The organism is Cellulosimicrobium sp. XJ-DQ-B-000, assembly GCF_031119065.1.
Lineage (GTDB): Bacteria > Actinomycetota > Actinomycetes > Actinomycetales > Cellulomonadaceae > Cellulosimicrobium > Cellulosimicrobium funkei.
In genome coordinates, this window is sequence record NZ_JAVHYN010000004.1 from 56,519 (window position 1) to 169,172 (window position 112,654).

The 112,654-nt window shown below is 75.4% G+C and carries 110 protein-coding genes and 2 riboswitches (2 of these 112 cut by a window edge); of the genes, 57 read left to right on the plus strand and 53 right to left on the minus strand.

Annotation, left to right across the window (positions count from 1 at the left end):
* From RDI86_RS08050 to RDI86_RS08075, 6 genes are all read left to right on the plus strand, one after another.
* Positions 1-80, plus strand: partial view of a carbon starvation CstA family protein gene (locus tag RDI86_RS08050; RefSeq protein WP_308821109.1) — the 3' portion only. 2,218 nt of this gene lie to the left of the window's left edge; 80 of the gene's 2,298 nt are visible here — the last part of the coding sequence; the start codon falls outside the window, past its left edge; the stop codon is at positions 78-80.
* A complete protein-coding gene (locus RDI86_RS08055) occupies positions 77-343 on the plus strand; it encodes a YbdD/YjiX family protein (RefSeq protein WP_308821110.1) in 267 nt (88 codons plus the stop codon). Before RDI86_RS08050 ends, RDI86_RS08055 begins: the two co-directional genes overlap by 4 nt.
* A gap of 18 nt (positions 344-361) precedes the next feature.
* Positions 362-823: a hypothetical protein gene (locus RDI86_RS08060; protein ID WP_308821111.1), complete on the plus strand. Its 462-nt coding sequence runs from the start codon at positions 362-364 to the stop codon at positions 821-823.
* Positions 824-828: 5 nt separating this feature from the next.
* Positions 829-1,347 carry a hypothetical protein gene (locus tag RDI86_RS08065; RefSeq protein WP_308821112.1) on the plus strand — a complete coding sequence of 173 codons (519 nt, stop codon included), beginning with the start codon at positions 829-831 and terminating at the stop codon, positions 1,345-1,347.
* 100 nt (positions 1,348-1,447) lie between these two features.
* Complete coding sequence (locus tag RDI86_RS08070; RefSeq protein WP_198163206.1) at positions 1,448-1,705, plus strand: type II toxin-antitoxin system Phd/YefM family antitoxin; 258 nt, start codon at positions 1,448-1,450, stop codon at positions 1,703-1,705.
* Complete coding sequence (locus tag RDI86_RS08075; RefSeq protein WP_034653831.1) at positions 1,702-1,980, plus strand: type II toxin-antitoxin system RelE/ParE family toxin; 279 nt, start codon at positions 1,702-1,704, stop codon at positions 1,978-1,980. The genes RDI86_RS08070 and RDI86_RS08075 overlap by 4 nt, the downstream gene beginning before the upstream one ends.
* A gap of 22 nt (positions 1,981-2,002) precedes the next feature.
* Here RDI86_RS08075 and RDI86_RS08080 read toward each other — a convergent pair whose 3' ends face one another.
* Positions 2,003-2,473, minus strand: a complete 471-nt coding sequence (locus RDI86_RS08080; protein ID WP_308821114.1) for an META domain-containing protein — start codon at positions 2,471-2,473, stop codon at positions 2,003-2,005.
* A gap of 90 nt (positions 2,474-2,563) precedes the next feature.
* On the opposite strand from RDI86_RS08080, the gene RDI86_RS08085 reads away from it, so the two are divergent.
* A complete protein-coding gene (locus RDI86_RS08085) occupies positions 2,564-3,184 on the plus strand; it encodes a hypothetical protein (RefSeq protein WP_308821115.1) in 621 nt (206 codons plus the stop codon).
* On the opposite strand, the gene RDI86_RS08090 is transcribed toward RDI86_RS08085, so the two are convergent.
* Positions 3,162-4,088 carry a siderophore-interacting protein gene (locus RDI86_RS08090; protein WP_308821116.1) on the minus strand — a complete coding sequence of 309 codons (927 nt, stop codon included), beginning with the start codon at positions 4,086-4,088 and terminating at the stop codon, positions 3,162-3,164. The genes RDI86_RS08085 and RDI86_RS08090 overlap by 23 nt on opposite strands.
* Positions 4,075-5,040, minus strand: coding sequence for an iron-siderophore ABC transporter substrate-binding protein (locus RDI86_RS08095; protein WP_308821117.1), 966 nt, complete (start codon positions 5,038-5,040; stop codon positions 4,075-4,077). Before RDI86_RS08095 ends, RDI86_RS08090 begins: the two co-directional genes overlap by 14 nt.
* Positions 5,041-5,125: 85 nt before the next feature.
* Between RDI86_RS08095 and RDI86_RS08100 the strand changes: the two genes are divergently transcribed.
* The 6 genes from RDI86_RS08100 (at position 5,126) to metE (ending at position 13,036) form a co-directional block, all read left to right on the plus strand.
* On the plus strand, positions 5,126-6,298 hold the full coding sequence (locus RDI86_RS08100) for a sensor histidine kinase (protein WP_034653820.1): 1,173 nt from the start codon (positions 5,126-5,128) through the stop codon (positions 6,296-6,298).
* 59 nt (positions 6,299-6,357) lie between these two features.
* A complete protein-coding gene (locus RDI86_RS08105; protein WP_076404598.1) occupies positions 6,358-7,167 on the plus strand; it encodes a LytTR family DNA-binding domain-containing protein in 810 nt (269 codons plus the stop codon).
* The gene (locus tag RDI86_RS08110) at positions 7,164-7,619 is read left to right on the plus strand and encodes a heavy metal transporter (RefSeq protein ID WP_308821118.1); all 456 of its coding nucleotides are present in this window, start codon (positions 7,164-7,166) and stop codon (positions 7,617-7,619) included. The genes RDI86_RS08105 and RDI86_RS08110 overlap by 4 nt, the downstream gene beginning before the upstream one ends.
* Entirely contained in the window at positions 7,616-9,139 is a 1,524-nt protein-coding gene (locus RDI86_RS08115; protein WP_308821119.1) for a cation acetate symporter, read from the plus strand. Before RDI86_RS08110 ends, RDI86_RS08115 begins: the two co-directional genes overlap by 4 nt.
* 211 nt (positions 9,140-9,350) lie before the next feature.
* Positions 9,351-9,453: riboswitch (SAM riboswitch) on the plus strand.
* A gap of 5 nt (positions 9,454-9,458) precedes the next feature.
* Positions 9,459-10,520, plus strand: a complete 1,062-nt coding sequence (locus RDI86_RS08120) for a methylenetetrahydrofolate reductase (RefSeq protein WP_308821120.1) — start codon at positions 9,459-9,461, stop codon at positions 10,518-10,520.
* 32 nt (positions 10,521-10,552) lie between these two features.
* Entirely contained in the window at positions 10,553-13,036 is a 2,484-nt protein-coding gene (gene metE, locus RDI86_RS08125; protein ID WP_308821121.1) for a 5-methyltetrahydropteroyltriglutamate--homocysteine S-methyltransferase, read from the plus strand.
* 57 nt (positions 13,037-13,093) lie between these two features.
* On the opposite strand, the gene RDI86_RS08130 is transcribed toward metE, so the two are convergent.
* Both RDI86_RS08130 and RDI86_RS08135 read right to left on the minus strand, forming a co-directional pair.
* Positions 13,094-13,345, minus strand: a complete 252-nt coding sequence (locus RDI86_RS08130) for a hypothetical protein (RefSeq protein WP_244550390.1) — start codon at positions 13,343-13,345, stop codon at positions 13,094-13,096.
* A 50-nt stretch (positions 13,346-13,395) separates the two neighbouring features.
* A complete protein-coding gene (locus tag RDI86_RS08135) occupies positions 13,396-13,644 on the minus strand; it encodes a DUF2630 family protein (protein WP_144722965.1) in 249 nt (82 codons plus the stop codon).
* 90 nt (positions 13,645-13,734) lie between these two features.
* Between RDI86_RS08135 and RDI86_RS08140 the strand changes: the two genes are divergently transcribed.
* Positions 13,735-14,133, plus strand: coding sequence for a VOC family protein (locus RDI86_RS08140; protein ID WP_308821122.1), 399 nt, complete (start codon positions 13,735-13,737; stop codon positions 14,131-14,133).
* 4 nt (positions 14,134-14,137) lie between these two features.
* Here the strand turns inward: RDI86_RS08140 and atpC are convergent, their stop codons facing one another.
* Positions 14,138-14,455, minus strand: a complete 318-nt coding sequence (gene atpC / locus RDI86_RS08145; protein ID WP_206158323.1) for an ATP synthase F1 subunit epsilon — start codon at positions 14,453-14,455, stop codon at positions 14,138-14,140.
* A gap of 189 nt (positions 14,456-14,644) precedes the next feature.
* On the opposite strand from atpC, the gene RDI86_RS08150 reads away from it, so the two are divergent.
* Both RDI86_RS08150 and RDI86_RS08155 read left to right on the plus strand, forming a co-directional pair.
* Positions 14,645-15,025, plus strand: coding sequence for a VOC family protein (locus tag RDI86_RS08150; RefSeq protein ID WP_076404242.1), 381 nt, complete (start codon positions 14,645-14,647; stop codon positions 15,023-15,025).
* Between the two features lie 487 nt (positions 15,026-15,512).
* Positions 15,513-16,019 (plus strand): FBP domain-containing protein, encoded by a 507-nt coding sequence (locus RDI86_RS08155; RefSeq protein ID WP_308821123.1) that lies wholly within the window; start codon positions 15,513-15,515, stop codon positions 16,017-16,019.
* Here the strand turns inward: RDI86_RS08155 and RDI86_RS08160 are convergent.
* Both RDI86_RS08160 and RDI86_RS08165 read right to left on the minus strand, forming a co-directional pair.
* Complete coding sequence (locus RDI86_RS08160) at positions 16,003-18,240, minus strand: efflux RND transporter permease subunit (protein WP_308821124.1); 2,238 nt, start codon at positions 18,238-18,240, stop codon at positions 16,003-16,005. The genes RDI86_RS08155 and RDI86_RS08160 overlap by 17 nt on opposite strands.
* A gap of 271 nt (positions 18,241-18,511) precedes the next feature.
* Positions 18,512-21,835 carry a family 16 glycoside hydrolase gene (locus RDI86_RS08165; RefSeq protein WP_076404239.1) on the minus strand — a complete coding sequence of 1,108 codons (3,324 nt, stop codon included), beginning with the start codon at positions 21,833-21,835 and terminating at the stop codon, positions 18,512-18,514.
* A gap of 165 nt (positions 21,836-22,000) precedes the next feature.
* Between RDI86_RS08165 and RDI86_RS08170 the strand changes: the two genes are divergently transcribed.
* From RDI86_RS08170 to RDI86_RS08210, 9 genes are all read left to right on the plus strand, one after another.
* Complete coding sequence (locus RDI86_RS08170) at positions 22,001-22,912, plus strand: PhzF family phenazine biosynthesis protein (protein WP_308821125.1); 912 nt, start codon at positions 22,001-22,003, stop codon at positions 22,910-22,912.
* Between the two features lie 60 nt (positions 22,913-22,972).
* Positions 22,973-24,286 carry a sugar MFS transporter gene (locus RDI86_RS08175; RefSeq protein WP_163185239.1) on the plus strand — a complete coding sequence of 438 codons (1,314 nt, stop codon included), beginning with the start codon at positions 22,973-22,975 and terminating at the stop codon, positions 24,284-24,286.
* Between the two features lie 47 nt (positions 24,287-24,333).
* Positions 24,334-25,875 (plus strand): glycosyltransferase 87 family protein, encoded by a 1,542-nt coding sequence (locus RDI86_RS08180; protein WP_308821126.1) that lies wholly within the window; start codon positions 24,334-24,336, stop codon positions 25,873-25,875.
* Positions 25,876-26,150: 275 nt separating this feature from the next.
* Positions 26,151-27,185, plus strand: coding sequence for a ferric reductase-like transmembrane domain-containing protein (locus tag RDI86_RS08185; RefSeq protein ID WP_308821127.1), 1,035 nt, complete (start codon positions 26,151-26,153; stop codon positions 27,183-27,185).
* Positions 27,186-27,281: 96 nt separating this feature from the next.
* A complete protein-coding gene (locus RDI86_RS08190) occupies positions 27,282-27,914 on the plus strand; it encodes a hypothetical protein (protein WP_308821128.1) in 633 nt (210 codons plus the stop codon).
* Between the two features lie 156 nt (positions 27,915-28,070).
* Complete coding sequence (locus tag RDI86_RS08195) at positions 28,071-29,567, plus strand: PepSY domain-containing protein (RefSeq protein WP_308821129.1); 1,497 nt, start codon at positions 28,071-28,073, stop codon at positions 29,565-29,567.
* Positions 29,564-30,199: a copper chaperone PCu(A)C gene (locus RDI86_RS08200; protein ID WP_308821130.1), complete on the plus strand. Its 636-nt coding sequence runs from the start codon at positions 29,564-29,566 to the stop codon at positions 30,197-30,199. The genes RDI86_RS08195 and RDI86_RS08200 overlap by 4 nt, the downstream gene beginning before the upstream one ends.
* Positions 30,196-31,443 (plus strand): Dyp-type peroxidase, encoded by a 1,248-nt coding sequence (locus tag RDI86_RS08205; RefSeq protein WP_308821131.1) that lies wholly within the window; start codon positions 30,196-30,198, stop codon positions 31,441-31,443. Before RDI86_RS08200 ends, RDI86_RS08205 begins: the two co-directional genes overlap by 4 nt.
* The gene (locus RDI86_RS08210; RefSeq protein WP_308821132.1) at positions 31,436-33,475 is read left to right on the plus strand and encodes a bifunctional copper resistance protein CopD/cytochrome c oxidase assembly protein; all 2,040 of its coding nucleotides are present in this window, start codon (positions 31,436-31,438) and stop codon (positions 33,473-33,475) included. The genes RDI86_RS08205 and RDI86_RS08210 overlap by 8 nt, the downstream gene beginning before the upstream one ends.
* Here the strand turns inward: RDI86_RS08210 and RDI86_RS08215 are convergent.
* The 4 genes from RDI86_RS08215 to RDI86_RS08230 all read right to left on the minus strand — a co-directional run bounded on the left by RDI86_RS08215 (position 33,472) and on the right by RDI86_RS08230 (position 40,918).
* Complete coding sequence (locus RDI86_RS08215; protein WP_308821133.1) at positions 33,472-34,686, minus strand: WxL protein peptidoglycan domain-containing protein; 1,215 nt, start codon at positions 34,684-34,686, stop codon at positions 33,472-33,474. The two genes, RDI86_RS08210 and RDI86_RS08215, sit on opposite strands and share 4 nt — an antisense overlap.
* 132 nt (positions 34,687-34,818) lie before the next feature.
* Entirely contained in the window at positions 34,819-36,093 is a 1,275-nt protein-coding gene (locus RDI86_RS08220; protein WP_308821134.1) for a hypothetical protein, read from the minus strand.
* 33 nt (positions 36,094-36,126) lie between these two features.
* Positions 36,127-37,146, minus strand: coding sequence for a sugar phosphate isomerase/epimerase (locus RDI86_RS08225; protein ID WP_034651214.1), 1,020 nt, complete (start codon positions 37,144-37,146; stop codon positions 36,127-36,129).
* Positions 37,147-37,240: 94 nt separating this feature from the next.
* Positions 37,241-40,918: a PQQ-dependent sugar dehydrogenase gene (locus RDI86_RS08230; RefSeq protein WP_308821135.1), complete on the minus strand. Its 3,678-nt coding sequence runs from the start codon at positions 40,916-40,918 to the stop codon at positions 37,241-37,243.
* 617 nt (positions 40,919-41,535) lie between these two features.
* Between RDI86_RS08230 and RDI86_RS08235 the strand changes: the two genes are divergently transcribed.
* Both RDI86_RS08235 and RDI86_RS08240 read left to right on the plus strand, forming a co-directional pair.
* Positions 41,536-41,811, plus strand: coding sequence for a type II toxin-antitoxin system Phd/YefM family antitoxin (locus tag RDI86_RS08235; RefSeq protein WP_061269406.1), 276 nt, complete (start codon positions 41,536-41,538; stop codon positions 41,809-41,811).
* Positions 41,808-42,086, plus strand: coding sequence for a type II toxin-antitoxin system RelE/ParE family toxin (locus tag RDI86_RS08240; protein WP_061269405.1), 279 nt, complete (start codon positions 41,808-41,810; stop codon positions 42,084-42,086). Before RDI86_RS08235 ends, RDI86_RS08240 begins: the two co-directional genes overlap by 4 nt.
* A gap of 131 nt (positions 42,087-42,217) precedes the next feature.
* On the opposite strand, the gene RDI86_RS08245 is transcribed toward RDI86_RS08240, so the two are convergent.
* The 6 genes from RDI86_RS08245 to RDI86_RS08270 all read right to left on the minus strand — a co-directional run bounded on the left by RDI86_RS08245 (position 42,218) and on the right by RDI86_RS08270 (position 49,940).
* Positions 42,218-42,880: a M15 family metallopeptidase gene (locus RDI86_RS08245; protein WP_308821136.1), complete on the minus strand. Its 663-nt coding sequence runs from the start codon at positions 42,878-42,880 to the stop codon at positions 42,218-42,220.
* A 121-nt stretch (positions 42,881-43,001) separates the two neighbouring features.
* Positions 43,002-45,935, minus strand: coding sequence for an FAD-binding and (Fe-S)-binding domain-containing protein (locus tag RDI86_RS08250; RefSeq protein WP_308821137.1), 2,934 nt, complete (start codon positions 45,933-45,935; stop codon positions 43,002-43,004).
* On the minus strand, positions 45,932-46,819 hold the full coding sequence (locus RDI86_RS08255; RefSeq protein ID WP_021482220.1) for a MurR/RpiR family transcriptional regulator: 888 nt from the start codon (positions 46,817-46,819) through the stop codon (positions 45,932-45,934). The genes RDI86_RS08250 and RDI86_RS08255 overlap by 4 nt, the downstream gene beginning before the upstream one ends.
* Entirely contained in the window at positions 46,816-47,970 is a 1,155-nt protein-coding gene (locus tag RDI86_RS08260; RefSeq protein WP_308821138.1) for a BadF/BadG/BcrA/BcrD ATPase family protein, read from the minus strand. The genes RDI86_RS08255 and RDI86_RS08260 overlap by 4 nt, the downstream gene beginning before the upstream one ends.
* A 120-nt stretch (positions 47,971-48,090) precedes the next feature.
* Positions 48,091-48,765 carry a response regulator transcription factor gene (locus tag RDI86_RS08265; RefSeq protein WP_076404229.1) on the minus strand — a complete coding sequence of 225 codons (675 nt, stop codon included), beginning with the start codon at positions 48,763-48,765 and terminating at the stop codon, positions 48,091-48,093.
* Positions 48,762-49,940 (minus strand): histidine kinase, encoded by a 1,179-nt coding sequence (locus RDI86_RS08270; RefSeq protein WP_308821240.1) that lies wholly within the window; start codon positions 49,938-49,940, stop codon positions 48,762-48,764. The genes RDI86_RS08265 and RDI86_RS08270 overlap by 4 nt, the downstream gene beginning before the upstream one ends.
* Positions 49,941-50,048: 108 nt before the next feature.
* Between RDI86_RS08270 and RDI86_RS08275 the strand changes: the two genes are divergently transcribed.
* Together RDI86_RS08275 and RDI86_RS08280 are read left to right on the plus strand one after the other, a co-directional pair.
* Entirely contained in the window at positions 50,049-51,089 is a 1,041-nt protein-coding gene (locus tag RDI86_RS08275; protein WP_308821139.1) for a CPBP family intramembrane glutamic endopeptidase, read from the plus strand.
* Positions 51,090-51,112: 23 nt separating this feature from the next.
* Complete coding sequence (locus RDI86_RS08280; protein ID WP_308821140.1) at positions 51,113-52,786, plus strand: PQQ-binding-like beta-propeller repeat protein; 1,674 nt, start codon at positions 51,113-51,115, stop codon at positions 52,784-52,786.
* Positions 52,787-52,802: 16 nt separating this feature from the next.
* Here RDI86_RS08280 and RDI86_RS08285 read toward each other — a convergent pair whose 3' ends face one another.
* The 4 genes from RDI86_RS08285 to RDI86_RS08300 form a co-directional block, all read right to left on the minus strand.
* Positions 52,803-53,498, minus strand: a complete 696-nt coding sequence (locus tag RDI86_RS08285) for a DNA alkylation repair protein (protein ID WP_114553507.1) — start codon at positions 53,496-53,498, stop codon at positions 52,803-52,805.
* Between the two features lie 80 nt (positions 53,499-53,578).
* The gene (locus RDI86_RS08290) at positions 53,579-54,364 is read right to left on the minus strand and encodes an SDR family NAD(P)-dependent oxidoreductase (protein ID WP_308821141.1); all 786 of its coding nucleotides are present in this window, start codon (positions 54,362-54,364) and stop codon (positions 53,579-53,581) included.
* A 149-nt stretch (positions 54,365-54,513) separates the two neighbouring features.
* Entirely contained in the window at positions 54,514-55,125 is a 612-nt protein-coding gene (locus tag RDI86_RS08295; protein WP_308821142.1) for a DUF6993 domain-containing protein, read from the minus strand.
* A 52-nt stretch (positions 55,126-55,177) separates the two neighbouring features.
* Entirely contained in the window at positions 55,178-55,336 is a 159-nt protein-coding gene (locus RDI86_RS08300; RefSeq protein WP_021483806.1) for a hypothetical protein, read from the minus strand.
* 168 nt (positions 55,337-55,504) lie between these two features.
* On the opposite strand from RDI86_RS08300, the gene RDI86_RS08305 reads away from it, so the two are divergent.
* Entirely contained in the window at positions 55,505-55,987 is a 483-nt protein-coding gene (locus tag RDI86_RS08305; RefSeq protein WP_086150054.1) for a glutathione peroxidase, read from the plus strand.
* 35 nt (positions 55,988-56,022) lie between these two features.
* On the opposite strand, the gene RDI86_RS08310 is transcribed toward RDI86_RS08305, so the two are convergent.
* Both RDI86_RS08310 and RDI86_RS08315 read right to left on the minus strand, forming a co-directional pair.
* On the minus strand, positions 56,023-56,655 hold the full coding sequence (locus RDI86_RS08310) for a uridine kinase (protein ID WP_308821143.1): 633 nt from the start codon (positions 56,653-56,655) through the stop codon (positions 56,023-56,025).
* 60 nt (positions 56,656-56,715) lie between these two features.
* Positions 56,716-57,594 carry an AraC family transcriptional regulator gene (locus tag RDI86_RS08315; protein WP_308821144.1) on the minus strand — a complete coding sequence of 293 codons (879 nt, stop codon included), beginning with the start codon at positions 57,592-57,594 and terminating at the stop codon, positions 56,716-56,718.
* Positions 57,595-57,724: 130 nt separating this feature from the next.
* Between RDI86_RS08315 and RDI86_RS08320 the strand changes: the two genes are divergently transcribed.
* Positions 57,725-58,270: a carboxymuconolactone decarboxylase family protein gene (locus RDI86_RS08320; RefSeq protein WP_076404221.1), complete on the plus strand. Its 546-nt coding sequence runs from the start codon at positions 57,725-57,727 to the stop codon at positions 58,268-58,270.
* Between the two features lie 143 nt (positions 58,271-58,413).
* Positions 58,414-59,061 carry an MOSC domain-containing protein gene (locus RDI86_RS08325; protein WP_308821145.1) on the plus strand — a complete coding sequence of 216 codons (648 nt, stop codon included), beginning with the start codon at positions 58,414-58,416 and terminating at the stop codon, positions 59,059-59,061.
* Between the two features lie 10 nt (positions 59,062-59,071).
* On the opposite strand, the gene RDI86_RS08330 is transcribed toward RDI86_RS08325, so the two are convergent.
* A complete protein-coding gene (locus RDI86_RS08330; RefSeq protein WP_308821146.1) occupies positions 59,072-60,853 on the minus strand; it encodes a SpoIIE family protein phosphatase in 1,782 nt (593 codons plus the stop codon).
* A gap of 174 nt (positions 60,854-61,027) precedes the next feature.
* On the opposite strand from RDI86_RS08330, the gene RDI86_RS08335 reads away from it, so the two are divergent.
* Positions 61,028-61,699: a response regulator transcription factor gene (locus RDI86_RS08335; protein ID WP_043652826.1), complete on the plus strand. Its 672-nt coding sequence runs from the start codon at positions 61,028-61,030 to the stop codon at positions 61,697-61,699.
* Positions 61,684-62,925, plus strand: coding sequence for a HAMP domain-containing sensor histidine kinase (locus RDI86_RS08340; RefSeq protein ID WP_143311052.1), 1,242 nt, complete (start codon positions 61,684-61,686; stop codon positions 62,923-62,925). Before RDI86_RS08335 ends, RDI86_RS08340 begins: the two co-directional genes overlap by 16 nt.
* Here RDI86_RS08340 and RDI86_RS08345 read toward each other — a convergent pair.
* From RDI86_RS08345 to RDI86_RS08365, 5 genes are all read right to left on the minus strand, one after another.
* The gene (locus RDI86_RS08345; protein WP_076404591.1) at positions 62,891-63,610 is read right to left on the minus strand and encodes an FAD:protein FMN transferase; all 720 of its coding nucleotides are present in this window, start codon (positions 63,608-63,610) and stop codon (positions 62,891-62,893) included. The two genes, RDI86_RS08340 and RDI86_RS08345, sit on opposite strands and share 35 nt — an antisense overlap.
* Positions 63,611-63,633: 23 nt before the next feature.
* Entirely contained in the window at positions 63,634-64,161 is a 528-nt protein-coding gene (locus RDI86_RS08350; protein ID WP_308821147.1) for an FMN-binding protein, read from the minus strand.
* On the minus strand, positions 64,158-65,558 hold the full coding sequence (locus RDI86_RS08355; RefSeq protein WP_308821148.1) for a ferredoxin reductase family protein: 1,401 nt from the start codon (positions 65,556-65,558) through the stop codon (positions 64,158-64,160). The genes RDI86_RS08350 and RDI86_RS08355 overlap by 4 nt, the downstream gene beginning before the upstream one ends.
* A 103-nt stretch (positions 65,559-65,661) precedes the next feature.
* The gene (locus RDI86_RS08360; protein ID WP_308821149.1) at positions 65,662-67,581 is read right to left on the minus strand and encodes a heavy metal translocating P-type ATPase; all 1,920 of its coding nucleotides are present in this window, start codon (positions 67,579-67,581) and stop codon (positions 65,662-65,664) included.
* Positions 67,582-67,712: 131 nt separating this feature from the next.
* On the minus strand, positions 67,713-69,422 hold the full coding sequence (locus RDI86_RS08365; RefSeq protein ID WP_308821150.1) for an alpha/beta hydrolase: 1,710 nt from the start codon (positions 69,420-69,422) through the stop codon (positions 67,713-67,715).
* Between the two features lie 145 nt (positions 69,423-69,567).
* On the opposite strand from RDI86_RS08365, the gene RDI86_RS08370 reads away from it, so the two are divergent.
* On the plus strand, positions 69,568-70,113 hold the full coding sequence (locus tag RDI86_RS08370; RefSeq protein WP_168944981.1) for a GNAT family N-acetyltransferase: 546 nt from the start codon (positions 69,568-69,570) through the stop codon (positions 70,111-70,113).
* A gap of 70 nt (positions 70,114-70,183) precedes the next feature.
* Complete coding sequence (locus RDI86_RS08375; protein WP_308821151.1) at positions 70,184-70,510, plus strand: toxin-antitoxin system HicB family antitoxin; 327 nt, start codon at positions 70,184-70,186, stop codon at positions 70,508-70,510.
* Between the two features lie 81 nt (positions 70,511-70,591).
* On the opposite strand, the gene RDI86_RS08380 is transcribed toward RDI86_RS08375, so the two are convergent.
* From RDI86_RS08380 to RDI86_RS08390, 3 genes are read right to left on the minus strand one after another with little or no spacing between them, the layout of a single operon-like run.
* Positions 70,592-71,833, minus strand: coding sequence for an SLC13 family permease (locus RDI86_RS08380; RefSeq protein WP_308821152.1), 1,242 nt, complete (start codon positions 71,831-71,833; stop codon positions 70,592-70,594).
* A 5-nt stretch (positions 71,834-71,838) separates the two neighbouring features.
* Positions 71,839-72,588, minus strand: coding sequence for a cation transporter (locus RDI86_RS08385; RefSeq protein WP_308821153.1), 750 nt, complete (start codon positions 72,586-72,588; stop codon positions 71,839-71,841).
* Positions 72,585-72,920: a helix-turn-helix transcriptional regulator gene (locus RDI86_RS08390; RefSeq protein ID WP_043652840.1), complete on the minus strand. Its 336-nt coding sequence runs from the start codon at positions 72,918-72,920 to the stop codon at positions 72,585-72,587. The genes RDI86_RS08385 and RDI86_RS08390 overlap by 4 nt, the downstream gene beginning before the upstream one ends.
* Positions 72,921-73,017: 97 nt before the next feature.
* On the opposite strand from RDI86_RS08390, the gene RDI86_RS08395 reads away from it, so the two are divergent.
* The 6 genes from RDI86_RS08395 to RDI86_RS08420 all read left to right on the plus strand — a co-directional run bounded on the left by RDI86_RS08395 (position 73,018) and on the right by RDI86_RS08420 (position 78,681).
* The gene (locus RDI86_RS08395; protein ID WP_308821154.1) at positions 73,018-74,679 is read left to right on the plus strand and encodes an ATP-dependent DNA ligase; all 1,662 of its coding nucleotides are present in this window, start codon (positions 73,018-73,020) and stop codon (positions 74,677-74,679) included.
* A 140-nt stretch (positions 74,680-74,819) separates the two neighbouring features.
* On the plus strand, positions 74,820-75,473 hold the full coding sequence (locus RDI86_RS08400; RefSeq protein ID WP_308821155.1) for a fasciclin domain-containing protein: 654 nt from the start codon (positions 74,820-74,822) through the stop codon (positions 75,471-75,473).
* A 143-nt stretch (positions 75,474-75,616) separates the two neighbouring features.
* Positions 75,617-76,495, plus strand: coding sequence for a DUF4397 domain-containing protein (locus RDI86_RS08405; protein WP_168944988.1), 879 nt, complete (start codon positions 75,617-75,619; stop codon positions 76,493-76,495).
* Complete coding sequence (locus RDI86_RS08410; RefSeq protein ID WP_076404215.1) at positions 76,492-77,214, plus strand: class F sortase; 723 nt, start codon at positions 76,492-76,494, stop codon at positions 77,212-77,214. The genes RDI86_RS08405 and RDI86_RS08410 overlap by 4 nt, the downstream gene beginning before the upstream one ends.
* An 89-nt stretch (positions 77,215-77,303) precedes the next feature.
* Positions 77,304-77,885, plus strand: a complete 582-nt coding sequence (locus tag RDI86_RS08415) for an RNA polymerase sigma factor (protein WP_051027776.1) — start codon at positions 77,304-77,306, stop codon at positions 77,883-77,885.
* The gene (locus RDI86_RS08420) at positions 77,869-78,681 is read left to right on the plus strand and encodes an anti-sigma factor (protein ID WP_251177226.1); all 813 of its coding nucleotides are present in this window, start codon (positions 77,869-77,871) and stop codon (positions 78,679-78,681) included. The genes RDI86_RS08415 and RDI86_RS08420 overlap by 17 nt, the downstream gene beginning before the upstream one ends.
* A 29-nt stretch (positions 78,682-78,710) precedes the next feature.
* Here RDI86_RS08420 and RDI86_RS08425 read toward each other — a convergent pair whose 3' ends face one another.
* Positions 78,711-79,289, minus strand: coding sequence for a dihydrofolate reductase family protein (locus RDI86_RS08425; protein WP_175009482.1), 579 nt, complete (start codon positions 79,287-79,289; stop codon positions 78,711-78,713).
* 78 nt (positions 79,290-79,367) lie between these two features.
* Here RDI86_RS08425 and RDI86_RS08430 point away from each other — a divergent pair, with 78 nt between their 5' ends.
* Entirely contained in the window at positions 79,368-79,940 is a 573-nt protein-coding gene (locus RDI86_RS08430) for a TetR family transcriptional regulator (RefSeq protein ID WP_021483352.1), read from the plus strand.
* A gap of 31 nt (positions 79,941-79,971) precedes the next feature.
* Here RDI86_RS08430 and RDI86_RS08435 read toward each other — a convergent pair whose 3' ends face one another.
* Positions 79,972-81,924 carry a BTAD domain-containing putative transcriptional regulator gene (locus tag RDI86_RS08435; RefSeq protein WP_308821156.1) on the minus strand — a complete coding sequence of 651 codons (1,953 nt, stop codon included), beginning with the start codon at positions 81,922-81,924 and terminating at the stop codon, positions 79,972-79,974.
* Positions 81,925-82,058: 134 nt separating this feature from the next.
* Here RDI86_RS08435 and RDI86_RS08440 point away from each other — a divergent pair, with 134 nt between their 5' ends.
* Positions 82,059-82,931, plus strand: a complete 873-nt coding sequence (locus RDI86_RS08440) for an alpha/beta hydrolase (protein WP_308821157.1) — start codon at positions 82,059-82,061, stop codon at positions 82,929-82,931.
* Positions 82,932-82,947: 16 nt separating this feature from the next.
* Here RDI86_RS08440 and RDI86_RS08445 read toward each other — a convergent pair whose 3' ends face one another.
* Positions 82,948-83,577 (minus strand): PAS and ANTAR domain-containing protein, encoded by a 630-nt coding sequence (locus tag RDI86_RS08445; protein WP_308821158.1) that lies wholly within the window; start codon positions 83,575-83,577, stop codon positions 82,948-82,950.
* A gap of 198 nt (positions 83,578-83,775) precedes the next feature.
* On the opposite strand from RDI86_RS08445, the gene RDI86_RS08450 reads away from it, so the two are divergent.
* The 6 genes from RDI86_RS08450 (at position 83,776) to RDI86_RS08475 (ending at position 88,233) form a co-directional block, all read left to right on the plus strand.
* Positions 83,776-84,486, plus strand: a complete 711-nt coding sequence (locus RDI86_RS08450; RefSeq protein ID WP_076404212.1) for a GAF and ANTAR domain-containing protein — start codon at positions 83,776-83,778, stop codon at positions 84,484-84,486.
* Positions 84,487-84,581: 95 nt separating this feature from the next.
* On the plus strand, positions 84,582-85,598 hold the full coding sequence (locus tag RDI86_RS08455) for a zinc-binding dehydrogenase (RefSeq protein ID WP_076404211.1): 1,017 nt from the start codon (positions 84,582-84,584) through the stop codon (positions 85,596-85,598).
* A gap of 87 nt (positions 85,599-85,685) precedes the next feature.
* Positions 85,686-86,630, plus strand: a complete 945-nt coding sequence (locus RDI86_RS08460) for a hypothetical protein (protein ID WP_308821160.1) — start codon at positions 85,686-85,688, stop codon at positions 86,628-86,630.
* A gap of 82 nt (positions 86,631-86,712) precedes the next feature.
* The gene (locus RDI86_RS08465) at positions 86,713-87,027 is read left to right on the plus strand and encodes a multidrug efflux SMR transporter (protein ID WP_021482216.1); all 315 of its coding nucleotides are present in this window, start codon (positions 86,713-86,715) and stop codon (positions 87,025-87,027) included.
* Positions 87,028-87,029: 2 nt separating this feature from the next.
* Positions 87,030-87,443, plus strand: coding sequence for a multidrug efflux SMR transporter (locus RDI86_RS08470; protein ID WP_251177220.1), 414 nt, complete (start codon positions 87,030-87,032; stop codon positions 87,441-87,443).
* Positions 87,444-87,579: 136 nt separating this feature from the next.
* A complete protein-coding gene (locus RDI86_RS08475; RefSeq protein WP_061268144.1) occupies positions 87,580-88,233 on the plus strand; it encodes an ANTAR domain-containing protein in 654 nt (217 codons plus the stop codon).
* Positions 88,234-88,331: 98 nt separating this feature from the next.
* On the opposite strand, the gene RDI86_RS08480 is transcribed toward RDI86_RS08475, so the two are convergent.
* Positions 88,332-90,404 carry a hypothetical protein gene (locus RDI86_RS08480; RefSeq protein ID WP_308821161.1) on the minus strand — a complete coding sequence of 691 codons (2,073 nt, stop codon included), beginning with the start codon at positions 90,402-90,404 and terminating at the stop codon, positions 88,332-88,334.
* A gap of 169 nt (positions 90,405-90,573) precedes the next feature.
* Here RDI86_RS08480 and RDI86_RS08485 point away from each other — a divergent pair, with 169 nt between their 5' ends.
* The 7 genes from RDI86_RS08485 (at position 90,574) to RDI86_RS08515 (ending at position 95,637) form a co-directional block, all read left to right on the plus strand.
* A complete protein-coding gene (locus RDI86_RS08485; protein WP_308821162.1) occupies positions 90,574-91,659 on the plus strand; it encodes a histidine kinase in 1,086 nt (361 codons plus the stop codon).
* Positions 91,656-92,309, plus strand: coding sequence for a response regulator transcription factor (locus RDI86_RS08490; RefSeq protein WP_308821163.1), 654 nt, complete (start codon positions 91,656-91,658; stop codon positions 92,307-92,309). Before RDI86_RS08485 ends, RDI86_RS08490 begins: the two co-directional genes overlap by 4 nt.
* 55 nt (positions 92,310-92,364) lie before the next feature.
* Complete coding sequence (locus tag RDI86_RS08495; protein ID WP_163185330.1) at positions 92,365-92,871, plus strand: hypothetical protein; 507 nt, start codon at positions 92,365-92,367, stop codon at positions 92,869-92,871.
* Entirely contained in the window at positions 92,868-94,097 is a 1,230-nt protein-coding gene (locus RDI86_RS08500) for a divalent metal cation transporter (RefSeq protein ID WP_308821164.1), read from the plus strand. Before RDI86_RS08495 ends, RDI86_RS08500 begins: the two co-directional genes overlap by 4 nt.
* Positions 94,094-94,507 (plus strand): hypothetical protein, encoded by a 414-nt coding sequence (locus RDI86_RS08505; protein ID WP_308821165.1) that lies wholly within the window; start codon positions 94,094-94,096, stop codon positions 94,505-94,507. The genes RDI86_RS08500 and RDI86_RS08505 overlap by 4 nt, the downstream gene beginning before the upstream one ends.
* Positions 94,504-94,917 carry a PRC-barrel domain containing protein gene (locus RDI86_RS08510; RefSeq protein WP_308821166.1) on the plus strand — a complete coding sequence of 138 codons (414 nt, stop codon included), beginning with the start codon at positions 94,504-94,506 and terminating at the stop codon, positions 94,915-94,917. The genes RDI86_RS08505 and RDI86_RS08510 overlap by 4 nt, the downstream gene beginning before the upstream one ends.
* 114 nt (positions 94,918-95,031) lie before the next feature.
* Positions 95,032-95,637 (plus strand): flavodoxin family protein, encoded by a 606-nt coding sequence (locus tag RDI86_RS08515; RefSeq protein ID WP_163185339.1) that lies wholly within the window; start codon positions 95,032-95,034, stop codon positions 95,635-95,637.
* A gap of 10 nt (positions 95,638-95,647) precedes the next feature.
* Here the strand turns inward: RDI86_RS08515 and RDI86_RS08520 are convergent, their stop codons facing one another.
* The 16 genes from RDI86_RS08520 to RDI86_RS08595 form a co-directional block, all read right to left on the minus strand.
* Positions 95,648-95,968 (minus strand): helix-turn-helix transcriptional regulator, encoded by a 321-nt coding sequence (locus RDI86_RS08520; RefSeq protein ID WP_034652607.1) that lies wholly within the window; start codon positions 95,966-95,968, stop codon positions 95,648-95,650.
* The gene (locus RDI86_RS08525; RefSeq protein WP_308821167.1) at positions 95,965-96,450 is read right to left on the minus strand and encodes an SRPBCC domain-containing protein; all 486 of its coding nucleotides are present in this window, start codon (positions 96,448-96,450) and stop codon (positions 95,965-95,967) included. Before RDI86_RS08525 ends, RDI86_RS08520 begins: the two co-directional genes overlap by 4 nt.
* Before the next feature lie 99 nt (positions 96,451-96,549).
* Positions 96,550-96,927 carry a CrcB family protein gene (locus RDI86_RS08530; protein WP_308821168.1) on the minus strand — a complete coding sequence of 126 codons (378 nt, stop codon included), beginning with the start codon at positions 96,925-96,927 and terminating at the stop codon, positions 96,550-96,552.
* Complete coding sequence (locus RDI86_RS08535; protein WP_308821169.1) at positions 96,924-97,370, minus strand: CrcB family protein; 447 nt, start codon at positions 97,368-97,370, stop codon at positions 96,924-96,926. Before RDI86_RS08535 ends, RDI86_RS08530 begins: the two co-directional genes overlap by 4 nt.
* Entirely contained in the window at positions 97,358-97,918 is a 561-nt protein-coding gene (locus tag RDI86_RS08540) for a universal stress protein (protein ID WP_076404201.1), read from the minus strand. The genes RDI86_RS08535 and RDI86_RS08540 overlap by 13 nt, the downstream gene beginning before the upstream one ends.
* Before the next feature lie 41 nt (positions 97,919-97,959).
* A riboswitch (Fluoride riboswitch) is annotated at positions 97,960-98,034 on the minus strand.
* A gap of 25 nt (positions 98,035-98,059) precedes the next feature.
* On the minus strand, positions 98,060-99,433 hold the full coding sequence (locus tag RDI86_RS08545; RefSeq protein WP_076404200.1) for a hypothetical protein: 1,374 nt from the start codon (positions 99,431-99,433) through the stop codon (positions 98,060-98,062).
* An 81-nt stretch (positions 99,434-99,514) separates the two neighbouring features.
* Complete coding sequence (locus tag RDI86_RS08550; RefSeq protein ID WP_308821170.1) at positions 99,515-100,786, minus strand: arginine deiminase; 1,272 nt, start codon at positions 100,784-100,786, stop codon at positions 99,515-99,517.
* Between the two features lie 43 nt (positions 100,787-100,829).
* The gene (locus RDI86_RS08555) at positions 100,830-102,281 is read right to left on the minus strand and encodes a basic amino acid/polyamine antiporter (protein WP_076404583.1); all 1,452 of its coding nucleotides are present in this window, start codon (positions 102,279-102,281) and stop codon (positions 100,830-100,832) included.
* Positions 102,282-102,460: 179 nt separating this feature from the next.
* Positions 102,461-106,615 (minus strand): NPCBM/NEW2 domain-containing protein, encoded by a 4,155-nt coding sequence (locus tag RDI86_RS08560; protein WP_308821171.1) that lies wholly within the window; start codon positions 106,613-106,615, stop codon positions 102,461-102,463.
* A 336-nt stretch (positions 106,616-106,951) separates the two neighbouring features.
* Entirely contained in the window at positions 106,952-107,788 is an 837-nt protein-coding gene (locus RDI86_RS08565) for a class II fructose-bisphosphate aldolase (RefSeq protein WP_076404197.1), read from the minus strand.
* Entirely contained in the window at positions 107,789-108,811 is a 1,023-nt protein-coding gene (locus RDI86_RS08570; protein ID WP_076404196.1) for a 1-phosphofructokinase family hexose kinase, read from the minus strand.
* Positions 108,808-109,881, minus strand: a complete 1,074-nt coding sequence (locus RDI86_RS08575) for an ROK family protein (protein ID WP_308821173.1) — start codon at positions 109,879-109,881, stop codon at positions 108,808-108,810. Before RDI86_RS08575 ends, RDI86_RS08570 begins: the two co-directional genes overlap by 4 nt.
* Complete coding sequence (locus RDI86_RS08580; RefSeq protein WP_076404195.1) at positions 109,878-110,774, minus strand: SIS domain-containing protein; 897 nt, start codon at positions 110,772-110,774, stop codon at positions 109,878-109,880. Before RDI86_RS08580 ends, RDI86_RS08575 begins: the two co-directional genes overlap by 4 nt.
* Before the next feature lie 63 nt (positions 110,775-110,837).
* Positions 110,838-111,686: a DeoR/GlpR family DNA-binding transcription regulator gene (locus RDI86_RS08585; RefSeq protein ID WP_083711497.1), complete on the minus strand. Its 849-nt coding sequence runs from the start codon at positions 111,684-111,686 to the stop codon at positions 110,838-110,840.
* Positions 111,683-112,615 (minus strand): carbohydrate ABC transporter permease, encoded by a 933-nt coding sequence (locus tag RDI86_RS08590; RefSeq protein WP_241005656.1) that lies wholly within the window; start codon positions 112,613-112,615, stop codon positions 111,683-111,685. Before RDI86_RS08590 ends, RDI86_RS08585 begins: the two co-directional genes overlap by 4 nt.
* Positions 112,612-112,654, minus strand: partial view of a carbohydrate ABC transporter permease gene (locus tag RDI86_RS08595; protein ID WP_168945006.1) — the final stretch only. It continues 947 nt past the right edge of the window; only the last 43 of its 990 coding nucleotides appear in the window; the start codon falls outside the window, past its right edge — the gene reads right to left on this strand; it ends in the stop codon at positions 112,612-112,614. Before RDI86_RS08595 ends, RDI86_RS08590 begins: the two co-directional genes overlap by 4 nt.

Genomic DNA, 112,654 nt, shown 5'->3' on the forward strand with positions numbered 1-112,654 from the left:
CGAAGGCCGAGAAGGCGATCCAGAAGGAGTGGGCGGCGCTGCCGCCCGAGAAGCGCCCTGCCGCGACGGGGCACCGGTGACGGTGCGGCAGGGGACGCAGGGTCCCGCCACGACGGTCCGTGCGACCGTCGTGGCGGGGCTCCGCACCGCGGCGGCCCGCGTGCACGACGGCGCGGCCCACGTCCGCTGGTACGTGCGGCAGGTGATGGGTGACGACGCGTACGCGACCTACGCCGCGCACCAGCGCGCGGTGCACCCGGGGGGCGTCGTCATGACCGAGCGCGAGTTCTGGCGCATGCGGCACGCCGAGCAGGACGCCAACCCGGGGTCGCGCTGCTGCTGACGGCCTAGGCTCGGCGCCGTGCTCCGCGTCCCCCTCGACCTGCTCCTGCCGCAGGTCTCCGTCGCCGACGTCCGGCAGCGCGCCGCGGAGCTGCCCCGCCGCGGGCAGGAGGTCCGGGTCCGCGTGCGCGACGACGTGCTCGTCGCGCGCCGCTGGGCCCCCGGCGCGCACGCGAGCGGGCACAGCGTGCTGCGCGCCCGGCTCACCGAGGAGCCCGACGGCGTCCGCGTGCGCGGGACGGTCGCCCCGAGCGGGCTGGACCTCGTGCTGGTGGCGATCTGGCTCGCCGCGGCCGCCGGGATCGCGACGCTCGGCGCCGTCTACCAGAACGGGGTCGCGTGGCTCGTCGCGCTCCTCCCGCTCGCCTTCGGCGCGGTCTTCGCCGCCTGGCTGCCCGGGGCCGCCCGGTCCGGTCACGACGTGCTGCTGCGGGCGCTCGCCGCCCTCGGCGAGGGGCCCGACCCCCACGGGCTACGGTGACGGGCGTGGCCCGCCCTCCCGTCCGCATCACGTCCGACCCGCCGCGGGGGACCTTCTCCGCGTGCACCCTCGTGCTCGGGACCGACCCCGAGACGGCGGCCAGGTGGGTCGCCGCCGCGTTCGGCGCGCTGCGCTGGAAGCGCCGGGCGTCCGACGTCGCGCACCGCGAGGGCGCGTCGTTGTGGGAGGTCGGGGGCGCGGCCCGTGCGTTCTTCCTCGACGACCTCGACGTGCTCCGCCTCGTCACCCCGCGTGCGGCGGCGTTCTTCTCCCACGGGCGGGCCGTCGCGACGGTCCAGCCCGACGCCGCCGCGCACCGCACCGTCGTCATGCTCTCCCTCGTCGAGGGCCAGCTCTCCTGCCGCGAGAGCTTCGGCGCCGTCGCGCGGCACCTGCACGAGGCCGCGGTCCGCGCCGGGGCTCTCCCGCCCCACGACGTCCCGGTGTGGACGAGCGCCTACGACCTGCCGGCCGGCTCCCCCGGCCACCCGCGGTCGCGCAAGCGCCTGTTCCGCGGTTCCTGAGCACCCGTACCGACCAGATGGACACCGAGAAGGCGCCTCATCTTCAGACTAGAATTCGAGTCTGAATAGAGACTAGAATCATGGGGTGCAGACATATCCCATGAGCGAAGCGAAGACCAACCTGTCCGCCCTGGTCGACGAGGTGGAGAGCACCCACCAACCGGTGACGATCACCCGTCACGGGAAGGCAGCGGCGGTGCTGATCGCGCCGGAAGACCTGGCGACGCTCATGGAGACGCTGGCATGGCTGTCCGACCCTGACCACGCGGCCGAGATGGCCGAGGCCGAGGAGGCGGTGGCGCAGGGCCGCACCCTGAGCCTCGCTGAGGTGCGCGAGCAGCTGGCCTCGCGACGGTGACCGACGTCGACGGTGGGTGGGAGGTGCGCCTGAGCCCACCGGCCGCGCGCATGCTCTACCAGCTCCCACCACGCCTGGCCGACGCCGTGATCCGCTTCTGCGACGAACCACTTGCGTCGAACCCCTACCGGGTGACGAAGGCGCTCGGGGCCGAGCTCGCCGGCCAGCGCGCCGGGTACGTCGGGATCGGGTTCCGCGTCCTGGTCCGCATCGACGACGACCAGCGTCTGGTCACCGTGATGCGGATGGCCTACCGGGCCGACGCCTACCGGTAGCCCAGGACGGGCGGTACGAGAGTCAGCCCCGTTCCAGCCGCGCGAGCTCGACGCCGTCGTGGTCGACCAGCACGAGCACGGCACCGTCGAGCCCGGCGCGGGAGGAGCGGGCCAGGAGATCCGGCACCGGCTCGCCCTCGCAGCCGATCTCGGTGTGCCCGCCCGAGGTGACGACCAGGCGCCCCTCGGCGCCGACTCGCCAGGTGCCGTCCGCGACGTTGCACCCGTCGGTCCCGGTCCACGAGCCGTCCTCCGCGAGGACGACGTGCGGGTCGGTCGCATAGTCGGTGCCGGGCTGCCAGCGGCCGACCAGGTCGCCCGCGGTGGCGGGCGCCGTGCCGTCGGGCAAGGGTGCGGCCGTCGTCGGCGCCGGCCCGGCCGTCTCCCCCGGGCGGAGGGGCGCGTCGGCGCCCGGCCCGGCGCACGACGCGAGGAGCGCCACGGCGAGCACCGGGAGGGCCGTCGTCCTGCGTGGGGGACGTCGTCGGGTCATGTCTCGATCGTGTCGCCCGGTGGGCGAACCTTGCACCGCCCGGGCGGGCCGCCCCGCGCGAGGACGCGGTGCCGTGGGACGATGCCGCCCGTGACGGAGCTGACCTTGCACGACGACGCCAAGCGCCGCGTGGTGCGCGCCAACCTCACGTTCGCCGCGGTCCTCGTGCCGATCCTCGGGCTCACGGCGGTCTCCCTGGGGATCAGCACGCGCAACCTCGCCCTCGCGCTCGGGTACGCGTGCGTCGTGCTCGCGATGATCCCGCTGACGTACGTGCTCGCGCGCCGCTTCACCGACCGCTCCCGCGTCACGTTCGGCGACGGGTCGGTGACGGTCCAGGGCTGGGGCCGACCGCGGCGGTTCACGGTGGCCGAGATCGAGCGCGTCGTCACGGTCGACAGCATGGGGTTCGGGGGCATGACGCCGACGCACCACCTCATCGTCGTGGGGCCGACGAAGCGCCTCGCCCTGCTCGTCGGGCAGATGTGGGACCGCGACCAGCTCTCGGCCGTCGCGCTCGACCTCGCGCACCGCGGCGTCCCCCTCAACCCGGTCCACCAGTCGGTCACTCCCGTGCAGCTGCGGGCGATGGACCCCCGGCTCGTGCCGTGGCGTCAGGCGCACCCGGTCGCGCTGGGCCTGCTCGTCGGGGTCGGCGTGCTGCTGTTCTTCCTGGTCGCGTTCGTCGTCATGGTCGCGTTCCTCGTCTGACCGTCGCGTCCGGCCGGGCGCGGTCGTGCCAGTAGCCCTGGGCGTGCACGCGCGACCGCGCCACGCCCGCCGCCACGAGCTCGGCCCGGACGCGCGCGACCGTGGCGCTCTCCGTCGCGCACCACGCGTAGAAGCCGTCACCCGCAGAGGCCGCGGACCGGCCGTGCTCCGCGACCCAGTCGCGGACGGCGCCCAGCACCGCCCGCTCGGCGCCCCGGCGTCGCGCGCGGGGCACGCGCTCGACGTGCACGGTCGCGGGCACGTCACCGAGCGGGGCGTCCGCCGGGTCGTCGGCCTCGACGAGCACGTGCGCCCGGACGTCGGGGCCGAGGCTCGCGAGGATCCCGCGCACCGCGGGCGCGGACGTCTCGTCCGCGACGAGGAGCACATGCCCGACGGCGGGCCCCGGGTCCCACTGCGTGCCGTGGTCGGTCACGCCGAACCGCGCGTGCGGCGCGGACAGCAGGACGCGGTCCCCGACCGCCGCCCGCCGCGCCCAGGCGCTCGCCGGGCCCGCGGGCTCGTGCAGGTACAGGTCGAGGTCGACCTCGGCGACCTCCGGACGCACGGCCACGGGCGTGTACGAGCGCATGACGGGGCGCACGTCGTCGTCGAGCGCGGACCACTCGCGGCGCCACGTGCTCTCGTCCGCGAGGCGCGCCCGGCGCGCGAGGCGGTCCGCGCCCGGCCCCGGGAGCAGGATCTTCACGCGCTGGTCGAGCCCGACGTCGGCGCACCCGACCAGGTCCGGACCGGCGAGCGTCACACGCACGAGGCGCGGGCCGACGTCGTGCACGCGGGCGACCGTCGTCGGGAAGAGCACGTTGGGCGACCGGTGGAACCGGCACCCGGCCGGGCTCCCGGCGCTCGCCGGGGGCCCGGCCGCCGCGTCAGGAGCCGGCACGGTCCTGCAGGAAGCGCTCGACGTCGTCGAGCACGGCCTGCCCGCCGAGCGGCCCGACGCCGCTGATCCAGGAGGACTGGTCCACGACGCGCACGTCGGGGAACGACACGGCGTTGAGCGGGATCTCCGCGGGGACCGCGGACGCGTCGTCGGGGTCGGCGGCCGAGACGAGCACGAGGTCGGCGGCGGCCTCGGTCACGCGCTCCGGGGACAGGTCCACGGAGATGTCCTCGCCCCACTCCTGCTCCGGCGTCGTGAACCCGACGCACTCGAGCGTGCTGCCCGCGAACGACCGCGGCCCGTACGCGGACACGATGCCGTCGCGCGGGCGCAGGAGCTGCGCCGTGCCGGAGACGCCGTAGTCCTCCTGGAGCTGGGCGCACCGCGCGTCGTAGGCGTCGAGCAGGGCCTGGGCGTCCGCCTCCCGGCCGAGCGCGCGGCCGACGAGCAGCACGTTCTCCTGCCACGGGTCGGTCTGGGTCTCCATGAAGACGGTCGGCGCGACGCTCGCGAGCTGGTCGTACAGGTCGGAGTGGCGCGACTCCGTGCCGAGGATGAGGTCCGGCTCGAGCGCCGCGATGGCCTCGAGGTTCGGCTCGGGGACGGTCCCGACGACCTCGATCGCCTGCGCCTCCTCGCCGAGGTACGCGGGCACGCCCGCCTCGACGCTCAGCACGGCGGCGCCCACGGGGACGACGCCGAGCGCGACGGCGGTGTCCGTCTCGACGGGCTCGAGCGTCACGACGCGCTGCGGCGCCGCGTCGAGCTCGGTGGTCCCCCGCGCGTGCTCGACGGCGTACCCCGCCGCGGTGTCGTCCGGCGCCGGCGCGCCGGTCGCCGCGGGCTCGGGGTCGGACGAGCACGCCGCGAGGAGGGTCGCGGCGAGCACGAGGGCGGTGGTGGTGACGCTGCGGCGCACGCGCGGGCTCGACGTGGTCCGGGAGATCGGCACAGGAGGTTCCTCCGTCGTGGGATAGGGTCGCCTAACCTTACCTGCCCACCGGGGCGGGTGACGCCGCGCTGGATACGATCACTGCATGTCCGGGCCCGTGTTCGCCGGCGCCGCCGCCGGTCTCGTCGTGGGCGTCCTGCTCACCCTCGGGCTCGTGCTCGCCTGGCGGCTCGCGCGCGGGTCGCGCGAGCTCGGGAGCGACTCCGACCGGGCGACGTTCCGCACCCTCCACCTCGCATCGCGCGCCGCGACGCACCTGCGCGACGGGCTCGACGGCGACGACGTCGGCCGCGCGGCCCGCTCCCTGCGCCAGCTCCTCGGCGCCGACGCGCTCGCCGTCGTCACGGCGGACGGCGCGGTCGCGCTCGACGGGAGCTCGACGCTCGAGCCCGACGCGCGGCGCGTCGCCGAGCGCGTCCTCGCCACGGGACGGCGCCACGTCGAGAGCGGCGACGTCGAGGACGCCGTCGGGGCGCCCGTCGTCGCGGGCGGGCGCGTCGCCGGCGTCGTCGTCGCGTTCGCCGACACCGTGCGGCCGCCGCTGGTGCGCGCGACGGGCGAGGTGGCGCAGTGGTGCGCGGCGCAGCTCGAGCTCGCCGAGCTGGAGGCGTCGCGCACGGCGCTCGCGCAGGCCGAGCTGCGCGCGCTGCGCGCCCAGATCAGCCCGCACTTCGTCTACAACGCGCTCGGCGCCATCGCGTCGTTCATCAGCACCGACCCCGAGCGGGCGCGCGACCTCGTGCTCGACTTCGCCGACTTCACGCGCTACTCGTTCCGCGGGCGCGGCGACTTCACGACCCTCGCCGACGAGCTGCGCTCGATCCACTCCTACGTCGAGCTCGAGCGCGCCCGGTTCGGCGAGCGCCTCGCCGTCACCCTGCAGATCGCGCCGGAGTCGCTGACGGCCGTCATCCCGTTCCTCTCCGTCCAGCCCCTCGTCGAGAACGCGGTGCGCCACGGCCTGGAGCCGCGCGAGCACGGCGGGACGATCGTCATCACCGCGCGCGACGAGGGCACCCAGACGGAGATCACGGTCGAGGACGACGGCGTCGGCATGGACCCGGCCGTCGTGCGCGAGCTCCTCACGTCGCGCGACACGACGCACGTGGGCCTGCGCAACGTCGACACCCGCGTGCGCCAGCTCTACGGCGACGACCACGCGCTCGACATCGAGACCGCGCCCGGCTCGGGCACGCTCGTGCGGCTGCGCGTCCCGCGGTCGCAGCCGCTGCACGAGACGGAGGTGAGCGTGCCGTGACCACCCCGGACCCGGCTCCGGCCGGCGGTCTCCCCGGCGGGGCGGGCGACGCCGTCGGGCTGGACGTGCTCGTCGCCGACGACGAGCGGCCTGTGCTCGACGAGCTCGTGGCCCTGCTCCGCCGCGACCCGCGCGTGCGCACCGTGCGCGGGGTCGCGAGCGGCTCCGAGGCGCTGCGCGAGCTCTCGTCGCGCACGGTGGACGCGGCGTTCCTCGACATCCACATGCCGGGGCTGACCGGCCTCGACCTCGCCCGCGCGCTCTCGCGGTTCGCCGACCGCCCGGCGGTCGTGTTCGTCACCGCCGACGAGGCGCGCGCCCTGGAGGCGTTCGACGTCGAGGCCGTCGACTACGTGCTCAAGCCCGTGCGGCGCGAGCGGCTCACGCGCGCGGTCGACCGCGTCGTCGAACGGGTCGCGGAGCGCACCGCGGCGGGGCGCACCCCCGCGACCGACGCGGCGGCACCGTCCGCGAGCGCCGCCGCTCCACCGCCGGTTGCCGGCGACCCGGCGGGCGGTGCGGCCCCGGCCGAGGAGACGCTCGTCGTGACGGTCGGCACGACGACGCGGCTCGTCCGGCGCAGCGCGGTGCGGTGGGTGCAGGCGCAGGGCGACTACTCCCGGCTCGTGACGGACACCGAGCAGTTCCTCGTGCGCGAGCCGCTCTCCGACCTCGAGGAGCGGTGGGCGCCCGCGGGGTTCCTGCGCGTGCACCGGTCGTACCTCGTGGACCGCGCGGCCGTGACCGCGGCGCGGTTCGGCGGGGCGCAGCCCGCGCTCGTCGTCGCCGGGCACGAGGTCCCGGTGAGCCGCCGCATGGTGCCCGCCGTGCGCGAGGCGCTCCTCGGGCCGCACCGGGGCGCGCCGTGACGGGCACCGACCCGCGTCGTGACGCGCGCGTGCGCGTCCGGTCCACCGACCTCCCCGCGGCGCGCGCCGGCCGCGGCGAGGGTGCCGGCCCGGAGGGCGGGGCGCCGTCGGGCACGGCACGGACCGGCGAGCCGGACGACGCCGCGACCGCCTACACGCGGGGGCTCGTGCGGGCCCAGCTCCGGCTCGGGCTGGCGTGCGTGGCGTCGTTCCTCGCGGTCGTCACGCTGCTCACGGTGACGATGAGCGGCGTGCCCGCGCTGGACGACGTCGTGCTGCTCGGCGTGCCGCTGCCGTGGCTCGTGCACGCGTACGGCTTCTACCCGGTGATCGTCGCGTTCGCGGTCGTCTTCGCGGTCGCGGCGGCGCGCAACGAGCGCCGGTACCGCGCGCTCGCCGAGGGCGCGGGCGGGCCCGACGAGCCCGGCCCCGACGACGGCGGTGCGCCGTGACCAGCGCGCTGCCCCTCGTCGCGATCGCGCTGCTCCTGCTCGCCACCGGCCTCATCGGGTTCTACGGCCTGCGGATCTCGCGCACCACGAGCGACTTCTTCGTCGCGTCGCGCACCGTGCGGCCGGTCTGGAACGCGTCGGCGATCAGCGGCGAGTACCTGTCTGCGGGCACGTTCCTCGGGCTCTCCGGCCTCGTGCTGCTGTCCGGCGCGGAGGCGTTCTGGTTCCCCGTGGGGTACGCGGCGGGCTACCTGCTCGTCCTGCTGTTCGTCGCAGGCCCCCTGCGGCGCAGCGGCGCGTACACGATCCCCGACTTCGTGCACGCCCGGCTCGACTCCGTGGTCGCGCGCCGCGTGACGAGCGTGCTCGTGCTCGTCATCGGGTGGCTCTACGTGGTGCCGCAGCTCCACGGGGCGGCGCTCGTCATCACGAGCGTGGCCGCGGTGCCGCCGTGGGTCGGCTCGGTAGGGATCGCGGTCGTGGTGAGCGCGGTGGTCGCCGCGGGCGGGATGCGCTCCATCACGTTCGTCCAGGCGTTCCAGTTCTGGGTCAAGCTCACCGCCCTCGCGGTGCCGCTCGTCTTCGTGCTCATGGCGCTCGGCGGGGCGTTCGAGCCCGGTGGCGCCGTCGTCACGTTCGACCCCGGCGCCGTGTTCCCCCCCGAGGCCGGGCCGGGTGGCCTCGACGCGTACGCGACCGTCTCGCTCCTGCTCGCCCTCCTGCTCGGCACGACCGGCCTGCCGCACGTCCTCGTGCGCTTCTACACCTCACCCGACGGCGGCTCGGCCCGCCGCACGACCGTCGTCGTGCTCGTCATGATCAGCGTGTTCTACATGGTGTCGAGCACGCTCGGGCTCGTGGCGCGGGTCGTCGCGCCCGACCTCGCGGCGCCCGGGGTCGCGGACACGGTCGTCCTCACGCTGCCGACCCGCCTCGTGCCCGGGCTCGGCGGCGAGCTCCTCGCCGCGCTCGTCGTCGCCGGGGCGTTCGCCGCGTTCCTCGGGACGTCGTCGGGGCTCGTGGTGGCGCTGGCGGGCGTCGTGAGCCAGGACCTGTTCGGCGGCACCGTGCGGTCCTTCCGCTGGTCGGCGGTCGCGTGCACGCTCATCCCGCTCGCGTTCGCGCTCGTCACCATCCCGCAGGGCCTCGTGACGAGCGTCGGGACGGTGTTCGTCTTCGCCGCGTCGGCCCTCTCCCCCGTGATCCTGCTCGGCGTGTGGTGGCGCGGCCTCACCGCGCGCGGCGCGGTGGCGGGCATGGTCGTGGGCGCCGTCCTGTGCGCGACGGCGCTGCTCGCGTCGTCCGCGCTCGTCGCCGCGGGGTACGGGAGCCCGTCCGGCGGCACGGCCGACGGCGTCCCCGGCGTCGTGCGCGCCCTGCTCGCCCAGCCCGCCGCCTGGACCATCCCGCTCGCGACGGCGACCGTCGTCGTCGTGTCGCTCCTCGACCGGCGCGGGCCGCCGCTGCGCACCGACCGGTTCCTCCGCCGCCTGCACGTGCCCGAGCGCCGGAGGGCCTGAGACCTGCAAGGCCGACGACGACCCGTCGCCATGGTCGGTGTCTGGGACCTCGCTCGAGCACCTGAAATCTGTAGCGTAGGAAACCTGAAATTCGTAGCGTAGAGAGCCCGAGATCCGTAGCGCGAGGCGCCGGTACGCCTCCGGCCGATCCCTCCGCATCTCACCTGGCGGGCGCTCTCGACCGCATGTCGGATGGGTCGTAGGATCGTGCCAACCATCCAGAGCGGTCGAGAGTCCTGGCTCGACGACACCGCAGCAACCCGCCGACGGAAGCCTCCCGAGGACAAAGGTGCTAACGCCAGGGTCGATGGAGTGACGCATGACCTCAGAGGCATCCTTCGCGCACCGTCCGGGCCGTCCTCGGCCGACGGTGTCGTTCGAGCTCATGCCCCCGCGCCGACCGGACGCGGCCCCGAAGTTCTGGGAGACGGCACGCCGTCTCGTCGCGACGCACCCCGACTTCGTGTCCGTGACGTACGGCGCCGCGGGCACCGACCGCGCGACCGCGCGCCAGGTCGTCGGACGCCTGCTCCAGGGCACGCCCGTGCTGCCGATCGCGCACCTCACGTGCGTCGGGGCGTCGCGCGAGGACGTCGAGTCGGTCATCACCGACTTCCTCGACGAGGGCGTGCGGAGCTTCCTCGCCCTGCGGGGCGACCCGCCGCGCGACCAGCCGGACTGGCAGCCCGCGCCGGACGGCGTCCGGTCGTCGACCGAGCTCGTCGCCCTGCTGCGCGAGGTCGAGGCGTCGCGCTGCGCGTCCGACCCGGCCGTCGCGCTGCGCGGCGCGGCCCGGCCGCTGACGATCGCCGTCGCGACGTTCTGCGACGGCAACCCCGCCGCCGGCACGACGCGCACCCAGGAGGTGCGACGCCTCTGGCAGAAGCAGCAGGCCGGCGCGAGCTTCGCGATCACGCAGCTCTTCTACGACGCGTCGTCGTACACCGACTTCGTCGCCGAGGCCCGTGCGGCCGGCGTGACGATCCCCATCCTCGCCGGGCTGCTGCCCACGACGGAGCCCGCGCGGCTCCGTCGCGTCGAGGAGCTCACGGGCGTGCGCGCCCCCCAGCACCTGCTGGACGCGCTGGACGCCCTGCCCGACCCGGAGGCGCAGCACGCCTACGGGATCGCGTACTCGGTCGACCTCGCGCAGCGCGTCCTCGACGCGGGCACGCCCGGTCTGCACGTGTACACGTTCAACAAGCACCGCGCCGCTCTTGACCTGCTCGAGGGTGTCCACCTCGGCGGCGGGTCGGCCGGGACGGGAGGCAGCACCAGCGCTGCCGCCGCCCCGCTCGTCCCGGACCTGGCCAGCGGGCCGTGGGTCACCGGCACCTCCCTGCCCACGACGAGCGCCGCCACGCACGGCGCGCCCGTCTGACCGGTCCTCCGGACCAGCAAGAGGTTTCGATCATGGCCACTTCCGTACCCTCCCCTACCCAGAACCCGGTCGGTTTCCCCGCCGGCACCGTGCTCGGCTACCCGCGCATCGGCCGCCGCCGCGAGCTGAAGAAGGCCGTCGAGGCGTTCTGGGCCGGCAAGACCTCGGCCGAGGAGCTCGAGGCCACGGCCCGCGAGCTGCGCCTCGCGACCGTCCGCCGGCTCGTCGACCTCGGCCTCGGCGACGACGACGCGTCCGTCCCCGGCTCGTTCTCCTTCTACGACCAGGTGCTCGACGTCGCCGCCTCCCTCGGGGCGGTCCCGTCGCGGTTCGCGTCGCTGACCGACGACGCCGGTCGCCTCGACCTCGCGGGCTACTTCACCGTGGCGCGCGGCCAGGGGGACGACGCCCCGCTCGAGATGACCAAGTGGTTCGACACGAACTACCACTACCTGGTCCCCGAGATCGGCCCGGACACCCCGATCCGCTTCGTCGACGACCGCGTCGTGCGCGAGTTCGTCGAGGCGAAGGAAGCCGGCGTCGTGACGCGGCCCGTCGTCGTCGGGCCGGTGACGTTCCTCGCGCTGTCCAAGGCCGCGGACGACGCGCCCGCCGGGTACTCGCCGCTCGACCGCCTCGACGACGTCGTCGCCGCCTACGCCGACCTGCTGCGCGCGCTCGCCGCGGCGGGGGCGCCGTGGGTCCAGCTCGACGAGCCGATCCTCGTCACCGACTCGGTCGACGTGCCGTTCACCGAGCTCGCCGCCGCCGTGGGGTCCGCGTACCGCGCCCTCGCGACCGACCTCCGCCCGGTGCCGAGCCCGGGGTCTTCGGCGGCCTCGTCCGCAAACCCGGCGGCAACCCCTGGTTCGGCGCAGGACGCGCGGCCCGCGATCCTCGTCGCCACGCCGTTCGGCGGGCTGGAGACGTCGCCGGACGGCGACGGCGCGACCTTCGACTTCCTGGCGGCCCTCGCGGGCACGGACGTCGAAGCGATCGCGATCGACGCCGTCCGTGCGGACCTTCCGGACTCGCCCTACGACGACCTCCTGACGAAGACGCTCGTCGTCGGCGCGATCGACGGGCACAACGTGTGGCGCGCCGACCTCTCGGCAAAGCTCGACACGCTGACCGCCGCGCGCAGCCTCGGTGCGGGCGCGGTCGCCGTCGGCACGTCGACGTCGCTGCTGCACGTGCCGCACGACGTCGAGGACGAGACGTTCGCCGAGCCCGGCACGGCGTCGGGCACCACGCTCGACCCGCGCCTGCGCGACTGGCTCGCGTTCGCGGACCAGAAGGTCGGCGAGGTCGCGACGCTCGCCCGCGCGCTGACCGAGGGTCGCGACGCCGTCGCGGCGGAGATCGAGGCGTCCCGCGCGGCGGTGGCGTCGCGCGCGGCGGCGAGCGGCGTCGTCGTGCCCGCGGTGCGCGAGCGCGCGGCCGCGCTGACCGACGCGGACTTCGCGCGCGGCGACTACGCCGAGCGCGCGGCGGCGCAGCAGGAGCGTCTGCACCTGCCGCTGCTGCCCACGACGACGATCGGGTCGTTCCCGCAGACGCCCGAGATCCGCCGCGCCCGCGCGCTGTGGACGAAGGGCGAGCTCGCGGACGCGGACTACACGACCGCGATGCGCGAGGAGATCGCGCGCGTCGTCGCGCTCCAGGAGGAGCTGGGCCTCGACGTGCTCGTGCACGGCGAGCCGGAGCGCAACGACATGGTGCAGTACTTCGCGGAGCACCTCGACGGGTTCGCCGTCACGGCGAACGGCTGGGTCCAGTCGTACGGGTCCCGCTGCGTGCGCCCGCCGATCCTGTGGGGCGACGTCACGCGGCCCGCGCCGATCACCGTCGAGTGGTCCGCGTACACGGCGTCGCTCACCGAGAAGCCCGTCAAGGGCATGCTCACCGGGCCCGTGACGATCCTCGCGTGGTCGTTCGTGCGCGACGACCAGCCTCTCGGCGACACCGCGAACCAGGTGGGCCTCGCGCTGCGCGACGAGATCGCGGACCTCGAGGCCGCCGGCATCGGGATCGTCCAGGTCGACGAGCCCGCGCTGCGCGAGCTCCTGCCGCTGCGCCGCGCGGACCAGCCGGCGTACCTCGACTGGTCCGTCGGGTCGTTCCGGCTCGCGACGTCGGGCGTGGAGGCGGCGACGCAGATCCACACGCACCTGTGCTACTCGGAGTTCGGCGAGGTCATCGGCGCGATCGACGGCCTCGACGCCGACGTGACGTCGGTCGAGGCGGCGCGCTCGCGGATGGAGATCGTGCCGGAGCTGCGCGACGCCGGGTACTCGCGCGGCATCGGGCCGGGCGTCTACGACATCCACAGCCCGCGCGTGCCCTCGACGGAGGAGGTCACCGAGCTGCTGGAGCTCGCGGTGAAGTCGATCGACCCGCGCGTCGTCTGGGTCAACCCGGACTGCGGCCTGAAGACCCGCCGCTACGAGGAGACCGTGCCGTCGCTCGAGCACCTCGTCACCGCGGCGAAGGCCGTCCGGGCCACGCTCGGCTGACCCCCGGACACGCCGGAGGCCGGGTCCCGTCGGGACCCGGCCTCCGTGTCGAGGGCGTCAGCGCTCGGTCGTGCCCGTGCCCGCCATCGGGAGGGCGAACGCGAGCGTCGCCGCCGCGAGGCCGCCCACGAAGAGCCACACACCGCCGTCGACGCCGGACATGCCCGACCCCATGAGCACGAGCCCGCCGACGAACAGCGCGAACGCCACGACGAACCGTGCGACCGCGCCCGCGTGACCGGGGATGTCGCGCCCTTCGGTCCCGGTGGGGAGGGGGCTTTGCGCCGCCTGCTCGCTGGACGTGGTCATGGGTTTCTCCTTCTGAGGTCGGAACGGGAGCCGGACGTCGCCGTCGGCGATCAGTCCAGGTAGTTCTCCACCGTACCGGGGTCTCGCACCGTCGCCGCATCGGGGTCGCCGCCGAACTCCCGGGCGGCGCCACGCTGGCGCAGCAGGTCCCAGCACTGGTCGAGCTCGACCTCGATCGCCCGGAGCCGCTCGTGCTCCTCGCCCCCGGTGATCTCCCCCTGCGCGAGCTGCTCGCGGAGCTCGCGCTCCTGCGCCACGAGGTCGCTGATCGTCCTGCGGATGCCGCCGTCGGTCGCCATGCCGTCCACGGTATGCCCGACGGCGCGGGTGCGCCCCGGGAGGCCGGCCCCCGCGGGCGCGGCGTCGGCGGTGCGCCCTAGGCTCGTCGCATGACGACGACGATCGGGCGCACGGTCCTGCTCTGCCGCGACCTCGACGCGAGCGCCGCGTTCTGGGCCGACGGGTTCGGCTTCCGCACGTTGTTCCAGGGGGAGACGGAGGGGTTCCCCCTGCTCCACGTCGGCCCCGGACGCGTCGACGAGCCCGGCCTGTGGCTCGTGCCGCTCCCCGAGGGCGGCGCACCGCTCGTGCGGCACGGCCTGCCCAACCTCGTGCTCTACGTCGACGACCTCGACGCGGCCCTCGCGCGCCTCGCCGCGGCCGGGGTCGAGCCGTTCGTCGGGCCCGACGCCGACGCCGACACCGGCGACCGGTTCGCGCACGTCCACGACCCGGACGGGCACCGGGTCGTCGTCGTGCAGCTCGGGACGACGACCGACCCCGCGTAGCGGGCTAGCGGGCCGGCACCCACGTCGCGTCGTCCGCGAGGATCGTCACCTCGTCCTGGTCGACGACGAGGAACCCGCCCCCGATCCGCAGCTCGGCCGTCGGGCGGTCCGGGGTGCGCAGACGCACCCGGCCCGCCGTGAGCGACGCCGCGACCGGCTGGTGCCGCGGCAGGATGCCCAGCGTGCCCGACGCCGCCGGGACCGTCACGCTCCGCGCCTCCCCCGCCCAGAACACCCCGGACGGCACCACCACCTCCACGGACACCAGCCGCTCCCCGGCGGGTGCGGCGGTCTCGGACGGGGACGGCAGGGCGACGGGCACGGAGTTCCTCCCGGACGGTGGACGGCGGAACCCCCGAGTCTGGCCGGGCGACCCGCTCGCCGGGCCCGGCACTTCGTCACCCGGTCGGGGTCGAAGGTCACCGGGGAAGCGCCCGCCGCGTTGGTGCCTGCGAGCGGCCCGCGGGCGGCCCGCGCGGCGACCGTGGGTGGCCCACGTCACGATGGGCGCATGAGCACCCACGCGCACGGCATCCACCACTCGATCGACTACGTCGAGCTCCCCGTGACCGACCTCGCCGCCGCGCAGGCTTTCTACGGCGCGGCCTTCGGCTGGGAGTTCGTCCCCTACGGCCCCGGGTACTCCGGGATCCGCACGGCGGCAGAGTCCGGCGCGGACGAGGCCGGCGGTCTACGTCTGGCCGAGTCGGGCGACGTGACCCGCGGCGGTCCGTTCGTCCTGCTGTTCTCCGAGGACCTCGACGCGACGCTCGCCGCCGTGCGGGACGCGGGCGGCGAGGTGGTCGAGGGCCCCTACGAGTTCCCCGGCGGCCGCCGGTTCCACTTCCTCGACCCGAGCGGCAACGAGCTGGGCGTCTGGGCGACGTCCTGAGGGACGACGTCGGCCGTCGCGCCGGGGGTGCGCGGCGACCCGGGCGGCAATCACGTTGACGACGGTGGGTGCCGAGGCGCACCATCGAGGGTGACGGTTGCCGTGGGCAGCCGTCCGTCGTGCCGGACGGGCACGACCACGGATCAGGATCGCGCCGACGGCGCACCGCACGGGACGAGGAGACGCGGATGCACGGCACCGCAGGCTGCGAGGTGGCCCTGGCGGCCTGCTCGGGCGCCCTCTCCCCCCGCACCGTCACCCGCTGAGACCACCGCGCCGCGGGCCGTCGTCCCCGACGGCCGCCGCGCTCCGGGGCGCACCGCCGTCCGACGACCCCGTCGTCGCCCGGCCGCGCCGGTCACGACGCGACGGCTGCGGGCACGCCGTCCCCCCGCCCCCGGAGGCGCCGTCGTGCGCCCGGGCGAGCACGCGTCGTCGTGCACGCCCGCCGGGCCGCGGACCGTCCTGACACGGAAGCAGCGAACCCATGAACCCCCTGACCGAGAAGCAGATCCGCGCGTCGTTCGTCAACGCGTCCAAGCGCGAGGCCGCGCAGGCGACCCTCCCCGACCTCGACATGCTCGACTGGGACCGCCTCGACTACCTCGGGTGGCGCGACCGCAAGGCCCCGCTCCTCGCGTACGCCGTCGTGGAGGTCGACGACGAGCCGCGCGGCGTCCTGCTGCGCTCGACCGACGCCAAGACGGGCGGACGGCGCAAGCGCGCCGTGTGCGCGTGGTGCGAGGACGTCGTCGTGACGGACGACGTCAGCCTTTACGTGGCGCGCCGCGCCGGGGCCGCCGGGCGTCGCGGCAACACCGTCGGCACCCTCATCTGCACGCAGTTCCTCTGCTCGCAGAACGTCCGCCGGGCCCCCACCCGCACCGAGATGGGCGACGACGAGTCGATGCGCGAGCTGTTCGTCGAGCTCCGCGTCGACGGCCTCCGCGAGCGCTCCGCGCGCTTCGTCACCGAGGTCATGCGCGACGTGTGACCGACCGCGGCTCTACCTCGGCGGACCCAGGCTCTACCTCGGCGGACCCGGGGTCTCCCTCGGCGGACCCGGGCTCTACGTCGGCGGACCCGGGTTCTCCCCCGCGCCAGGAGGGCCACCAGTTCCACCGGCCCAGGAGCGTCATCGTCGCGGGCAGCAGCAGCCCGCGCACGACGGTGACGTCGAGGAGCACGGCGACGGCCATGCCGACGCCGACCTCCTTCATCGCGACGAGCTCGCCCGCCGCGAAGCCGAGGAACACGATGCCGATGGCGACGGCCGCCGTCGTGACGACCGGGCCGGACGCGGTGATGCCGCGGAGCACGGCCCGGTCGTTCGCAACGCGCGGGTCCTCGCCGGGCGCGCGGGCGCGCCACTCCTCCGCGGTGCGAGACAGGAGGAACACCTCGTAGTCGGTGGAGAGGCCGAACACGAGCATGCCGACGAGCAGGGGCGTGGTGACGTCGAGCGCACCCCACGGCTCGAACCCGAGGAGCGAGGCGCCGACGCCGTGCTGGAACACGGAGACGAGGACGCCGAGCGTCGCCGCGAGCGTGAGCAGGTTGAGCACGAGGGCCTTGAGCGGCACGACGAGCGAGCCCGTGAGCAGGAAGAGCAGCACGAAGGTCGCGAGCACCACGACCCCGGCGGCGAGCGGGAGCCGCTGCGCGAGGTGCTCCTGGGTGTCGACGACCTCGGCGGCCGGTCCGGCGACCAGCACCTCGAGGTCGGTGTCGAGGGCGCGCACGGCGTGCACGAGGTCCTGCGCCTCCTGGGCCGTCGCGTCACCGCCCGGGCCGACGTCGGGCGTGAGGTCGACGACGGTGACCTCGGGCGGGTAGCCGGTGTCCTGCATGGCGTCCTCGACGCCGGGCAGGGCGGCGGCCCGGTCGAGCAGCTCGGGCACCGCCGGGTCGTCGACCGGGCCCTCCACGAGCACGGTGACGGGCGCGACGCCGAGGTCGGCGAAGCGGGAGGTGGTGGCGTCAGCGGCGAGGCGCGCCTCGGCGTCGGCGGGCAGCGAGCGGACCTCCGAGCTGCCGAGCGTCAGCGAGCCGAGGGGCGCCGCGAGGGCGAGCAGGAGCGCCGTCGCGCCGAGCGTGACGAGCACGGCGTGGCGCTGCGCGGTGCGCGCGAGCCGGCCCAGCGTGCCGGCACCGCCGCGGCCCGTCCACGGGTGGGACCACGTGCGCGCGCCCGGCGCGGGGATCGCGCGGTGCCACGTCGCGACGAGCGCGGGGACGAGCGTGAGCCCGGCGACGGTCGCGACGAGCACGACGATCGCCCCGCCCACCGCCATGCCGGAGAGCAGGGAGTCACCGAGCAGGAGAAGCCCGGCGAGCGAGATGGCGACCGCGAGGCCGGAGGCGAGCACGGCGCGGCCGGCGGTCGCGAGCGTGCGCCCGACGAGCTCGTCGAGCGGGAGGCCCGGGGACGCGGCGCGCTCCTCGCGGAAGCGCGCGAGCACGAGCAGCGAGTAGTCGACCGTGAGGCCGAGACCGAGCAGCGTCACGACGTTCACGGCGAACTCGTTGACGGGCACCACGCCGAGCAGCCCGCTGAGCACGAGCAGCGCGACCGCGATCGCGGCGAGCGCGGAGAGCAGCGGGACCAGGCCGGCCCGCAGGCCGCCGAGGACGACGACGAGCACGACGAGGAGCACCGCGATCGCGATCCCCTCGCCCACCGCGGCGTCGGTGATCGCCTGCTCGACGAACGCCTCCTCCGCGAGCAGCGCACCGCCCACGAGCACCTCGGGGGTGTCGACGGTGTGCAGCGCGTCGGCGACGCGGTGCGCGAGGGCGAGCGCCTCGTCGTCGGACAGCGCGGGGTCGAGCTCGACGACGACGAGCGAGCCCTGCGCGTCGTCGGCGATGAGCCCGCCGCCGGTGTAGGCGTCCGAGAGCTCCACGACGCCGGGCATCGCGCGGATGCCGTGCATGACCTCGCTCGCCTGGGCGATGAGGTCGGCGGAGAAGTGGTCGCGGCCGGACAGCACCGCGACGACGGTCTCCCCCTCGGGGGCGAGCTCCTCGAGGCGTTCCGCCGCGAGGGCGGACGCGCTGCCCGGCGGGGCGGGGTCGACGTCGGAGGTCTTGTCGAAGACCGCCCCGCCGAGCACGGCGCCCGCGGCGAGGAGGACGGCCCAGACGACGAGGACCACGCCCCGGCGGCGGGCGGCGAACCGTCCGGTCCGGTGCAGGAGGCGTCCGAGCGTCATGGGGGCTCCCCTCGTCGGGAACTCGTCGGGGAGTCGTGGGGTCGGCCTCGGCCGGCTCGCCCACGACGTTCGTGCGGTGCGTCCGTGCGGCAGCGCGCGGACGTGAGCACCCTACGCGAGGGTGGGAGCGCCGTCGGACCGCGCTCCGCCCTGCGGGGACGCCCTGCCGGGCGCCGGACGAGACGGGTCGGGCGGGGGCGGCTCGTGCCGCCGCCCCCGCCCGGTGCGACCCGGGGCGGACGGCTCACGCCGCCCGCCCCGGGTCATCGGCTCAGCCGCAGCTGACGGCCTCGTAGGCGGCGTCCGCCTCGAACGTCCGGCCGTCACCGGTCGCGGAGACCTGCGCGACGCCGGCCTCGACCGACGTGGCACGCGTCGCGAACGACTGGTACGCGGAGGCACCCGGCTGGACGCCGGTCACCGTCTTCGTCCCGAACGGCGTCGTGAGCGTGACGTCCGCCGGCACCGTGTCGTCGTTCGTGGCACGGACCGCGACGTAGACCTTGCCCGCGAGGCAGCGGGTCTGGACCGTCGTCGAGATCGCGAGCTCCTCGACGGGCTCGTCGGTCAGCTCCTTGAACCGGATGTTCCGGTAGTTGACCATCTCGCCGTTGCCGTGGTTCTGGATCCCCACGAAGCTGTTGACCAGGCGGGCCGGGTCGCTGCTCGTGAAGTCGTTGACGAGCACGTCGTTGAGGTAGACCCGGATGCGGTCGCCCTCGACGCGGATGTCGTACGCGTTCCACTGGCCGACCGGCTTGAGCGAGGCCTCGACGGCCGCGGCGTCGGCACCCTGGAACGTGTAGATGGCACCCGTGGTGCGGTCGGCGGCGTCCGTCGCGTCGATCTGGATCTCGTAGCCCTTGTTGACGGCCACCCACGGGTCGTCGCCCGGGTTCGGGAACCCGACGAACACGCCGCCGTTGTCGTCCTTGAGGAGCTTCCAGTCGAGCTTCAGGCTGTAGCTGTCCCCGAGCTCCTGGTTGAACCAGAGCAGGCCCATGCCGCCCGCGCCCTGGATCGAGCAGTCCTCCTGGCGGCCGAAGCCACCCGGACCGGCCATGCGCCAGCCCGCCTGGAGGCTCGCGAGGGTGCCGTCGAAGAGGGCGGTGTAGCCGTCCTCGACCTCGCCCGGGGTGCAGATGTCCGGGTTCTCGCCGATCGAGAGCACGTCGATGTTGATGTTGCCCTGGTCGCCCGTCTCGTACGCGAGCGTGATGGTGTTCGTGCCCGCCTGGAGCTCGAGGTCGCGCGTCTGCACGCCCCAGTCCTTCCAGCTCCCCGTGGTCGGGAAGTTCCACTGGCCGAGGTCCTGGCCGTTCACGTGGAGCGAGACGTTCTTGGACCGCAGCTCGGTGTACGGGTGGATGCCGTTGGCGTAGCGCACGTTCACCGGGTAGGTGCCCGCCTCGGGGACGGTCACGGAGAACGTGCGGCCGGAGCCGACGCTCGTCATGCCCGCGGCGAAGCCGGAGCCGGAGTAGTTGCTGTGGTCCGAGCCGATGCTCGAGCCGCCGAGGGGCTGGGCCAGCTCCGCCTCGTACCAGCCGCGGTCGGCCGGGGCGACGTAGCCGGGCAGCGAGTTGAGCGTGTACCAGGCCTCGGTGCTGAGGAGCTCCGCGCCGTCGGCCGAGGCGAACGGGCGCGGGGACCGGACGTAGACGACGTGGCCGGGCTTGAGACCGTCGATCTTCAGCGTGACGGTCGTGCGGTCCTCGGACACCTGGGCGTCCGTGACGAAGAGCGGCTGCTCGTCGACCTTCGGGCCGCCGTACTGCTGCGTCGGCACGTAGCGCCACTGCTTGATCTGGTACGCGTCGGCGAGGTTCTCGACGACCTCGTCGGAGACCGGGTCGGTGTACTCGATCTCGAAGCCGCCCTCGACCACGCGCATCTCCTTCATGTCGAAGGAGTCCTCGTTGACGGGGACGAGCTTCTGGAGGCCGAACCGGAGCTTGCCGGACTCGCCCCAGTTGCCGCCCTCACCGGTGCCGCCGGCGTAGAGCGCGCCGTCGGGGCCGTAGATGACGCGGTTCACGCCGACCTCGAGGCCCGCGGTGTGGCGGAAGACCGCACCCTGGAACTCGCCGTCGACCTTCTCGAGGAACGCGCGCTGGATGCCGCCGTACGTGACGTCGCCGAGCAGCATCTGGCCCGCGAACTCGCCGTCCTCGACGAGGATCGGGTTGCCCGGGGAGTTGGCGATCTCGTTCTGCGGCAGCCACACGGCCGGCGGGGCGACGGGGTTCGAGTCGAACGGCCCGGCCGGGTTCGTGTAGTGGTTGTAGAACTTGTCCTGCTGGATGTGGATGAGCTTGTTCGACGGCAGCCAGGCACCCTGGTTGTCCGTCGCGAAGATCTCGCCCTCGGGGCCGAAGCCGATGCCGTTCGGCGTGCGGAGGCCGCCCGCGACGTAGCTCACCTCGCCCGTCTCGCGGTCGATCTTGATCGACGTGCCGCGGTTGGCCGCGGGCTGCGGGTTCGTCGTCGCGCCGCCGTTGTTGATGGCCACGGAGAGGTTGACGTAGAAGTAGTCCTCGTCGTGGATCAGGCCGAACGCGAACTCGTGGAAGTTGCCGCCGTCGGGCCACTCCGCGATCTTCGTGTGGGTGTCGTAGAAGCCGTCGCCGTCGGGGTCGGTGAGCTGCGTGAGCTGGTACCGCTCCGAGACGAAGATCGAGTCCTCGACGACCTCGATGCCCATGGGGTTGAGCAGCTCGTCCGCGACGAGCGTCGCGGTGACGTCCTCGGGGCCGTCGGCCGTGGTGACGCCGTCGAGGAAGTACACCTCGCCGGACACCGGGTCGGGGCGCCAGCCGCCGGAGCTGACCTCGCCCGTCGTCACGACGGCGAGCTGCTCGTCCGGCGTGAACGCCAGGCCGGAGACCTTGGGCTCGAAGCCCGCGGGGCGCAGGTCGACGAGCTCGTAGTTGGGGTTGACGGAGTCGAGCCGCAGGCCGTCGCCGGCCGTGTCGGTCGCGCCCTCGCAGTACTTGTAGCCGGGCGCGGTCACGCGCACGACGCCGGCCTCGGTGCTGAGCGCCGAGGTCGGGATCACCTGGAAGGAGGAGCTGCCCGGCGTCTTCCACGCGAGCGTGAGGCGCTGCTTGTCGCTGCCCTCGTAGTAGTCGACCCGCAGGTCGTGCACGCCTGCGGTGAGCGTCGCGCTGCCCTCGACGGAGGTCGAGTCGTTGGGGCCGTCGTTCTCGAGGACGAGCTGGCCGTCGATGTAGACGAGCGCGCCGTCGTCGTTGGTCACGCGGAACTGGTACTGGCCGTCCGCCGGGACGTGCAGGTTTGCGCTCACCTGCGAGATGAAGTTGTCCTCGGCGCCGAACTGCTCGGCCGTGGACCAGTCGATGGTCGGCATGAGCTTGTCGACGTTGGGCGTCTGCCCGGACTTCAGGGTGCAGACCCCGCCGGGGTTCTGCGCGAGCTGGAAGGTCCGCAGCGTGACGCCGGGCTCCTGCTCGGGGAGATCGGCCGCGGCAGGGACGGCCCAGCCCGCGACGACCAGCGCGCCGAGGGTGAGGGCGGCCGCGCCGCGTCGGTACCTGATCCGGCGGGACACCGGCAGGCTGGTGCGTTCGAGCATCGTTGCTCCTTACTCGGTCGGACTACGAGTCCACGGAGCGTAACCCCTGCCTGGCCCCGTCGATGACAACGCTGGACAGGCTAGCCCCGTTCTATCGATGTGTCTACAACTTCCGTCGCACCGTCGACAAAAGTGCTCCCATCAGCGGGGACGTACGCTCACGGCATGACCGCACGCCACGGAGACATCGCCGACCGGACCGCGTCCCGCCCGTTCGCCCAGGTCGACGTCTTCACCCGCACGCCGACCCTCGGGAACCCCGTCGCGGTCGTGCTCGACGCCGTCGGCCTCACGGACGAGCAGATGGCCGCCTTCGCGCGCTGGACCAACCTCTCCGAGACGACGTTCCTCCTGCCGCCCACGCCCGACGGCGCCGCAGGCGGCGCCGACTACCGCCTGCGGATCTTCACCCCGGCGGGCGAGCTGCCGTTCGCGGGCCACCCGACGCTCGGGTCGTGCCACGCGTGGCTCGAGGCGGGCGGCAGCCCGCGCCCGGGGGACGTCGTCGTGCAGGAGTGCGGCGTCGGGCTCGTGACGATCCGGCGCGAGGAGGGCACGGAGCGGCTCGCGTTCGCCGCGCCCGCGCTGCTCGCCGACGAGCCGGTCCCGGCCGACGACCTCGCGGCGATCGTCGCCGCGCTCGGCGTCCCCGACGAGGCCGTGCTCGACCACCGCGTGCTCGACAACGGGCCGGGCTGGCGCGTCGTCCTGCTCGACTCCGCCGCGCGCGTCGCGGGGCTGACGCCCGACTGGACCCGGCTGCGCGCGGAGCACCCCGACCTCTCGGTGGGCGTCGCCGGCCTGCACGGGGACGACGGCGGCCCCGACGGCACCGCCGTCGAGGTGCGCGGGTTCGCGCTCGCCATGGGCATCCCCGAGGACCCGGTCACCGGGAGCCTCAACGCCGTCGTCGGGCAGTGGCTCACGCGCGACGGCCGCCTCCCCGGGCGCTACGTCGCCGCCCAGGGCGCCGCGCTCGGCCGGGCGGGGCGCGTGCACGTCGAGCGCGACGGCGCCGGGACCGTCTGGGTCGGCGGGTCGAGCGTCACGTGCGTCGCGGGGACCGTCCGCCTCTGACGGGTCGCCGCCGCGGAAAACGGAGGCCCGGAGGCCCGCCCGCTCCGTAGACTCGGGCAAGTGTCAACAAACCCTCCGGTTTCCGGACCGGCGCGCGCCCTGACGGACCGCGCCGTGGTCTCGCGCGCGCGGTGGGCGCTCATGGTGCAGTTCGCGCTGTTCGGCGTCATCGGCACGTCGTGGATGAGCCGCCTGCCGTCGGTGCGCGAGGCGCTCGGGCTGAGCTCTGGCCAGCTCGGCGCGCTGCTCGTCGTGGGCGGGGTCGGCACCCTCACGGCCGTCGTCGTGACGGGCGCGGTCGTCGCGCGCTTCGGCAGCCGCACGACGCTCGTCGTCGCGACGTCCGCGAACGTGGTCGGGTTCGGCCTCGTCGCGCTCGGCACGGCGACCGGCAGCGTCGGCGTGTTCGCGGCGGGCGCGTTCCTCAACGGCATGTGCGGCGCGCTGACCAACGTCCCCATCAACATCTGCGCGGCGTCGGTGGAGCAGCACGTCGGGCGCGCGATCCTCCCCCACTTCCACGCGGCCTTCTCCATCGGGGCGGCGTGCGGGGCGCTCGTCGCCGCCGCGTTCTCGTGGGCGCACGTGGGCATCGCCACGCAGGTCGTCGTCGTCACACTCGTCGTCACGGCGGCCCGCGCGCTCCTCATCGCGCCCGCGACGGCGATCGCGCCCGAGCGTGCCGCGGCGCGCACGGCGGCGGCCCACGGCGCCCCCGCACCCCGGCGCGGCGCGGGCGTCCGCGCGGCGCTCGCCGCGTGGCGCGAGCCGCGCACCCTCCTCATCGGGCTCGTGCTGCTCGCGTCGTCGCTCTCCGAGGGCTCGGCGGGCAACTGGCTGTCCATCGCCGTGGTCGACGGGTTCGACGTGCGCGAGGCGCTCGGCGCGGTGGCGTACGGGACGTTCGTCGGCGCGATGACGGTGTTCCGGTTCGCCGGCACCGGGCTCATCGACCGGTTCGGTCGCGTCGCGGTGCTCCGGGCGTCGGGCGCCTCCGCGCTCGTCGGGCTCCTCGTGTTCGGCCTCGCGCCCACGCTCCCGCTCGCCTGGGTCGGCATCGTCCTGTGGGGCTGCGGTGCGGCGCTCGCGAACCCCGTCGCGATCGCCGCGGCGTCCGACGATCCCGCGCACGCCGCACCCCGCGTCGCGGTCGCGACGTCGTTCTCCACGGTCGCGATGCTCAGCGCTCCCCCGCTGCTCGGCCTGCTGGTCGACGGCGTCGGGGCCCGCCACGCGCTCCTCGTGATCTGCGCCGCGACGGTGCTGTCCCTCGCGGTCGCGGGCCAGGTCCGGCCCCTGCCGCGCCCGGCGGCGCCCGCCCCGGCCGACGACCTGCCGGAGCCCGGCCGGGAGCGCCCGGTCGGGTCCCGCTAGGGGGACGCGTCGCGCGCCCGCCGCGGCCCCGGCGCACACTGGCGGGTGTGAGCCTGGCAGCCCGTGCCCCGCGCCGAGCGCCCGCTGCCGCGCGGTGGGGGTGGGTCGTGGCCGCCGTCGTGGCGGGCCTGGCGTTCCTCGTGCGGTGGCACCTCGTCGGCGGCTCGGCCGGGATCGGCGGGTACCGCGGCTACGACGACGGCGTGTACTTCTCGGCCGCGGTGGCGCTCGTGCACGGCCGCGTGCCCTACCGCGACTTCCTGCTCCTGCACCCGCCCGGCTCGACGCTCGCCCTGACGCCCTTCGCCACGCTCACCACGTGGACGAGCGACGACCACGCCCTGGTCGCCGCGCGCGTCGGCATCATGCTCGTGGGCGCGGCCAACGCCGTGCTCGTGACGCGCGTGGCGCGCCGGTGGGGCACGACGGCGGCCGTCGTGGGCGGCGTCCTCTACGCGCTGTCGTACGCCGCGGCGTGGGCCGAGCGGCTCACGCTCCTCGAACCGCTCGGCTCCCTGTGCCTGCTCGGCGGGGTCGTGCTGCTGCTCCGCGGCCTCGACCGGCGCCAGGAGGGCACCGGCCGCGAGCGCCCGTGGCTCTGGGCGGGCGGGGCCGTCCTCGGGCTCGGTGCGACGGTCAAGATCTGGGGCGTGGTGCCGCTGCTCGTCGTGCTCCTCTGGCTGCTGCTCGCCGCCGGGTGGCGCACCGCGGCCCGTGCGGCCACGGGCGCAGTCGTCGCGCTGGTGGCGGTCCTCGGCCCGTTCCTCCTCGCCGCGGGGTCGGACATGGTCCGCATGGTCGTGCTCGACCAGCTCACCCGGCCCCCGGCGACGACGGACCTCGAGCAGCGGCTCGTGTGGCTCACGGGGACCGGCGGCCTGCGCGACCTCGTGCCGGAGCAGGAGCAGCTCGCCGTGGCATGGACCGTGCTGGCGCTCGCGACGGTCGCCGCGGTCGCGGCGTGGGTCGGGCGGCGCGGGCGGCTGTGGGTCGTGCGGCTCGCGGTGCAGGTCGGCGTCCTGCTGCTCTCGCCGTCCGCGTACCCGCAGTACGCGGCGTTCTCGGCACCGGCGCTGGTCCTCGTCCTGGCCGCCGCGTGCTCGCTCCTGCCCCGCCCGGGCAGGGTCGCGGCGGGGGCGCTCCTGAGCATCGGCGCCGCAGCCCTCCTCGTGGCCGCGGTGCAGACCGCACCGCGCATCGCCCCGTTCCCGACGGCCGAGGTGGCGGCGGCGCTCCCCGACGACGGCTGCGTCCGCGCCGACTCCCCCGGGGTCCTCGCCGTCCTCGACGTGCTGAGCCGCGACCTCGAGCGCGGCTGCGAGCTCCCCGTGGACCTGTCGGGGTACGCGTACGACCACGGCGCGCGGGACGCCGCCGGCGAGCCGGTGCCGCGCCGTCGGAACCTCGCCTGGCAGGAGGAGGCGCTGCGCTACCTGACGTCGGGGTCGTCCGCCGTGCTCGTGCGGTCGACCGGCAACGGGTTCAGCGACGAGACCTGGCAGACCCTTGACGCCACGACGACGACCGTCCTCGACCGGCCGGGGGTGCAGGTGCTCGTCCCGCACGACGTCACGCGGCCGGGAGACTGAGCCCCGGCCCTCGCGCCTCGACGCGCTCAGGGGGCACTCGGCCGGTCCCTGGGCGCGACGTCTGGTGCAGGTGCCAGCGGCGATGCGGTCCACGTCGCGTGCATCCGGCAGGCTGAGCCGACAGCGGCAGGTCAGAAAGGGCGAGCCGACACCGACCCGACCGCAGCCCACGCGGGGGTACTGCTTTTGCTTGACGCCCGTCAAAAGCCGTCGGTACGGTCGGGGCCGGTCGACGGTGACGAAGTGGTCATCGTCCTGGATGAGGGTGTGGGTCGATGGCGGCTGGCAGGGGTGCCCGGTTCGACGGTGCGGCGTTGCGTGAGGACCTGCGCGCGTCGTGGAAGGACGCGACGGCCGCGTTGGTGCTGACGCTCGCGATCTTCGCCCTGTTGTACTGGCGGGTGGCGGAAGGCACCTCGGCGACGATCGAGGTGATGCCGTTCCTCGCGGACGCGCCGTTGTACTGGATGTACTGGCTGTGCCAGGCATTCGGGTGGTCGGGTCTGCTGTGGGCGTGGATCACGGTGATGCTCGGCCTCGTCCGCTCCTCGCGACGCCCGGCATGGATGCCCGTGTCGACGGCGCGCCTGGAGCGGTGGCACCGCACGACGAGCCTGACCACGATCGGTCTGATGTTCGCGCACGCGTTCTGGTTCTTCGCCGAGCTGGTGCGGGAGAACGCGGACGGGCTCTCGACGCCGGCGTTGCTGTGGAGCGCGTTCGTGGATGTGTTCGTGCCGGGCGGGTACTCCTCGGGCACGGGGCAGATCGCGATCCTGGTCGGACTGCTGGCGCTGTACCTGTCGATCCCGCTCGGTCTGGCGTTCTACGCGCGCCGGTGGATGGGCCCGCGGGTGTGGCAGGCGCTGCACGCCTCGATCATCGTGGTGTACGTGCTGAGTGTGTGGCACACCCTGCTGTACGGGACGAACGTCTGGTACGACGGCGCGTTCCGCACCACGATCTGGCTCCTGCAGCTCCCCGTCGCCGGGCTCCTCCTGGTGCGGCTCCTCGCGCCTGCCCGCACCCCTGGGCGGTCCGTGCTGGACACGGCCGGGCGCTGGGTCGGGCGCCTCGCAGTCTCGGCGACGATCGTCGTCGTCCTGCTCGTCACCGCGACCGGGCGCGACGGCGGGCGCACGCCCGGCGCGGACGGGACCGGGCTCAACGTCACCCAGGTGATGGTCTGGGCCGGGTTCGCCCTCTTCGTGGCCGCGGTCGCCGTCACGGTGGTGCGCGCCCACCGTCGCCCGCGTGCGACCCCCGAGCGTCAGCAGACCCCCGCGCCCGCGCTTGAGACGACCCGGTAGCGGCGCGACCGTGACCGTGAACCGCCGGTGTGAGATGGGCGACCGACCGTGACCTGCTGTCGATCCTGCCGACAGGCCGCGGCTAAGGTGGCGCGCGTGGACTCCCAGAAGCAACAGATGGCGCGCATGGTGCGCGCGGTCCTGCTGGCGTCCACCACGTTCTCCTTCGCTGCGGTCGCGCACGCCTGGGGTGGCGGTCACCTGCCCTCCGGCCTGGGCCTGCTCGTCCTCGGTGTGCTGACTGCCGCGGCATGCAGCGCCGCCGCACGTTTCCGTGCGCGCGCCGGATGGCTCGTCGCGTTCCTCGGGCTGTTGCAGCTCGTGCTGCACCACGGCTTCATGATCTTCACCCCGGCCACCGCGCACGGGTTAGCCGCGACGGACGCGGGCATCGGGCTCCACCACGGCGCGGTGGATCCCGGCCTGGTCGCAGGGGCCGCGGATGTCGCGCACGCGGGGCACGCGATGGGGCCGGGCATGCTCGCCGCGCACGCGGGTGCCGTCGTCGTGACGGCGCTGGTGATGGGCGCGGCCGAGCGCGCCGCGGGCCTGGCGTGGTCGGTGTGGACCTTCCTGCTCCCGGTCCTGCTGGGCCTGTTCCGGCCCGTCGTCCTGCCGCGCCCGCGCCCGTCGTGGGCGACTGTTCCTGAGCCGGCCGCGTTGTCGCGGCTGGTGGGCTCGGTCGCGCCCCGGCGTGGCCCGCCGGTGTCCTCGCTGACCTTCGCCTGAGCCCACCCGACGGCGTCCCCCTGGGGGCGTGACGTGGGTGTGCGGTCGAGGTCGATGCTGCCCCCTTTCTCCCCGTGCACGCGTCCCGCGTGACGGGCACGTCGTCGTGCCCCGCCCTCGCGCTCGTGCGTGCTGCCTCGAAGGACACCACCGCTGATGACTTCTGTGACCCCTCGCACGAGCGAGGAAGCTCCCACCCGACCGCCCACCGAGCCCGCGCCCGAGACGACCGGCCCGGACCTGCCACCGCCGGACCGGCCCGGGCTGTGGGAGTCGGTGCGCCCGCTGCTGCACCGGCTGCACTTCTACGCCGGCATCCTGGTCGGCCCGTTCCTGCTGATCGCGGCGACCACCGGACTGCTGTACACCGCGACCCCGACGCTCGAGCCGATCGTGCACCGCCACGAGCTGTTCGTCGACGAGGTCGGCACCGCGACCTACGCCCTGGACCAGCAGCTCGCCGCGGCACGCGAGGCCCACCCCGAGGGCACCGTCACCCAGGTTCGACCCCCTGCGACGGCGGACGGCACGACCCGGGTCGTGCTCGCTGTGGACGACGTGCCCGAGGGCTACACCCGGACCGTGTTCGTCGACCCGTACACCCTCGAGGTGCGCGGCGCCCTGGCGACCTACGGCGAGTGGCTGCCCGTGCGGGCGTGGGTCGACGACCTGCACCGCAATCTCCACCTCGGCGAGGCCGGGCGCTGGTACTCCGAGCTCGCCGCGTCCTGGCTGTGGGTCGTCGCGCTCGGCGGGCTGGCGATGTGGATCGCCCGCGTCGCCCGCACCCGCACGGCGCGCCGCCTGGTCGTGCCCGAGGTGCGCGCGAAGTCGAAGCGCAAGCGGGTGCTGTCCTGGCACGGGACGGTCGGCACCGTGATCGTGCTCGGACTCCTGGGCCTGTCCGCGACCGGCCTGACCTGGTCCGCGAACGCCGGGGCGAACATCGGCGAGCTGCGCACCGCCCTGTCCTGGGGCACCCCGACCGTGGACACCACGCTGCTTGGCGCGACCCCGCCCGCCGCTGCTGCGGCCGAGCACGCCCACCACCATGGCCCTGGGTCCGGGCCGGCGTCGGACGACGTCCTGACCGCGGGGGTGGGGATCAACGGGGTCCTCGCTGTCGCGCGTGCCGAAGGCCTGCGGGAGAACCCCCTGCAGATCACACCCCCGGCCGAGGACGGGCAGGCGTGGGTCGTCAAGGAGAACAAGCGTTCCTGGCCCTCCCAGCAGGACGCGATCGCCGTCGACGGCGCCACGGGCGAGGTCGTGGACCGGATCGACTTCGACGACCAGCCCGCTGCGGCGAAGCTGACCCGGTGGGGCATCGACGCGCACATGGGCCTGCTGTTCGGGATCTGGAACCAGATCGCCCTGGCCGCCGTCGCGATCGGCCTCATCACGCTCATCGTCCTCGGGTACCGCATGTGGTGGCAGCGCCGCCCGACCCGCTCCACCTCCCGGCGCCCCGGACCGCCGATCCCGCGCGGAGCACTGCGCCGCGCACCGCTGTGGCTCGCGATCACCGTCCTGGCCCTCGCCGCCGCCGTCGGCTGGTTCATCCCGTACTTCGGCATCCCGCTCGCGGTGTTCCTGCTCGTCGACCTGCTGCTCGCCGCCCACGCCCGCCGCACCACCAAGGTCCCCGCATGAGCCCGCGCCGCGCCGGCACCTCACCCACGAACCCCCTGGAGAACACCATGACCCGCACCCGCACCCGCACCCGCCTCTTCGCCGGCCTCGGCGCCCTGACCCTGACGGCCGCCCTAGCGGCCTGCTCGACCGGCGCCGCCGACGCCGGAGACGAAGCAGCAACCACCCCCGCAGCGGCTGAGGCCGACGCGCTGGACATCACCGACCCGTGGGTCAAGGCCGCCGACGAGGGCATGACCGCCGCGTTCGGGACCCTGACCAACGACTCCGACGCCGACGTGCGCATCGTCTCCGCGATCAGCGAGGTGACGTCCTCGATGGAGCTGCACGAGATGGCCACCGGCGACGACGGCGCGATGGTCATGCGCCAGAAGGAGGGCGGCTTCGTCATCGAGGCCGGCGCCACCCACGAGCTCTCCCCCGGCGGGGACCACCTGATGTTCATGGACCTCACCACCCCGGTCCAGCCCGGCGACGAGGTCACCGTGACCCTGACCGCGGAGGACGGGTCGACGTTCGAGTTCACCGCGCCCGGCCGGTCGTACTCGGGCGCGAACGAGGAGTACGACGGCGGCGAGCACGGCGAGGGCGACATGGAGATGGACATGGAGACGGAGCACGCCGACTCATGACCGGCTCCGACAAGGCTGTTCCCGTACGGCGCGGCGCCTCGCGCCGCGCGTTCCTCCAGGGTGGTGCCGCCGCGCTCGGCGGCGCCGCCCTGGCGCTCGGCGGACGCGCCGCGGTCGACGCCGCCGCCGCCGAGCCACCCCCGCCGCCGGTACCACCGGTGGACGCCACGGGCACCGCGACCGTCGCGTTCCGCGGTGCCCGCCAGCCCGGGGTCGATACCGTCCCGCAGGCGTTCGCCGCGCTCGTCGCGCTCGACCTCGTCGACGGTGTCGACCGTGACGCCCTGGTGCGCCTCATGGGCATCTGGACCGACGACGTCGAACGCCTCATGGCCGGCCGCCCCGGCCTGGCGGACACCGAGCCCGAACTGGCGACCGTCCCCGCTCGGCTCACCGTGACGCTCGGGTACGGGCCCGGCATCTTCACCGCCGCGGGCCTGGAGGACCGCCGCCCGACCTGGCTGCGCCCGCTCCCTGCGTTCGGGATCGACCGGCTCGAGGACCGCTGGAACGACGGCGACCTCCTGCTGCAGGTGTGCGCCGACGACGACGTGACCGTCACCCACGCCGTGCGTCTCCTGGTCAAGGAAGCCCGCACGTTCGCCACCGTGCGCTGGGTCCAGCGCGGGTTCCGCCGCGCCCCCGGCACCGAGAAGCCCGGCACGACGATGCGCAACCTCATGGGCCAGGTCGACGGCACCCGCAACCTCGACCCCGCCGTCGACCCGGATCTCGTGTGGCACGCCGACGGTTCTCGCGGCTGGCTCGCCGGCGGCACGTCCATGGTCGTGCGACGGATCGCGATCAACCTCGACACCTGGGACGAGCTGGACCGTTCCGGACGCGAGGAGGTCGTCGGGCGGCGCCTGGACACCGGGGCACCGCTCACCGGCACCCGTGAGCACGACGAGCCCGATCTGGAGGCCAAGGGGCCGAACGGGTTCGAGGTCATCGGCTCGTTCGCCCACATCCGTCGTTCACGCACCGACGATCCCGAGCAGCGGTTCCTGCGGCGGGCCTACAACTACGACGCCGCTCCCGCACCGGGTGCCCTGTCCGACTCGGGGCTGCTGTTCGTCACGTTCCAGGCCGACGTCGACCGCCAGTTCGTCCCCATCCAGCAACGCCTGGACGAGCTCGACCTGCTCAACCAGTGGACGACGCCGGTCGGGTCGGCGGTCTTCGCGATCCCACCCGGTGCCCGCGACGGGGAGTACCTCGGACAAGGACTCTTCGATGCGTGACCCAGCACGCACCGACAACCCCCACGACGTCCCGCACGTCGAGGGTTTCCACCTGCCCAGGCTCCGCCCGAGCGAGATCGCGCTCCTGGGCGCGATCCCGCTCGCGGTGCTCGTCGCGCTGGTCGGGCTTGCCTGGACCGGCGAGCTCGCACCCAAGCTCCTGGCAGACCCCGGCGACGTCGTGCGCTACGGGCTGCCCGTCGCCCGCGTCGTCCACGACGGTGCGGCCGCGCTGACGATCGGGCTGCTCGTCCTGGCCGTCGGCGTCCTGCCCGGGCAGGGCAAGGTTCCGGGCGCAGTGTCCTACTCGCAATGGACCGCGACCCGGTGGGCCGCCCGGGCCGCCGCGGTGTGGCTCGCCGCCGCTATCGCCGTCGTCGTCTTCACCACGGGCAACTCGGTCGGGATGAGCCCCACCGACCCCGGCTTCTGGGACCAGGTGCACTACTTCGCCATCGGCATCGAGCTCGGGCAGTTCCTCGCCGTGTCCACGCTGCTCGTCGCCGGGTCGTTCCTGGTCCTGCTCGGCGTGCGGACCGTGAACCGTGTCGCGGTCGCACTCGTCCTCGCCCTGGCGGCGCTGCTTCCGGTCGCGCTGGGCGGGCACGCCGCGGGCGCGGACGAGCACCGCAACGCCGTCAACTCCCTGCTGGTCCACCTCGTCGCGGTCACCGTCTGGGTCGGCGGGCTCGCCGGGCTCGCGCTCCTGCGTCCCCGAGTCGGCACGGCCCTGCCCACGGTCGTGGCGCGCTACTCGGTCGTGGCCGCGTGGTGCTTCGCCGGCGCCGCGTTCTCCGGCATCGTCAACGCCTCGCTGCGCCTGGAGAGCCCTGCTGACCTCGTCACCTCGACCTACGGGCTCCTGCTCACCGTCAAGGTCGTCGCGCTCGTCGCGCTCGGCCTCGCCGGCTGGGCCCAGCGTCGGCGCATCATCCCGCGGCTCGCCGCGCCCGATGGCGGTCGGGCGTTCGCCCGACTGGCCGTCGGGGAGATCCTGGTCATGGCGGTCACGTTCGGCGCGTCCGTCGCCCTCTCACGGTCCTCGCCCCCGGTCCCCCAGGAACCTGTGACCTACGACCCGCGGCACGCCCTGCTCGGCTTCCCCTACCCCGAACCCGTCTCCGCACGGACCATGCTCACCGCGTTCCAGCCGGACTGGCTCTTCCTCGCCGTCGCGGCCACCCTCGCCGGCCTCTACCTGGCCGCCGTGGTACGGCTGCACCGCCGTGGTGACCGGTGGCCGGTCGGACGCACGGCCATGTGGGTGCTCGGGTGCGTAGCACTGGCCTACGCCACCAGCGGCGGGCCCGGAGTCTACGGGTCGGTGCACTTCTCGACGCACATGATCCAGCACATGGCCCTGATGATGTTCGTCCCGCTGCCCCTCGCGCTCGGCGCACCGGTCAGCCTCGCCCTGCGTGCTCTGCCGCCGCGCAGTGACCACTCACGCGGGCCCCGCGAGTGGATCCTCCTCGTCGTGCACTCCTGGTACTCGCGGGTCCTCACCCGCCCAGCCGTCGCGGGTGTGATCTTCGCCGGCAGCCTCGTCGCGTTCTACTACACCGGCTGGTTCCAGTACGCCCTGTTCGAGCACCCCGGCCACCTGCTCATGCAGGTCCACTTCCTGCTCTCGGGCTACCTCTTCTTCTGGGTCATCCTCGGCATCGACCCCGGCCCCACCCGTGCCGCCTACCCCGTCCGGCTCCTCATCCTGCTCGTCACTATGGCCTTCCACGCCTTCTTCGGCATCGCCGTCATGGCCGACCAGCAGATCCTCGCTGCGGACTGGTGGGCAGCCATGGGATACAGCGACACCGAAGACCTGCTCGAGGACCAAGCCGTCGGCGGATCGATCACCTGGGGCGCCGGGGAGATCCCCGTCCTGATCGCCGCGATCGTCGTCGCGGTCCAGTGGGCCCGTGACGACGAACGCACGGCGCGACGCCGCGACCGCCAGGCCGACCGCGACGGTGACGCCGAGCTCGCCGCCTACAACGACCACCTCGCCGAGCTCGCCAGGCGAGGCACCTAGCCGCTGGCGCTCCCTACGGGGTCGGGGTCACGCGGGGACTCCTCGGTCGTCGGCTCGTCCGCACCGCCCGCGGCACGCTCGGCGAGCGCGGCGGCGACGGCGGCGTCGACCGCGCGCTGCTGGGCGGTCCGCGCCCGGCGCCGCGCGCGGACGCGCCAGACGACGAGCAGCGCCACGAGGACGAGGAGGCCGAGCGCAACCCACGGCACGGCCCAGGTGGCGGCGGTCGCGACGACGCCCGGCACGACGACCTCCGGGTCGGGCACCGTCCCGGGCAGCGGCACGACCTCTCCGCCGACCGTCAGCGTCGCGACCTCGCGACCGAGCGGCCAGACGCCGTCGACCTCGACGGTCCGCTCGACGGACGAGCCGGGGAGGAGCTCGGGCACGTCGACGTCGGTCGCGGCCGTCGCGCCGAGCCCGAACGGGCCGGAGACGCGGACGGCGGTCGCGGGGGCGACGCGTGCGTTGCCCTCGTTCGTCACGGTGAACGTGACGGTCGCGCTGCCGGGCGCGAACGGGTTGAGCGTGCCGTCGTAGGCGAGCCGCACGTCGTCGACCGCGAGCGCCGGGGCGAGCTCGCCCTGGACCCGCAGGTGGACGCGCGAGCCGAGCCGCCGGTCGGTCGTGACGCCGTCCTCGGCGACCACGACGAGGGACGACACGACTCCGGCGGCGTAGTCGCCCGGGGTCGCGTCGTCGGGCACGGTGACGGTGAAGGGGACCTCGACACGCTCCTGCGGAGGGATCTCGACCTCGGCCTGGTCGAGGGCGATCCACGACCCGAGCGCGGTCGACTCCTCGCCCGCGGGCAGGAGGTCGAGCGTGCCGTCGTCGGTGAGGAAGCCGTCGGCGGCGTACACGGCGAGTGCGAGCGGGGTGTCGCCGTGGTTCGAGACGACGAGGCTGTCGCGCAGGGAGCCGCCGGGCGTGAGCGAGTACGCGAAGTTGGGACGGTCGACGCCCTGGGCGGTGTCTCCCGGGCGCACGCCCCACTGCACGGTCTGCGCCGGGTCGGGGGCGGGCGCGTCGTCGGTCGCGAGGGACGCCCGCGCGGCGGGCGCGACCTGGCGGGGGGCCGCGGCGGGCGCGGCCTCCCCGGGGAGCGCGGCGGCGGCGGGCGCGCCGAGGAGCGCGAGCGCGAGAAGGGGCCCGGCGAGCGCGCGCAGGGCGTGGGACGCAGGGGCGGGAGAGGTGCGGCGATGGGTCATGCGCTCGGTCCTTCGTCGGTGCAGGTGGGGCGGCTCGGACGAGAGCCGCCGGACCGGCCGGCCACCACGACGCGCGTGGTGGCCGACCGGTCGCCCGGCCCGTGCCGGGCCGGGCTGCGGTGTCCCGCGGGATCAGCCCAGTGCGGTGAGCGTGATCGTCGCGGTGTAGGTGCCGCGCGGGGTGTCGAGCGGCATCTTGAGGTCGAGCTCGGCCCCGACCACGGACGCGCCGCGCGCGTGGCCCTCGTCGGCCCGCGCGAGGGTGCGCGCCTGCTTGAGGCCCTCGCCCTCGTCGAACCCGGACGCGACCGGGGCGCCGGCGACCGCGTCGCCGCCGTTCTCGATGACGCCCGGCGTCCAGCCGAGGTGCTTGCCGTCGACCGTCTGGCCGCCCGCCGTGAAGTCGGACACCTGGCCGGTGACCGACCACGCCGGGTCGCCCGCGCGCGTGTCCTGGACGCGCACGGGGACGAGCTGGCCCTGGGCCTGGTAGTAGCTGAGCTCCTCGTCGGCGACGCCCAGGTCGACGAGGCGCGACGAGCCCTCGAGCGACCACGTGAGCTCGCCTCCGGACTGCTGCGGCACGGTGACGGCCACGGCCTGGTCGCCCTCGGGCGCAGCCCCCGGCTCCTCGCCGGTGTGGTCGCCCTCGACGCCGCCCGCGGTGTTCCCGGGCCCGAGGACGGCGGCCGGGTCGTTGCCCGTCGCACGGATCGTGCCCTGGACCGCCGTGCCCGCGACCCGCAGGTTGCCGGCGTTCCCGCTGAGCACGAGGTCGCCCGCGACCGCGTTGCCCCACTCGTCGGCCTCGCCGGACGCCGTCGCGCCGACGAGCAGGTCGCGCGCACCGTTGCTCACGGTGAGCGTGCCCCCGACCACGGCGCCCGCGACCGTCACGCCGAACGCGGAGCCGTCGAGCGTCGCGTCGCCGCGCACGGACGTGCGCAGCAGGTCGACGTAGCTCGCCTCCTGCGTGAGCAGCCCGCCGGAGACGGTCGAGTCGCTGATCTCGACGTCCACGCCCCCGGCCGCGACGTCGCCCCCGACGGTGAGGTCGTTGAGGTACAGGAACCCGTTCCGGGTGCCCGCCGAGTAGACGCTGACGTCCCCGGCGACGCTCGTGCCGTCGAGCAGCACGCCGTACGCGTCGGTCGCGACGACGTCGCCCCCGACGGTCACGGACGTCGCGTCGAGCCAGCCGCCGGGCTGGACCACGACGTCGCCCTCGACGGTCGCGCCGCCGAGGACGCAGTCCGCGCCCGCCGGGACGACGAGGTCGCCGCTGACGGTCCGGTCGCCGAGGTCGGTCGTGCACTCGACGTCGGCGGCCTGCGCCGCGGGCGCGACCGCCGTGGCCGTGGCCACCGCGAGCAGCGCGGCGGCCGGGACCTTCCACTTCCACTTCATGTGATGCTCCTTGTCAGGTGTGGTCGGTCCGCGTCAGCCGCGGAGCGAGGAGATCTCGCCGTAGCTGCGGCGGGCGTTGCCCAGGGAGTTGAGGGCGTTGCCGGGCTCGGCCACGGTCGCCGCGTTGTCCTGCTCGTACAGCCCGAACCGCTGCCCTCGGTCGCGGAGCTGGGAGAGGAACGCCTGGTAGGGGATGTCGCCGGCGCCGAACTCGATGATGTCGTAGCCGTTGCCGCTGGACTCGTTCGTCTTGCCGTCCTTGAGGTGCAGGATCGGGAAGCGGCGCGGGTCGCGCGTGACGTAGTCGATCGGCTCGAACCCGGGGTACAGGTGGCGGCCCACGTAGGCCCAGTAGACGTCCATCTCGAAGAACACGAGCTCGGGGTCGAGGTTGTCCCACAGCAGGTCGTAGACGCGCTGGTTCGGGTCGTCGCTGGTGAACGCCCACTCCTGGGCGTGGTTGTGCGAGTAGAGCTTGAGCCCCGCCGCGCGGGCCTTCTCGCCCATCTGGTTCCAGGTCTCGCAGGCCTGGAGCCACTGCGCCTTGGGGATGGGGCCGCCGTAGCCGCCCGCGATGGGGCCGCCCTGGCCGAGGTGCGGCATGCCGAGCGCGAGCGCCTTCTCGATCTCGGCGTCGATGTTCGCCGGGGTGAGGTTGACGTGCGCACCGACGGCCCGCAGGCCGTTGTCGTCGAGCAGCTGCCGGATCTCCGGCACGGTGATCGCGCCGACGCTCCCCTGGGTGTAGCCCGCGAACTCGATCTCGGAGTAGCCGATGTCGGCGAGCTCCTCGAACACGGCCCGGAACCCGAGCGAGCTGACCTTGTCCCGCACGGTGTAGAGCTGGATGCCGATGCGGTTCACCGGCACGAGCCGGTTGCGCCCGCCGGACGGCGCGACCGCCGTCGGGAGGGCGCCGCCGAGCGCGTTCGCCGCCGACGGACCGAGGGCGGCCCCCACGCCCACGGCGACCGACGACGCCGCGAGCGCCTTGAGCAGGTTGCGACGGGTCATCGGCTTGGCCGAGACCGTCGGGTGGTGGTGTGAACTCATGTCTCTCCTTCGAGGTGAGCCGCCCCGGGACCGCACCCGGGGACGCCTGGGGGCCGGTGGCCCGGGCGGTTCGCCCGGGCCACCGGTGGGACGGTCAGCTGCGGACCGTGAGGGTGAGGTTCACCGTGCTGGGCGCGACCCCGGCGGACCCCTGGTAGCGGGCCTGCACCTGGTAGGTGCCGGTCGCCGCGAGCTTGGGGAGCGGCACGACGACGTCCCCCGCCTCGTCGAGCGTCCCGGTGAGCGACGCGACGGTGCCGTTGTTCTTGCGCACCGTCACCTGCACGTCGCCCGTGGGCACGACGCCGGTCGACGACTCCACGTGGAGCGTCGCCTTCGCCGCGACGGCGGGCTTCACCGGGTTCGGCGCCACGCTGCCCGTCGTGGTCGACCGGGCCTGGGCCACCGTGAGGCGCACCGTCCCCGCCGACGCCGTGTAGACGCCGTCGGCGCCGTACGTCGCGGTGAGGGTGTGCGTCCCGACGGCGAGCGACGGGTCGATCGCGATCGTCGCCGTGCCGTCCGCGAGCGTCCCGCGCCCGACCTCGGTCTCGCCCGTGGTGAGCACGACCTCGCCCGTGGGCGTGCCGCCCTCGCCGGTGACCGTGACGACGGCCTCGCCCGGCGCGCCGTAGGAGACGCGCGCGGCGCCGACGGAGACCGTCGTGGCCGAGGCGACCGTCGGCTCGTCCGGGGCGTCGAGGTCGATCGTGAACGACACCGCGCCGGACTCGGAGACGTTGCCGCCCGTGTCGGTCGCGCGGTACAGCAGGTCGTACGCGCCGTCCTGCGAGAACGTCACGCCGTACTGCTGGTTCGCCGCGAGGTTCGTCCACGTCGCACCCGCGTCGCGCGAGTACTGCACGCTCGCGACCGCGCCGTCGTCGGTGGCCTGCACGGAGAACCGCACCGGCTCGTTGAACACGCCGCCGACGCCCGTGGGCGTCTCCGGCGCGAGCGTGTGCGCGACGGTCGGGGCGGTGACGTCCGCCGCGCCCGCGCCCACCATGGTGATCGCGTCCACCGCGAGCTCGTCGGACGACGTCACGAACAGCGTGCCCGAGCCCTCGGGGGCGTCGAACGTGATCTCCACGTCCTGCCAGCCCTCGCCCGCGGGGACGACGGCGGTCGCGAACGGCTCGGCGTCGGCCGCGCCCCAGCGGAGCTCGAGCTCGCCGCCGCCGCTCGCGCGGACCACGGCGCCGTCGATCCCGGCGAAGCTCACCGGGTCGTACCGCAGGAAGTCGCCCGCGCCGAGCCCGCGGACGGCGTTGCCGCCCCGTGCGGTCGCGTCGGCGAACACCTCGACGCCCTCGCGGCCGATCGCGTGCTCGCCCTGCTGCTCCTTCGGGTTGAGGCGCAGCGTCGCCTCGCCCGCGGCCGGCGGGAGGCCGTTGTGGCCCGCGTCGGTGTACGTGACGACGACCGCCCCGTACAGGAGCGCGCCCGGGCCGTGCTCGGGCGAGTTGGGGTCGGTGCGCCACGCGCCCGTGCAGCCCGTGCCCGTGGACTCGGGGTGCGCGTGCTCGTCGTGCCCGAGGCCGTACGTCCACGCGACGCGCGAGCACACGGTGCCCGAGCCCGCCTGCGGGTCCTCGAACGCGGCGGCGTACGCCTCGAGCACGTCCGCCACCATCTGCGCGGTGACGGCGCCGCCGGAGATCGCGACGAGCTCGTCGAGGGTGAAGCCGGAGGCCTCGCCCAGCGTCTCGGCGTCGACCCCGAGCGTCTCGACGAGGACGTCGTGCCCGATGGCGTCCGCGAGCCACTCGCCGATCTGGTCGCCCGACGTGAGGTGCGGCGTCGGAGCCTCGCCGCCGCCGAGGTCGTCCTCGGCGTCGGTCGTGGTCACCTTGTACGGGACGGCCTGGCCCCAGTCGAAGAACGCGCCGTCGGCCGGGTACTCGATCGTGACCTCGGGCGCCTGGTTCCCGACGGAGATGACGCGCGACGTGAGGGAGAACTTGCCCGACGCGTCGGTGACGCGCAGGCGCGCGGTGTACGCGCCGATCTCCGTGTACGTGTGCGTCGCCCGGACGCCCTCGGCGTCGAACGTGCCGTCCCCGTCCACGTCCCACGCGTAGGTGAGGTCGTCGCCCTCGGGGTCGGACGACGTCGACGCGTCGAACGTCACCTCGAGCGGCGCCTGCGACGACGACGTGGGCGTCGCCGTGAAGCGCGCCTGGGGCGCCTTGTTGCCCTCGGCGTAGTCGATCCGGTACAGGCCCGCGTCGGGGTTGGCGCGGAAGAAGCCGTCGCCGTAGTCGAGCACGTAGAGCGAGCCGTCGGGACCGAACTCGAGGTCCATCGGGTTGTCGTGCGGCGGCTGCCCCGCCGCGGCGAGCGCGGCGTTCGGCAGGAAGTCTTCGATGTGCGTGACGTCGAAGGTCTCCCAGTCGACCGTGAACGCGGCGAGGTAGTCCTGCGAGAACTCGCCGAAGAACGCCTTGCGGTCCCAGTACGCGGGGAGCTTCGTGGTCGACGGGTTGTCGGCGTCGTAGTGGTAGACGGGACCACCCATCGGCGCCTGGCCGGAGCCGGAGCCGAAGTTCACGAGCTCGTCCCACGGCTGGTCGCCCGGGTTGTCGCCGTACCAGAGCGTCGCGGCGCGGGCCGGCGGCAGCTCGCGCAGGCCAGTGTTCCAGCGGGAGTCGTTGACGAGGTTCTCGGGGTCGAAGAACTCCCCCGGCGTGCCCGTCGCGAAGTCCCAGTCGTTGTAGGCGAAGTTGTCGCCCTGGACGTAGGGCCAGCCGGCGTTGTGCGGGTCGTCGAGCGAGACGACGTTCCACTCCACGAGGCCCATGGGCCCGCGGCCCGCGGTCTCCGCGACCGCCTTCGTCGCGTCGGGGCCGTAGTCGCCCCAGGAGAGCGAGTTCGTCTCCGGGTCGACCTCGAACCGGAACGGGTTGCGCACGCCCATGACGAAGATCTCGGGGCGCGTGCCCTCGGTGCCCGGCGCGAACAGGTTGCCCTCGGGGATCGAGTACGAGCCGTCGTCCTCGACGTGGATCCGCAGGATCTTGCCGCGCAGGTCGTTCGTGCTCCCCGCGCCACGACGCGAGTCGAAGCCGGGGTTCATGCCGGGGGCGTCGTTGTTCGGCGCGAAGCCGTTCGCGCCCGGGGTGCTCGCGGGCGTGTTGTCGCCCGTCGTGAGGTAGAGGTTGCCGTCGCCGTCGAAGTCGATGTCCGCCCCGACGTGGCAGCACTGGCCGCGCTGCACCTCGACGTCGAGGATCACCTGCTCGCTCGCGAGGTCGATCGTGTCGCCCGTCCACTGGAACCGCGCGAGACGGTTCACGCCCACCCAGCGGTCCCAGTAGCTCTCGTCCTCGCCCGCCGGGAGCGAGTTGGGCGCGTTCCCCGTCGGGGTGTCCGCGACGCCGTCGCCGTCCGCGTCGCGCGGCGCGTAGACGAGGTAGACCCACCCGTTGTCCTCGAACTCCGGGTCGAGCGCGACGCCCTGGAGGCCGTCCTCCGAGTTCACGTAGACGTCGAGCGTCGTGACCACGCGCGTGACGCCCGTCGCCGGGTCGGTGAGCCGCACGTCGCCGTTGCGGGCCGTGTGCAGGACGCGCGAGTCCGGGAGGATCGCGAGGTCGATGGGCTCGCCCACGTCCTTCGTCAGCAGCACGCGCTCGTAGTTGGACCAGTCGAGCGCCGCCTCGGCACCCGGTTCCGCGCCGTGGTCGACGCCGTCGTGCGCGACGGCGGGTGCCGTCGCCGCGCCCAGGCCCGTGAGCGCGAGGGCGCCGGCGGCCAGAGCCGCGGTCACCCGCCGGTTCCGGCGCGTACGCCGGTCGATATCCTTCATCTGATGCCGCTCCTGTGAGGTTCAGTCGCCTGTGAGGGGTCATCCGGACCGGGTCGCCCCCGTCGCGCCAACGACGGAATCAGGGCGGCTCGGTCTGTCTGTGCTGGTGGGAGGGCTGCGCGCCCCCTGCCCGGTGGTCCTCCTCGTCTCGTCGTCGAGCGCGATCCCCCCGCACGTCGTCGTGCGGACGGAGAGTGCCACCACGTGCACCGGGGCACGCGCGGAGGCGGTCGGGCCGTAGCGGTCGGGTGAAATTCACCTACCACTCGGTCGTCATCCTACGAGGCTTCTGTCGGGTGTCAATCAAAAGTCGAAAGTCCGCCGATGCACGGACCACAGGCAGGAACGCAGCCGAATCCTGACTGCGCTGTCGGGTTCGCGAACTGACCTCGAGCGCGCAGAGATCCCGCCAACGATCCGTCGTCGAGCACGTCGATGCCGACTGCCTGTCCGCCGCTGCGCCGGGCCTGCCGACGTCCTGTGGGGGAGCGCAGGGCGCGAGCGTGAGAGGGAGCCGATGGCCTTATTGGCTGGAAATTGGGCTACCTACAGGCTAGCAGTTCGGCTAATATGGCCGTATGAAATCCGTAGCGCTGAGCGAGGCGAAAGACAAGTTGTCGGCCCTGGTGGACGAGGCCGACCGTGAGCACGAGATCATCCGGATCACCCGGCACGGGCGCGGTGCCGCGGTGCTGATGGCCGAGGACGACCTCGAGTCGCTGCGCGAGACGCTGTTCTGGCTGTCCCAGCCCGGCGTGCGCGACGACATCGACGAGGCCCGTCGCGCCGCCGCCGAGGGCGCCACGACGTCCGGTGAGGACCTGCGGGCACGGTTCGGGCTGCCGGCGCAGTGACCGACGACCAGACACCGGCGTGGCGGGTCGAGATCGCACCCGCGGCCGAGCGGTCGCTGCTGCGCCTGCCGCACAAGATCGCGGCCGCGGTCGTCGAGTTCGTCACCACGACCCTGCCGACCAACCCCGAACGCATGAGCAAGCCGCTGCGGTACGAGCTCGAAGGCCTGCGCTCCGCGCGCCGCGGCGACTACCGCGTGCTGTTCGAGCTCGACCACGACACCGGGGTGCTGCTCGTCGTCCGCATCGCGCACCGCGCCGACGCCTACCGATAGCCCTCCCCGCCCACCCAGCACGAGGCGAGCACCCCCGTGACCAGGGACCCGGTTCGAGCGTGCCGGGGTTCGCCGTGGTCAACCGCTCGGCGAGGCGCCGCGGAACTCCTTGCTGCAGGAGGGCCCCGCGGTCAGGACCGGTACACCCAGTGCCACGGTTCGCGCGGGGTGTCCTCGACGAAGCCGAAGCGGCCGCCGTTGGTGCGCATCCACGCCTGGGCCCGGTCGTCCAGGTCGAGGTCGACCGCGATCCCCCAGCCGTGCGGGCTGGTCCCCGGCTCGGCGGCGAGCCCGCCCTGGGAGTACAGGCCCTTGCGCGCGGCGACGTCGACCTGCGCGTCGTAGGACCGGTAGGAGTCCGTGATGCCGATGCGGACGCCGTCGCGCGCCGCCTCGGCGAGCAGGCCCTCGAGCGCCTGGCCCGCGGGCGCCCAGAGGCGATGGCCGGTCGTCCCGACCTCCTGCAGGGCGGACCGGGGGATCTTCCCGTTGCCGTAGGCCGCGAGGTCGCCGGGGACGCCGTCGACCGTGCGCGTCCGGTCGGGACCGGTCGCGCCCGCCACCGCGGTGCTGCCGGTGCCGGTCGAGCCCGCCAGCACCGTGCTGAGGAGCTCGTCGAAGCGCGCGCCGGAGCCGCTCGCGACGGCGTCCGCGGCGCGGGTGCCGACGGTGCGGACGTCGACGGTGCGGGCGGGGCTGAGGGTCGCCTCGATGGCAGCCACCCGCTGCGCGATCGCGGTGATGCCGTCCATCCGGTCGTCCTCCTGGGGGGCGGTGCCGGCGGTGGCGTCCACCGGTCGGCACTCCCTATGCACCGCGACGAGCGGTCTGCCGCCTCCCCGCGTCGCAGCGACCGCGCCGAGCGACCGCTCCCGGCTCGACCGCGCGTCCGCTCCCGGCTCGACCGCGCGGGGGTCAGACGGCCGCGCCGGGGCGCGTGGCCGCCTCCAGGAGCTCGAGCACGTGGACGTAGTCCTCGCCCGTGGCGCGGGACATGCCCATCTCGCACGTCCGGTTGCTCGACACGTACGCGTCGAAGCGCCCCTCCGGGAGCCTGCCGGCGCGGTGCGCGACCTCGTCCGCCTCGGCGCGCGTCGCGCCCGCGGTGAGCTCGGGGTGCAGCATCCCGCGGTCGCCCGCGAACCCGCAGCAGCCCCAGGCCGTCGGCACGGTGGCGCGCTCGGCGACGGCCTCCGCCACGGCCCGCAGGTCGTCCACGGCGCCCAGGTGCACGGTCGCGCACGTCGGGTGCACGACGACGTCCCCCGCCCGCGCGACGTCGACCCCGCGCGCCGCGAGGCCGGGCAGCACGTCGGTGCGCACGAAAGTCACGGCGTCGACGACCCGCAGGCGGGCGAACCGGTCGCGCGCCTGCTCGTCGCGCGGGTCCGTCCCGGTGAGGTGGCGCGCCGTCTCGGCGAGGCCGTGGGTGCAGCTCGACGCGTCGCACACGACCGGCAGCTCGCCCTCGCGCGTGGCGACCCACAGCGCGTCCACGACCTTGCGGGCCATGGCGGCCGCGCCGTCGGGCAGGCCCTTGGACGACCACGGGGTGCCGCAGCACAGCCCGCCGATCCCGTCGGGAACCACGAGCCCGACGCCCGCCCGCTCGCACAGCGCCCGGAACGCCGCCTCGGCCCCGACCGGGCGGCTCGCGCCGTCCCCGCCGCACGCGCCCGCGGGCAGGCCGGCCCCGGCGGGCGCGAAGAGCTCACCCATGCACGACGCGAACAGCACCGCGCGCGCGGGGGTGGCGCCGCCGTCGGGCACGACGGCCGTGGTCCCGCGGCGCGGCCCCGGGCCGGGCAGGTCGGCGTCGACGCGCGGCACGACGTCCGTCCCGACGACCCCGCGGGCGACGTCGGACGCGACGCGCACCAGCGGCGTCGGGAGCGCTTCGACGACGCCGAGCGCGGCGCGCAGGCCCGTGACCACGGTCCCCCAGTGCTCGGCGGCGGCCGCTCCCCCGCGCTGCACGAGCCGCGGCTGCGACCGCGCGCGGTGGCCCTTCATGACGACGCCCGTGTCGATGCCCACGGGGCACGCCTCGACGCACAGCGAGTCCGCGGCGCACGTCGCGACGCCCTGGTAGGCGTACTGCCGCTCGAGCTCGCGCCGCTCGGCGGGCGGCGCGGCGGCCATCTCCTTGAGCAGCGCGATGCGCTGGCGCGGCGTGGTCGTCACGGTGCGCGACGGGCAGCCCGGCTCGCAGTACCCGCACTCGACGCAGCGGTCGACGAGCGCCGCGTCGTCCCCGCCCGCCGACGACTCGACCTTGAGGTTCCGCAGGTGCTCGTGGTCGTCGTCGGTGAGCACGACGCCCGGGTTGAGCAGGCCGTGCGGGTCGAGCAGCCGCTTGACCTCGCGCATGACGGCGTAGAGCTCGTCGCCGTACTGGCGCCGCACGAACGGCGCCATGATGCGGCCGGTGCCGTGCTCGGCCTTGAGCGTGCCGCCGTGGCCGAGCACGAGGTCGACGAGGTCGTCGCTGAACGCCGCGTACCGGTCGAGCTCGGCGCGGTCGCCGAGGCGCGGCGTGATCATGAAGTGCAGGTTGCCGTCCTTGGCGTGCCCGAACGTCACCGCGTCGCCGTAGCCCCGGCGCTCGAAGAGCGCGCCGAGGTCGCGCACCGTCGCGGTGAGGTCGGCGACGGGGACGGCCACGTCCTCGAGCAGCGCGGTGCTGCCCGCGGGCCGCGCGCCCGCGACGGCGGTGTAGAGGCCTTTGCGCACGCGCCACAGGCGCTCGCGCGTCGCGGCGTCGGTCGTCACCGTGGCGGGGACGGCCAGGGAGCCGGCGAGCGAGCCGACGACGTCGCGCGCCGCCTCCTGGAAGGGGGCGAGACCCTCGGGGGTAGCGGCCCGGTACTCCACGAGGAGCGCGGTCTGCCGGCGGATCCCCGCCCCGGAGGCGAGCGAGCGCATCGAAGGGTCGGCGGCCGGGTCCGCCGCGGCCACGCGGAGCGACGCCGCGTCGAGCAGCTCGATCGCCTCCGCGCCCGACGCGACGAGCGGCACGAGCGCGTCCGTGGCGTGCTCCAGCGAGTCGAGCACGAGGAGGGTCGTCGCGGCGTGCGCGAGGAGCGGCACCGTCCGGAACGTCACGTCGGCGACCCAGCCGAGCGTGCCCTCGCTCCCGACGAGCAGGTGCTCGAGGATCTTCACGGGCTCGTCGTGGTCGAGGAACGCGTTGACGGAGTAGCCCATCGTGTTCTTCATCGCGAACTGGCGCTCGATCTCCGCGCGCATCGCGGCGCTGCCCCGCACGCGGTCGCGCAGCTCCGCGAGACCGCGGTGGATCGCGGGCTCGGCGGCGCGCAGGCGCGCGTCGGCGTCGGGCGCGCCCGTGTCGACGACCGTCCCGCTCGCGAGCACGACCGTCATCGCCTCGACCGTCCGGTACGCGGTCCGCGCCGTCCCCGACGACATGCCCGACGAGTTGTTCGCCACGACCCCGCCGATCGTGCACGCGATCTCGCTCGCCGGGTCCGGGCCGAGCCGGCGCCCGTGGCGCAGCAGGTGCGCGTTGACGAGCCGCAGCGTCGCGCCGGGCTCGCAGCGCACGCGCTCGCCGCCGTCGAGCACCTCGACCCGGGTGAAGCGCGTGCGCGTGTCGACGAGCACGCCCGCGCCCGACGCCTGGCCGGACAGGCTCGTGCCGCCGGAGCGGAACGTCACCGGCAGCCCCCGACGGGTCGCCTCGCGCATCGCGGCGACGACGCCGTCGCGGTCGTGCGCGCGCACGACGACCTCGGGCCGCAGGAGGTAGTGCGACGCGTCGTGCGCCTGCGCGACCCGCGTGAGGAGGTCCGTGCGCAGCTCGAGGCCGGGCGTCTCGACGGCGGTCACGGGCGCGTCCGGCGGTCGTAGCCGAGGCGGTGGGGCTGCACGGCCTCGTACGTCGCGCGCAGGTTCGCGGTCGTGCGGTCGTACAGGCGCTGCGCGACGCGCACGAACAGGAAGTCGACGAGCGCGAGCTGCGCGATGCGGCTCGACAGGGCGCCGGACCGGAACTGCGTCTCGCGCGCCGTCGTCGTCAGCACGAGGTCCGCGTGCTCGACGAGCGGCGACTCGGGGAAGTTCGTCACGGCGACGGTCGTCGCGCCACGGTCGCGCGCGATGCGCAGGGCGTCGTTCGTCTCGACCGTGAGCCCGCTGTGCGAGACGCCGACGGCGACGGCGCCCTCGGCCAGGAGCGCCGCGGACTGGAGCTGGACGTGCGGGTCCGGCGACGCGAAGCACAGCAGCCCGATGCGCTGGAGCTTCTGCGCGAGGTCCTGCGCCGTGAGCCCGCTCGACCCGACGCCGAACAGGTCGATCCGCGTCGCCTGCGCGACCGCGGCGGTGACCTGCTCCAGCGCGTCGAGGTCGAGCATGCGCGCCGTCTCCTCGATGGTGCGCGCCTCGTGGAACGCGATCTTCGTGACGACGTCGTGCAGCGTGTCGTCGGGGTCGATCTCGCCGTGCGCGACGTTCGCGCGCTCCTGCTCGACGGCGCGACGGCTCGTCGCCTGCGCGAGGTCGATGCGGAACTCCGGGTACCCGGCATACCCGACCGCGCGGCAGAACCGCACGACCGTCGCCTGCGACGTCCCGACGAGCGCGGCGAGCTCCGTGATCGTCTTGCCCACGACGGCCGCCGGGTCAGCGAGCACGGCCTCGGCGATGCGCGCCTCGGCGGGCCGCAGGCTCGGCAGGGCCTGGCGGATGCGGACGAGGCCGTCGGCGGTCATGGGGTCTCCTCGGCGGTGGTCGGGTGCGGGGCGGTGCCGGGCGCGCCCGGCGGCAGGGCGGTCGGTGGCGCGGCGGTCGGTGGCACGGCGGTCGGTGGCGCGGCGTGGTCGCCGAGCGTGAGCCAGGGCGCGTGCTCGACGACGGAGCCCGGCTCGGTCGCGAGGCGCGCGGCGAGGTGCAGCGCGCCGTCGAGCGGCGTGCCCGCAGGGTCGACGAGCGCGACGTCCGGCCGCAGCACGGCGAGCCGCGCCCGGAACGCGTCCGTCAGCAGCGGGCCGATCCCCAGCACCCCGCCGGTCGCGGCGGCGAGCGGCGGGACGTCGTCGACGAGCGCGGCGGCGAGCGTCGTCGCGAGGTGGGTCCCGGCGCCCGCGAGGACCTGCCGCGCGACGGTGTCGTCCGCACGGGCCGCGGCCGCGACGTCGGGCGTGAACGACGCGAGCACCTGGGCGCGGTCGGGGCGCGTGTAGAGCTGCCCGGGCCACGACGGCACCGGGCCGAACCGCGCGACGGCGGCGGCGAGCAGCGCCGGCGAGCCGCCGGAGTCGCGGCCGTCGTGCGCGGCGACCGCGGCCCGCAGCCCCTGCGCGCCGATCCACGACCCGGAGCCCAGGTCGCCGAGCAGGTGGCCCCACCCGTCGACGCGGTGCCACACGGTCCGCAGGTCGGTGCCGAGCGCGATCGCCCCGGTCCCGACCGCCACGACGGCGCCGGGACGGCCGCCCAGCGCGCCGAGGTGCGCGGTGAGCGCGTCGGCAGCGACGGCGGTGCGCGGGCCGGGCCGGACGGACGGGTCGCCGTCGACCGCGGGGCCCGCGGCGGGAGGCAGGCCCGTGCGCAGCGCGGCGTGCAGCTCGGCGGGGTCGCGCACGAGGGACGCGAGGCCGGTCGCACCGACCGCGGCCGCGGCGACGCCGTCCGCGGCGAGAGCGGGGACCGCGGCACGGAGGGCGTCGAGGAGGTCACGCACGACGTCCGCGGCGTCGCTCCCCGTCGGCCCGATCGCGACCGGTCGGCCGGACAGCGCGACGTCGTCCGTACCCGCACCGGACCCTGCCGCGGCGGGCAGGCGACGGGCGAGGAGGCGGCTCCCCGACCCCCCGACGTCGAGCCCGACGACCCACGGCCCCCCGGGCGTGCTGCTGCTCACGGGGCCAGTGTGGCACAAACTTTCACAGCAGAGAGGCAAAAGGGAGATTCTTGCCAGGATGCCCGGACCGCGTGCGCTCACCGTACGCCGCCCGGTCCGCCGCGGGAACCCCCGCCGCGGTCATCCGTGCTCCGGGTCGTTCCGCAGCACGAGGGCGGCGACCTGGGTGCGCGACTCCACGCCGAGCTTGGCGATCACCCGGCTGACGTGCGTCTTCACGGTGGCGAGCGAGATGAACAGCGCCGCGCAGATCTCCGCGTTCGACATCCCCCGGGCGAGGGCGCGCGCGATCTCGCGCTCGCGCGGGGAGAGCGTCGCGAGGGCGTCGACCGCGGCGGCGTCCGGCGGCCGGGTGTTCTCGGCCGCGAGGGTCATCACCCGCCGCAGCACCGCGGGCGCGAGGACGGGCCGTCCCTGGGCCGCCGCGCGGACGGCGTGGGCGAGCTCGTCGGGCGGCGCGTCCTTGAGGAGGAACCCGCACGCCCCGGCACGCAGGGCACGGACGACGTGGTGGTCCGTGTCGAAGGTCGTCAGGACGATGATCGCCGTCTCCGGCCGGAGCGCGGTCTCGCGCGCCGTCGCGACCAGCCCGTCGCAGCGCGGCATGCGCAGGTCCATGAGCACGACGTCGGGCCGGCAGGCCTCGATGACGTCGCGCGCGTGGTCCCCGTCGACCGCCTCGCCCACCACGGCGATGTCGGGCTCGCCGCCGAGCATCAGGCGCAGCGCCGAGCGGACCTCCGGCTGGTCGTCGACGGTGACCACCCGGACGACGTCGGATGACGGGCGGCTCACGCGGCCGGCCAGGGGATCGTCACCGACACCACGTGCTCGTCGACGCCCGGGCGGACGCTGACGGACCCGCCCACGGCCCGCGCCCGTTCCTGCATCCCGATGACGCCGAGGCCCGGTCGGGGCGCGCCCTGCCGCGGCCCCGCGAGTGCGTTGCGCACGACGATCGCCAGCTCGCGGCCGGGAGCGCCGCTGATGGCGACGTCGACGCGCTGCCCGGGGGCGTGCCGCCGGGCGTTGGTCAGGCACTCCTGGACGATCCGGAACGAGTGCCGGCTGACGGTCGGGGGCAGGCGCTCGAGGTCGACGGCGCAGTCCGTCCGGGCGAGCGGCGTCTCGGACACGAGCTCGTCGAGCCGGTCCAGGGTCGGCTGGGGCCGGTCGTCGTCCGACCGGCTCGGGCCCCGCGCGTAGGTGAGGAGCTCGCGCAGGTCGGCGAGCGCCTGACGGCTGCTGTCGTGCAGGGCGGCGACGGCCTCGTCCCGGTCCGCGGCGTCGAGGTCCGTCCGGTGCCGCAGGACGCTCGCGTGCATCGCGGTCACCGAGAGGCGGTGTGCGAGGGCGTCGTGCATCTCCCGGGCGATCTGCGTGCGCTCCTGGTGGCGAGCTCGCTCCTCGCCGAGGCGCTGCTCCTCCGCGGTCAGCCGGACCCGCTCGTGCAGGGTGGCGACGAGGTCCCGCCGCGCGCCGACGGCGATGCCCGCGGCGAGCGCGACGGCGAGGACGACCGCGGTCGCGCCCACCGCGACCACCACCTCCCACCACGGCAGCGCGACGCCGACCAGGTCGATCCCCAGGGCGGCCACCGTCAGGACGCCGACGAGCCAGACCGCCGCGACCGGCGCCAGCTCGCGCACCCGGCGCCGGGTGGCGAGCGACCCGAACGCGAAGAGGGCCGCCGGCACCGCCGCGGTCGAGACGACGGCGAGCACGGCGAGCAGCAGGGCGACGAGGAAGGGCGCGCTGCGGCGCCAGAGCACGACGACCCACGCGGCGACCCCGAACGCGAGGTCGAGGAACAGGAGCGCGGCGAACCGCACGGGGTCGTCCTGCGCTCCCGGCGTGTCGACGCTGAGGGCGAAGTTGCCGAGGAACAGCAGGGCACCCGACAGGGCGACCGCGGCCAGGAGGCCCGTCTCGCGGAGGACCCGACGCCACGCCGGGCGCTGCGCGAACATGCTCACCGGAGCACTGTAGGCACCGACGAGCCCGGCGCCCCGGCTGAGGACGGGAAATCAGACCGATGACCGATACCGCGGCCCGAGCCGCCCGACCAGGCTCGACGCATGCACCCCTCGCTCGACGAGAGCCCCGTCCCGACGGCACCCGTGCCCGGCCCGCCGCTCTTCGGTCCCGTGTCCCAGCCCACGCTCGACAGCACGACCGCGACCACCTTCCCCTACCACCGGGCGGCCCACGTCGACCTTCGCCCCGCACGGTGGTGGACCCCGCTCACCACGTTCGGCGCGACGGCGCTCCTCTACCTCGCCTTCCTCGCCCCGGTCGCCGTCGTCGCGGTCGCCTACGCCGTGCTGGTGCCCTACCGGCCCGGGCTGCCGATGCCCACCGACGACTTCTCCGACCCGCTCAACCCGCTGGACTGGGCGATCGGCCTCGGGCTCATCGCGCTCCTGCTGCCCGCCGTCGTGCTCGGCGTGCGCTGGGGCGGTCGGCGCCGCGGCACGATCCACTCGGTGACCGGGAGGTTCCGGTGGGGGCTCGTCGGCAGCGCGGTGCCGCTCGTCGTGCCGCTCTACGGCGTCGTCACCGTGGGCGGGTTCCTGCTCCGGCCGCCGTCCGACCTGGCGGCCCCGGCCGTGACCCCGGCCCTGCTGCTGAGCCTGGGGTGCATCCTCCTCCTCGGGCCGCTGCAGTGCGCCGCCGAGGAGTACGCCTTCCGCGGCCTTCCCCAGCAGATGCTCGGCACCTGGCTGCGCTCACCGGTGTGGGGGATCGTCCTTCCGGTCCCGTTCTTCGTCGTCGGCCACGGGTACGACGGGGTGGGGCAGATCGGCATCGCGGCGTTCGCGCTCTGCACCGGGTTCCTCGTCTGGAAGACGGGCGGGCTCGAGCTGGCCGTGCTCGTGCACGTCGCCAACAACCTCTTCCTGTTCCTCCTCGCGCCCTTCAGCGCCTCGTCGATGGAGCAGGGCGCGATCGAGCCGCTCGTGCTGCTCGTCGACCTCGGGCTCCTCGGCAGCGCCACCGTCGTGCTCACGGTCTGGTTCTCCCGCCGCGAAGGGCTGCGGTTGCGCGAGCCCTTCTGCGGCCGGGTGCCCGCAGCGGGCGCGGGGTCGTCGCCCGGCCACTCCTCGGGGACCCCTTGAGGCGGCTCCCCTAGGATGCGGGCGTGCCCCGACGACGCCGTCCCGACCACGCGCGGATCACGTTCGCGCTCGACGACGTCGCGGGCGACGCGGGACCGGACCGGGACCCGGAACCGGACCCGAGCCCGGGCCCGGCCCCCGAGGAGGCCACCTCGTCTCGGACGATCGGCACCGGGCGTCGGCGCCTGCGTCTGGCGCTCGCGGGCGCGACCGCCGTCGGGCTCGTCGTCGCCGGGATGGCGGTCGTGGACGCCGCGTCGTCGCGCGGGTCGCTGGAGACGCTGCGCCGCTCCGTCGGGGGTGTCGAGCCCGTCGAGAGCACGCCGCGGGAGCTCTGGTCCACGGACGCGCAGACGAGCGGCGCCCTCGCCGCGCTGCCCGGCCTCCTCGTCGTCGTGCGCGACGACGAGGCGGTCGCCCACGACCTCGACTCCGGCGCGGTCCGCTGGACCGTGCCCCTCCCGCGCACGTCCCGCTGCGGCGGCGAGCTCGAGCTCGCGCTGACGTCCCCGGTGCCGGACGAGACGCTCGTGTGCGTCACCGACGACGTCCCCTCGCCGCTCGCGAGCCGGACGCTCCTCACGACGACCACCGGCGAGGCGGTCGACGGGACGGCGCCCTTCCCCGCCCCGCAGGTGACCGTGATCGACGCCGACGGCACCGCCACGACCCGGCCCCTGGACGCGTCGCGCGGCTGGTCGGCGCCGGGACCGGACGGCACGGTCGCCCGCTTCCGTCGCGTCGGCGACACGCCCGCCGCCCCGGTGCCGACCGACCCCTCGACGGGCCTGCCCACCGACCTGTCCGGGGGGCGCGCGGCCGTCGTCACGCTGGAGGACGCCCGGACCGGCGCCGTCCGCTGGGAGCACGAGCTGCCCTTCGTCGCCGAGGAGGGCGGGTGCGACCAGTACTCCGTCGCCGAGGACGCCACCTACGCCGACCTCGACGGCGGGACCGTCGTCCGCTCCGCCGGGCTCGTGGCCGTGCGGGGCTGCGGTGTCGACGCCCGGTTCACGCCCGAGGGCACCCGCGTCGACGACCCGGAGAAGCCCGCGGACGTGGTCGCGCAGCTCCCCGACGGCGCGCTCCTGCGCGCGGTCGGCCGCGGCTGGGCCGCGCCGGACGGTACCGGCGCGGCAGCCGTGCTCGAGCCGGACGGTGCCCTCCGGTGGGAGCCGACGGGCGAGGTGATCGTCCCGACCGCGACGGACGGGACCGCGGGCGACCTCGTGCTCACGCGCCAGGTCACGGACCTCGTCGCGCACGACGCGACCGGGCGCCCGCGCTGGGAGAACGCGGAGGTGAACTCCCCCGAGATCGCGTACGTCGTCGCGGACGGCGTCGCCGTCGTCCTCCAGGGCATGGGTTCGGTCCTCGTCGGGGTCGACGTGGAGACCGGGCGCACCCTGTGGACCCGCACGATCGACGAGCTGGTCGACGACGGCGCGGGGCCCGCCGTGGGCCCCGGGATGCTGCACGTCGGGCAGGCGTTCACCGACGGCGCCCGAGCACTCCTCGCCGTCTCGGCGTGGGAGGACGAGGAGCACAGCACGACACGGCTCGTCGCGCTCGACCTCCGTGACGGCGAGATCGGCTGGAGGAGCGACGCGGCGTCCAGCACCCGGTACGCCGCGGTCCAGGGCCGGCTGCTGCGGCTCGACCTGGGTGACGACCCGACGGTGACCCGCCTGGGCTGAGGCGCCGGACCGACGCTCAGCGCGCGAGCCACTCCTTGCGCTCCGCGGGCGGCAGCTTCTCGACGGCCGCACGCAGCACGTCGCGCGACATCGTGGCCGCCCGCTCCTCGAGGAACGCCCGCAGCCGCTCGGGCTCGACGTCGCCCGCGTGCCGGAGCATCCAGCCGACACCCTTCTGGACGTACGGCTCCGGGTCGTCGAGCAACATCGCCGACAGCCGGAACGTGTCGTCGACCTGGCCGCGCCGCAGGAACGCCGCCGTCGCGACGACGGCGGAGCGACGGCGCGGCCAGTCGGGCGCGCGCGCCAGGTCGTCGAGCACGTCGCGGGGTCGGTCGAGCAGCCACGTCCCCAGCACCTGGGACGCGGTGAGGTCCACGAGGTCCCACGTGTCGATGCGGTCGTGCCGGCGCAGCAAGAGCTCGACGAGCTCCGCGTGCCGCTCGACCGTCACGCGCCGGGCGGTCGCCGCCTTGCCCATGATCGAGCACCCGCCGGCCCGCACCTCGTGGACCCGGTCCTCGAGCAGCAGCTCGATCTGGTCGACCGGCAGGTCGAGGGCGTTCTTCGCGAGCACGAACACGTCGCCCATGCGCACCCCGGCGACGGTGCCGTCGCCCGAGAAGCTCCGGGCGGACGCGCGGCGCTGGGCCGCCGTCGCGCGGGCGAGCAGGTCGGCCCGGAAGTCGGTCGCCGTCGTGTACGGCGGCATCGTCCCTCTCCTCTCCTCCGGGCGCGAGCCCGGGGTCCTGTCGGCGTCGGGCGGCCCGTGGCCCCCGGCGGTCCTGCGGCTCAGCGCGGCGCCATGCGGATGGCGCCGTCGAGGCGGACCACCTCGCCGTTGAGCATCGGGTTCTCCACGATCGCGCGCACGAGGTGCGCGTACTCCTCCGGGCGCCCGAGCCGGCTCGGGTGCGGCACCTGCGCCCCGAGCGACTCCTGCGCCGCCTCGGGGAGCGACGCCATCATCGGGGTGCGGAAGATCCCGGGCGCGATCGTCATGACGCGGATCCGGTGCTGGGCGAGGTCGCGCGCGAGCGGCAGCGTGAGGCCGGCGACCCCGGCCTTGGACGCGGCGTAGGCCGCCTGCCCGACCTGGCCGTCGAACGCCGCGACCGACGCCGTCTGCACGACGACGCCGCGCTCCTCGCCGTCGGGGTCGGGACCGTCGGGACCGAGCGGGTCGAGGGCGAGCATGCGCTCCGCCGCGAGCCGGACGACGTTGAACGTGCCGACGAGGTTGACGTCGACGACGCAGCGGAACGCGTCGAGCGCGTGCACCCCGGACCGGCCGAGGACCCGCTGCGCGAGCACGATCCCGGCGCAGCTCACGACGACGCGCGCCCCACCGAGGGCGTCCGCGGCGTCCAGGGCCCGCGCGACGTCGTCCTCGCTCGTCACGTCCGTGGGGACGAACCGCGCCGCGTCGCCGAGCCCCGCGGCGACCGCCGCGCCGTCGGACGACGCCAGGTCGGCCAGCACGACGCGCGCGCCGGCAGCCACCAGGCCCTCCGCCGTCGCGCGCCCGAGGCCCGACGCCCCGCCCGTCACCAGCGCGACCGCGCCCTCGATCCGCATCTCTCATCCTCCGTCAGCCGTGCGGGCTCCGTCGCCCGCCCCGCTGACCGTACCCAGGTGGAGCCGCAGGTCGCGAGATCGACCCGCCCGGCGGCCTCCCGGACCACCCGGGCCGGGCCGCGCGGCCGCGGGCGCCCGGTGCGAGGCGCTCAGTGCGCCGGCATCTCCAGGCAGCCGCCGTCCGCGATCGGGCCGCCCGCCTCGAGCGTCACGGCGTCGGGCGCGACACCCCCGAACACGCAGCCGCCGGGCACCGCGACGCCCACGCCGACGGTCGTCGCGACCTCGCCGGACGCCGTCGTGCCCACGACCTGCACGGTCTCGAACCCCGCGGCGGCGAGCGCCGCCGCGACCTCGTCGGCGTCGACCGCCGAGCCGTCCGCGACCGGGTCGAGCGCGGCGCGGACGGCGGCCACCGAGCGGGCCGCCTCGGCGTCGCGCTCGGGCGTGCCCTGGCGCTGGCGGTACGCCTCGTTCGACGCGTCGAGCGTCGTCTCGCGCCCGGTCCCGGTGCCGGCCGACGCGCTCGCCGGGGCGCTCTCGACCGACCGCTCGGCGGAGGCGCCCCGCTGGTCGGCCCACGACCGCATCCCGACCGTCACGACGGCGAAGTACCCGACGACGCCCACAAACGCGAAGATCGCGATGCCCACGACCACGCCGACCACCGCCCGGGTCACGGGCGAGGTGGTGTCGGGGCCGTCGTCCGGTCCCCCGTCGTGTCCGTGGCCCGGGCCGTCGTCCGGCAGCCGCGTCGTCATGCCCCGAGTCTGTCCCGCGCGGGCGCGGGAGGCCACCGAGATTCCGCCGCTCCTACTGCTCGCGCGCGGCGCGGACGCCCTCGAGCCAGCGGTCGAACTCCTCCGCGAGCTCCTGCGGGGACATCCGGAGCGCCTCGGCCGGGCTCGTCGCCTCCCGGCCTGCGACGTACAACCGGCGCACCATGTCGGTCTTCGGGGTCCACGGGCGCATGGAGGCGTCCCTTCTCTCGGCTGCTGGCATCGCGCACATACTTCAGCACGCCACGGGCAGGCTCGCGCGCGCTCGACCGGGGTCGGGACGGGTTCCGCACGACGTCACACCCGCGGTGCGAGGATGGGACGGGCCCGGACGCGCCGGCGCCTCGCCCGAGGAGGTCCCATGAGCCTGTACGACATCCCGTTCGACGCCATGGACGGGACGACGCACACCCTGCGCGAGCACGCGGACGACGTCGTGCTGGTCGTCAACGTCGCGTCGCGGTGCGGGCTCGCGCCGCAGTACGCGACGCTCGAGGCGATGCAGGAGAAGTACCGCGACCGCGGGTTCACCGTGATCGGGTTCCCCAGCAACCAGTTCCTGCAGGAGCTCGGCAGCAACGAGGCGATCCAGGAGTTCTGCTCGCTCACGTACGGCGTCACGTTCCCCGTGGTGGACCGCGTGCGCGTCAACGGCCGTCACGCGCACCCGCTCTACGCGGAGCTCAAGAAGACGCCCGACGCGGACGGCAAGGCGGGGCGCGTCACGTGGAACTTCGAGAAGTTCCTCGTCCTGCCGGGCGGCGAGGTGCACCGGTTCCGGCCGCGCACCCTGCCCGACGACCCGGCGATCGTCGAGCTCGTCGAGACGCACCTCCCCCGCTGACCGCGCCCGCTCCGGCCCGCCCCGCCAGCGGTGGCTCAGCGGACCACGAGCGCCGGGTGCCGCGGGTCGTCGACCCGCACGACGACGTCCGCCACGTCCTCGGGACGGACCTCCTGCGCGTACCGGCCGTAGGCGGCGAGCGTCCACGCCGCGCCGGGCGCGGTGCGGCGCGCGAGCGTCGCGGGGCGCAGGGCGAGGTGCACGGTGAGGTCGAGCGCGAGGCCGAGGCCCAGGCAGAGCGCGCCGTCGAGCACGACGACGAGGCCCGGCTCGGCCTCGACGTACGCGGCGCGCGTCGACCGGCTCGTCGCGGGGTCGCGCAGGCTCGGCAGGTAGCGGCCGGTACCACCCGGCCCGACGGCGTCCAGCACCTCGCGCCGGAGCCCGGCCACGTCGACCCACTCGTCGAGAAGAGCGTCGGGGTCCTCGCGCCCGCGCTCGAGGCGCAGCGACGCGGGGCGCCAGAAGTCCTGCACGCGCACGCGCGCGACCGGGCGGCCCGCCGCGCGCAGCGGCGCGACAAGACGATCCGCGAGGTCCTCGGGCCGCGTGGAGGGGTGGCCGTCGACGAGGAGGCGGACCGCCCGGGGCTGCTCACGCCCGACGGCGAGCACGCGCTCGACCACCCGGTCCACGAGGACGTCCTCGCTCAGCGGCTCGACGCGCACCGGCTCGACCCGCCTCGGTTCGGCCCGCACCGTTCGACCCGCCCCTTCGACCGCACCGCGTCAGGATGCCACGGGCGGCGCGACCGGGTCCGCGCGCTCGGCCAGCCACGCGCGCGGCGAACGGCCGACCCGGTGGCTGAACGCGCGCGAGAACGCGGCGGGCGTCGCGTACCCGAGCTCGGTCGCGGTCCGGCTCACCGAGGCACCCGCCCGGAGCCGGTCCTGCGCGACGGTGAGGCGCCACCCGGTCACGTAGTCGCCGGGCGGCTGCCCGACGACGGCGGTGAACCGGGCCGCGAACGCGCTCCGCGACAGGTGCGCCGCGCGCGCCATCGACGCGAGCGTCCACGGCTCCCCCGGCGCCTCGTGCACCGCGACGAGCACGGGCGCGAGGCGCTCGTCGGCGAGGCCGGGGAGCAGCCCCGGCGGGAGCGCGAGGTCGTCGGCGTGGTCGAGGATCCACCGGAAGAGCTGCACGAGCACGACCTCGAAGAGCCGGTCGGCGAGGACGCGACGGCCGCAGCGGACGTCGTCGATCTCGCGGAAGAGCAGGTCGAGCGCGGGCTCGAGGCCCGCCACGTCGTCGAGCGGCAGCACGAGCACGGGCGGCAGCGTGCGCACGAGGGGGTGGGTGGCGCCGCCCTCGACGTCGAGCGTCGCGCACGCGAAGTCGGAGTCCTCGGTGGGCGCGTTGTGGAACGCGTGGTCGAGCGGGCGCGGGTAGAAGAGCAGGCTCGGGCGGTCGACGCTGCGGCGCTCGACCCGGCCGTCCGCGCCGACGTGGGTCATGTCCATCTCGCCCCGCCGGAGCACGTGCAGGAACCCGCGCCCGGGCCGCGCGTCGAACGTCGTGACGCCGCACAGCGGCCCGGTGTGGAAGAGGTGCGTGCGCACGCGGAACCGCTCGAGCAGGTGCGAGAGTCGGTCGACGGGAGCCATCGCCCCAGGATGCCAGACGATCGGACACGTTCCGAGGACGATTCGTTCCCCGTCGTCCGACGCGACCGACCAGGCTGGACGGCGTCGGCCCCGCCCGGGACCGGCGTCCCCGCACCCGGAGGAGATCACCGTGTCCCGTGTCCCCCTCGTCAGCCCCGAGTCCGCCACCGGCCCCGTCGCCGACGGGCTCGACCAGATCCGTGCCGCGTTCGGCGGCGTCCCGGCGATGTTCCGGGCGGTCGCGAACTCGCCCGCCGCCCTGCAGAGCATGTGGGGTGCGTTCGGCGCCCTCGGCACCGGCACGCTCGGCGCGGCCGTCGGCGAGCAGATCGCCGTCGCCGTCGCGAACCGGAACGCGTGCGCGTACTGCCTCGCCGCCCACACCGCGCTCGGGCGCAAGGCCGGCGTCGCGCGCGACGACCTCACCGCCGCGCAGGACGGCACCGCGTCCGACCCGCGCGTCGAGGCCCTGCTGCGCTTCGCGCTCGCCCTCGTCGACGCGCGCGGTCACGTGACCGCGCAGGACGTCCAGGCGGTGCGCGACGCGGGGTGGACCGACGAGCAGGTGGTCGAGGTCGTCGCGCACGTCGCGCTCAACCTGTTCACCAACTACGTCAACGTCGCGCTCGACGTCCCCGTCGACTTCCCCGCCGTCGGCCTGCGCCGCGCCGCCTGAGAGGAGCCACCGTGCCGTCCCGCCCCGCCGCACCGTCCCGCCCCGCCGCACCGTCCCGACCTGGCGACCCGCGCTCCCCCGTGCCAGCCCCGGGGCCCGCAAGCGCCGTCGTGCTGGAGGTGCGCACCGGCGAGGTGGGCACGGTGGCCCACCGCGGGCGCGACGTGCCGACGGCGTTCCGCAAGCAGCCGCGCCTCGGCCCCGTCGCGGTGGGGACGGAAGGGCTGGAAGGCGACGCGCAGGCCGACCGGCGCGTGCACGGCGGCCCCGAGAAGGCGTTGTGCGTGTACCCGGTCGAGCACTACGCGGCGTGGCGCGACGAGCTCGGCGCGGACCTCCCGCCCGGCGCGTTCGGGGAGAACCTCCTGACGCGCGGGCTCACCGAGGGCGACCTGCTGCTGGGCGACGTGCTCACGCTCGGGACGGCGACCCTCCAGGTGAGCATGCCGCGCCGCCCCTGCTACAAGCTCGCGGCGGTCCACGGCCTCGTCGACCTCCCGGACCGGGTCCAGGCGTCGGGCCGCACGGGCTGGTATCTGCGCGTGCTCACGCCCGGCACGGTGCGGGCGGGCGCGACCGCCGTCGTCGTCGACCGGCCGGCCCGGAGCGCGACGGTGCGGGAGGTCAACCGGGTGATGAACCTCGACCGCGACGACCTCCCGGCCGCCGCGGCGCTCGCCGCGCTCCCGACGCTGCCCGCGCGCTGGCGCGACACGCTCGCGCGCCGGCTCCGGGGCGGGACCGAGGACGACCGGGCGCGGCTGCGGGGGCCGCTCGCCGAGGGTCCGTAGCGCCCGCCGCTCAGGCGTGGGGCGGCGCACCGCCGTCGGATGCCGCGGCCTCGTCCCCGCGTGGCAGGCGGACGACGAGCAGGCACGTGTCGTCCTCGTCGCTGCGGCCCCCGGCCTGGTCGAGCAAGTGGTCCCGGACGGCGGCAGCGTCCGCGTCCGCCGGGGCGCGGCCGAGGGCCCGCGCGAGCTCCGCGACGCCCTCGCGCTGGCCCCGGGCGCGGGACTCCACGAGGCCGTCGGTGTACAGCACGAGAACGCTCCCGGCACGCGGTCGCAGCCGGGCGGCCGTGACGGGCCGGGGCGTGACGACCCCGATCGGCGTGGTGAGCGACTCGTCGAGCGGGCGGACGGCGCCGTCGGGCGTGCGGAGCAGGGGCGGCGGGTGGCCGGCCCGGCAGTAGACGAGCTCGCGCCCGCCGTCCGCGTCGGGCGGCCCGAGCGTCGCGACGACGCACGTCGCGACGTCCGCGAGGCCGAAGCGCTTCACGAGCCCGTCCAGGCGCTCGACGACCTCCTCGGGCGTCGTGCCGTCCGCCGCGACGGTGAGGAGCGCCGACCGGATCTGACCCATCGCGGCGGCGGCGTGCATGTCGTGCCCGACGACGTCCCCGACCACGAGCAGCACGCGGCCGTCGGGCAGCTCGATCGCCTCGAACCAGTCGCCGCCGACCGCCGCGGCTCCCACGGACGACCCACCTCCCGCGGGCCGGTAGACCACGGCCACGTCCAGCCCGTCGAGGGATCCGAGCCGCGGCAGCATGCGCGCCTGCAGGGTGTGCGCGGCGTCGCGCTCGCGCTCGTAGAGCCGCGCGTTGTCGAGCAGGAGGCCGATCCGGTGGCCGAGGTCCTCGAACATCACGGCGTCCTCGTCCTCGAAGAACCCGGGCTGCGCGCTGACCACGGCGAGCACGCCGACGATCCGGCCGCGGGCCCGCAGCCCGACGGACATCGCGGAGCCGAGCCCGAGCTCGTGCATGGCGGCGAGCTCCTCCTCGTCCGCGTGCGGCGAGACGAGGTCGGGCGTGACGTCGAACGGCCGCGCGAACCGCGCGCCGCCCCCGAGCACGTCGACCGCCGCGAGCGAGCGGTCCGCCCAGCCCGGTGTCCGGGACAGGCGCCGGGCGGCATCGGCGAGCGCCGGGTCGTGCGACGCGACGTCGGTGCGCGAGCGCCCACCCGGGTACGTCACGACGACCGCCCAGCACGAGAACACCTCGGCCACGGCCTGTGCCGCCTCGGCGAGCACGTCCTCCGTGCCGAGCAGCTCGCCGAGGCGCTCGACGATCCGGGTGGTCGTGGTCAGCCGATGGTTCGCGGAGATCGCGGCGTCGAGCGCCGCCTCGCGCGACCTCTCTGTCTCGACCCGGGCGGTGACGTCGGCCTGGACGCCCACGAAGTGCGTGAGGGTGCCGAGCTCGTCGTGCACGGGCGAGAGGGTGAGCTGGTTCCAGAACGGCGTGCCGTCCTTGCGGTAGTTGAGCAGCGTCTCGCCCGCCGTGGTGCCGCCGTCGACCGCGGCCCGGATCCTCGCGACCGCGTCGCGGTCGGTACCCGGGCCCTGGAGGAACCGACAGTTGGTGCCGAGCACCTCGTCCGCGGCGTAGCCGGTGGTCGCCGTGAACGCCGGGTTGACCCAGACCAGAGGCACCCCCGGGGCGCGGGCGTCCGCGATGGTGAACGAGACCTCGCTCGCAGACATCGCGCGCCGCTCGAGCGCGGCGGCGAGGCGCTCCGCCTCGGCCGGTGCGAGGGCGGCGCGCGCGGGGTCGGAGGGTGCGGAGGACGCGACCACAAGACGCCTCTCGGCTCGACGACGGGCGTCCTGTGCTCGAACGCCCGGAACACTGTCGCACGTCGCGACCGTCCGTGAGGACCCGCTCCGGGCGGGCGGCGGTGCGTCGGCCGCAGTTGTGCCCGACCGCCCGGCGGTCAGAATGGACACGTCCGGGAGACGAGGCGGAACCGCATGACAGTCGAGGCACGGGTCCTCGTGGTCGAGGACGACCGCATGCTCGCGGACATGCTCGTGGAGCTCCTCGGGAGCGAGGGCTACGCCGTCGAGGTCGCGCACGACGGCCAGCGCGGGCTCCACCTCGGCCTCACGCGCGAGTACGACCTGCTGCTCCTCGACCGTGGCCTGCCCGCCGTCGAGGGGCTCGACCTGCTCGCCCGGCTGCGCTCGCGCGGCGTCACGGCGCCCGCGCTCGTGCTGTCGGCGCTCGGCAACCCGGCCGACCGTGTGGCCGGCCTCGACGCCGGGGCCGAGGACTACGTGGGGAAGCCGTTCGACGTCGACGAGCTGCTGGCGCGGCTGCGCGCGCTGCGCCGGCGGGGCCAGGCGTCCCCGGCGGCGGGCGCGATCCGCCTCCCGGGCGGCACGCTCGACCTCGGGACCCGCCGCGTGACGACGGACGCAGGCACGACCGCCGACCTCTCGGCGCGCGAGGCCGCGCTCGCCGAGGTCCTCGCCCGGCACCCGCACCAGGTCTTCGGCCGGGACGAGCTGCTGGAGCGCGTGTTCCCCGAGGCGTCCGACCCGGGGGTCGTGGACACCTACGTGTACTACCTGCGCCGCAAGCTCGGCCGCCGCGCGGTCACGACCGTGCGCGGGCTGGGGTACCGGTGGGGCGCACTGTGATCACGGGCGCGGAGCGCGACCTCCTGCGGCGCACGAGCCGGCGCCTCGCGGTGCAGACGGGTCTCCTCGTGCTCGTGAGCCTGCTCGTGGTGGCGGCGGTCGTCCTCGCCGTGGTGGCTCGCGCGCTCGGCGAGGCGGACGACCGTCGGCTCGAGTCGGCGGCGTCGGCCGACGAGGTCACCGACGCGGGCCCAGGGATCTGGGTCGCCGTGGCCTCGCCGCGCGGGGTCGACGCGTCGCCCGGGATGCCGGCCGGCCTGCCCGACCTCGGTCTCGTCGAGCAGGTGGCACGCACGGGGACGAGCGCGCGGGAGCGGGTGACGACCTCGGCAGGCACGTTCGAGGTGCTCACGGTGGAGCGTCGGGACGGCGTCGTCCAGGCCGTCCTCGACCCGTCCGAGACGCGCGAGGAGCTGGCGCGCCTCCTCCTCGCGCTCGGTGTCGCGACGGCCGTCGGGGTCGTGCTCGCCACCGTCGGGGGCTGGTGGCTCGGGCGTCGCGCCGTCCTCCCCACGGCGCAGGCCCTCGCGATGCAGCGGCGCTTCGTGGCGGACGCGAGCCACGAGCTGCGGACCCCCCTCACCCTGCTCTCGACGCGCGCGCAGCTCCTGCGTCGCCGGCTCGAACGACCGGGCCCGGGGACGGCGGAGCAGGTGGCGCGCGACGTCGACGGGCTCCTCGAGGACACGGCCGCGCTCAGCGACGTGCTCGACGACCTGCTGACGGCCGCGGACACGCGGTCCGTGGACCTCGTACCCGTCGACCTCGCGGCGCTGGCCGACGCCGTCGTGCGCTCGGCCGAGGCGCGCGCGGCGTCGCGCTCCGTCGCGCTGCGGCGCGCGGGGACGGACGACCTCACGGTCGCGGGGGCGCCGGCCGCGCTGCGCCGCGCGCTCACCGCGCTCGTGGACAACGCGGTCGACCACGCGACGCACGAGGTCGTCGTCACGGTGCGGCGCGCCGGGTCGGCCGCGCAGGCGCTCGTCGACGACGACGGACCCGGGCTGGGCGAGGACGCCGGCGACCTGTTCGCACGCTTCGCCTCGCGCCGCCCCGGGCCGGCACCCGACGAGGGCGGGCGCCGCCACTACGGGCTGGGGCTCGCGCTCGTCGCGGAGGTCGCGGCCCAGCACGCGGGCACCGTGGAGGCGACGAACCGCCCCGACGCACCGCACGGGGCCCGTCTCGTGCTCACGCTGCCGCTCGGCCCGCCGGCCCGTCGCTGACGACCGTCCCGTCCGGGAGGACGGCGAGCACGAGGGCGGCCCCCTGGTCCACCGCCCACGCGACCCCCTCCTCGCCCAGCGCGAGGACGCTCGTCGCGAGGACGTCGGCGGTCGTGAGGTCGGGCGCGACGACGGTCGCCGACAGGAGCCCGCGCGCGGCGGCACCCGTGCGCCCGTCCCACACGTGGAGACCGCGCTCGTACGTCCCCGACGTCGCCACCGCGCCGTCGTGCAGCTCGACCCGCGCCACGAGCCCGTCCACGCGCGCCGGGGAGCGCACGCCCACCACCCAGGGCCGGCCGGGCTCCGGCCCGCCACGGACGGCGACGTCCCCGCCGGCGTTGAGGCACAGGTCGGAGAACCCCGCGGCGACGAGCCGGTCCACCGCGCGCTGCGCGGCCCAGCCCTTGACGACGCCGTCGGTGTCGAGCGTGCCGTCCGGCCGGTGCACGTCGAACGCGCCACCGCTCGCGACGCGCGCGGCCTCCGCGAGGTCGAGCACCTCGCGCAGGTCCCGGGAGGGGCGCGCGACGAGCCCGCGCCGGTGGCGGGACAGCTCGCTGTCCGCGCGTCGCCCGCTGAACCGCGCGTCCGCGGCGTGGAGCACCGCGAACGCCGCGCGGGCGGCAGCCTGCGCACGCTCGTCGTCGGGCGCGCGCAGGTCCAGCGACATCGGCAGCCCCATGACCGTCTCCGTCCGGCGCACCGTCAGCCCCGCGCGTCGATCGCGGCCTGGAGGGACTCGCGGTAGCCCTCGGAGGTGTAGGTCGCCCCGGAGACGGTGTCGATGCGCGCGGACTGCGCCCGCACGGCCTCCTGCGCGAGCAGCGGCGTGGCGCGCGCGGAGATCTGGGAGCTCTCTCCCCCGCTGGGCGACCGCACGGTCTGCACCGCGTCGAGGTGCGTCCCGGTGAACGTCACCGCGACCTGCACCGGCCCGTACCGCGTCTGGACGACCGGCCCCGTCACGGTCGCCCGCGTCGGGTCGGGCGTGCCGGTGCCCGGGCTCGCCGGGGACGTGCCCGGGTCCGTCGAGCCCGCGGTGGAGGGGGCCGGCGTCGGGGTCGTGGGGGTCACGGGCTCCGACCCCGCGACGACGGCGGCGGGACCAGCCGACGTCGCGGACCCGTCCCCGGCGAGGCCCGGCACCCCGCCGTACCGCGCGAGCGCGGCGGCCCCGAGCGCGAGCACGCTGCCCGCGTAGACGATCGTCCCTCTCCAGCGGCGTCCGGTCATGACAGGCTCAGCTCCTCGTGGTGGACGGCGGACCGCGGCACGCCCGCGCGGCGTGCCGAGTCCTCGACGGTGGCGACCATCGCGGGCGGACCGCACACGAACACGTCGCGCGACGCGATGTCGGGGACCAGGGCGTCGAGCCGCCCCGGGCCCAGGGGGTCGTACCCGAGGTCGGCCCGGCGGCCCACGACGGGCAGGTACGTGAGCGGCGCGTCGGCGAGCTCGTGGCCGAGGCCGAGGTCCGCCCGGGACCGGGCGCGGTGCACGACGACGACGTCGTGACCGCGCGCGACCAGGTCCTCCGCGAGCGCCCGCACGGGCCCGACGCCCGCGCCCCCGGCGACGAGCAGCACACCGCGGCGTCGCGCCCGGGCGGCGGTGAAGCGGCCGAACGGTCCCTCGAGGAGCACGCGCGTCCCCGGCCGCAGGTGGGCCACCGCGCGCGAGTGGTCGCCCAGGCCACCGACGGTGAAGCGCAGGTGCTCGCCGTCGGGCGCGACGGAGACCGAGTAGGGGTGGGCGGTGACGACGTGGCCCCGCGCGAGGAAGCGCACGAGGAAGAACTGGCCCGCCCGTGCCCCGGCGTCCGCGAGCGCCGGACCCGACACCCACACGCTCGTCATCCCCCCGGCTTCCGGCACGACCGCGCTCACCCGCGGCGCGTCCCGGAGCACGCCCAGGAGCGGCAGCACCACGCGCCACGTGAGCAGGGCCGCGGCGGTGCCCGCGTAGAGGAGCACCCAGGCGGCGCGGGCCGTCGGGTCGGCGACGAAGTGCGCGCCCGCCGTGACCTGGTGCGCGAACGTGAGGTACACCCCGGCGTAGATCGTCAGGTGCACGAGGAACCACGCCTCGTACGACAGGTGCCGCCGCACGAGGCGCGCGCCGGACACCCCCACGACCACGAACAGGCCGGTGCCGACCAGCGCCGCCGTCATGTCCGGCTCCGCCAGCACGAGGGTGAGCGCCTGCCACCAGGACGCGGCCTGCGCCGGCAGGGCGGTCCCGGCCACCATGAGGAGCGTGTGCGTGAGGACGAGGAGCACGACGGCCGTCCCGAGGACGCGGTGCCACGCGACGAGCCGGTCCAGGCCCACCGCACGCTCGAACCAGGGCACGCGCCCGACGAGGAGCAGCTGGGCGCAGACCAGCACCGACGCGACGAGCCCCACGAGCTCCCCCACGCCGGTGAGCGCGCCGGCCGGGGGCGCCCCGGCGGACGGCGGCGTGCCCCGCCACCAGAACGCGACGACGAGCACGAGGACACCGACCAGCGCCGCCCGCAGGACGACCGCGCCCGGAGCGGGTGCGCCCGCTCCGCGCCGTGCCCGGGCCGTGGCCCGGTCCTGGGGCTGCGCCTGCTGGGCCGACGTCCGGCGCGTCGTGAGGATGCTCATGCGAGACAGCGTGCCCGCCGATTCTCAGAGCATTCTCGGAGACGGTGCCGGGGGTCCGGGGTCCGATCCTCTCGTCCGCCCGTGGGCGGGTGGACGCCGGGTCTCAGCGGGACGACGCCGCCGGCACGAGCGGCTCGCCGACCTCCGCGGCGGATGCCGACCGGGACGGTCCGGGCGGCGTCTCGTCCCTGCCCGGGCGGGTGGCGAGCAGCGCCCACAGGATGCACGCGAGGTCGACGACCTCCTGGAGCCACGCCCCCGCGAGCGCGGGGAGCCGCCCCGTCGCGGCCACGACCATGAGCAGCCCGGACAGGGCGACCCCGATGCCGATGGCCTGCCACGCGACCCGCACGGTGCGGCGGCCGATCCGCACGGCGCCGACGGTGCGCGCGAGGTCGTCGCGGACGACGACGGCGTCCGCGGACTCGGTCGCCGCCGTCGAGCCCCGTGCGCCCATGGCCATGCCGACGTCGGCCACCGCGAGGACCGGGGCGTCGTTCACGCCGTCCCCGACCATCATCACGGGGCGGTCCGGCAGCGCACGCACCGCGTCGACCTTGCCCTGCGGGAGGAGGCCGGCGCGCACGTCGTCGATGCCCACCTGGTCCGCGACGTGCCGGGCGGTCGCCGCGCCGTCGCCGGTGAGCATGACGGTGGTCCGCACGCCCGCGGCGTGGAGGGCGGCGACGGTGGGGCGGGCCTCGGCCCGCAGCTCGTCGGCGAGGAGCACGGTCCCGGCGTACGCGCCGTCGACGCCCACGTGGACGGCGCTGCGGCCCGCGCCGGGCACGGGGACGCCCGCGGGCGCGCCCGCGGTGACGAAGGCCAGCCGACCGACCGCCACCGCGTGGCCGTCCACCGTCGCGCGGGCTCCCCGGGCGGTCTCCTCCGTCGCGTCCCGTGCGGCGGGCAGCGCGAGGTCCCGCTCCTGGGCCGCGCGGACGATCGCCGCCGCGAGCGGGTGCACCGAGTACTGCTCGACGGCGGCCGCGAGCGCGAGCACGCGGTCCGGCGTGCGGTCGCCCGCGGGCAGGACCTCCACGACGACCGGCGCCCCGTGGGTCAGCGTGCCCGTCTTGTCGAACGCGACGGTGCGCACGCGCGAGAGCTGTTCGAGCGTGCCCGCCGACTTCACGATGATCCCGTTCCGGGCCGCGCGGGACATGCCGGACATGAAGGCGACCGGGGCCGCGATGATCAGCGGGCACGGCGTCGCGACGACGAGGACCTCGGCGAAGCGGGTCGCCTCGCCGCTGAGCGCCCACGCTGCGCCCGCGAGCGCGAGGGCGGCGACCGTGAACGGCACCGCCACCCGGTCGGCGAGGCGCACGAACGGCGCCTTGGACTCCTGCGCCTGCTTCACGAGCTCGACGATCGCCTGGTACTGCGATCCCGCGGCCGTCGCGGTCGCCCGGACCTGCGCCGCTCCGCCGCCGTTGACCGACCCGGACAGCACGGTGTCCCCGCGCCGGTGCTCCACGGGGAGCGACTCCCCGGACAGCGACGACTCGTCGAGCGTGGCCGCCGTGCTGAGCAGGACGCCGTCCACCGGGACGACCTCACCGGGCCGCACCCACACCTCGTCGCCGGGGCGCACGTCGTCGACGGGGACGTCCTCGAGCTCCCCGCCGGGCCCGGCCCGGTGGGCGACGCGCGGGGCGCCGGCCAGCAGGCTCGAGAGCTCGCGCCGCGCGCGCCCGTTCGCGTAGTCCTCGAGCGCCTCGCCGCCCGAGAGCATGAGGCACACCACGAGCGCGGCCCAGTACTCCCCCACGAGCACCGTGGCCGTGACGGACAGGACGGCCAGCAGGTCGACGCCGTACGCGCCCGCCCGCAGGTCCGCCACCATCCCGCGCGCCCGGACCACGACGAGAACGAGCGCGAACGCCGAGACCACGACCTGGGCCGAGCGGTCCGGACCCCAGGCCTCGAGCACGCCGCCGAGACCGCCCACCGCCACCGTGGCGACCACCCACGGGTAGCGCCGGGCGGCCTCCGTCACGCGGTGGCCCGGTCCGGTCATGCCTCCAGGGTGGGCAGACGCCGAGACCTGGCGGTAGGGCCGAACGGCCGCGACCGCAAGGGACCAGCGGGCACCGTCCGGCGGGTCAGCGGGTCAGCGGGTCAGCGGGTAAGTGGTCAGCGGTCAGCGGGTCAGACGACCGGCAGGCGCAGCGCCTCCCCGAGCGGGACCGACGGGCCCTGGAACGGCACGACGTCCTGCTCGCACGTGGCGCCGTCGGTCGCGTCGAGGTCCACGAGGTACCGCGCGACGGCGTCGTCCGCGCACGCGCTCTTGCCGATGATCGTGTGGCCCCAGCCCTCGACGGTGAGCACGCGGGCGTCGGGCCAGCGGTCCGCGTAGGGCTGCGTGAACCCGTACGGCGTCGCGGGGTCGAACCGGGTGCCGACCACGAGGACGGGGGCGTCCGTCGTCTGGTCCCACGGGCCCGTGAACGCGTCGCGGTCCTCGACGGGCACGAACTCGCACTGGACGCCCACCCAGCCGCGGAAGCGCCCGAAGTGCGGGTACTGCGCGTCGAGCGCGTCGACCTTCGCGGGGTACTGCCACGGCCGGCCGGGGGTCGTCGTGTCGACGCACAGGCTCGCGAGCGCGCCGCCGACGGACGCGTAGTCCTCGGCGAAGCCCGCGCGGCGGAGCAGCTCCCCCAGCGAGGGCAGCGCACCGAGCGTGCGCTGGCGGTCCGCAGCCGCGGGCGGCTCGACGGCGCCGCTCAGCACGGCGAGCGACGCGAGCGTGAGGTCGAGGTCGCCCCACGCGGCGGGCTCGTACAGGTACTGGAAGACGAGCGCCACCGTGTCCGGGTACCCGACGCGCACGCTCGTGCCGTCGGGGAGCGGCACGTCGACGGGCGCCTCGCGGAGCGCGGCGTAGGTCGCCTCGACGACGTCGGCCGGGTCGCCGAGCGACGCGAGCGCGCACGCCGACGGCCCCGTCTCGGAGCACAGCCGCGTGAACTCGCCGAACGTCTCGGTCGCGCCGGCGGCCTGCCCGATCCGGGCGCCGATCAGCTCGCGCGACCCGACGCCCGACCACGCGTCGACGTCCATCGTGCCGTCGAGCACGAGGGCGCGGACGCGGTCCGGGAACAGCGCCCCGTACGTCGCGCCGAGCACCGTGCCGTAGGAGTACCCCACGTAGCTGAGCTGCTCGTCGCCCACCGCCTGGCGCAGCAGGTCCATGTCGCGCGCGACGTTCGCCGTCGACGCGTGCGCGATCCGGTCGCCCGAGAACAGCGTGCAGGACGCCCCGAACGCCGCCATCTGGCCGAGGTAGCGCGTCTCCTCGCGGTCGGTCACGGGGAACGCGGGCAGGCCCGCGAGGAACGCGTTCTCCCGCTCCTGGTCGCGGAAGCACGTCGCGGGGTCGGACGTCCCGACGGCGCGCGGGTCGAACCCGATGACGTCGAACCGCGCGAGCACGTCGTCGTCGAAGAGCGATCCCCCGAGCAGGTGCAGCGTCTCGACGCCCGGACCGCCGGGGCCGCCGAAGTTGGTGAACAGGCTCCCGATCCGCTGCTCGGGGTCGGACGCCGGGAGCCGCGTCAGGCCGATGGTCGTCGTGCGGCCGTGGGGGCGGTCGTAGTCGGTCGGCACCTGCGCGGTCGCGCACTCGAACGCCTCGAGGCCGTCGCCGTCGCAGGGGCCCCACGCGATCTCGGGCACGGGTGCCTCGACCTGGGCGGCCGTCGTCGTGGCGGGTCCGGTGCGGGCCGACGCCGTGGCGGCGTCGGTGCGGGCTGGCTCACCCCCCGGGCCCGCGACGGCCGCGGCGGGTACCCCGCCGAGCAGGAGGACCGCCGCCAGCGACGAGGCGGCGGCGCGGACGGTTCGTGTCGTCATCGATCGCGAAGTCATCGCTCCCCATCCGACCACGGGCCCGCGAGGAGCGCACCCGGGCCGACGCGCGGCACGGTCACCGGTCCTCCCGGGAGCGGTGGCAGGGATTTCCGTTGCCCTCGGTCGTGCGCCCGTCGAGAGTGTCGGCATGCTGATCAGACGCGAGCGCCCGTCGGACGTCCAGTCGATCCGGGCCGTCACCGTGGACGCCTTCTCCGCGGTCGAGCATGCCGCGCCGTCGGTCGAGCCCGACGGCGCACCCGGCGAGGCCACCCTGGTCGGGTGGCTGCGGGAGGACCCGGGGTGGATACCGGAGCTGTCGCTGGTCGCCGAGACCAGGTCTCACGACCCCCAGGTGGTCGGGCACGTCGTCGCCACGCGCGGGCAGCTCGGGGGCCGGCCGGCGCTCGGTCTCGGACCGCTCAGTGTCCGTCGCGACCACCAGCGGCGCGGCGTGGGTTCCGCGCTGATGCACACGATCCTCGGTGCGGCGGACGCCCTCGGTGAACCGGTCGTGGTCCTGCTCGGGGAGCCGGCGCTCTACTCCCGGTTCGGGTTCGTGCCCGCGAGCGCCCTGGGCATCGAGGCTCCCGAGCCGGCGTGGGGGGACTACTTCCAGGCGCGTGCCCTGAGCGCCTGGCGCGGCGAGCACGCCGGGCGGTTCACCTACGCCGCCCCGTTCGACCGCCTGTGAGACAGGTCCACGAGGCGATGGTCAGGATCGAGGCCATGCACGAGGAGAACGACCCCTCAGAGGAGGAGAAGTGAACGCCGCCGAGCACTACAGCTACCGCGTGTCCTGGTCCGCAGACGACGGAGAGTTCGTCGGTACGGTTCTCGAGCTGCCCTCTCTCTCGTGGCTGGAGCCCGAGTCGGCCGCCGCGTTCGCCGGGATCCGGAAGCTCGCCTCCGAGGTGGTCGAGGACCTCCCAGCCTCTGGCGAAGAGGTCCCCGAGCCCCTGTCCGAGCGCCACTACTCCGGCGAGTTCCGCGTGCGGATCCCCCCGGCCATGCACCGCCGGCTCGTCGAGGAGGCTGCCGCGCAGGGCATCTCCATGAACCGTCTCGCCAACCACAAGCTCTCAGCCTGAGACAGCACGGAGCCCGCGTCCGGAGATCTCGTCTCGTCTCCTCGCGCGGGCTTCGTCATGGCGCTCGGCCGTGATGCCGGGTCACCTCGGCCAAGTCAGCGCCACGACGGCGACCCCCGCCGCGACGGCGAGGGGCGCGAGCACCAGGCCCTGACGGATCACGTGCCACGCGGGCGGCGGCTCCTGCCCGAAGGTGTGACGGCGGTACTGCTGCCACCACAGCACGGTCGCGAGCGACGCCCACGGCGTGATCAGCGGCCCGGCGTCGACCGCGACGAGCAGGGTCGCGAGCCGCTCGACGTCCTCGCCCGCCGCGGGGAGCAGCGCGAGGAACGCGGGCAGGTTGTTCACGAGGTTCGCCGCGACGACGCCCGTCGCGGCGAGGCGGGCGAGGTCGCCCGGCCCGCTCCCCGTGCCCGCGACGGCGGCGAGGAGGTCGCCGAGCCCGTGCGCGTGCCAGGTCTCCACGACCACGAACAGCGCCGCCACGACCACCGCGGACCTCCACGGCAGCATCTCCCGCACCGGCACGAGCGGGCGCACGCGCCGCCACCACGTCGCGAGCGCGAGCACCGCCGCGCCCGCGAGCGCCGTCGGCGCGACGGGCAGTTCGAGCGCGAACGCGACCGCGAGGAGCACGACGACGGCCCCGGTGACCCGCAGGAGCACCCGGTCGGGCGGCGTCGGGCCGGGACCCACGAGGTCGAACCGTCCCCGCAGGTGGCGACCGTGCAGCGCGAGCAGCACGACGACCGTCACCACGAGGACCGCGAGCGCCGGCGCCCACATCACCCCGACGTACCCGGTGCCGAACCGGTCCGCGGCGAGCAGGTTGGTGAGGTTCGAGACCGGCAGGAGGAGCGACGCCGTGTTCGCGAGCGCGAGCACGGTGAGCGCGAGCGGCAGGGGCCTGGTACCCGTGCGCCGGGCGAGGGCGAGCACGACGGGCGTGACGAGCACCGCCGTCGTGTCGAGCGACAGCACGACGGTGCTGGCCGTCGCGAGCAGCACGACGAGCACCCACAGCACGATCCGCCGACCTCGGGCGAGCCGCGCCGCCCGGGCGGCGACGGCGTCGAACAGGCCCGCGCCCGCGCACAGCTCCGCGACGACCGTGATGGCGAGGAGGAACACCAGGACCGGCCCGGTGCGCACGAGCAGGTCGCGCGCGTCCGCCGCGGGGAGCAGACCCGTCGCGGGGAGCGCGACGACGACCACCGCGGCGAGCAGCCACGGCGGCAGACGACGGCGGCGTCGCCGGTGAGCCGTGCCCGCGGCGGCGCCGGAGTCCGCGCCGACATCAGGGGGAGGCTCGGTCGTCACGGCGGTCACTGTACGACCGGTGCACCTCGCTCGGCGGTCGAGGGCTCGTGTCGGCAGCAGTCGCAGGACGGGGCGGCGGCGTCCGTGGGGGCGGCGTGCGCGACGGCGGTCGGGGCGCAGCACGCGTCGCCGCGCCAGGCCTCGACGCCCTCCTTGACCGCGACGGCGGCGATGACGAGCGCGGCGAGCGGGTCGGCCCACGACCACCCGAGGGTCGCGTCGAGGACGAGCCCGACGAGCAGGACCGCCGACAGGTACGTGCACAGCAGCGTCTGCTTCGAGTCCGCGACGGCGGACGCCGAGCCGAGCTCGCTTCCGGTGCGGCGCTCGAACCACGACAGGAACGGCATGACGGCGAGGCTCACCGCGGCGAGCCAGATGCCGACGACCGAGTGCTCGGGTTCCGCCGCGCCGAGCAGCGACCGGACGGCGTCGACGGACACGAACACCGCGAGGCCGAGGAACGAGACCGCGATGACTCGCATCGCGGCCCGCTCGCGCCGGTGGGGGTCGGGCGCCGCGAACTGCCAGGCGACCGCGGCAGCGGAGAGGACCTCGACGAGCGAGTCGAGCCCGAACCCGACGAGGGCGGCCGACGACGCGACCCGTCCTGCCGTGATCGCGACGACGGCCTCCACGGCGTTCCACGCGATCGTCGCGGCGACGACCCACCGCACGCGCCGCTCGAGGACGGCGCGGCGCGCGGCCGTCAGGGCGGGGGCGGACGGCGGTGCGCCGACGGGGACGGAGGTCATGAGCACGTGCACCCGTCGGGGCCGCAGCAGGTCGGGTCGACCTGGACGACGAGCCGCAGCAGGTCGTCGAGCGCGGGCGCGAGGTGCGGGTCGGCGAGGCGGTACCAGGTGCGGCGCCCGTCGGGGATCGCCTCGACGAGCCCGCACCCGCGCAGGCACGCGAGCTGGTTGGACATGACCTGGCGGGAGACGCCGAGCGCGTCGGCGAGGTCGGACGGGTAGGCGGGCGCCTCGCGCAGCGCGAGCAGGACGCGGGCGCGCGTCTCGTCCGACAGGGCGTGCCCCAGCCGCGCGAGCGCGGCGGTGTGGGTGAGGGTGACCGTCTCGACCATGGGTGCGACAGTACACGGACTCGTGTATTCACAAAAGGATGTACCGCGGAGGGGCGCCCGGCGGGCGGGGCGTGGGTGGTCGGCGTGAGGATGGGGCATGCTGCTCGCCGAGGTCGCCGCCACGTCCGACGCCGTCGCCGCCACGCGTTCGCGCCTCGCCAAGCGCGCGGCCATCGCCGACCTGCTGCGGCGCGTCGCGGACGACGCCGAGGCCGGGAGCGCGGAGGTGGAGATCGCCGTCGCGTACCTCGCGGGCGAGCTGCGCCAGCGCCGCACCGGGCTCGGGTGGCGGTCGCTGCGCGACCTCCCCGCCCCTGCCGAGGAACCCGGCCTCACGCTGACCGACGTCGACGCCGCGTTCGCCCGCATGGCGGACCTCTCCGGCCCCGGGTCGTCGACCGCGCGCCAGGCCGAGGCCGCCACCCTGTTCGGCGCCGCGACGGCGCGCGAGCAGTCGCTCCTCGCCGGGCTCGTCTCGGGCGAGCTGCGCCAGGGCGCGCTCGACTCCGTGGTGGTCGACGCCGTCGCCGAGGCGGCGGGCGTCCCCGCCGACGCGGTGCGGCGCGCGGTCATGCTCGCGGGCGCGACCGGGCCGGTCGCCCGCGCGGCGCTCACGGCGGGCGGCCCGGAGGCCGCGACGGAGGCGCTCGCGACGTTCCGGCTCACCGTCGGCCGCCCGGTGCGGCCGATGCTCGCGCAGTCCGCACCCGACGTCGGCGCCGCGCTCGACAAGCTCGGGGCCGCGCCGGGCGGCGAGGACGCGTCGGGCACCGCCGTCGCCGTGGACGTCAAGCTCGACGGCATCCGCATCCAGGTGCACCGCGACGGCGACGACGTGCGCGTCTTCACGCGCTCGCTCGACGACATCACCGAGCGCGTCCCCGAGATCGTCGCGGCCGTGCGGGCGCTCCCCGGCCGGGCGCTCGTCCTCGACGGGGAGGCGCTCGTCGTCGGGCCCGACGGCGTCCCCCGCCCGTTCCAGGAGACCGCCGCCCGCTCCGCGACCCAGGGCGAGCGCAGCGCCGCCGAGGAGGCGGAGCTCGCGGCCTCGCTCGAGCTCTCCCCCTTCTTCTTCGACGTGCTCCACGCCGACGGCCGCGACCTGCTGGACGAGCCGCTGCGCGACCGGCTCGCCGTGCTCGACGACCTGCTCGCCGACCTGCTCGCCGACGCCGCCGGGCCGCTCGCCGTGCGCCGGCTCGTGACCGACGACGCCGCGGCCGCGACCGCGTTCTTCGACGCCGCCGTCGCGGAGGGCCAGGAGGGCGTCGTCGTGAAGTCGCTCGACGCGCCCTACGCGGCCGGGCGGCGTGGTGCGGGCTGGGTGAAGGTCAAGCCGCGGCACACGCTCGACCTCGTCGTGCTCGCCGTCGAGCGGGGCTCCGGCCGGCGCAGCGGGTGGTTGTCGAACATCTGGCTCGGCGCGCGCGACCCCGAGGGCGGGTTCGTCATGCTCGGCAAGACGTTCAAGGGCATGACCGACGAGATGCTCGCGTGGCAGACGCAGCGCTTCCGCGAGCTCCAGACCGCCGACGAGGGGTACGTCGTGCACGTGCGTCCCGAGCAGGTCGTCGAGATCGCGTTCGACGGCCTCCAGCGCTCGACGCGCTACCCCGGCGGTCTCGCGCTGCGCTTCGCGCGCGTCGTCCGGTACCGCGACGACAAGACGGCGGCCGAGGCCGACACGATCGACACGGTCCGCGCTCTCGCACGCCCGCTCGGGGGTGGCGCGGCGGAGGCGCCCGACGCGGAGGGCTGAGCGGGCGGCGCGTCGAGCGCGGCGGGAAGTCGTCCGGCGGTGGGTGCATCCGCGGGCGGCGGTCCGGGTGAAGGAGAGGTGGACGCCGCCCGGCGTCCGACGGCGCACCGCCGTCCCGTGCACGACGAAGGGACTCGACGATGAACCTCCGACGCACGCTCACCGCAGCAGGAGCCGCGCTCCTCGCCCTGACCGCCGCGACCGCACCGGCCGTCGCGGCACCGGCCCCCACGACGGCGCCGCCGACGGGCACCGCGAGCCTCGCCTCCGTGCTCGCGGCCGACGGCGACACGTTCGACCGCAACTGGTACGACTTCGACATCGTCGACCAGGCCGTGGCCGCGGTCCTTGCCGCCAAGCCGGACAGCCCCGTGGCGGTCCTGGCCGACGGCACGGTGCCGCTCACCGCGTTCCTGCCGAACGACCGGGCGTTCCAGCTCCTCGCGTTCGACCTCACGCACCGCTGGCAGCCCACGGAGGAGCGCGTGCTCACCTCGCTCGCCGGGGCGGTCGGCATCGACGCGATCGAGCAGGTGCTGCTCTACCACGTCGTCCCCGGCGCGACGATCGACTCCGGCACCGCGCTGCGGTCCGACGACGCCGTCCTCACCACGGCGCAGGGCGCGACGTTCCGGGTCGACGTGCTGAGCAAGCGCCTCGCCCTGGTCCGCCTCGTCGACCAGGACCGCAACGACCTCGACCCGTTCCTCGTGAAGAGCAAGCTCGACCTCAACAAGGGCAACGTCCAGATCGCGCACGGCATCAGCGCGGTGCTGCGGCCCCAGAACCTCTGACCGGTACCCGTGCCCGGCCCCGCACCGCGGGGCCGGGCACTTTTTTTGATGCGTGTGCATCCAGATCCGCACCTGCGGGGGAAGAGGGGGTGTCAGCAGATCGAGCGCCCGGGACGGACCGGGCTCGACCACCGGAGGACACCATGCACCGCACCGCACGACGCACCGCCGCGCTCGCGGGCGCAGCGACCCTCGTCGCGCTGGGGGCCGTCGCGCTCCCCGCCCAGGCCGCCACCGACGACGGCGCCTCGCTCTCCGTCCTGCACGGCGTGCCGGACACGCCCGTGGACGTCTGGGTGAACGACGAGCTCACCCTCGACGACTTCCAGCCCGGCGACCTCGCGGGTCCGCTCGATCTCCCCGCCGGGACGTACACGGTCGCGATCACGGCGCCCGACGCGACGGACACGAGCTCCCCGGTCATCGGCCCGGTCGACCTCCAGCTCGCGGGCGGCACGAGCTACACCGCCGTCGCGCACCTCGACGCGGGCGGCCAGCCGACCGCGACGCTCTTCACGAACGACACGAAGCCCACGGCCGCGGGCCAGGGCCGGCTCACCGTGCGCCACGTCGCCGCGGCGCCCGCGGTCGACGTCCTCGCCGGCGGGACCGCCGTCGTCACGGGGCTGGAGAACCCGAAGGAGGCCGTGCTCGACCTGCCGGCCGGCACGATCTCGGCGTCCATCGCCGCCGCGGGCACCACGGAGCCCGTGCTCGGCCCGGCCGACCTCACGGTCGCCGAGGGCGTCAACACCATCGCGTACGCGTGGGGCAGCCTCGAGGACGGCAACCTCGCCCTCGCGACGCAGACGGTCGAAGGCCTGCACTCGTCGCCGTCGGGCGTCCCGGCCGGGCTCTCGGGCCTCGCGGCCGACGCGCCGAGCAGCACCGCGACGGGCGTCGCCATCGCGTTCGGTGCGTCGCTGTTCGGCCTGCTGCTCGTCGCGGCCACCTTCATGCTGGCGCGCGCGTGGCGCCAGCAGCACGCGGCCCACGCCGTCCGGAGCGACCGGACGGCATGACGCAGCGCACGACCGCCGGTCCCGCGCGCCCCGCCCGGGGCGCGCGGGCCGGCCTCCGGACCCTCCTGGGGGCGGTGCTCGTCACCGCAGCGGTCGTCGGCGGATGCTCCCTGCCGTCCGCCGACGGGTCTGCCGACGGACTCGGACCGTCGGCCGACCCCCTCCCCACCCCGGCCCCCCACCAGGGCGGGGAGGCGACCGCGGGGACGCCCGGGCCGGCCCGGGACGCACCGGTGCCGGTGCGCCCGGCCCGGGACGTCCCGTCTCCCCCGCCGCCGGCACCCGCACGGGTCGTCGTCGGTGATCTCGGGATCGACCTGCCCGTCGAGCCGGCGGGCGTCGACCCCGAGGGGCGGATGGCGCTGCCGGGCTCCGGCGACGTCGCCGCGTGGTACCGGTTCGGACCGGCCCCGGCGAGCCCCACCGGGACGACCCTGGTCGCGGCCCACGTGGACGACCCGGACGGGGTCGGGCCGTTCGCGCGGCTCCGCGAGATCACGACGGGCGCGAGCGTCGACGTCGTCGACGCGACGGGCACCTCGTACACCTACACAGTGACCGACATCAGGAGCATCGCGAAGCCCGACGTCCCGCTCGACACGCTGTTCGACCGCTCCGGCGAGCGCCGACTCGTGCTCGTGACGTGCGGCGGCCGCTGGGACGCCGAGCGACGCTCGTACTCGGACAACGTGATCGTGACCGCGGTCCCGTCGCGGTGACGGCCCGCACGGGCGCTACGATCGCTGCTACCCGCTCGCCGCTGCCGCTCCGGGCGGTCGGCACCGACCCTCGAGGACCCGCCCTGAACGTGACCGAGACCGGGACCACCGACCCGGACCTGTGGCGCCTCGGCCGCGACTTCGCCGACGGCGACGAGCAGGCGCTCGCCGAGGCCTACCGGCGCTGGTCCGCGCTCGTGCACACGATCGCGCTGCGCTCGCTCGGCACGCGCGCCGACGCCGAGGACGTCACCCAGCAGGTGTTCGTCGCGGCGTGGCGCGGCCGGGGCCGGTTCGACCCCGACCGGGCCCGGCTCCCGGCCTGGCTCGTCGGGATCACGCGGCACACGGTGGCCGACGCGCACGAGGCCCGGTCGCGGGTCCGCCGGTCGGAGGAGGCCGCGGCCACGACCGCCCCGGACCCGGGCCGCGCGGCGAGCGAGGACACCGACGTCGGGCGCGTCGCCGACCGCGTGCTCCTCACCGAGGAGCTGCGACGGCTCGGCGACCCGGGGCGGACGATCCTGGAGCTCGCGTTCTTCCGCGACCTGACGCACGTGCAGATCGCCGAGGAGCTCGGCCTGCCGCTGGGTACGGTCAAGAGCCACGTACGACGAAGCCTGATCCGGCTGCGCGACCGATTGGAGGTGGACGGTGCAGCACATCGATGACGAGACCCTCGCGCTCCTCGCGCTCGGCGAGGACGTGCTCGACGACGACGCGCGCGCGCACCTCTCCTCCTGCCCGGAGTGCGCCGACGCCGTCGCCCGGCTCGCGCGCGTCGTCGACGCGTTCGACGGCGCGGACGCGGCGGACGAGCTCGTCGCCCCCGACGCCGCGGTGTGGTCGCGAATCCAGGCCGAGCTCGGCCTGACGAGCGCCACCGCCGCTCCGCCCGTCGTCGCCCCCGCGGCGGTCACCGACGCTCCGACCGTGCCGACGCTCCCGCGGGACGCGGCCGGGACGGGTGCGGAGGCACCGGACAGCACGACCGGCACGGCCGTCGTCGTGCCGCTCGCGTCGCGGCGCCGGCGGGTCTGGGTCCCGGTCGCGGCGGCGGCCGCCGCCGCGCTCGTCGTCGGCGGCGTGGGCGGCATCCTGTGGGAGCGTCGCGAGGTCGAGCCGCCCGAGACGACGGTCGCGAGCGCGACGCTCGACCCGCTGCCCGACTGGCAGGGCGCGAGCGGCGACGCACGCGTCGAGGAGCGGCCCGACGGGCGGCGCCAGGTCGTCGTGACGGTCGACGCGCCGGTGCCCGACGGCACGTACCGCGAGGTGTGGCTGCTCGCGGAGGACCTGAGCGGCCTCGTGAGCCTCGGCGTGCTCGACGGCACGGAGGGTCGCTTCGACGTGCCTGACGGCCTGGACCTCGCCGAGTTCCCCGTGGTCGACGTCTCCGAGGAGCACTTCGACGGCGACCCGTCCCACTCGGGCGACTCCGTCGTGCGGGGACCGCTCGACGTCTAGGCGCACGGTCGTCACGGCGGGACCGGCGCTCACGCCCGCGCGTACTCCGCGAGCGTGACGCCGGAGCGGAACGTCTGCGTGCCCGTCGATCGCCAGGAGAGGGGCGCGTAGTCCCGCTCGCCGAACAGCGGGACCCCGGCGCCGAGCATCACCGGGTTCACCTTGAGCGCGAGCCGGTCGATCTCGTCGACGAGCACGGCGGCGAGCGCTCCCCCGCCGCACAGCCAGATCCCCCGGCCGTCCTCCCGCTTGAGCGCGCGGACCGTCTCGACCGGGTCGGCGCCGGTGAACAGCACCCCCTCGCTCCCCTCGGGCGCCTCGTGCGTGCGGGTGAAGACGATCTGTCGCAGGTGCCGGTAGGGGTTCGGCAGGTGGTGGTCGGGAAGGCCGACGGCGTAGGTGTTCCAGCCCATGAGGACGGTGTCGAAGGGGCCGTCGGCGACCGGCAGCCCGGCGGCCCCGGCCAGGTCCGTCGGCGCCGTGCCGCGGTACCGGGACCAGATGGGCGCCATGTGGTCGCCCTCGGCGAGGAAGGCGTCGAACTCGCCCCCCGGCCCGGCGATGTACCCGTCGAGGCTCACGGCGACGTAGTAGGTCAGCTCACGCATCATGTCTCCTGACAACTACAGATGAAGTGGTTGGCTGTGAGACTACACCAGGTGCAGTGGTTGCGATAGCCTCGGCGCATGGCGAAGAACACCGCACGGCGCAGCGCCCTGGCGGACGCCGGGATCGCCGTGCTCGCCCGCGAGGGGTCGCGCGGCCTGACGCACCGCGCGATCGACGACGAGGCCGGGGTCCCGACGGGCACGACGTCGAACTACTTCCGGAGCCGAGACGCCCTCGTCGCGGGGCTCTTCGAGCGCATCGGAGAGCGGCTCGCGCCGGCACCCGAGGACCTCGCCCGACGCGCGGCCCAGACGCCCGACCGCGCGCTGTTCGCGGACTACCTCCGCGACATCGTGCGCCGGTTGTCGACCGACGCCGACGTCACCCGAGCCCTGTTCGAGCTGCGGCTCGAGTCCGGCCGTCGGGGCGAGCTCGCGGCCGTGCTCGGCCCGTGGCTGCGCGCGGGATTCGAGGCCGACGTCGCGTTCAACCGGTCGGCCGGCCTGCCCGGCGGACGCCGGGAGATCGCCCTGTTCCACTACGCGATCGACGGGCTGCTCCTCGACCGTCTCACCACGCCGATCGACCCCGACATCCCGACCGACGACGTCGTCGACGCGCTCGTGGCGGGGTTGCTCCCGGAGCGCTGAGCGGCCTCACGCCCACCCCGGACGGCCGCTCCTACGACGCGCGGCGCCCGTCGAGCCGGTCGAGCCAGCCGCGGACGGGCCCGAGCGAGACCAGGCCCGACCCGGCCCCGGCGAGCTCGTCGGGGGTGCGGGCGAGCGCGCGTCGGGCCTGCCCGGCGAGGGAGCGGTCGCCGAGCCGCAGGGCGGTCTCCGCGCGCAGCGCCCACAGCAGCTCGCGCAGGTGGTCGGCGGGCGGCTCAGGCGCCGCGCGCGCGAGCCGGGCGGCGGCGTCGGGGTCGCCCGCGTCGAGCACGAGCAACGGCTCGGCCCACGGCGCGTACGGGCCGAGGTCGGCGGCCTCGATCCCGGCGAGCGGTCGCCCGTGCCGCACGCGCACGGTGAGGAGCGCGAGCGGGAGCAGCCCGTCGCGCACGCCCGGCATGCGCACGCCGGCGAGCCGGTCGTCGGCGGCGCGGTACGCGCGCGCCGCGGCGTCGGGCGGGGCGGTCTCGGCGTCGCGCATCGCCCGGTACCAGGCGGTGAGCATCGGGACCACGGGCGACTCGTAGCCCGCGGCGACGTCCTCGGCCGCGGCGGCGTGGGCGTCGGCGTCGGCGAACCGGCCCGCGCCCGCCGCCGCCTGCATCCGGACGAGGTGGCCGAGGATCGCGAAGGTCGGGAGGTCGTGGTCCTCCGCCAGGGAGACGAGCTCGGCGCCGGTCCGGTCCCGCTCGGGACCCGCGCCCGGCCGCTGGAAGGACTGGAGGAACCGCGCGTTGAGCGCGAGCGCGAGCGTCGCCGGGTCGCCGAGGTCGCGCGCGATCCCGACGGCGTCCTCCGCCGCGGCCCACGCCCACGCGTCGCGCGTCCCGCGGTGCTCGACGCCGACCACCGCGAGCAGACGCGCGCGCAGCACCGGCGCCGCGTCCGGTCCGAGGCGCCCCAGGGTCCGCCGCGCGACGCCGACGAGCGCGTCCGCGGCCGCCGGGTCGTCGCTCCGGGTCCAGACGGCGGGGACGTCGTACGCGGTGACGGTCCGGGCGGCGAGCACCGGGTCGCCGGTCGCCTCGGCCGCGAGCGCCGCGGCGACGCGCTGCTCCTGCGCGGTCGCGAGGTGGTCGCCCCCGGCGACGGCGAGCGTGCGCGCGACGTCGACCGTGGAGCGCAGGTGCGTGCGCGAGCCGGTGGGGGCGGTGACGGCGAGGCGCGGCCCCGGCGTCGGGCCGTCGAGCGACGCCGCGTGGCCGAGCACGTCGCGCTCGAGCCGGACGAGCTCGGGGCCCGGGTCGAGGCCGAGCTCGTCGGCGAGGCGGCGGCGCGCGCGCCGCAGGACGTCGAGCGCGTCCGTCTGCCGCCCGTCGCGGTACAGCGCGAGCGCGAGCAGCGCCCACGCGTGCTCGCGCCACGGGTGCGCGGCGGCGTGCGCGCCGAGCACGACGACCGCCTCCGCGGCCCGGCCCTCGCCGAGCAGCGCGTCCGCGAGCAGCTCGACGGCGCGCGCGTGCACCTCGCCGAGGTGCCGGCGCTCGGCCCGGACCCACTCCCGCTCCGGCAGGTCGGCGTACGGCTCGCCGCGCCAGGCGGCGACGGCGTCCGCCAGCGCGCGCGTCGTGCCCGACGCCGCGTCCCCGGCCCCGGGAGACGCGCTCGGCCGGGCGACGGCCGCCTCCAGGCGCGCCGCGTCGAGCGCGTCGTCCGGGAGCCGCAGCGCGTAGCCGCCGTGCGCGGTGACGAGGACGCGCGGGGGCGTGCGCGGCGCGCGCCCGGGCTCCAGGCGCCGCCGCAGGTCGCCGACGAACGTCGCGAGCGCGCCGCGCCGGTCGCCCGTCCCCGCGCCAGGCTCGTCCCACAGGTCGTCGGCGAGGCGGTCGAACGGCACCGGGCGCCCGCGCGCGGCGGCGAGGCGCGCGAGGAGCTCGCGCTGGCGCGGTCCGCCGGGGTCGACGTCCGCGCCGTCGCGCAGCACGCGGACCGGCCCGAGCACCTCGACGCGCAGCTCCACCACCCCGCCATTGTCGCCGCGCCGGGGCACTGATCGGACGGCACTGATCGGACGCTGATCCGCCGCTCGGAGGATGGCGACGAGCCGGCCGGGCACGACCCGGCACGGCCGAGAACCGCCCCGAGAGAGGACACCCCATGCACATCCCCGGCTTCGAGACCCGCACCGTCGAGGTCGCGCCCGGCGTCGCGCTGCGCGCCGAGACCGCGGGCGAGGGCGCGCCCGTCGTGCTCCTGCACGGCTTCCCGCAGACGCGCCACATGTGGCGGCACGTCGCGACCGACCTCGCGCGCGACCACCGTGTCGTCGTGCCCGACCTGCGCGGCTACGGCGAGAGCGCGAAGCCCGCCTCCACGACGCCCGACGTCTACGCCAAGCGCACCATGGGCGCCGACGTCGTCGCGCTCGCCGACGCGCTCGACGTCGACCGGTTCGTCCTCGTCGGCCACGACCGCGGCGCGCTCGTCGCGTTCCGCGCGGCGCTCGACCACCCCGACCGCGTGAGCCACCTCGGCATCCTCGACGTGGTGCCCACGCTCGACACGTGGGCCGTGCTGCACGGCGTGGACGCGGCCGTCGCGTTCCACCTGTACCTCATGGCGCAGCCTCCGGGCCTGCCGGAGACGATGATCCGCAACAGCGCCGACGCGTTCTTCGGGTCCTTCCTCGACGCGTGGACGCAGGACCCGGCCGCGATCCCCGCCGACGTGCGCGCGCACTACCTCGCGTCGAGCCGCGACGCGGTCGACTCGATCGTGGCCGACTACCGCGCGACCGCGACGATCGACGTCGAGCACGACCAGGCGTCGCTCGACGCGGGCGACCGGCTCGCGATGCCCGTCGCCGTGGTGCAGCAGGACTGGGGCGCGCAGCTCGGGTACGACGCCGCGGGCGTCTGGCGGCGCTGGGCGCCCGACCTCGAGCACCTCACGACGACGGCCGGCCACTTCCTGGCCGAGGAGGCGCCGGGAGACGTGGCCGCGGTCGTCCGGTCGCTCGCGCGGCGCTGACCGCCCGGCCCGGCGCCTACCGCAGGAGGGACACGACGCGCCGGGCCCGGTCCGGGCTCGGCGCGGTGCCCTCCTCGACGACCCGCCGGGCGAGCTCCCGGAGACGCACGTTGCGGTCGTTCGAGACGCGCTTGAGGAGCCCGAACGCCTGCTCCGTCCCCACCCCGAGCGCGGCGGCGACGACTCCCTTGGCCTGCTCGATCGGCCCGCGGCTGCGGGCGGCGGCCGCGATGTCGCGCTCGGCCTGCCGCTCCGCCCGGTCCCGGACGGCGACCGTGACGTCGACGAAGCTGCCCATGAGCTCGACGAGCCGGCCGGTGTCGCGGTCGCGACGGCCGTGCCCGACGAGCACGAGGACCCGCTCCGCGCCGCGCGCGTCCATGATGCGGTGCAGGCTCGAGAACGGCTCCCCGTCGAGGCGGGCCCGCTCCAGCAGGTCGCGGACGCGGTCGCGGTCGTCGGGGTGCTTGTGGGCGAGCACGAGCGACGTCGTCGGCACGACCTCCCCGGGCTCGAAGCCGTGCAGGCGGTACGTCTCCGGCGACCACCACCAGGCGTCGGTCGCGAGGTCGACCCGGAACTGCCCGGGCGTCGTGCCGTCGCCGAGCGAGACAGGGTGCAGCGCTGCAGGGTTCTCCACGGACATGGGTCGTCTCCGTCGTCGTTCAGCGGGGTGGTGAGCCAGGTCCAGACTCGACTCCGGGGACTCTAGCCCGGCGTCGGTTTCCTGCAACCGGTCCGGGGACTGCCCGTGACGGACCGCGTCGGAGCGTCGGCCCGCCGCCGACGAGCGAGTGCGGGGTGCGCTGTCAGACTGACCGTGCGCGAGGTAGGGAGGCACACCGTGGGCGCCGCGCCGGATCTGCTGGAGCTGCTCTCGCGCGCGCTCTCCCGGGCCGACCGCAGCCTGCCCCTGGCCACGCGGTTGTGCCAGGCGTCCGCGACCGTCCTCGGAGCCAGGAGCGCGGCGCTGACGGTCGCGCCGACGGCGGACGACCGGCTCACCGTGTCCACGGCGGACGGCCTCGCGGCCCGGATCGAGGGGCTGGGCGAGGTGATCGGCGAGGGCCCGGTCCAGCGCGCCCTCTCGGAGGACCACATCGTCGTCAGCGGGGCCGACGACGGCCGCGACGAGCACGACTTCCCCGTCTTCTCCCACGCGGTCGAGGCGATCACGGGCCCGGGCGCGTACCACGCCGTGCCGATGCACGCGGGAGGGCGGGTCGTCGGCGTGCTGAGCCTCGTCACCTCCTCCCGGACGCTGGCGCGGGGGCCGGAGGACGTGCAGCTCCTCGCCGACACCATCGGGCTCTCCCTGCTGGGCGACCTGGACTCGTTGGACTGGGCGCCCCGCGCGGAGGTCCACCAGGCGACCGGCATGGTCACCGCCCAGCTCCGCATCCCGCCCGGCGACGCGCTCGCGGTGCTCCGGGCGCACGCCTACGCCCGGTCCACGACGCTCGACGACGTCGCCGAGGAGGTCGTCACGAGGCGGCTCAGCTTCGCCTACGACGAGGAGCACGCCGTCCAGACGCTCCGGACCGACGACGGCTGACCTCAGGCTCTCGACAGCCGCACAGGCCCCGCGCCACCGGTCGCCGTAGGCTCGACGACGTCCCGACCGCCACCCGCCCAGCCCGAGGAGCCCCCGTGCGCGCGACCGTCATCCACGCCCCGTACGACGTCCGCGTGGAGCAGCGCGACGACCCGCGCCTGCTCGCGCCGACCGACGCGATCGTGCGCGTCGAGGCCGCGTGCGTGTGCGGGTCGGACCTGTGGACGTACCGCGGCGTCAACCGGGTCGAGCACCCCGTCGCGATGGGGCACGAGTACGTGGGCACGGTCGAGGAGGTCGGCGCGGACGTGCGGACCGTGCGCCCGGGACAGCTCGTCGTCGGGTCGTTCTTCGCGTCCGACAACACGTGCCCGATCTGCCGGGCCGGGTACCAGACGTCGTGCGTGCACCGGGAGCCCGTGCGCGGCGCCCAGGCCGAGCTGCTGCGCGTCCCGCTCGCGGACGGGACGCTCGTCGCGACGCCGGAACGCCCCGACGACGACCTCCTGCCCGGGCTGCTCACGGCGTCGGACGTGCTGGGGACCGGCTGGTTCGGCGCCCGGGCGGCCGAGGCCGGCCCGGGGAAGACGGTCGTCGTGGTGGGCGACGGCGCCGTCGGGCTGCTCGCGGTCCTCGCCGCCGCGCAGCTCGGCGCCGAGCAGGTGATCGCGATGAGCCGGCACGCGCCGCGCCAGGAGCTCGCGCGCGCGTTCGGCGCGACGGAGGTCGTCGCGGAGCGGGGCGACGAGGGCGTGGAGCGGGTCCGCGAGCTGACCGACGGGCTCGGCGCGCACAGCGTCGTCGAGGCGGTGGGCACGCCGGACTCCATGAGCCAGGCGCTCGGTGCCGTCCGTGCGGGCGGGCACGTCGGGGTCGTCGGGCTGCCGCACGGCGTCGACCTCCCGGCGGTCGACATGTTCTACCGGCACGTGCACTGGTCCGGCGGGCCCGCGCCCGTGCGCCGGTACCTGCCCGAGCTGCTCGACCTCGTGCTGGAACGGCGCATCGACCCCGCGCGCGTGTTCGACCTCGAGCTCTCGCTCGACGACGCGGCCGAGGGCTACGCCGCGATGGACGAGCGGCGCGCGATCAAGGCGCTGCTGCGCCCCTGACGGTGGGCGACCGCGGCTGCTAGGGTGCCCGCGTACCGCATCGCGTGGCGGCCTTCCCAGCTCATCACTTCGCCTGGAGGCAGCCGCATGTCTGCACGTCCCCGTGTCCGGACCTTCCGTCGCGACGACCGCGACCAGCTCACGGACCTCGTCAACTCCCACCTCTCCGCCGTCGTGCCGGGAGCGCGGCTCTCGGTCAACAGCGTGCTCGGGAGCCTGGAGCGCCAGCCCGACGAGCACGTCGTCGACCCGTGGGTCGTCGAGCGCGCGACGTTCGTCGTCGAGTCCCGGCACCGGGTGGTGGGCGCCGCGCACCTGCACCGGTTCACGGCCGGGCCGGAGGCGAGCGACGACTACCGCGACGCCGGCCTCGTGCAGTGGCTCCTCGTCACGCCGCCCGACGACGAGGACCCGGAGCAGTCCACCGAGGCCCGCTCGGCCGCGGACGCGCTGACGGCCGCGTGCCACGCGCAGCTCGCGGCGTGGCAGGTGCGCGTCGCGTACGCGGACGGGCAGCTCCCGTTCGCGGGCGTCTACGGGGTCCCGGAGCAGTGGCCGCACGTCCGCGAGGCCCTGGTGCGCGCGGGCTTCCGTCCCGGAGAGCACGCCGAGACGGTGCTGCTCGCCCCGACCTCGGCGCTCCCCCACGCCCTCCCGGTGCCGGACGACGTCGCCCTGCGGCGCACGCTCGGCCCCGGCGGGGGCGTGCGGTTCACCGCGCACCGCGGCACGGAGACGGCCGCGTACGTCGAGATCGACACGACCCTCGGCCGCGCCGAGCGGCAGGCCGCGACGGGAGGCACCGCCGAGCTGGTGGACCTCTCGCCCGGCCCGGGTGCCGACGACGCCCTGCTGGCCGGGGTGCTGGCCGAGGCCCGGGCGTGGCTCGAGCTCGCCGGGGTGCACCGTGTCCTGGTCGGCACGAACGCGACGGACCACGAGGAGATCGCGCAGCTTCGCGCCTGGGGGTTCCGCGAGCTGACGACCGTGAGCCGCGGCTGGCGGCTGGCGAGGCGGAATGTGGTACGTTAGTACCAGAGTTGCGTCGAGGTAGCTCTGCGGACGAGGGAGCAGTACCCGCACGGACAAGACTGACTCAGAGGGGTTGCTTGTCATGGCTTGGCTCGTCCTGGTCCTCTCGGGCCTGCTCGAGGCGGTGTGGGCCACCGCGCTCGGAGCGTCGGAGAACTTCCGCCGCTGGCGCCCGACCGTCGTCTTCTTCGTCGCCATGTCGCTGAGCATGGTCGGTCTCGCCTGGGCGATGACCACGCTCCCCACCGGGACCGCGTACGCGGTGTGGGTCGGGATCGGCGCGACGCTGACCGTCGTCTGGGGCTTCGTCACGGGCAAGGAGCGCGCCACCGTGGCGCGCGTCGGCCTGCTCGTGCTGCTCGTCGGCTCCGTCATCGGGCTCAAGGCGGTGAGCTGACCGTGCCGTGGATCATCCTGCTCGTCAGCGCCGTCTTCGAGGCCGTCTGGGCGACGGCGCTCGGCAAGTCCGACGGGCTGTCCGTCCTCGGGCCGTCCGTCGTCTTCTTCGTCGCGCTCGCGCTGAGCATGCTCGGCCTCGGCTGGGCGACCAAGCACATCCCGATCGGCACCGCGTACGCGGTGTGGGTCGGGGTCGGCGCGGCGCTCACCGTCACCTACGCCATCCTCACGGGCGACGAGTCCGTGAGCGTGGGCAAGGTGGTCTTCATCGCCGGGATCATCGCGGCGGTGGTGGGCCTCAAGCTCGTGCCGTCGCGCCCGGGGCGGGCGGCCGAGAGGGCTTCCGGCCCGGAGGCCGACGCGTCGGCCGACTCCGCGCAGGCGCCCGCGGGAACGGCCCCGGACCGCCCGTAGCGCGGCGTCGAACCGCTCCGCCGCGCCCCTGAGCACGGGATTCGTCGCTCGGGGGCGCGGTGCGGGAGCATGTGCGCCGGGGCGACGGGGTCATGCAGCGGCCCGGACGCCGCCCTCGAGGCCGCAAGGAGCAGAAGTGAACGGTTCGGCCGACGCCGCCCTCTCGACGTGGGTGCCCTCTCCCGGCGCCGTCGCCGCCGGGGAGTTTCGGTACTACCCGGAGGAGGACCGGTGGTGGTGGTCGGACCCGCTCCTCGAGCTCTTCGGCTACTCCCCCGGTGAGGTCGTCCCCACGACGGAGCTGCTCCTGTGGCACCACCGGGCCACGGGCAAGGACCGTGCGCAGACGCTCACCGCCATCGCGCGCGCCGTGTCCGGCGAGGCGCCGGTGCAGGTGCAGGTCATGCGGGACGCGAGGGGCCGGGAGTGCGCGGTCATCGTGCTCGTCGACGTCGCCTGGACCGACCCGACCGGCGTACCCGTCGCCCGGGGCGTCGTGCTCGACGTGACGAGCGTCGTCGGCGTCGGCGCACGGGCCCAGGCGAACGAGCAGATCGGCCTGTGGGCACAGTCCCGCGCCGCGATCGAGCAGGCCAAGGGCATCATCGCGCTCGCCTACCGCGTCACCCCCGACGCCGCGTTCGCGTCGCTCCGCCGCTCGTCGAGCCTCGCCAACGTCAAGGTGCGCGACATCGCCGAGTCGATCGTCGCCGTCGCGCAGGACCTGCCGGCCGGGGTCGACCCGCGACCGGCGCTCGACCGCGTGCTCGCGGGCGTCCAGGCCGCCTGAGGCGACGCCCGGCCACGACGACGCCCCGGCCCCGCACCGTGTCGGTGCGGGGCCGGGGCTTCCTGTCGAGGACCGGTCGACCGGGGTCGTCGCCGGGCTCAGCGGGCGTCGGGCGACCGGCGGCGGGAGGCCAGGACCAGGCCGGTGCCCGCCAGGACGATGAACGCACCGGCGGCGAGGACGCTCGCGTCCGTCCCCGTCGTCGCGAGGGCGTCCCGCTGGGCGGCCTGCTCGACGTCCGCGACCGGCTGCGTGCCCGTCAGCCCGAGGTTCGTCGGGTCGGTCGTGTCGGCCACCTCGACGACCGTCCCCGTCGAGCCCGCGTAGACACCGTCGGTCGGATCGGCCGGCTGGACCGGGTCGGTCGGGTCGACCGGCTGCACCGGGTCCGTCGGGTCCGTCGGGTCGGTCGGGTCCACCGGGTCGGTGGGGTCGACCGGTGCCTCCGGCTCGTCGGCCAGCGTCACGCCGATCCAGTCCCACGCGGTCGACGGGCGGTCGAGCTCACCGAGCCCGATGAACCAGTGCTGGAACGTCGACGGCGTCCAGAGCCCGGTCTCGGGGTCGACGGACCCCTCGCCGTGGTTGTTGTGGTCCCAGCCCGTGTAGAAGTGCGGGCTGCCCTGCTGCGTGCCCTGGGCCGAGCCCCAGAGCTGGAACTGCGGCAGGTCGGCGACGCTCGTCCCGGCCGGGACGCGGACGAACACCTTCTGGCCCGGCGTCACGCTGTCGACGACCCGACCCTGGGCGTCCACGAGCACGACCCCGGCCGGCATCGCCGAGCCGTCCGCCGTGCGGAGCTCGACGTGCACGCTCCCGGAGCCCCCGACCAGCGAGGCCGTGAACCCGTAGTCGGTCGAGCCGTCGGCGTTGCGCACGAACCCGTTCGAGACGAAACCGGGCTGCGGCATGACGACGTTGGTCGTGAGCGCCTTCTCGATGAGCCACGCGGCCGTCTGCAGGGTCGCGCCGCGGTCGCTGGAGTAGCCGTTGCCCGAGGAGGCGAACTGCTGCTGCGCGAAGTCGCTCACCGTCACGTGGTTCGACGCGTCGACGTCGAAGAACAGGCCCATGACGTCGTGCCCGGTCGAGAAGTACCAGACGGCGAACTGCGTCGCCTCGTAGGCCGTGTAGTCGAGCCTCCGCTGCTCCTGCTCGTCGTACATCGCGCGCACGTCGTCGACCGTGTACCAGCCCTGGTCGACGGAGTACTGGTACCAGCCCAGGAACTCCTCCCAGGGGGTGCCGACGGTCGTCACGCCCGCGCTGTCGAGCAGCGCCCGCGCGTCCGCGGCCCGGGCGGCCGCGTCGTTGCCGCCCTTGTAGCCGTTGACGAGGATCGTCTGCTGGGCCGACGTGTTCTGCCAGTGGATGCCGTCCGGGTCCGGGGCGACCGACTCGTCGCCGGACCACGCGTGGTACCAGTACCCGGCGATGTCGCGGTCGTAGACCATGTGCAGCGCGCCGTCGTCGTCCACGAGCGTGTGGTGGAGGATGTGGAGCTGCGGCTGGCCGTTCCAGCCCGACCAGTCCTTGCCCGAGCCGCCCTCGGCCGGCTCGGTGAAGTACCAGTAGTCGCAGGGGTAGCCGTGGTAGTACCCGTCGTGCCAGTGCGGCTGGTACTCCGCGTCGGGGTACGCGGCCTGCGTCGCGCCGAGCAGGCCGACGCCCAGCGCCGCCTGGAACGTCGCCGTCAGGTCGGACGTCGCGAGCTCCTCGGCCGGCGCCGCCTCGTCCGGCACCACGGCCTCCTTCCGCGCCTCGGCGGCGCCGTCCTCGACGACGGTCTCGGGCGCGGGTGTCACGGCGTCGTCCGTCGCGGGAGCCTGCGAGTGCGCAGCCTCCGTGGCGGGCTCGGCACCCTCCGAAGAGGCCTCGACGGCGGGCTCCTCCGGCGCGGGTGCCGCGGTCGCGGGCGCCTCGGGTGCGGACGCCTCGGGCGCCGGGGCGACGACCGGGTCGGTCGGTGCGGGCGCCTGGGCGGCGGGAGCCTCGGCGGGTGCCGACGCCTCGCTCGCGGCGGGAACCGTCGCCTGGGCCGTCTCGGGGGCCTCGGGAGCCGTCGCCTCGGGCGCGGCCGCCTCGCCGTCGTCCGCGAACGCGGCGAGCGGGGCGCCCAGCAGGAGCGCGGCGGAGACGGCGGTCGTGGTGGCGGTGCGAAGAACCTTCATGGTGGAGCTCCTCTTGTCCTCGTGGCGGGTGTTTCCCGATGACTCCACGCTCCGCCCCGGGAGGGGTCCTCCGGCACGCCCGAACGGAGGCGACCGCTACCGCCGAAAGTCGACTCCTCGCGCTCGCGCCCCCGGGCCGGGACGGCGGCCGGTGGCTAGCCTGAGCGGCGTGAGGGTCCAGGTCTCGCGGGCCGACGTCCTCGTCGCGGCGTCCAGCGCGGTCGCCGGGGCGCTCCTCGTCGTGCTGCGGGCGTGGTCCGGCCTGGGCTGGGCGTCGTGGGGCGCGGAGACCGCCGCCCAGCTGGTGGCGTCCGGCGTGCTCCTGGCTCGGCGGCGGTACCCGATCGCCGTCCTGGGCGCGTGCGTCGCGCTGTCGTTCGTCTCCCCCGCCGTCGCGACGCTCGCCGCTCTCTACGCCGTGGGGACCGAGGTCCGCTCCGCGCGCACCAGCGGGGCCGCGGTGCTCGGCGTCGTCGTCGCGACCTGGCCGGTCTGGCGCACGACGGCGGAGGGCTCGGGGCCGACGACGCTCTGGGTCGCGACGGTCATGGCCCTCTTCGCTTACCTCGCCGGGCGTGCGGAGCGCGCGCGCGCCGAGGCCGACCGTCGGGCGGCGACAGCCTCCGAGGAGGCAGCCCGGGCCGCCGAGCGGGCCCGGCTCGCGCGCGAGCTGCACGACGTCGTCTCGCACCGCGTGAGCTACGCCGTCGTCGAGGCCGAGGTGCTCGCGACCACCACGCACGACGACGAGGTCCGCCGGGTCGCGGACGAGATCGGGGCGAGCGGCCGCGCCGCCCTGGCGGAGATGCGGCAGGTGCTCGGCGCGCTCACCGCAGCGGGTCCCGCCACCGCCGCCGCATCCCGGGCGCCGGACGGCGGCGAGGTCGACACCCTCGTCGCCGAGGCCCGCTCGACCGGCCAGCCGGTCGAGACGCAGGTCGAGGTAGGGCCGTCGTCGCCGCCCGACCTCGTCGACCGGACCGTCGTGCGCGTCGTCGGCGAAGGGCTGACGAACGCCGTCCGGCACGCGCCCGGCGCGCGCACGGTCGTGTCGGTGACCCCCGTGCCCGACGGCGTCGCGGTCGCCGTGGACAACGACCCTCCGGACCGTCCCCCGACCGGGCTGACGACCGGTGGCTACGGGCTCGCGGGCCTGCGCGAGCGCGTCGGCCTCCTGGGCGGCACGCTGGAGGCCGGGCCCACGCCCGCGGGCGGCTACCGCCTCCGCGCCACGCTCCCCAGGAGGACGACATGATCCGCGTGGTCGTCGTCGACGACGAAGCGCTCCTGCGCACCGGGATCGTGCGGCTCGTGGAGACCGCGCCGGACCTCGAGGTGGTCGGCGAGGGGGCCGACGGCGCCCGCGCCGTCGAGCTCGCCCGCGAGCTCGACCCGGACGCCCTGCTCCTCGACATGCAGATGCCCGTCATGGACGGGCTCGACGCGCTCGTCGCGATCCACCGGGAGCGGCCACGCACCGCGGTCGTGGTCCTGACGAGCTTCCTCGCGGACGAGTACGTCCTCCCCGCGCTGCGAGCCGGAGCCGCGGGCTACCTGCTCAAGGACTCGACGCCGGAGGAGCTCCACCACGGCATCCGCGCCGCGGTCGCCGGCGACTCGATCCTGTCCCCCGCGGTCGCCCGGCACCTGCTCGCGGCCGCAGGAGGCGACGGGACCGCGCGCCGCGCCGACGCGCGACGCCGTCTCGCGCGCCTGGCGCCGCAGGAGCAGGAGGTCGTCGCCGCGCTCGCGGGCGGGCTGTCCAACGCCGAGATCGGGCGCCGCCTCTTCCTCGCGGAGTCGACGGTCAAGGCGTACCTCGCGCACGCGATGACCAAGCTCGGCACGACGAACCGCACCCAGACCGCGATCCTCGCCCACGAGGCAGGCCTCGGCGGCGGGTGAGCGTGGACCACCCGTCCGGGTGCGGGCCCCCCGGAGCAGCGGCACCATCGCTGACGTGGGACGTCGTGCGCGCATCACCCGGTCCGGGGCCGCGCTCGGGCTGCTGCTCGGGCTCGCGCTCGGCACGACGGCGGGCTGCACGGCGAGCCGGCAGGAGCCCGGCCAGGCGACGGCCGCCGTCGCCGACGCGGTCGCCCAGGCCGGGTCGGCGGTCGAGACGACGCGGCTCACCGTGCGCCTGCTCGACACCGACCGCGTGACGACGCCCGTCGCGGACGCCGCGGTGCTCGACCAGGTCCGGGTGCTCGAGGAGTCCACGACCGCCCTGACCACTCTGGTACCGCCGGACGACGTCTCGTCCGCGCAGCGCGACGCGGGCCTCGCGGCCGTCGCCGACGCGACGGCCGAGGTCGTCACCGCGCGCGCGTGGGTCGCGCGGGAGGCGGGCGGCGACCTGTCGGCAGCCGGGGCGGTGCCGCTCACGGCGTCCGAGCTCCAGGCCGACCTCGCGCGCGCGGCCGACGACCTCGACACGGTGCTCGCCCTGGCGGGTGGCGCGTGAAGCAGCTCCTCGGTGTCGCGCTCGGCATCCTCACGGCGATCGGCGGGTTCGTCGACATCGGCGACCTCGTCACGAACGCCGTCGTGGGGTCGCGGTTCGGCCTGTCGCTCGTGTGGGTCGTGGTCGTGGGCGTCGTCGGGATCTGCCTGTTCGCGTCGATGTCGGGCCGCGTCGCGGCGGTGAGCGGGCGCGCGACGTTCGAGATCATCCGCGAGCGCCTCGGCCCACGGGCGGCGGGCGCGAACCTCGCGGCGTCGTTCGCGATCAACCTCCTCACGCTCACCGCGGAGATCGGCGGCATCGCGCTCGCGCTGCACCTCGCGAGCAGCGTCGAGCCGCGCCTGTGGATGCTGGTCGCGGCGCTCGCCGTCTGGCTCGTGCTGTGGCGCGTGAAGTTCCAGGTGATGGAGAACGTCGCGGGCCTGCTCGGGCTGCTGCTCGTAGGGTTCGGGGTCGCGCTGTTCCTGCTGGGACCGGACTGGGGCGAGCTGCTGCGCCAGGCGGTGCCGCCGTCGCCCCCGGAGACGGAGCACGTCGGGACCTACTGGTACTACGCCGTCGCGCTCTTCGGAGCCGCGATGACGCCGTACGAGGTGTTCTTCTTCTCCTCGGGCGCCGTCGAGGAGGGCTGGACGGCGAAGGACCTCGCGCAGAACCGCGTCAACGTGCTCGTCGGGTTCCCGCTCGGCGGGCTGCTGTCGGTGGCGATCGCGGCGTGCGCGGCCGTCGTGCTGCTGCCCGCGGGCATCGAGGTGTCGTCGCTGTCGCAGATCGTGCTGCCCGTCGCCGAGGCCGGGGGGACGCTGCTGCTCGCCGTGGTGATCGTGGGGATCGTCGCGGCGACGTTCGGCGCCGCGCTCGAGACGGCCCTGTCGAGCGGGTACACGCTCGCGCAGTACCTCGGCTGGTCGTGGGGGAAGTTCCGCCGCCCGGCGCGCGCCGCGCGCTTCCACCTGACGATGGTCGTCGCGCTGCTGCTCGCCGTGGCGATCCTCATGACGAGCGTCGACCCGGTGGCGGTCACCGAGATGTCCGTCGTGTTCTCCGCGGTCGCGCTGCCCCTCACGTACGTGCCGATCCTCCTCGTGGCCAACGACCCGGAGTACATGGGCGAGCACGTCAACGGGCGCGTGACCAACGCGCTCGGCATGGTCTACCTGGTGATCGTCGTCGTCGCGGCCGTGGCGGCGATCCCCCTGATGATCGCGACGGGAGCAGGGTCATGAGCCGGGACGCCACCCCGCCGACGGGGGTGCGCGTCGTGGACGCGCGCCTGCACCTGCTGAGCCGTCAGGTGCTCGACGTCGACGGCGAGCCGGTCACCACCGTCGACGACCTGGAGCTCGTCGCCTCCCCCGCCGCGGACGACGGCCCGCGGGACGCGGTGCCCGGCGAGCCGGCGGAGGTCGGCGCGGTCCTCACCGGGCCGGTGCTCGTGACGCGCCTCCTCGGCGGCCGCCCGCCCGCGTCGCGCTGGGAGCGCGTGCCGTGGTCCGACGTCGGGCACGTGGGCACGGCGCTCGAGCTCACCGTCCGTGCGGACTCGCTCGACCTGCACTGGATTGAGGACTGGCTGCGCGAGCACGTGGTCGGCCGCATCCCGGGCGGCCGACACGACCCCGAGGAGGAGTCGTGATCCTCGGCGACCTGCTCGACGCGCGCGTCCTCGGGCCCGGCGGGGAGGACCTCGGGTTCCTCGTCGACGTGCGCCTCGCCCTCGACACGCTGCCCGACGACGGCCCGCCCGCGGGCGGGACCGACCCCGACGACGCGCACCCCGAGGACCGCGCGCTGGCCGAGACGGTGCGACGGCGCAGCCGCGTCGGGCGCGCGCGGGTCGTCGGGATCCTCGTGAGCCCACGGACCGGGACGTCGTTCCTCGGGTACGAGCGCACGGACGTCACGGCGCCGTGGCCGGTGCCGCAGCTCGTGCGGCGCCGGCACCGCGGCACGTTCCTCGTGCCGTGGGACGACGTCGCCGCCGCCGGGCAGGGCGAGGTCCGGCTCGCGCGCGGATACCGGCGCCAGGACGCCGCCCTCCCCTGACGACGCCGCGCGTTGCGAGCGACGCGCGGCCCCGTGACGCTGGACGGGACGGTGGAGCCAGCCGCCGCCGGCCGTCCCGGGCGGCACGACCGCCCGGCGCCACGGGAGGACCCCATGAAGGCGCTGTTCGTCAGCTGCACGCTCAAGAGCTCTCCGGAGCCGTCCAACACCGAGGCGCTCGGGCGCGTGGTCGCCGAGGCGCTCCAGGACCGCGGGGTCGAGGTCGAGCACGTCCGCCTCGTCGACCTCGCCGTGCCGCCCGGCGTCGTCACCGACGTCGGGGAGGGCGACGAGTGGCCGCGCGTGCACGAGAGCCTGCTGGCGTCGGAGATCCTCGTGGTCCTCACGCCCACGTGGCTCGGGCGCCCGTCGTCGCTCGCGCAGCGCCTGCTCGAGCGCATGGACGCGATGATCTCCGAGGAGGGACCCGACGGGATACCGGTCGCGTACAACCGGGTCGCGGGGGTCGTGGTCACGGGCAACGAGGACGGCGCGCACCACGTCATCTCGGAGGTGAGCGGGGCCCTCGCGGACATCGGCTACACGATCCCGGGACAGGCGTGGACCTACTGGAACCAGGGCCCGGGGCCCGGGCCGGACTACGTCCAGACCGGCCACGGCCACGAGTGGGCGCGCGAGACGGGGCGCCTCATGGCGCACAACCTGCACGCCGTCGCGTCGGCGCTCGCGGCGCACCCCGTCCCCGCTCCCGGCTCCTGACCGACGACGGCTACGCCTCCGCGATCCGCTTGATCGCCGCGAGCCGACGGTCCCACGCCGCGCCGATGGCCTCGAGAGCGCGCGCGGTCTCGCCGAGCCGCGTCCCGACGGCCCGGTGCCGGACCTCGCGCCCGACGCGCACCGACTCGACGAGCCCGACCTCCGCGAGCACGGCGAGGTGCTTCGCGATGGCCTGCCGGCTCACGGGGAGCCGCTCGGCGAGCGCGGACGCCGAGAGGTCCGCGCTGCCGAGCTCCTGGAGGATCCGCCACCGGGTGTCGTCCGCGAGCGCGGAGAACACGGGGGCGAGCTCCGTCGCCGCTGCGCTCACGCGTGCCCGCCCTCGGCCGCGAGAGCGCCCTCGAGGAGCTCGACGAGCTCGTCGAGCTCGCTCGTCCACCCCTGCCGGTGGCTCTCGAGCAGCTCGTCGGGGTCGGCGGTGCGCTCGAACCCGGTCTCGACGACGCGCAGGACGGTCGTCGGGCCCTGCGGCTCGAGCGTGAAGCGCGCGACGGTGGACGTGGTCTCGTCCAGGGGCTGCCCCACCGGGGTCCCCCACCGGAAGGCGAACGTCGTCGTGGGGTCGTACTCCTCGATCCGCACCTGGACGTCGGGGACGTCGGGCCAGCTGAACACGCCCTCGCCGCCGACGCGCAGGTCGGGCAGGGAGGTGCGCTGCCCGAACCAGCGGCTGATGAGGTCCTCCTGGGTGAGCGCCGCCCAGACGCGGGCGGCCGGGGCGTCGATCGTCACGGTGCGGGAGACGATGTACGACGCCGGGTCGACGACGGCCGGCTCGTTGGTGGTGGTCATGGTGCGTCCTCTCCGTGGGGAAGGTCTCGCTGTGCAACTCCACAGTTGCACAGCGCCCGATCGAGCGCAACCCCCGGGTTGCACCGGGCCCGCGACGCGTCACCCGCCCCCGAGCGCGATCCCCGCGACGGCGGCCACGAGGCACACGAGCAGCATCCCCAGCGCGTGCACGAGCGCGACCGCGCCGCGGCCCGCGAGCAGGAGCCGCGCCCCCTCGACCGACGCCGTCGAGAACGTGGAGTACCCGCCGAGGAACCCGACACCGAGCACCGCCACGACGTCCCCCCGGCCCGGGTGCGTCGCCCCCCAGCCCGTGAGCAGCCCCAGCAGGAAGCACGCCGTCACGTTGACCACGAGCGTGCCGAGCGGCGTCGACCAGCGGTTGTGCCGCGCGACCACCGTGTCGAGGAGGAACCGGGACGCCGCGCCGAGACCGCCCGCGACGGCGACGAGCAGCAGGTCGGGTGCCCCCGTCACCGCGCGCCACCGCCGCGGGCGACGCGCCGCCGTCGGGCCGCGGCCGCGAGCGCGACGCCGCCCACCGCCGCCGCGACCCCCAGCGCGACGCTCCCCAGCGCGTAGGCCGCGCCGAGGGCGGCGTGCCCGCCGCTCGCGAGGCGCTCGACCTCGACGACGAACGTCGAGTACGTCGTGAAGCCGCCGAGCACGCCCGTGCCGCACCCGAGCCGGACGGCGCGGCGCCGACCCGAGTCGGGGCCCGCGCGCAGCAGCGTCTCGAGCAGCGCACCGAGCACGAACGAGCCGACGAGGTTGATCCAGAACGTCGTCCACGGCCACCCGCCCGGCACGGGCGCGAACGCCTGCTCGAGCAGCGCGCGCGCCGTCGTGCCGACCGCTCCCCCCGCCGCGACGAGGCCCGCGAGCGCGAGCAGCGGGGCCCGGCGCGTCACCTCTCCCACGGGGTGCGGATCTCCTTCCAGTCCACGACGGCGAGCGGGACCGTGAGCACGGGGCGGTGCTGGTGGTGGGCCAGGTGCACCGCGACCGACCCCTCGACGAGCTCGCGCACGTGCGCGAGCGAGCCCGGCGCGCGCGACCCGACGACGATCACCGCCGCGTCGACGGCGCGCGCGAGGTGGGTCAGCGCGCGGTCGGGCCGCCCCGCGAGGTAGCGCAGCTCCCACGGCACGCGTGCGCCCGCGAGCTCCGCACCCACCTCGGCGCGCAGGCGCTCGGCGGTGCCCTGCCACGCGTCGTCGGCGGAGTCCGGGTCGAGGGACGCGTGCGTCACGGACCCGTCCGGGTGCTCCTCGACCACGGCGCGCGACGCGTCGGCGTACGCCGCGACGAGCCGGGACCCGGCGGCGTCCGCCCAGGCCGCCGCCGTGCGGACGACGAGCGGGTCACCGCCCGGGACGACGCCCACCACCACGGCGTGCCCCGCGAACGGGACCATCCGGTCGAGCGCGGGCTGGGGCACCGGCCCCGCGTGCGGCCGTGCTCTCATGCGGCCTCCTCCCGCGGGCAGCGTCCTGCCCGCCGACGTGCGACGAGTCAGGAACCATCAGCCCTGGCGGCGGTTCGGGCGGCTGCGCCCCGGCGGGATCCATCACCGCTCCCCAGCGTAGCCAGCGCCGGGACCGTCCGCTCAGCCGGCCTTGGGCTTCGCGAACTTCTTCTCGTCGAACGACTTCGCCAGCTCGTGGTCGGTGACGACGAACCCGACCGCCTGCGCGACCGGGAGCACCTGGTCGCGCTCCAGGCCGTCGTCGATCCCGAGCCGGTACATGATCACGACGGTGCCCGTGCTCAGCATGACCGACGGCGCGTCCCCGTCGTCGAGGATCGCGTACGAGCCCTGGAACCCGGGCTGCGGGACGGCCGCGGCCAGGGTCGGGTGGGCCGGGCCGGTGGTGTCGGCCAGGGGGTCGCCCTCCGGCGCGTCGTTGAACGCCGCGGCGGCGCGCTCGGCCTCCTCCTTCGAGCCGACGTCCAGCACGACGACGTCGAGCGCGACGGTCGGGCCGTCGTCGGACACGACGCGCGCCTCGAACCCCGCCTGGCACGAGCCCGCGAGGGCCTGGATCGCGGGGATCGCGGGGACGTCGTCGCACGCGAAGTCCCGCCGCGCCACGAGGGCGATGCGGTCGTCGTTGACGAGGTAGTCGTTGTCGGAGAAGTACGCCCACGACATCGGCGCGAGCTCGGGGCCCTTCTCCGGGTCCATCTCCGCGCCCGCGCGGTACTCCTGCGCGAGCCACGGCTCGTCGTCGGTGACGTCGGTGTCCGCGGGGTCCTCGGTCTCCTCCGGCTCCGGCTCCGTCGGCGCGTCCGACGTCGCGGGCGCCTGCTCGGCCGTGGTCGGCCCGGGGTCGGGCGCGGAGTCGTCGCGCAGCCCGAGCCACACGCCGAGGGCGCCCGCGACGAGCCCGAACGCGCCCAGGCCGGCGAGCACCGGCACGAGCCACGGGCGACGGCCGCGGCCCGGCGGCGTCGCGTACGGGGAGAAGCCGTACGGGTCCGACGGCGGCGCGGTCGCCGTCGGGACGACTGTCGCGTCGTCGGGCGCGCCGTAGCCCGGGCCCGACGGCGCCCCGTACGGCGCGGACGGGCTGCCGTACGGAGCCGTGGGGTGGGTGCCGTGCGGCGGGGCGCCGTAGGGCGCGCCGGGCGCGCCCGCGTACGCCCCGGGCGGCGGCGGTGCGGTGTGGCCGGACGACGTCGCGGCGGGCGGCCACGTCGCGCCGGTCTCCGCGGGGGGCCAGGTCGCGCCCGTGTCCGCCGGCGGGATCGTCGCGTGCGGGTCCGGGCCGCGGTACCCCTGGGGCGCGGGCGGCGCCCCGCGCTGCCCGTACGGGTCCGTGCCGTACGGGACCTGGGCGTGGGGCTGCCCCGGTCCGGGCGGGGGCGGCGGGGGCGGCGTCCCGCCCGGGGTCGCGGCGCCGTCGTCCCCGTACCGCCGCGGCGGCCGCATGACGGTCTGGTCGTCGACCGGCTCGTACGGCTCGGTGGGGTCGGACATCGGGCGGGTCCTCTCGTCGTGGGCGGCTCGTGCAGGGTATCCCGGGAGCCGCGCCGCGCCGGTGGTCCGCCGGGCGGCGTCTCAGTCGAGCGGGTCGCGCGCGACGGGGCACGTCATGCAGTGCCCGCCGCCCCGGCCGCGCCCGAGCTCCGCCCCGACGATCGTCACGACCTCGACGCCCGCGCGCCGCAGCGCCGCGTTGGTCAGGGTGTTGCGGTCGTAGGTGACGACGACGCCCGGCTCGATGGCGACGGCGTTGTTCCCCGAGTCCCACTGCTGCCGCTCGGACGCGTACGCGTCGCCCGCCGTCTCCACGACGCGCAGCGCGGGCAGGTCCAGCGCGCGCGCCACCACGTCGACGAAGGGCGTGTCGCCCTCGTCGGTGATCTCGACGCCCGGCGCGCGGTCCGACGGCCGCAGCGTGAAGGTGTGGATGCCGTCGACGATCGCCGGGTGCACCGTGACGAGGTCGCGGTCCGCGAACGTGAACACGGTGTCGAGGTGCATCGCCGCGCGCAGCCGCGGCATGCCCGCGACGACGACCTGCTCCGCCGCGCCCGCGTCGAACAGCGCCTTCGCGAGCTGCGAGATCGCCTGGCGCGACGTGCGCTCGCTCATCCCGACGAGCACCGCGCCGTTGCCCACCGGCATGACGTCGCCGCCCTCCAGCGTGGCCTGGCCCCAGTCCTGCTCCGGGTCGCCCCACCACACCGTCGACTCCCGGTACTCGGGGTGGAACGCGTAGACCGCCTTCATGAGGAGCGTCTCCTCCTGGCGCGCCGGCCAGTACAGCGGGTTGAGCGTCAGGCCGCCGTAGACCCAGCACGTGGTGTCGCGCGTGTACAGCGTGTTCGGCAGCGGCGGGAGCAGGTACTCGAACCCGCCCGTCGACTCGCGCGCGAGGTCCACGTAGCCGGTGCGGTAGTCGTCGGGCAGGTCGGTCGTCGCCAGGCCGCCCACGAGGAACCGCGCGAGCTCGCGCTCGCTCAGCGAGTCGAGGTAGGCCCGCGTGCCCTCGACGAGCCCCAGGCCCACCTGGTTCGGCACGACCTTGCGGTCGAGCACCCACGCCCGCGCCTCGGGGATCGCGAGCGTCTGCGCGAGGAGGTCGTGCAGCTCGACGACCTCGACGCCCCTGTTCGTCAGCTTGTTGACGAAGTCGAGGTGGTCGCGCTGGGCGGCCTCCACCCACATGACGTCGTCGAAGAGGAGGTCGTCGGAGTTCGTCGGGGTCAGCCGCTCGTGCGCCAGCCCCGGTGCGCAGACGAGGACCTTGCGCAGGCGCCCCACCTCCGAGTGGACGCCGTGCTGCACGGGCGGGACGGTGGACGGGACGGCGGACGCGACGCTCATGGGTGCTCCCTCTCGGTGGTGCGGTCGGTACGGTCCGGTGGTCTCACAGCGACACCCAGCCCGCCGCGAGGCCGACGACGGCGAGCACCGCGAGCGCCACGACGACGCCGAGCAGCGCGAGCTCCGCGGGCCCGAACGCACGCCGCCCCTGCTCGCGGCGCGTCATGACGAAGAGGACGGTGACGGGCGCGTAGAAGACGAACGCGAGCAGCGCGAGGTCGAGCCCGGCCGCGAAGAGCAGGAACGCGGTGTACGCCGACGCGAGGACCGCCACGACGAGGTCGCCCGTCAGGGTGCGGGCGGGGGCGCCGTCGTACGTCTCGCGCGTGAGCCGCAGCCGCAGCGCGTAGAGCGCGGCCAGCAGGAACGGGATGAGGGTCATCGACGCGGTGAGGTCGAGCGCGAAGTCGAACGCGTCGTCGGAGAAGTACGTGACGACGAGGACCACCTGCGAGAGCGCCGTGCTGAGCAGCAGCGCGTTCACCGGGACGTCCTCCCGGCGCGTGCGGGTGAGGAACCGCGGCATGTCGCGGTCCTTGGCCGCGACGAACAGGACCTCCGCCGCCATGAGGGTCCACGCGAGGTAGGCGCCGAGAACCGAGACGATCAGCCCGACGCCCACGAAGACGCTCCCCCACGGCCCGACCGCGGCCTCCAGCACGCCCGCCATCGACGGCTGGCGCAGCTCCGCGATCTCGGCCATCGGCAGGATCCCGTAGGACACGATCGTCACCGACGCGAAGATCGCGAGCACGCTCGTGAACCCGAGGATCGTCGCCCGCCCCACGTCCTCGCGGCGGCGCGCGTGCCGCGAGTAGACGCTCGCGCCCTCGACCCCGAGGAAGACGAACACGGTGACGAGCATGGTGTCGCGCACCTGGTCGAACAGCGACCCGGTGTACGAGGCGCCGTGGAGGTTCTCCGCGAAGACCGCGGGGTCGAACGCGAGCACGGCGAGCAGGACGAAGACGAGGATGGGCACGAGCTTGGCGATCGTGACGATCCGGTTGATCGCCGTCGCCTCCCGGATCCCCTGCCGCACGAGCGCGAAGAAGAGCCACAGCCCGACCGACGAGAGCACGAGCGCGAGCACCGTGTCCCCCGCGCCCAGCGCGGGGACCCACGCCCCGAGCGTCGACATGATGAGCACCCAGTACGTCACGTTGCCCACGCACGCGCTCGCCCAGTACCCGGCGGCGGCGTAGAAGCCCGTGAACTCCCCGAAGCCCGCCTTCGCGTACGCGTAGACCCCGGCGTCGAGCCCGGGCTTGCGGACCGCGAGCCGCTGGAAGACGAGGGCGAGCGTGAACATGCCCGCGCCCGCGACGACCCACGCCACGAGCGCGCCCGCGACGCCCGTCTCCTGCGCGAAGCGGCGCGGGAGGGAGAAGACGCCCGCCCCGACCATGGAGCCCACGACCATCGCCGTGAGGGTGAGCACGGTGACCTTCGTGGTGCCGGACGTCATGCCCTGCGCCGTGCCCTCAGCGGTCATGCCCCACGCCCCTCGCGCTCGCGCGCCGGCCCGCGCCGCGCGGGTCGGCGGCGCCGTGCTGACCCGGTCGATGATGGCAGCGTCGGGGTCGGGCCGCGCGCCGGGCGGTCGGCGCACGCCGGCGGGGCGGGCCGTCGGCGACGACCCGCCCCGCGTCGGCGTCCGGGGAGCGCGGCCGGCTACCCGGCCGCGTCGTAGGCGACGGTCCGGGACGACGTGACGTCCTCGCCGTCGACCGTCATCGTCGCCGCGACGGTCACCTCGCCCGCCTCGATCGCGGCCCGACGGGTCGCGAACGACCGGTACGCGCTCCGGCCGGGTGCCACGTCGGCGAACGTCCGCTCGCCGTACGGCGTCGTCACCGTGACGTCGACCGGGACGTCCTCGTCGTTCATGACGCGGACGGCGAGGTAGACCTTCCCGGCCAGGGAGCGCGGCTGCGCCTCGGCCGAGAACGCGACCTGCGGGGCGTCGTCGGCGCACGCGAACCGGGCGTCGCCCCACACGCCGTGCGCGCCGTTGATCGACCCGGGCGCCTCGACGACCAGGTCGACGTACTGCGCGCCCGTGACGTCGAGGTCGATGTGCTCCGTGGGGAAGCCGGCCTGGAAGGTCGAGCCCTGGTAGCGGTTCACGTCGTCCACGTCGACCTTGAAGACCACCGACCCGGTGAAACCGTCCTCGAGGCCCGTGTCCGCGGTGAACCGGGTGCACCGGCCGCCGAGGTAGTAGGTGACCTTCGACGCAGCGTGGACGCCCAGGCCCTTCGCGTACGTCTTCTTCAGCGCGGGCGTGGTGTTGATGACGAGGGGCACGTCGGGCGAGGACGCGGAGTCCTTGTTCGCGACGTCGATCCCGATGACGCCCCACCCGTTCGTCGCCGCCGTCCACTCGAGGTCGGACGCCCACACGTCGCCCGACGGCGCCTCGGGCAGGGCGAGGTCCACGGGGCGCACGTCGAAGAGCTTCGCCGTGGTCCCGGCGGGGAACGTCACCGAACGCAGCTCCTTGGTGGGGTTGAGCGGCACCGCGTTCGCGTAGACCGAGTACGTCCCGTTCGGGTACTCGTACCCGTCGGGGTTGGCCTTGTTGTTGCGGCCCTTGCTCCCGACGGCGACGACGGAGTCCTTGAGCGGGCCCGAGGGCTGGATGATCCAGTTCGGGAAGTACACCGACTGCTCCGACGTCGTGCCGTCGGCGTACGTGATCACGACGCGCTGGTCGACGCCTGCGGCGCTCGCCGCCGACCCGAGGAACGCGAGGTGGGTGCCGCTCCCGCCGATCGCGACGGTCTGCCCGCTCGGCGCGAGCGAGTTCGGCACGCCGGGCGCGGCGTCCGGCCACCGCATCTCGAAGGTGTCCTCGCCGCGGCGGACCGTGACGGGCTCGCCCCACGTCGCCCCGGCAGCCGCGAGCGCGTCCTCGGAGAACGACGCGCCGCCGCCGTCGAAGTTGCCGGCGTCCTTGGTCGCGACCGACGTGATCGAGACGTGGTTGAGAGCCGCCGCGAGGCTGCCGTACGCGACGTCCACCTGGCTCGTGCCCGTGACCGAGCGCTCGCCGCCGGACGCGTCGCGGTACGTCGCCGTGCCGCCGACGCTCTGCCCGCCCGCGGCCGACCCCGCACCCGGGGACACGACGAACGTCGCCGTGAGCGAGCCGCCCGGCTCGACGGACGCGGCCGTCGTGCCCTCGCCGTGCACGACCGTCCAGCCCTCGGGGACCGTGGGCGTGATCTCGACGTCGTCCTTCGCCCGCGTGCCCGTGTTGTGGAACGTGACGCGTGCCGTCGTCTCCTCGCCCTGGAACACCTGGTCACCCGCCGCGACGGACACGTGCGCGCGCTGCGCGTCCGAGTCCTCGCCACCGACGGCGCTCGTCCCGGTGAGCGTGATCGTCGCCGTCGCGTCGGACCCGACGGCGGCGATCTTCACCCGGACGACCCCGCCCCGGTCCTCGGCGTCATAGAACCAGCCGGTCTCGGCCGCCTCGAACGCGGCGGCGTCCGCGACCTCGTCGAGCGGCGTGCCGTCGACACCCACCGCGTCGGGCGCCGAGCCCGTGTGGACGTCGAGGGCGTACGGGCGTGCGTCGGCCTTGCCGCCGTAGTCGCCCGCGCGCTCCCCGATCGTCACGGCGACGTCGCCGCCGTCCTGCTCGGGCGCGGCGACGGAGAAGACCTGGCGAGAGGACGCGCCGTCGGCGTAGGCGCGCGTGACCTCGTCGTCCTCGTAGAGCTCGAAGGAGCTCGCGCCCTGCGGGTAGACGTCGAGCGTGATCGGCGAGTCCTCGGGGACGAGGGACGCGTTGCGGGCCTCCGCACCCTGCGGGACGACGGCCCCGGCCCGCACGAACAGCGGGAGGGTGTCGAGCGGGGCGGCGTACCCGTCGACCACGCGGCCGCCGTCGTACAGGGCACCGGTCCAGTAGTCGAGCCACTGCCCCTCGGGCAGGTAGATCCCGTCGCGCACGTCCGAGTCGGTGAAGACCGGTGCGACGAGGAAGTCCTCACCGAGGAGGAACTCGGCGTTCGCCTCGGCCCCGTAGGAGTACGGGTCGTCGGGGTGCTCGAGCGCGAGCGAGCGCATCATCGGCGTGCCCGACGCGTGCGACTCGGCGGCGAGGGTGTAGACGTACGGCATGAGCCGCTGACGCAGCCGGAGGTACTTCCGGTTGATCTCCGTGGCCTCCTCGCCGTAGAGCCACGGACGCTTGTCGACCGACGCCCAGCCGCTCATCGAGTACAGCGCGGGCGCGAACGCCTTCCACTGCAGGTCGCGGACGTAGGACTCGGTCGAGCCGCCGAAGATGCCGTCGACGTCGCCCGTCGTGAAGGCCTGGCCCGAGTTCCCCGAGCTGAGCAGCGCGGGGACCTGCCAGCGCACCGCGTCGAGGTTCCCCGCGTGGTCGCCCGTCCACTGCATGCCGCAGCGCTGCGAGCCGGCCCAGCCCTCGACCATGAGGGCCGTGCCCCGCGCGTCCGAGTTCGCCTCGATGCCGTCGTGCGCGGCCTCGCAACCGGTGAGGGCGAGCCGGTAGCCCGACCCGACCCACGCGACGTCGAGCTTGCGCAGGCGGATGCCCGCCTCGCCGACCTCGAAGGCCTGGTTGGTCAGCGAGCGCTCGGTCCACAGGCCGGTCTTGATCCCGGTCTCGGCCTCGATCTGGGCGACCGTCTCGGGGAGCTCGACGTACTCGCAGCCGTAGCCGTCGTTGACGAGCATCCAGCCGCCCGGCATGTCGTGCTCGACGAAGTCGCGCGCGACCTCGAGCGCGTCCGGCGTGCGCAGCTTGCCCGGGACGTTCCACGAGCCGGGGTTGCGCGACTTGTAGCTCTCGGACGACCGGTTGTAGCAGTCGGCGTCGCCGTACTCGAGCGCGTAGACCGGCGGCATGTGCGGCCGACCGGTGAGCTGCGTGTAGCCGTCGAGCGACTGCTTGTAGTCCCCGACGAAGTAGTAGGCGTCGAAGCGCCGCTCCTCGTGCGTCGTCGTCGCGTCCTGCGTGAACGCGTACGTGCCGCGCGCGAACGTGTTGCGCAGCACGCCGTAGCCCGCGCTCGTCATGTAGTACGGCACGGCGTTGGGGTAGCCGTCGTCGTCCCAGTCGTACGAGCGCGCGACGTTGATCGTCGCGCCCGTGTGGATCGAGCGGCCGTTCTGCATGCCGCCGCCGAGGAACTGCTCGCCCTCGCGCGGGGTCAGGTGCTGGGTCGCGCTGTTCGCTCCGAAGGTGATCGGCGCCGACTCCTCCCACACGACCGAGCCGTCCGCCCGCGTGAGCGTCATGCGGCTCGTCGCGCGGTCGACCGTGAGCGTCACGGCGTCGGTCGTGAGCGCGATCGTGTCGCCGTCCTCGACGACCGGCGTCGCGCCGGGGAACTCGTCCGCCCCGACGACGATGTTCGCGGTGCGGGCGGGGTCCCCCTGCGGCGTGTTGGCCGGGTCGGTGAACGACCCGCTCGGGTCCGCCTCGACACGGAGCGTCGCGTCGTCGAGGAACGTCACGCGCGCCACGCCGTCCGCGGCGCGCAGCGTGACGACGTTCCCGTCCTGCTCGACGGCGGTGATCCCCCCGATCGGCGTGCCGTCCGCCGCGACCGGGACCTCCGGCGTGACGGGCTTCGGCGTGACGGGCGTCGGACCGTCGGCGGCGGCCGTCGCAGCGGGGCCGGATGCCGGGTCGGTCCGCGTGCTCTCCGCGGGCGCGGCACCCGCGGGGGGCGCGAGCAGACCGGTGAGGAGGAGCGCGGCGGCGGCCAGCCCGGCCGCCGTGGCTCGTGCGTGCGTCCCGCGAGCGCGGCTCGCGGCGTGTCGCTGACGTGCTGGCTTCATGGAGCTCCCTTGCCCGGGTCGCCCGTCGCAGAGGTGCGGCGCACGGGCGAACGGTGGTCGGTGATCCGGCAGACTCTGCATGATTCTGCGCGATTCATCGTTGAATCACGCAGCAAGCATCACCCACTCGCGGCGCGAGCACAAGAGGGCTGGACGAAGTCGTCCGTGCTGCGGACCCGTCCGCCGTCGGGGCCGACCGGCGGGCGTCCGGGCGCGCCGAGCGGGCGGTCCGGGTGCGGCCGCCAGAGCGCGACGCACCGGACCGCCCGCTCGGTCGGAAGGGCAGGAAGGGTGGGGCGGGACGCGAGCCCGGTGGCGGCGGTCGCCGGCCCCGGGTCAGGCGGCGCGGAGGACCCCCAGGAGCCGGACCACCTCGTCGCGCATCGCGTCGCGGCCGGCCCCGAGGTACTTGCGCGGGTCCACGACGGCAGGGTTCTCGTCGAGGAACGTGCGCAGCGCCGTGGTGAGGGTGCTGTTGAGGTGCGTGGAGACGTTGATCTTCGTCATCCCGGCCTCGACGGCGCGCGTGAGCTCGGCGTCGGGCACGCCGGAGGAGCCGTGCAGCACGAGGGGCACGGGGACGGCGGCGCGCAGCTCGGCGACACGGGCCAGGTCGAGCGACGCGGTGCGGTCCGTCATCGCGTGCGACGACCCGACGGCGACGGCGAGGGCGTCCACCTCCGTGGCCTCGACGAACGCGACGGCCTCGGCGGGGTCGGTGCGCACCCCCGGGGCGTGCACGCCGTCCTTGCCGCCCACCTTCCCGAGCTCGGCCTCGACGAACGCCCCGACGGCGCGCGCCTGGGCGACGACCGCGGCGGTCGCGGCGACGTTGTCGTCGTAGTCGAGCGCGGAGCCGTCGTACATGACGGAGGTGAAGCCGAGGTCGAGGGCCTCGGTGACGAGGTCGCGGTCCTCCGCGTGGTCGAGGTGCACGGCCACCGGCACCTCGGCCGCGCGTGCGACCGCGAGGGTCGCGGCCGCGAGCGGCTCCAGCGCGCCGTGCCAGCGGGCGGCGTTCTGGCTGATCTGGAGCACGACGCCGCAGCCGACGCGCGTGGCGGCCGCGACGAACGCCTCGGCGTGCTCGATCTGGATGACGTTGAAGGCGCCGACGCCGCGGTGGGCGGCGCGCGCCGGATCGAGCAGACGGTCGGTGGTGACGAGGGGCATTCAGGACTCCGGTTCGGTGAGGACGTGGGCGAGCAGGCGGTCGACGTCGGCGCGGTCGACGGCGCCCGCGACAGGCTGGAGGACGGCCGCCGCGGAGGTCGCGGCGGCGAGCGCGAGCCGGCGCGCCCAGGGCTGGTCGGGGTCGACGGCGAGCGCGGCCATCGCCGCGTCGCCGGCCCCCGTCGGGTTGCCCGCGACGGGCGTCCCCAGGCGAGCACGGCCGACGACGACGGGAGCCCCGGCGTCAGGCCCGGGCTCGTACGCGGTGAGCCCGCGCTCGCCGTCGGTCACGACGACCGCTCCCGCGCCCCGGCGCAGGAGCTCCGCGACCGCGAGCGACGGGTCGTCGACCCCGGTGCCCTCGACGAGCTCCGAGCGGTTCGGCTTGAGCAGGTCGGCGCCGGCGTCGGCGGCCCAGAGCAGGCCGGGGCCGGACACGTCGACGTGGACGCGTGCGCCGGCCTCGCGCAGCGCGGCCACGAGCCTGCCGACGCGCTCGCGCGTGGTGCCCGGCGGCAGCGAGCCCGACACGGTGGCCACCACGGCGCCCTGCCCGCGGTCGGGCGACCCGGGGGCGACGTCGGGCGCGCGGACCTGCGCGACGCACGCGGTGACGAGCGCGGCCCACTCGGCGTCGTCGAGCGCGGCGCCCGGCTCGTTGAGGACCGTCGGGTGCCCGCCGTCCTCGCCCCCTGCCTCGGCCGGGACGACGGCGACGGACTGACGCACGGCGCCGGCGACGGGCACGACGGCGGACGGCTGGCCGTCCGCGTCGAGGTCCGCGGCGAACGGACCGGCGAGGGGCCCGCCGAGCGGGCACACCGCGACGCTGGGCGCGCCGAGCGTGCGAGCGACGCGCGCGACGTTGACGCCCTTGCCGCCCGCGCGCGCGACGACGCTCCGCACGCGCAGCGACGCCCCGGGCAGGAGCCGGTCGACCCCGTAGGTGACGTCCCAGGCGGGGTTCGGCGTGAGGGCGACGACGCGGACCGGGACGAGACCGGTCCGCGGGCCCGCCGTCACGGCACGACCCCGTCCGCCGTGACGAGCCCGCGCGGCCCGGTGCCCGTCGGGACCGGCACCGCGTGCTGCCGCGGGGCGTCGACGCCCGCCGCCCGCGCAGCGTCCCAGCCGAGCAGCGCGGCGCCGTGGACGCCCGCCGCGGAGCCGAGCTGGGCCGGCACCAGGCGCGGCGCGGGGTGGATCGTCAGGTACGAGCGCACGGCGGCGTCGAGCGGGCGCAGCAGCGCGTCGCCCGCGCGGACCAGCCCGCCGCCCACGACGACCGTGGGCAGCGCGAGCAGCCGGGTCATCTCCGCGACGAGCTCGCCCAGCCGGTCGACGCCGCGCTCCCAGACGTCGCGCGCGACCGCGTCCCCGGCCTGGGCGCGCGCGAGGACCTCGCGCGCGCCGGGCACCGCGGTGGCCGGCACCCCCGTGCGGCGGCGGTACGTGCGGGCCATGCCCGCCGCGGAGGCGAACGTCTCCGCGCAGCCCCGGCCGCCGCACGGGCACGGCTCGCCCTCGCGTGCGCCGCCGTGGCCGACCTCGCCGGCCCAGCCGTGCGCGACGTACGGCTCCCCGCGCAGCACCACGGCGGCGGCGATCCCGGTCCCGACCGCGAGGAAGGCGTGGTCGTGCGCCCCGCGGGCGGCTCCCAGGCGCCACTCCGCGAGACCGCCCGCCCGCACGTCGTGGCCGAACCCGACCGGCAGCCCGGTCGCGTCCTCCACGAGCGCCCGCACGGGCAGGTCGACCCAGTCGAGGTTCTCGGCGCTCCGCACGACGCCGGTCTCCTCGTCGACCGTCCCCGGCACCGCGAGCCCGACCGCGGCGACCCGGCGCCCCGCCGGGACCTGGTCGCGCACGTCCGCGACGGCCGCGAGCACGGCCGCGAACGACGTCCTCGGGCCCTCGGCGGCGCGCGTCGGCGTCACGCGCTCGAGGAGCACCCCGCCCGCGTCGAGGAGCGCCGCCTTGATGTCGGTGCCGCCGACGTCCAGCGCGACGACGACCGGGCCGTCCGTCTCGCCGTCCCGCCCGCCGACGGTCGCGTCGGCGGGCGGGACGGGCAGGGTGGTCCGCTCGCTCACGGCGCCGGGGCGTCGAGGATGATCGAGCGCGTGAGGTTGCGCGGGGCGTCCGGGTCGAGGCCCTTGCGCTCGGCGTTGGCCACGGCGAGCCGCTGGAGGCGCACGAGCGTGACCTGCGGGTCCTCGTCGAACCGGACGGCGAGGGCGCCGGTGCGCTCGACGTCGTCGACGAGCCCCGGGACCTCCTCGCCGAGGAGGTACACGACGCTCGTCGGGTCGGAGATGCTGATCGGTCCGTGGCGGTAGTCCATGGCCGGGTACGACTCGGCCCACGCCAGGGACGCCTCGCGCATCTTCAGCGCTGCCTCGTTCGCGAGGCCCACGGAGAAGCCGCGGCCGAGGAACGTGAACTGCGAGCGCTCCAGGTGCTCGGTCGGCACCTCCCACGTCACGGCCTCCTCGGCCGCGAGCGCGAGCTTCTCGACGTCGTCCCCGAGGGACGCGCGGAGCAGGCTCAGCGCGGCGGTCGCGAACCGGGTCTGCACGACGGAGCGCTCGTCGGCGAACTCCATGACGACCGCGTCGTCCGCGGCGCTCGCTCCGGGGGAGCCCGGGTCACCGACGATCGCGAGGGTGCGCTGCTCACCGCGGACCGCCTCGAGGAGCTGGAGGATCTCCGTCGTCGTGCCGGAGCGGGTGATCGCCACGACGCGGTCGTAGCGGCGGTCCACCGGATACTCGCTGCCCGCGAACGCGTCCGTCTCGCCGAGGCCGAGCGCCTCACGGCGGGCCGCGTACGCCTGCGCCACGAACCACGAGGTCCCGCAACCCACGACCGCGACGCGCTCACCTGCCTGCGGGAGGACGTCGGTGCTGGAGGCCGCGAGCTCGGCCGCCCGGCGCCACACCTCCGGCTGGCTCGCGATCTCTGCGCTCACGTGGGTCGTTCTCATGGTGCGTACGTACCTTTCTGCGATGCCGCGGCCGGCGGGTGCCGGCCACGCGTGCCGACGCCGCTACACGACGACGACCTCGACGCCCGCCTCGCGGAGGGGGTCGAGGGCGTCGGCGGTCGCGCCGCTGTCGGTGACGAGGGTGGTGACCTGCGAGAGCTCGCAGATCTGGGCGAAGGACCGGGTGCCGACCTTGTCGGACGTGCCGACCGCGACGACCGAGCGCGACCGCTCGACGAGCGCCGTCGTGACGCCCGCCTCGTCGGGGTCGCCGCACGTGAGGCCGGCGGTCGCGTCGATCCCGAGCATCCCGAGGACGAGGACGTCGAGCCAGAGCGTGCGGGCCATCTGGATCGCGGCGGGCCCGGTCAGCTCGTAGGACTGCGCGCGTGCCGTGCCGCCGAGGCACACGGTGCGGACCTGCGGGCGGAGCACGAGCTCGGTCGCGATGTTCAGCGCGCTCGTCACGACCGTGAGCGCGTGCCCGCTCTGCTGGAGCGCGTCCTCCGACGTCTCCTCGGTCTGCTCGCCGAGCGCCTTCGCGACGAGCGTCGTCGTCGTGCCGCCGTTGAGCCCGACGACCGGCGCGGTGAACCGTTCGAGCACGAGCGCGGCCGCCGCGGCGGCGACTCGCTGCTTGTCCTCGACCTGCTTGCTGTACCGGCGCGGGAGCCCGTACGCGACCGACGCCGCGACGACTCCGCCGTGGGTGCGGTGCGCGAGCTGGCGCGCGGCCATCTGGTCGAAGTCTCGCCGGACGGTCGACTCGGAGATGCCGAACTCGTCGGCGACCTCCGTCACCGACAGGCGGCGCCGGTCGGCGAGGAGCGCGAGCATGCGCTCCCACCGGACGGACTTGCTGAGGCCGGCGAGCCCGACGTTGTCGGCGAGGTCGTCGTGGGTCGTGGTCATTTGATACTCCCTGCGGTCAGGCCTCCGACGAGGCGCTTCTCGATGATCGCAAAGAGGACGACGACCGGGACGATCGCCACGATGGAGACCCCGAACACGTACTGCCACGCGGAGTCGTACTGGCCGATGAACTTCGTCAGCGCGACCGACAGCGGCTGGTTGCCGGCCGTCGACAGGATGACGAGGGAGGCCGCGAACTCGTTCCACGCGGCGACGAACGTGAAGATGACCGCGGTGACGATCCCGGGCCACACGAGCGGGAGGTTGATGCGGAACAGCACGGTCCAGCGACCGGCGCCGTCGATCTGGGCGGCCTCGTCCACCTCCCGGGGGACGCTCGCGAAGAAGCTGTGCATGATCCACACGGCGAAGGCCAGGTTGAACGCGGCGTTGACGAGGATCATCGCGAGCCAGGTGTCGACGATCCCGAACGCGAGGAACTGCCGGAACAGGCCCGCGACGAGCACCGCCGGCTGGAGCATCTGGGTGACGAGCACGAGGAACAGGAACGCGAGCCGCCCCGGGAAGCGGAACCGCGCCGTGTAGTAGGCCGCGGGGACGGCGACCACCAGCACGAGCAGCGTCGCCGCCACGGAGATGACGACCGTGGACACGAGGTTCTGCGGGAGCGGCGTCTCCGGCGTCGACCACATGGTCACGTAGTTCTCGAGGTGCCACTCGTCCGGGAGGTAGGTCGGCGGGATCCGCAGGATCTCGGGCCGGCTCTTCAGCGAGCCGAGCAGCATGACGAGGTACGGGACGAGGAAGACGGCGGCGACGAGGAAGCCGGCCACCGTGCGCCCGACGACCGACCCGTGGGCACCGGGCCCGCCCGTGCGGTATCGCGACGGCTTCCGCAGGGGTCCGGGCGTCCGGGTGGCGGCGGGCGCGGCGGACGCCGCCGGCCCCCGCTGGGTCGTGGCGCTCACTCGTCCACTCCCTTCATCGGCCTGACGATCCGCAGGTAG

Excerpts from the sequence above, each read along its gene's own strand:
- RDI86_RS08200 (WP_308821130.1), top strand. The coding sequence starts at position 29,564 with ATGAGCCCGCGCCGCGCCGGCACCTCACCCACGAACCCCCTGGAGAAC.
- RDI86_RS08205 (WP_308821131.1), top strand. The coding sequence starts at position 30,196 with ATGACCGGCTCCGACAAGGCTGTTCCCGTACGGCGCGGCGCCTCGCGC.
- RDI86_RS08555 (WP_076404583.1), bottom strand. The coding sequence starts at position 102,281 with ATGACCGCTGAGGGCACGGCGCAGGGCATGACGTCCGGCACCACGAAG.
- RDI86_RS08215 (WP_308821133.1), bottom strand. The coding sequence starts at position 34,686 with ATGACCCATCGCCGCACCTCTCCCGCCCCTGCGTCCCACGCCCTGCGC.
- RDI86_RS08255 (WP_021482220.1), bottom strand. The coding sequence starts at position 46,819 with ATGACCGCCGACGGCCTCGTCCGCATCCGCCAGGCCCTGCCGAGCCTG.
- RDI86_RS08315 (WP_308821144.1), bottom strand. The coding sequence starts at position 57,594 with ATGGCTCCCGTCGACCGACTCTCGCACCTGCTCGAGCGGTTCCGCGTG.
- RDI86_RS08355 (WP_308821148.1), bottom strand. The coding sequence starts at position 65,558 with ATGAGCATCCTCACGACGCGCCGGACGTCGGCCCAGCAGGCGCAGCCC.
- RDI86_RS08360 (WP_308821149.1), bottom strand. The coding sequence starts at position 67,581 with ATGACCGGACCGGGCCACCGCGTGACGGAGGCCGCCCGGCGCTACCCG.
- RDI86_RS08350 (WP_308821147.1), bottom strand. The coding sequence starts at position 64,161 with ATGACCGGACGCCGCTGGAGAGGGACGATCGTCTACGCGGGCAGCGTG.
- RDI86_RS08195 (WP_308821129.1), top strand. The coding sequence starts at position 28,071 with ATGACTTCTGTGACCCCTCGCACGAGCGAGGAAGCTCCCACCCGACCG.
- RDI86_RS08390 (WP_043652840.1), bottom strand. The coding sequence starts at position 72,920 with ATGGTCGAGACGGTCACCCTCACCCACACCGCCGCGCTCGCGCGGCTG.
- RDI86_RS08365 (WP_308821150.1), bottom strand. The coding sequence starts at position 69,422 with ATGACGACACGAACCGTCCGCGCCGCCGCCTCGTCGCTGGCGGCGGTC.
- RDI86_RS08565 (WP_076404197.1), bottom strand. The coding sequence starts at position 107,788 with ATGCCCCTCGTCACCACCGACCGTCTGCTCGATCCGGCGCGCGCCGCC.
- RDI86_RS08170 (WP_308821125.1), top strand. The coding sequence starts at position 22,001 with ATGACCGCACGCCACGGAGACATCGCCGACCGGACCGCGTCCCGCCCG.
- RDI86_RS08270 (WP_308821240.1), bottom strand. The coding sequence starts at position 49,940 with ATGTTCGCGCAGCGCCCGGCGTGGCGTCGGGTCCTCCGCGAGACGGGC.
- RDI86_RS08505 (WP_308821165.1), top strand. The coding sequence starts at position 94,094 with ATGAGCCGGGACGCCACCCCGCCGACGGGGGTGCGCGTCGTGGACGCG.
- RDI86_RS08440 (WP_308821157.1), top strand. The coding sequence starts at position 82,059 with ATGCACATCCCCGGCTTCGAGACCCGCACCGTCGAGGTCGCGCCCGGC.
- RDI86_RS08560 (WP_308821171.1), bottom strand. The coding sequence starts at position 106,615 with ATGAAGCCAGCACGTCAGCGACACGCCGCGAGCCGCGCTCGCGGGACG.
- RDI86_RS08130 (WP_244550390.1), bottom strand. The coding sequence starts at position 13,345 with ATGACCACGTCCAGCGAGCAGGCGGCGCAAAGCCCCCTCCCCACCGGG.
- RDI86_RS08155 (WP_308821123.1), top strand. The coding sequence starts at position 15,513 with ATGAACCCCCTGACCGAGAAGCAGATCCGCGCGTCGTTCGTCAACGCG.
- RDI86_RS08220 (WP_308821134.1), bottom strand. The coding sequence starts at position 36,093 with ATGAAGTGGAAGTGGAAGGTCCCGGCCGCCGCGCTGCTCGCGGTGGCC.
- RDI86_RS08400 (WP_308821155.1), top strand. The coding sequence starts at position 74,820 with ATGAACCTCCGACGCACGCTCACCGCAGCAGGAGCCGCGCTCCTCGCC.
- RDI86_RS08465 (WP_021482216.1), top strand. The coding sequence starts at position 86,713 with ATGGCTTGGCTCGTCCTGGTCCTCTCGGGCCTGCTCGAGGCGGTGTGG.
- RDI86_RS08165 (WP_076404239.1), bottom strand. The coding sequence starts at position 21,835 with ATGCTCGAACGCACCAGCCTGCCGGTGTCCCGCCGGATCAGGTACCGA.
- RDI86_RS08285 (WP_114553507.1), bottom strand. The coding sequence starts at position 53,498 with ATGCCGCCGTACACGACGGCGACCGACTTCCGGGCCGACCTGCTCGCC.
- RDI86_RS08395 (WP_308821154.1), top strand. The coding sequence starts at position 73,018 with ATGCTGCTCGCCGAGGTCGCCGCCACGTCCGACGCCGTCGCCGCCACG.
- RDI86_RS08290 (WP_308821141.1), bottom strand. The coding sequence starts at position 54,364 with ATGCGGATCGAGGGCGCGGTCGCGCTGGTGACGGGCGGGGCGTCGGGC.
- RDI86_RS08540 (WP_076404201.1), bottom strand. The coding sequence starts at position 97,918 with ATGAGAGCACGGCCGCACGCGGGGCCGGTGCCCCAGCCCGCGCTCGAC.
- RDI86_RS08295 (WP_308821142.1), bottom strand. The coding sequence starts at position 55,125 with ATGACGACGCGGCTGCCGGACGACGGCCCGGGCCACGGACACGACGGG.
- RDI86_RS08235 (WP_061269406.1), top strand. The coding sequence starts at position 41,536 with ATGAAATCCGTAGCGCTGAGCGAGGCGAAAGACAAGTTGTCGGCCCTG.
- RDI86_RS08460 (WP_308821160.1), top strand. The coding sequence starts at position 85,686 with ATGTCTGCACGTCCCCGTGTCCGGACCTTCCGTCGCGACGACCGCGAC.
- RDI86_RS08275 (WP_308821139.1), top strand. The coding sequence starts at position 50,049 with ATGCACCCCTCGCTCGACGAGAGCCCCGTCCCGACGGCACCCGTGCCC.
- RDI86_RS08385 (WP_308821153.1), bottom strand. The coding sequence starts at position 72,588 with ATGACCTCCGTCCCCGTCGGCGCACCGCCGTCCGCCCCCGCCCTGACG.
- RDI86_RS08120 (WP_308821120.1), top strand. The coding sequence starts at position 9,459 with ATGACCTCAGAGGCATCCTTCGCGCACCGTCCGGGCCGTCCTCGGCCG.
- RDI86_RS08335 (WP_043652826.1), top strand. The coding sequence starts at position 61,028 with ATGACAGTCGAGGCACGGGTCCTCGTGGTCGAGGACGACCGCATGCTC.
- RDI86_RS08410 (WP_076404215.1), top strand. The coding sequence starts at position 76,492 with ATGACGCAGCGCACGACCGCCGGTCCCGCGCGCCCCGCCCGGGGCGCG.
- RDI86_RS08580 (WP_076404195.1), bottom strand. The coding sequence starts at position 110,774 with ATGAGAACGACCCACGTGAGCGCAGAGATCGCGAGCCAGCCGGAGGTG.
- RDI86_RS08480 (WP_308821161.1), bottom strand. The coding sequence starts at position 90,404 with ATGAAGGTTCTTCGCACCGCCACCACGACCGCCGTCTCCGCCGCGCTC.
- RDI86_RS08080 (WP_308821114.1), bottom strand. The coding sequence starts at position 2,473 with ATGACCCGACGACGTCCCCCACGCAGGACGACGGCCCTCCCGGTGCTC.
- RDI86_RS08185 (WP_308821127.1), top strand. The coding sequence starts at position 26,151 with ATGGCGGCTGGCAGGGGTGCCCGGTTCGACGGTGCGGCGTTGCGTGAG.
- RDI86_RS08370 (WP_168944981.1), top strand. The coding sequence starts at position 69,568 with ATGCTGATCAGACGCGAGCGCCCGTCGGACGTCCAGTCGATCCGGGCC.
- RDI86_RS08140 (WP_308821122.1), top strand. The coding sequence starts at position 13,735 with ATGACGACGACGATCGGGCGCACGGTCCTGCTCTGCCGCGACCTCGAC.
- RDI86_RS08160 (WP_308821124.1), bottom strand. The coding sequence starts at position 18,240 with ATGACGCTCGGACGCCTCCTGCACCGGACCGGACGGTTCGCCGCCCGC.
- metE (WP_308821121.1), top strand. The coding sequence starts at position 10,553 with ATGGCCACTTCCGTACCCTCCCCTACCCAGAACCCGGTCGGTTTCCCC.
- RDI86_RS08405 (WP_168944988.1), top strand. The coding sequence starts at position 75,617 with ATGCACCGCACCGCACGACGCACCGCCGCGCTCGCGGGCGCAGCGACC.
- RDI86_RS08585 (WP_083711497.1), bottom strand. The coding sequence starts at position 111,686 with ATGACCACGACCCACGACGACCTCGCCGACAACGTCGGGCTCGCCGGC.
- RDI86_RS08345 (WP_076404591.1), bottom strand. The coding sequence starts at position 63,610 with ATGGGGCTGCCGATGTCGCTGGACCTGCGCGCGCCCGACGACGAGCGT.
- RDI86_RS08545 (WP_076404200.1), bottom strand. The coding sequence starts at position 99,433 with ATGTCCGACCCCACCGAGCCGTACGAGCCGGTCGACGACCAGACCGTC.
- RDI86_RS08425 (WP_175009482.1), bottom strand. The coding sequence starts at position 79,289 with ATGCGTGAGCTGACCTACTACGTCGCCGTGAGCCTCGACGGGTACATC.
- RDI86_RS08300 (WP_021483806.1), bottom strand. The coding sequence starts at position 55,336 with ATGCGCCCGTGGACCCCGAAGACCGACATGGTGCGCCGGTTGTACGTC.
- RDI86_RS08150 (WP_076404242.1), top strand. The coding sequence starts at position 14,645 with ATGAGCACCCACGCGCACGGCATCCACCACTCGATCGACTACGTCGAG.
- RDI86_RS08550 (WP_308821170.1), bottom strand. The coding sequence starts at position 100,786 with ATGAGCGTCGCGTCCGCCGTCCCGTCCACCGTCCCGCCCGTGCAGCAC.
- RDI86_RS08515 (WP_163185339.1), top strand. The coding sequence starts at position 95,032 with ATGAAGGCGCTGTTCGTCAGCTGCACGCTCAAGAGCTCTCCGGAGCCG.
- RDI86_RS08070 (WP_198163206.1), top strand. The coding sequence starts at position 1,448 with ATGAGCGAAGCGAAGACCAACCTGTCCGCCCTGGTCGACGAGGTGGAG.
- RDI86_RS08305 (WP_086150054.1), top strand. The coding sequence starts at position 55,505 with ATGAGCCTGTACGACATCCCGTTCGACGCCATGGACGGGACGACGCAC.
- RDI86_RS08225 (WP_034651214.1), bottom strand. The coding sequence starts at position 37,146 with ATGAGTTCACACCACCACCCGACGGTCTCGGCCAAGCCGATGACCCGT.
- RDI86_RS08430 (WP_021483352.1), top strand. The coding sequence starts at position 79,368 with ATGGCGAAGAACACCGCACGGCGCAGCGCCCTGGCGGACGCCGGGATC.
- RDI86_RS08135 (WP_144722965.1), bottom strand. The coding sequence starts at position 13,644 with ATGGCGACCGACGGCGGCATCCGCAGGACGATCAGCGACCTCGTGGCG.
- RDI86_RS08490 (WP_308821163.1), top strand. The coding sequence starts at position 91,656 with ATGATCCGCGTGGTCGTCGTCGACGACGAAGCGCTCCTGCGCACCGGG.
- RDI86_RS08525 (WP_308821167.1), bottom strand. The coding sequence starts at position 96,450 with ATGACCACCACCAACGAGCCGGCCGTCGTCGACCCGGCGTCGTACATC.
- RDI86_RS08100 (WP_034653820.1), top strand. The coding sequence starts at position 5,126 with ATGTCCGGGCCCGTGTTCGCCGGCGCCGCCGCCGGTCTCGTCGTGGGC.
- RDI86_RS08210 (WP_308821132.1), top strand. The coding sequence starts at position 31,436 with ATGCGTGACCCAGCACGCACCGACAACCCCCACGACGTCCCGCACGTC.
- RDI86_RS08445 (WP_308821158.1), bottom strand. The coding sequence starts at position 83,577 with ATGTCCGTGGAGAACCCTGCAGCGCTGCACCCTGTCTCGCTCGGCGAC.